The sequence below is a fragment of the Lebetimonas sp. JS138 genome, from assembly GCF_000523335.1.
Taxonomy (GTDB): Bacteria; Campylobacterota; Campylobacteria; order Campylobacterales; family Nautiliaceae; genus Lebetimonas.
In genome coordinates, this window is sequence record NZ_ATHT01000001.1 from 1175172 (window position 1) to 1288858 (window position 113687).

Annotated in this window: 126 protein-coding genes, 3 tRNA genes and 1 pseudogene (2 of these 130 cut by a window edge); 79 read left to right on the forward strand and 51 right to left on the reverse strand. The window is 31.5% G+C overall.

What is annotated here, in order from left to right:
- The 6 genes in view from DZ67_RS0106740 to DZ67_RS0106765 are tightly spaced (each overlapping or abutting the next) and all read left to right on the forward strand, a layout consistent with a single transcriptional unit that may run on beyond the window.
- Positions 1–92 carry the end of a hypothetical protein gene (locus tag DZ67_RS0106740; RefSeq protein WP_156919581.1) on the forward strand. The gene continues 331 nt to the left of window position 1, outside the view, so the window shows 92 of its 423 coding nt (coding positions 332–423); its start codon lies off the left edge, out of view; the stop codon is at positions 90–92.
- Entirely contained in the window at positions 89–1441 is a 1353-nt protein-coding gene (locus DZ67_RS0106745; protein ID WP_024791923.1) for a type II secretion system protein GspD, read from the forward strand. The genes DZ67_RS0106740 and DZ67_RS0106745 overlap by 4 nt, the downstream gene beginning before the upstream one ends.
- Positions 1425–2150 carry a P-loop NTPase gene (locus DZ67_RS0106750; protein WP_024787893.1) on the forward strand — a complete coding sequence of 242 codons (726 nt, stop codon included), beginning with the start codon at positions 1425–1427 and terminating at the stop codon, positions 2148–2150. The genes DZ67_RS0106745 and DZ67_RS0106750 overlap by 17 nt, the downstream gene beginning before the upstream one ends.
- Positions 2150–2917: a hypothetical protein gene (locus DZ67_RS0106755; protein WP_024790928.1), complete on the forward strand. Its 768-nt coding sequence runs from the start codon at positions 2150–2152 to the stop codon at positions 2915–2917. The genes DZ67_RS0106750 and DZ67_RS0106755 overlap by 1 nt, the downstream gene beginning before the upstream one ends.
- A complete protein-coding gene (locus DZ67_RS0106760) occupies positions 2910–3707 on the forward strand; it encodes an HDOD domain-containing protein (RefSeq protein ID WP_024787895.1) in 798 nt (265 codons plus the stop codon). The genes DZ67_RS0106755 and DZ67_RS0106760 overlap by 8 nt, the downstream gene beginning before the upstream one ends.
- The gene (locus tag DZ67_RS0106765) at positions 3704–5641 is read left to right on the forward strand and encodes a VacB/RNase II family 3'-5' exoribonuclease (RefSeq protein ID WP_024791924.1); all 1938 of its coding nucleotides are present in this window, start codon (positions 3704–3706) and stop codon (positions 5639–5641) included. The genes DZ67_RS0106760 and DZ67_RS0106765 overlap by 4 nt, the downstream gene beginning before the upstream one ends.
- Here the strand turns inward: DZ67_RS0106765 and DZ67_RS0106770 are convergent.
- Positions 5638–6870, reverse strand: a complete 1233-nt coding sequence (locus tag DZ67_RS0106770; RefSeq protein ID WP_024791925.1) for an OmpP1/FadL family transporter — start codon at positions 6868–6870, stop codon at positions 5638–5640. The genes DZ67_RS0106765 and DZ67_RS0106770 overlap by 4 nt on opposite strands.
- Before the next feature lie 46 nt (positions 6871–6916).
- Between DZ67_RS0106770 and DZ67_RS10925 the strand changes: the two genes are divergently transcribed.
- Both DZ67_RS10925 and DZ67_RS10930 read left to right on the forward strand, forming a co-directional pair.
- Positions 6917–7219 carry a hypothetical protein gene (locus DZ67_RS10925; protein WP_236620010.1) on the forward strand — a complete coding sequence of 101 codons (303 nt, stop codon included), beginning with the start codon at positions 6917–6919 and terminating at the stop codon, positions 7217–7219.
- A gap of 76 nt (positions 7220–7295) precedes the next feature.
- Complete coding sequence (locus DZ67_RS10930; protein WP_236620011.1) at positions 7296–7835, forward strand: hypothetical protein; 540 nt, start codon at positions 7296–7298, stop codon at positions 7833–7835.
- Here DZ67_RS10930 and DZ67_RS0106780 read toward each other — a convergent pair.
- The 10 genes from DZ67_RS0106780 to DZ67_RS0106825 all read right to left on the reverse strand — a co-directional run bounded on the left by DZ67_RS0106780 (position 7813) and on the right by DZ67_RS0106825 (position 14207).
- Positions 7813–8175 carry a nitrous oxide-stimulated promoter family protein gene (locus DZ67_RS0106780; protein WP_024791926.1) on the reverse strand — a complete coding sequence of 121 codons (363 nt, stop codon included), beginning with the start codon at positions 8173–8175 and terminating at the stop codon, positions 7813–7815. The genes DZ67_RS10930 and DZ67_RS0106780 overlap by 23 nt on opposite strands.
- Positions 8176–8213: 38 nt before the next feature.
- Positions 8214–8711, reverse strand: a complete 498-nt coding sequence (locus DZ67_RS0106785; protein WP_024791927.1) for a tRNA (cytidine(34)-2'-O)-methyltransferase — start codon at positions 8709–8711, stop codon at positions 8214–8216.
- The gene (locus DZ67_RS0106790) at positions 8704–8832 is read right to left on the reverse strand and encodes a hypothetical protein (protein ID WP_024787900.1); all 129 of its coding nucleotides are present in this window, start codon (positions 8830–8832) and stop codon (positions 8704–8706) included. Before DZ67_RS0106790 ends, DZ67_RS0106785 begins: the two co-directional genes overlap by 8 nt.
- Before the next feature lie 108 nt (positions 8833–8940).
- Positions 8941–9768, reverse strand: a complete 828-nt coding sequence (gene purU, locus DZ67_RS0106795) for a formyltetrahydrofolate deformylase (RefSeq protein ID WP_024790930.1) — start codon at positions 9766–9768, stop codon at positions 8941–8943.
- A 2-nt stretch (positions 9769–9770) separates the two neighbouring features.
- On the reverse strand, positions 9771–10835 hold the full coding sequence (locus DZ67_RS09975; protein WP_035907217.1) for a CCA tRNA nucleotidyltransferase: 1065 nt from the start codon (positions 10833–10835) through the stop codon (positions 9771–9773).
- A 23-nt stretch (positions 10836–10858) separates the two neighbouring features.
- Positions 10859–11104: a CiaD-like domain-containing protein gene (locus DZ67_RS0106805; protein WP_024791928.1), complete on the reverse strand. Its 246-nt coding sequence runs from the start codon at positions 11102–11104 to the stop codon at positions 10859–10861.
- A gap of 45 nt (positions 11105–11149) precedes the next feature.
- Positions 11150–11392 carry a hypothetical protein gene (locus tag DZ67_RS0106810; RefSeq protein ID WP_024787903.1) on the reverse strand — a complete coding sequence of 81 codons (243 nt, stop codon included), beginning with the start codon at positions 11390–11392 and terminating at the stop codon, positions 11150–11152.
- Positions 11370–12434, reverse strand: a complete 1065-nt coding sequence (gene leuB, locus DZ67_RS0106815; protein ID WP_024791929.1) for a 3-isopropylmalate dehydrogenase — start codon at positions 12432–12434, stop codon at positions 11370–11372. Before leuB ends, DZ67_RS0106810 begins: the two co-directional genes overlap by 23 nt.
- Complete coding sequence (locus DZ67_RS0106820; protein WP_024787905.1) at positions 12421–12927, reverse strand: 3-isopropylmalate dehydratase small subunit; 507 nt, start codon at positions 12925–12927, stop codon at positions 12421–12423. Before DZ67_RS0106820 ends, leuB begins: the two co-directional genes overlap by 14 nt.
- Positions 12928–12965: 38 nt before the next feature.
- A complete protein-coding gene (locus DZ67_RS0106825; protein ID WP_024791930.1) occupies positions 12966–14207 on the reverse strand; it encodes an MgtC/SapB family protein in 1242 nt (413 codons plus the stop codon).
- Positions 14208–14269: 62 nt separating this feature from the next.
- On the opposite strand from DZ67_RS0106825, the gene mobB reads away from it, so the two are divergent.
- From mobB to DZ67_RS0106860, 7 genes are all read left to right on the forward strand, one after another.
- Positions 14270–14755, forward strand: a complete 486-nt coding sequence (mobB, locus tag DZ67_RS0106830) for a molybdopterin-guanine dinucleotide biosynthesis protein B (RefSeq protein WP_024787907.1) — start codon at positions 14270–14272, stop codon at positions 14753–14755.
- A gap of 58 nt (positions 14756–14813) precedes the next feature.
- On the forward strand, positions 14814–15662 hold the full coding sequence (locus tag DZ67_RS0106835; protein WP_024791931.1) for a class 1 fructose-bisphosphatase: 849 nt from the start codon (positions 14814–14816) through the stop codon (positions 15660–15662).
- Positions 15659–17560 carry a methionine--tRNA ligase gene (gene metG / locus DZ67_RS0106840; RefSeq protein ID WP_024787909.1) on the forward strand — a complete coding sequence of 634 codons (1902 nt, stop codon included), beginning with the start codon at positions 15659–15661 and terminating at the stop codon, positions 17558–17560. The genes DZ67_RS0106835 and metG overlap by 4 nt, the downstream gene beginning before the upstream one ends.
- 40 nt (positions 17561–17600) lie before the next feature.
- Entirely contained in the window at positions 17601–18482 is an 882-nt protein-coding gene (locus DZ67_RS0106845) for a hypothetical protein (protein WP_024790043.1), read from the forward strand.
- Complete coding sequence (locus DZ67_RS0106850; protein WP_024791932.1) at positions 18475–19035, forward strand: NUDIX domain-containing protein; 561 nt, start codon at positions 18475–18477, stop codon at positions 19033–19035. The genes DZ67_RS0106845 and DZ67_RS0106850 overlap by 8 nt, the downstream gene beginning before the upstream one ends.
- Positions 19036–19216: 181 nt before the next feature.
- On the forward strand, positions 19217–20062 hold the full coding sequence (locus DZ67_RS11185; protein ID WP_024791933.1) for a DnaJ family protein: 846 nt from the start codon (positions 19217–19219) through the stop codon (positions 20060–20062).
- A gap of 13 nt (positions 20063–20075) precedes the next feature.
- Positions 20076–20441 (forward strand): heat shock protein transcriptional repressor HspR, encoded by a 366-nt coding sequence (locus tag DZ67_RS0106860; protein WP_024787913.1) that lies wholly within the window; start codon positions 20076–20078, stop codon positions 20439–20441.
- Here the strand turns inward: DZ67_RS0106860 and DZ67_RS0106865 are convergent.
- Complete coding sequence (locus tag DZ67_RS0106865) at positions 20438–23299, reverse strand: YhdP family protein (RefSeq protein WP_024791934.1); 2862 nt, start codon at positions 23297–23299, stop codon at positions 20438–20440. The two genes, DZ67_RS0106860 and DZ67_RS0106865, sit on opposite strands and share 4 nt — an antisense overlap.
- Between DZ67_RS0106865 and DZ67_RS0106870 the strand changes: the two genes are divergently transcribed.
- The 7 genes from DZ67_RS0106870 to sucD all read left to right on the forward strand — a co-directional run bounded on the left by DZ67_RS0106870 (position 23238) and on the right by sucD (position 31025).
- Positions 23238–24161: an endolytic transglycosylase MltG gene (locus DZ67_RS0106870; protein ID WP_051428199.1), complete on the forward strand. Its 924-nt coding sequence runs from the start codon at positions 23238–23240 to the stop codon at positions 24159–24161. The two genes, DZ67_RS0106865 and DZ67_RS0106870, sit on opposite strands and share 62 nt — an antisense overlap.
- 167 nt (positions 24162–24328) lie before the next feature.
- On the forward strand, positions 24329–26545 hold the full coding sequence (locus tag DZ67_RS0106875; RefSeq protein ID WP_024787917.1) for an NADP-dependent isocitrate dehydrogenase: 2217 nt from the start codon (positions 24329–24331) through the stop codon (positions 26543–26545).
- Positions 26546–26574: 29 nt separating this feature from the next.
- The gene (locus DZ67_RS0106880) at positions 26575–27525 is read left to right on the forward strand and encodes a malate dehydrogenase (protein WP_024791935.1); all 951 of its coding nucleotides are present in this window, start codon (positions 26575–26577) and stop codon (positions 27523–27525) included.
- Complete coding sequence (locus tag DZ67_RS0106885; RefSeq protein WP_024791936.1) at positions 27522–28382, forward strand: fumarate hydratase; 861 nt, start codon at positions 27522–27524, stop codon at positions 28380–28382. The genes DZ67_RS0106880 and DZ67_RS0106885 overlap by 4 nt, the downstream gene beginning before the upstream one ends.
- Positions 28383–28391: 9 nt before the next feature.
- Complete coding sequence (locus DZ67_RS0106890) at positions 28392–28946, forward strand: Fe-S-containing hydro-lyase (RefSeq protein ID WP_024790051.1); 555 nt, start codon at positions 28392–28394, stop codon at positions 28944–28946.
- A gap of 31 nt (positions 28947–28977) precedes the next feature.
- A complete protein-coding gene (gene sucC, locus DZ67_RS0106895; RefSeq protein WP_024787921.1) occupies positions 28978–30150 on the forward strand; it encodes an ADP-forming succinate--CoA ligase subunit beta in 1173 nt (390 codons plus the stop codon).
- Positions 30150–31025 carry a succinate--CoA ligase subunit alpha gene (gene sucD, locus DZ67_RS0106900; protein WP_024790933.1) on the forward strand — a complete coding sequence of 292 codons (876 nt, stop codon included), beginning with the start codon at positions 30150–30152 and terminating at the stop codon, positions 31023–31025. Before sucC ends, sucD begins: the two co-directional genes overlap by 1 nt.
- Before the next feature lie 86 nt (positions 31026–31111).
- Here sucD and DZ67_RS0106905 read toward each other — a convergent pair whose 3' ends face one another.
- Genes DZ67_RS0106905 through DZ67_RS0106930 form a run of 6 tightly spaced genes read right to left on the reverse strand, consistent with a single transcriptional unit; the run spans position 31112 to position 37785 of the window.
- A complete protein-coding gene (locus DZ67_RS0106905) occupies positions 31112–31627 on the reverse strand; it encodes an NADH-quinone oxidoreductase subunit B family protein (protein ID WP_024790934.1) in 516 nt (171 codons plus the stop codon).
- Between the two features lie 48 nt (positions 31628–31675).
- Complete coding sequence (locus tag DZ67_RS0106910) at positions 31676–33043, reverse strand: hydrogenase large subunit (protein WP_024791937.1); 1368 nt, start codon at positions 33041–33043, stop codon at positions 31676–31678.
- On the reverse strand, positions 33040–34413 hold the full coding sequence (locus DZ67_RS0106915) for a proton-conducting transporter transmembrane domain-containing protein (RefSeq protein ID WP_024791938.1): 1374 nt from the start codon (positions 34411–34413) through the stop codon (positions 33040–33042). The genes DZ67_RS0106910 and DZ67_RS0106915 overlap by 4 nt, the downstream gene beginning before the upstream one ends.
- Positions 34414–35001, reverse strand: a complete 588-nt coding sequence (locus tag DZ67_RS0106920; protein WP_024791939.1) for a hydrogenase — start codon at positions 34999–35001, stop codon at positions 34414–34416.
- Position 35002: 1 nt separating this feature from the next.
- Positions 35003–35923 (reverse strand): respiratory chain complex I subunit 1 family protein, encoded by a 921-nt coding sequence (locus tag DZ67_RS0106925; RefSeq protein WP_024791940.1) that lies wholly within the window; start codon positions 35921–35923, stop codon positions 35003–35005.
- On the reverse strand, positions 35920–37785 hold the full coding sequence (locus DZ67_RS0106930) for a proton-conducting transporter transmembrane domain-containing protein (protein WP_024791941.1): 1866 nt from the start codon (positions 37783–37785) through the stop codon (positions 35920–35922). The genes DZ67_RS0106925 and DZ67_RS0106930 overlap by 4 nt, the downstream gene beginning before the upstream one ends.
- 210 nt (positions 37786–37995) lie before the next feature.
- Here DZ67_RS0106930 and DZ67_RS0106935 point away from each other — a divergent pair, with 210 nt between their 5' ends.
- From DZ67_RS0106935 to DZ67_RS0106950, 4 genes are read left to right on the forward strand one after another with little or no spacing between them, the layout of a single operon-like run.
- Positions 37996–38295 (forward strand): 4Fe-4S binding protein, encoded by a 300-nt coding sequence (locus DZ67_RS0106935; protein WP_024791942.1) that lies wholly within the window; start codon positions 37996–37998, stop codon positions 38293–38295.
- Positions 38295–39431, forward strand: coding sequence for a 2-oxoglutarate synthase subunit alpha (locus tag DZ67_RS0106940; RefSeq protein WP_024791943.1), 1137 nt, complete (start codon positions 38295–38297; stop codon positions 39429–39431). The genes DZ67_RS0106935 and DZ67_RS0106940 overlap by 1 nt, the downstream gene beginning before the upstream one ends.
- A gap of 9 nt (positions 39432–39440) precedes the next feature.
- Positions 39441–40271 (forward strand): 2-oxoglutarate ferredoxin oxidoreductase subunit beta, encoded by an 831-nt coding sequence (locus tag DZ67_RS0106945; RefSeq protein ID WP_024791944.1) that lies wholly within the window; start codon positions 39441–39443, stop codon positions 40269–40271.
- The gene (locus DZ67_RS0106950) at positions 40271–40831 is read left to right on the forward strand and encodes a 2-oxoacid:acceptor oxidoreductase family protein (protein ID WP_024787932.1); all 561 of its coding nucleotides are present in this window, start codon (positions 40271–40273) and stop codon (positions 40829–40831) included. Before DZ67_RS0106945 ends, DZ67_RS0106950 begins: the two co-directional genes overlap by 1 nt.
- 25 nt (positions 40832–40856) lie before the next feature.
- Here the strand turns inward: DZ67_RS0106950 and DZ67_RS0106955 are convergent, their stop codons facing one another.
- The 3 genes from DZ67_RS0106955 to kdsB are packed head-to-tail and all read right to left on the reverse strand — an operon-like array spanning position 40857 to position 43348.
- The gene (locus tag DZ67_RS0106955; RefSeq protein WP_024791945.1) at positions 40857–41690 is read right to left on the reverse strand and encodes a ferritin-like domain-containing protein; all 834 of its coding nucleotides are present in this window, start codon (positions 41688–41690) and stop codon (positions 40857–40859) included.
- A gap of 57 nt (positions 41691–41747) precedes the next feature.
- Positions 41748–42647: a 4-hydroxythreonine-4-phosphate dehydrogenase gene (pdxA, locus tag DZ67_RS0106960; protein WP_024787934.1), complete on the reverse strand. Its 900-nt coding sequence runs from the start codon at positions 42645–42647 to the stop codon at positions 41748–41750.
- Positions 42644–43348: a 3-deoxy-manno-octulosonate cytidylyltransferase gene (gene kdsB / locus DZ67_RS0106965; RefSeq protein ID WP_024791946.1), complete on the reverse strand. Its 705-nt coding sequence runs from the start codon at positions 43346–43348 to the stop codon at positions 42644–42646. The genes pdxA and kdsB overlap by 4 nt, the downstream gene beginning before the upstream one ends.
- Positions 43349–43391: 43 nt before the next feature.
- Between kdsB and DZ67_RS0106970 the strand changes: the two genes are divergently transcribed.
- Genes DZ67_RS0106970 through DZ67_RS0106995 form a run of 6 tightly spaced genes read left to right on the forward strand, consistent with a single transcriptional unit; the run spans position 43392 to position 47396 of the window.
- A complete protein-coding gene (locus tag DZ67_RS0106970) occupies positions 43392–43583 on the forward strand; it encodes a hypothetical protein (protein WP_024790063.1) in 192 nt (63 codons plus the stop codon).
- Positions 43580–44263 (forward strand): tRNA1(Val) (adenine(37)-N6)-methyltransferase, encoded by a 684-nt coding sequence (locus DZ67_RS0106975; RefSeq protein WP_024791947.1) that lies wholly within the window; start codon positions 43580–43582, stop codon positions 44261–44263. The genes DZ67_RS0106970 and DZ67_RS0106975 overlap by 4 nt, the downstream gene beginning before the upstream one ends.
- Positions 44264–44278: 15 nt before the next feature.
- On the forward strand, positions 44279–44677 hold the full coding sequence (locus tag DZ67_RS0106980; RefSeq protein WP_024791948.1) for a YkgJ family cysteine cluster protein: 399 nt from the start codon (positions 44279–44281) through the stop codon (positions 44675–44677).
- Entirely contained in the window at positions 44674–45954 is a 1281-nt protein-coding gene (locus DZ67_RS0106985; protein ID WP_024791949.1) for a tetratricopeptide repeat protein, read from the forward strand. The genes DZ67_RS0106980 and DZ67_RS0106985 overlap by 4 nt, the downstream gene beginning before the upstream one ends.
- A complete protein-coding gene (gene trpC / locus DZ67_RS0106990; RefSeq protein WP_024791950.1) occupies positions 45893–46669 on the forward strand; it encodes an indole-3-glycerol phosphate synthase TrpC in 777 nt (258 codons plus the stop codon). Before DZ67_RS0106985 ends, trpC begins: the two co-directional genes overlap by 62 nt.
- A 16-nt stretch (positions 46670–46685) precedes the next feature.
- Complete coding sequence (locus tag DZ67_RS0106995) at positions 46686–47396, forward strand: flagellar basal body L-ring protein FlgH (RefSeq protein WP_024787941.1); 711 nt, start codon at positions 46686–46688, stop codon at positions 47394–47396.
- A 35-nt stretch (positions 47397–47431) separates the two neighbouring features.
- On the opposite strand, the gene hemW is transcribed toward DZ67_RS0106995, so the two are convergent.
- On the reverse strand, positions 47432–48493 hold the full coding sequence (hemW, locus tag DZ67_RS0107000; protein WP_024791951.1) for a radical SAM family heme chaperone HemW: 1062 nt from the start codon (positions 48491–48493) through the stop codon (positions 47432–47434).
- A gap of 44 nt (positions 48494–48537) precedes the next feature.
- On the opposite strand from hemW, the gene DZ67_RS0107005 reads away from it, so the two are divergent.
- The 8 genes from DZ67_RS0107005 to DZ67_RS0107040 all read left to right on the forward strand — a co-directional run bounded on the left by DZ67_RS0107005 (position 48538) and on the right by DZ67_RS0107040 (position 53391).
- A complete protein-coding gene (locus DZ67_RS0107005; RefSeq protein WP_024787943.1) occupies positions 48538–48996 on the forward strand; it encodes an RNA pyrophosphohydrolase in 459 nt (152 codons plus the stop codon).
- A 106-nt stretch (positions 48997–49102) separates the two neighbouring features.
- A complete protein-coding gene (locus tag DZ67_RS0107010; RefSeq protein ID WP_024791952.1) occupies positions 49103–50311 on the forward strand; it encodes an aspartate kinase in 1209 nt (402 codons plus the stop codon).
- Entirely contained in the window at positions 50311–50844 is a 534-nt protein-coding gene (locus DZ67_RS0107015) for a HobA family DNA replication regulator (RefSeq protein WP_051428201.1), read from the forward strand. Before DZ67_RS0107010 ends, DZ67_RS0107015 begins: the two co-directional genes overlap by 1 nt.
- Entirely contained in the window at positions 50841–51386 is a 546-nt protein-coding gene (locus DZ67_RS0107020; RefSeq protein WP_024787946.1) for a DNA polymerase III subunit delta', read from the forward strand. The genes DZ67_RS0107015 and DZ67_RS0107020 overlap by 4 nt, the downstream gene beginning before the upstream one ends.
- Entirely contained in the window at positions 51386–52546 is a 1161-nt protein-coding gene (gene folP / locus DZ67_RS0107025; protein WP_024787947.1) for a dihydropteroate synthase, read from the forward strand. Before DZ67_RS0107020 ends, folP begins: the two co-directional genes overlap by 1 nt.
- Positions 52539–53165: a HesA/MoeB/ThiF family protein gene (locus DZ67_RS0107030; RefSeq protein ID WP_051428203.1), complete on the forward strand. Its 627-nt coding sequence runs from the start codon at positions 52539–52541 to the stop codon at positions 53163–53165. Before folP ends, DZ67_RS0107030 begins: the two co-directional genes overlap by 8 nt.
- 70 nt (positions 53166–53235) lie before the next feature.
- A tRNA-Gln gene (locus DZ67_RS0107035) sits at positions 53236–53310 on the forward strand.
- A 4-nt stretch (positions 53311–53314) separates the two neighbouring features.
- Positions 53315–53391: transfer RNA gene (locus DZ67_RS0107040), tRNA-Met, on the forward strand.
- Between the two features lie 104 nt (positions 53392–53495).
- On the opposite strand, the gene truA is transcribed toward DZ67_RS0107040, so the two are convergent.
- The 7 genes from truA to glmU form a co-directional block, all read right to left on the reverse strand.
- Positions 53496–54212 carry a tRNA pseudouridine(38-40) synthase TruA gene (gene truA, locus DZ67_RS0107045; protein WP_236617369.1) on the reverse strand — a complete coding sequence of 239 codons (717 nt, stop codon included), beginning with the start codon at positions 54210–54212 and terminating at the stop codon, positions 53496–53498.
- The gene (locus DZ67_RS0107050) at positions 54209–55180 is read right to left on the reverse strand and encodes an LptF/LptG family permease (protein ID WP_024791437.1); all 972 of its coding nucleotides are present in this window, start codon (positions 55178–55180) and stop codon (positions 54209–54211) included. Before DZ67_RS0107050 ends, truA begins: the two co-directional genes overlap by 4 nt.
- Positions 55173–55922: a prepilin peptidase gene (locus tag DZ67_RS0107055; RefSeq protein ID WP_024791953.1), complete on the reverse strand. Its 750-nt coding sequence runs from the start codon at positions 55920–55922 to the stop codon at positions 55173–55175. Before DZ67_RS0107055 ends, DZ67_RS0107050 begins: the two co-directional genes overlap by 8 nt.
- A gap of 74 nt (positions 55923–55996) precedes the next feature.
- Positions 55997–56659 carry a di-trans,poly-cis-decaprenylcistransferase gene (locus DZ67_RS0107060; RefSeq protein ID WP_024790942.1) on the reverse strand — a complete coding sequence of 221 codons (663 nt, stop codon included), beginning with the start codon at positions 56657–56659 and terminating at the stop codon, positions 55997–55999.
- A 3-nt stretch (positions 56660–56662) separates the two neighbouring features.
- A complete protein-coding gene (locus DZ67_RS0107065; RefSeq protein WP_024787951.1) occupies positions 56663–57340 on the reverse strand; it encodes a hypothetical protein in 678 nt (225 codons plus the stop codon).
- Positions 57321–58463, reverse strand: coding sequence for a bifunctional phosphopantothenoylcysteine decarboxylase/phosphopantothenate--cysteine ligase CoaBC (gene coaBC / locus DZ67_RS0107070; protein ID WP_024787952.1), 1143 nt, complete (start codon positions 58461–58463; stop codon positions 57321–57323). Before coaBC ends, DZ67_RS0107065 begins: the two co-directional genes overlap by 20 nt.
- Positions 58460–59761: a bifunctional UDP-N-acetylglucosamine diphosphorylase/glucosamine-1-phosphate N-acetyltransferase GlmU gene (gene glmU / locus DZ67_RS0107075; protein ID WP_024791954.1), complete on the reverse strand. Its 1302-nt coding sequence runs from the start codon at positions 59759–59761 to the stop codon at positions 58460–58462. Before glmU ends, coaBC begins: the two co-directional genes overlap by 4 nt.
- A 47-nt stretch (positions 59762–59808) precedes the next feature.
- Here glmU and DZ67_RS0107080 point away from each other — a divergent pair, with 47 nt between their 5' ends.
- The 5 genes from DZ67_RS0107080 to DZ67_RS0107105 all read left to right on the forward strand — a co-directional run bounded on the left by DZ67_RS0107080 (position 59809) and on the right by DZ67_RS0107105 (position 64215).
- The gene (locus tag DZ67_RS0107080; protein ID WP_024787954.1) at positions 59809–60576 is read left to right on the forward strand and encodes a motility protein A; all 768 of its coding nucleotides are present in this window, start codon (positions 59809–59811) and stop codon (positions 60574–60576) included.
- Positions 60577–60585: 9 nt separating this feature from the next.
- On the forward strand, positions 60586–61362 hold the full coding sequence (locus DZ67_RS0107085; RefSeq protein ID WP_024787955.1) for an OmpA family protein: 777 nt from the start codon (positions 60586–60588) through the stop codon (positions 61360–61362).
- Positions 61359–62087 carry a flagellar type III secretion system pore protein FliP gene (fliP, locus tag DZ67_RS0107090; RefSeq protein ID WP_024787956.1) on the forward strand — a complete coding sequence of 243 codons (729 nt, stop codon included), beginning with the start codon at positions 61359–61361 and terminating at the stop codon, positions 62085–62087. Before DZ67_RS0107085 ends, fliP begins: the two co-directional genes overlap by 4 nt.
- A gap of 104 nt (positions 62088–62191) precedes the next feature.
- Positions 62192–63289, forward strand: coding sequence for a tRNA (uridine(54)-C5)-methyltransferase TrmA (gene trmA / locus DZ67_RS0107095; RefSeq protein ID WP_024787957.1), 1098 nt, complete (start codon positions 62192–62194; stop codon positions 63287–63289).
- 125 nt (positions 63290–63414) lie between these two features.
- Positions 63415–64215, forward strand: a complete 801-nt coding sequence (locus tag DZ67_RS0107105; RefSeq protein WP_024787958.1) for a ketopantoate reductase family protein — start codon at positions 63415–63417, stop codon at positions 64213–64215.
- Between the two features lie 4 nt (positions 64216–64219).
- On the opposite strand, the gene ruvX is transcribed toward DZ67_RS0107105, so the two are convergent.
- Genes ruvX through ilvC form a run of 7 tightly spaced genes read right to left on the reverse strand, consistent with a single transcriptional unit; the run spans position 64220 to position 68969 of the window.
- Positions 64220–64621: a Holliday junction resolvase RuvX gene (gene ruvX, locus DZ67_RS0107110; RefSeq protein WP_024787959.1), complete on the reverse strand. Its 402-nt coding sequence runs from the start codon at positions 64619–64621 to the stop codon at positions 64220–64222.
- On the reverse strand, positions 64600–65106 hold the full coding sequence (locus DZ67_RS0107115; protein WP_024787960.1) for a DNA-deoxyinosine glycosylase: 507 nt from the start codon (positions 65104–65106) through the stop codon (positions 64600–64602). The genes ruvX and DZ67_RS0107115 overlap by 22 nt, the downstream gene beginning before the upstream one ends.
- 6 nt (positions 65107–65112) lie before the next feature.
- Positions 65113–65874, reverse strand: a complete 762-nt coding sequence (locus DZ67_RS0107120; RefSeq protein WP_024787961.1) for a DNA-processing protein DprA — start codon at positions 65872–65874, stop codon at positions 65113–65115.
- 31 nt (positions 65875–65905) lie between these two features.
- Positions 65906–66889 carry a divergent polysaccharide deacetylase family protein gene (locus DZ67_RS0107125; protein WP_024787962.1) on the reverse strand — a complete coding sequence of 328 codons (984 nt, stop codon included), beginning with the start codon at positions 66887–66889 and terminating at the stop codon, positions 65906–65908.
- Positions 66886–67119, reverse strand: a complete 234-nt coding sequence (gene minE / locus DZ67_RS0107130) for a cell division topological specificity factor MinE (protein ID WP_024787963.1) — start codon at positions 67117–67119, stop codon at positions 66886–66888. Before minE ends, DZ67_RS0107125 begins: the two co-directional genes overlap by 4 nt.
- The gene (gene minD / locus DZ67_RS0107135; protein WP_024787964.1) at positions 67116–67925 is read right to left on the reverse strand and encodes a septum site-determining protein MinD; all 810 of its coding nucleotides are present in this window, start codon (positions 67923–67925) and stop codon (positions 67116–67118) included. The genes minE and minD overlap by 4 nt, the downstream gene beginning before the upstream one ends.
- A 24-nt stretch (positions 67926–67949) precedes the next feature.
- A complete protein-coding gene (ilvC, locus tag DZ67_RS0107140; protein WP_024787965.1) occupies positions 67950–68969 on the reverse strand; it encodes a ketol-acid reductoisomerase in 1020 nt (339 codons plus the stop codon).
- Positions 68970–69039: 70 nt separating this feature from the next.
- Between ilvC and DZ67_RS0107145 the strand changes: the two genes are divergently transcribed.
- Genes DZ67_RS0107145 through DZ67_RS0107155 form a run of 3 tightly spaced genes read left to right on the forward strand, consistent with a single transcriptional unit; the run spans position 69040 to position 72457 of the window.
- Positions 69040–69567, forward strand: coding sequence for a hypothetical protein (locus DZ67_RS0107145; protein ID WP_024787966.1), 528 nt, complete (start codon positions 69040–69042; stop codon positions 69565–69567).
- A complete protein-coding gene (locus DZ67_RS0107150; RefSeq protein WP_024791955.1) occupies positions 69561–71213 on the forward strand; it encodes a GspE/PulE family protein in 1653 nt (550 codons plus the stop codon). Before DZ67_RS0107145 ends, DZ67_RS0107150 begins: the two co-directional genes overlap by 7 nt.
- Positions 71210–72457, forward strand: a complete 1248-nt coding sequence (locus tag DZ67_RS0107155) for a type II secretion system F family protein (protein WP_024791956.1) — start codon at positions 71210–71212, stop codon at positions 72455–72457. Before DZ67_RS0107150 ends, DZ67_RS0107155 begins: the two co-directional genes overlap by 4 nt.
- Here the strand turns inward: DZ67_RS0107155 and DZ67_RS0107160 are convergent, their stop codons facing one another.
- Both DZ67_RS0107160 and hemL read right to left on the reverse strand, forming a co-directional pair.
- Positions 72458–72769: an AtpZ/AtpI family protein gene (locus DZ67_RS0107160; RefSeq protein WP_024791957.1), complete on the reverse strand. Its 312-nt coding sequence runs from the start codon at positions 72767–72769 to the stop codon at positions 72458–72460.
- Positions 72769–74031, reverse strand: a complete 1263-nt coding sequence (hemL, locus tag DZ67_RS0107165; protein WP_024791958.1) for a glutamate-1-semialdehyde 2,1-aminomutase — start codon at positions 74029–74031, stop codon at positions 72769–72771. The genes DZ67_RS0107160 and hemL overlap by 1 nt, the downstream gene beginning before the upstream one ends.
- Before the next feature lie 45 nt (positions 74032–74076).
- On the opposite strand from hemL, the gene gatC reads away from it, so the two are divergent.
- From gatC to queA, 3 genes are read left to right on the forward strand one after another with little or no spacing between them, the layout of a single operon-like run.
- Positions 74077–74358 (forward strand): Asp-tRNA(Asn)/Glu-tRNA(Gln) amidotransferase subunit GatC, encoded by a 282-nt coding sequence (gatC, locus tag DZ67_RS0107170; RefSeq protein ID WP_024787971.1) that lies wholly within the window; start codon positions 74077–74079, stop codon positions 74356–74358.
- Positions 74359–74366: 8 nt separating this feature from the next.
- Positions 74367–75434 carry a type IV pilus twitching motility protein PilT gene (locus DZ67_RS0107175; protein ID WP_024787972.1) on the forward strand — a complete coding sequence of 356 codons (1068 nt, stop codon included), beginning with the start codon at positions 74367–74369 and terminating at the stop codon, positions 75432–75434.
- Positions 75434–76453, forward strand: a complete 1020-nt coding sequence (gene queA / locus DZ67_RS0107180; protein ID WP_024791959.1) for a tRNA preQ1(34) S-adenosylmethionine ribosyltransferase-isomerase QueA — start codon at positions 75434–75436, stop codon at positions 76451–76453. The genes DZ67_RS0107175 and queA overlap by 1 nt, the downstream gene beginning before the upstream one ends.
- 21 nt (positions 76454–76474) lie before the next feature.
- Here queA and DZ67_RS0107185 read toward each other — a convergent pair whose 3' ends face one another.
- From DZ67_RS0107185 to uvrB, 3 genes are read right to left on the reverse strand one after another with little or no spacing between them, the layout of a single operon-like run.
- Positions 76475–78643 (reverse strand): endonuclease MutS2, encoded by a 2169-nt coding sequence (locus DZ67_RS0107185; RefSeq protein WP_024791960.1) that lies wholly within the window; start codon positions 78641–78643, stop codon positions 76475–76477.
- A 60-nt stretch (positions 78644–78703) separates the two neighbouring features.
- A complete protein-coding gene (locus DZ67_RS0107190; RefSeq protein ID WP_024791961.1) occupies positions 78704–79243 on the reverse strand; it encodes a gamma carbonic anhydrase family protein in 540 nt (179 codons plus the stop codon).
- Positions 79227–81302, reverse strand: coding sequence for an excinuclease ABC subunit UvrB (uvrB, locus tag DZ67_RS0107195; protein ID WP_024791962.1), 2076 nt, complete (start codon positions 81300–81302; stop codon positions 79227–79229). The genes DZ67_RS0107190 and uvrB overlap by 17 nt, the downstream gene beginning before the upstream one ends.
- A 49-nt stretch (positions 81303–81351) precedes the next feature.
- Between uvrB and DZ67_RS0107200 the strand changes: the two genes are divergently transcribed.
- The 11 genes from DZ67_RS0107200 to DZ67_RS0107245 all read left to right on the forward strand — a co-directional run bounded on the left by DZ67_RS0107200 (position 81352) and on the right by DZ67_RS0107245 (position 89924).
- Positions 81352–81573, forward strand: a complete 222-nt coding sequence (locus DZ67_RS0107200) for a hypothetical protein (RefSeq protein WP_024787977.1) — start codon at positions 81352–81354, stop codon at positions 81571–81573.
- A complete protein-coding gene (locus tag DZ67_RS0107205) occupies positions 81570–81770 on the forward strand; it encodes a hypothetical protein (RefSeq protein ID WP_024791963.1) in 201 nt (66 codons plus the stop codon). The genes DZ67_RS0107200 and DZ67_RS0107205 overlap by 4 nt, the downstream gene beginning before the upstream one ends.
- Positions 81763–82248: a type II secretion system protein gene (locus tag DZ67_RS0107210; RefSeq protein ID WP_024791964.1), complete on the forward strand. Its 486-nt coding sequence runs from the start codon at positions 81763–81765 to the stop codon at positions 82246–82248. The genes DZ67_RS0107205 and DZ67_RS0107210 overlap by 8 nt, the downstream gene beginning before the upstream one ends.
- Complete coding sequence (locus DZ67_RS11190) at positions 82245–82538, forward strand: type II secretion system protein (protein WP_051440290.1); 294 nt, start codon at positions 82245–82247, stop codon at positions 82536–82538. Before DZ67_RS0107210 ends, DZ67_RS11190 begins: the two co-directional genes overlap by 4 nt.
- 132 nt (positions 82539–82670) lie before the next feature.
- Positions 82671–83105, forward strand: a complete 435-nt coding sequence (locus DZ67_RS0107220) for a type II secretion system protein (protein ID WP_024791464.1) — start codon at positions 82671–82673, stop codon at positions 83103–83105.
- Positions 83105–83365 carry a hypothetical protein gene (locus DZ67_RS10950; RefSeq protein WP_236620012.1) on the forward strand — a complete coding sequence of 87 codons (261 nt, stop codon included), beginning with the start codon at positions 83105–83107 and terminating at the stop codon, positions 83363–83365. Before DZ67_RS0107220 ends, DZ67_RS10950 begins: the two co-directional genes overlap by 1 nt.
- A gap of 17 nt (positions 83366–83382) precedes the next feature.
- Complete coding sequence (gene priA / locus DZ67_RS09985) at positions 83383–84873, forward strand: replication restart helicase PriA (protein WP_236620013.1); 1491 nt, start codon at positions 83383–83385, stop codon at positions 84871–84873.
- A 202-nt stretch (positions 84874–85075) separates the two neighbouring features.
- Positions 85076–85564: a hypothetical protein gene (locus DZ67_RS0107230; RefSeq protein ID WP_024791965.1), complete on the forward strand. Its 489-nt coding sequence runs from the start codon at positions 85076–85078 to the stop codon at positions 85562–85564.
- A 219-nt stretch (positions 85565–85783) separates the two neighbouring features.
- Positions 85784–86938: an aspartate aminotransferase family protein gene (locus DZ67_RS09990; protein WP_035907229.1), complete on the forward strand. Its 1155-nt coding sequence runs from the start codon at positions 85784–85786 to the stop codon at positions 86936–86938.
- Entirely contained in the window at positions 86932–88113 is a 1182-nt protein-coding gene (locus DZ67_RS0107240; protein WP_024787984.1) for a TolC family protein, read from the forward strand. The genes DZ67_RS09990 and DZ67_RS0107240 overlap by 7 nt, the downstream gene beginning before the upstream one ends.
- 104 nt (positions 88114–88217) lie before the next feature.
- Positions 88218–89924 carry an FAD-dependent oxidoreductase gene (locus DZ67_RS0107245; RefSeq protein ID WP_024787985.1) on the forward strand — a complete coding sequence of 569 codons (1707 nt, stop codon included), beginning with the start codon at positions 88218–88220 and terminating at the stop codon, positions 89922–89924.
- A 72-nt stretch (positions 89925–89996) separates the two neighbouring features.
- Here DZ67_RS0107245 and DZ67_RS0107250 read toward each other — a convergent pair.
- A tRNA-Arg gene (locus DZ67_RS0107250) sits at positions 89997–90073 on the reverse strand.
- A gap of 32 nt (positions 90074–90105) precedes the next feature.
- Here DZ67_RS0107250 and DZ67_RS09995 point away from each other — a divergent pair.
- The 10 genes from DZ67_RS09995 (at position 90106) to DZ67_RS0107300 (ending at position 97698) form a co-directional block, all read left to right on the forward strand.
- Positions 90106–91065: a succinate dehydrogenase/fumarate reductase iron-sulfur subunit gene (locus DZ67_RS09995; protein ID WP_051428211.1), complete on the forward strand. Its 960-nt coding sequence runs from the start codon at positions 90106–90108 to the stop codon at positions 91063–91065.
- The gene (locus tag DZ67_RS0107260; RefSeq protein WP_024787987.1) at positions 91062–91889 is read left to right on the forward strand and encodes a CoB--CoM heterodisulfide reductase iron-sulfur subunit B family protein; all 828 of its coding nucleotides are present in this window, start codon (positions 91062–91064) and stop codon (positions 91887–91889) included. Before DZ67_RS09995 ends, DZ67_RS0107260 begins: the two co-directional genes overlap by 4 nt.
- A gap of 9 nt (positions 91890–91898) precedes the next feature.
- Positions 91899–92447 carry an RIO1 family regulatory kinase/ATPase domain-containing protein gene (locus DZ67_RS0107265; protein WP_024787988.1) on the forward strand — a complete coding sequence of 183 codons (549 nt, stop codon included), beginning with the start codon at positions 91899–91901 and terminating at the stop codon, positions 92445–92447.
- Between the two features lie 76 nt (positions 92448–92523).
- The gene (locus tag DZ67_RS0107270) at positions 92524–93072 is read left to right on the forward strand and encodes a PAS domain-containing protein (protein ID WP_024787989.1); all 549 of its coding nucleotides are present in this window, start codon (positions 92524–92526) and stop codon (positions 93070–93072) included.
- Positions 93069–93905 carry a thiamine-phosphate kinase gene (locus DZ67_RS0107275; protein WP_024787990.1) on the forward strand — a complete coding sequence of 279 codons (837 nt, stop codon included), beginning with the start codon at positions 93069–93071 and terminating at the stop codon, positions 93903–93905. Before DZ67_RS0107270 ends, DZ67_RS0107275 begins: the two co-directional genes overlap by 4 nt.
- A gap of 9 nt (positions 93906–93914) precedes the next feature.
- Complete coding sequence (locus DZ67_RS0107280) at positions 93915–94196, forward strand: hypothetical protein (RefSeq protein WP_024787991.1); 282 nt, start codon at positions 93915–93917, stop codon at positions 94194–94196.
- Entirely contained in the window at positions 94193–95248 is a 1056-nt protein-coding gene (gene truD / locus DZ67_RS0107285) for a tRNA pseudouridine(13) synthase TruD (protein ID WP_024787992.1), read from the forward strand. The genes DZ67_RS0107280 and truD overlap by 4 nt, the downstream gene beginning before the upstream one ends.
- Positions 95235–96131, forward strand: coding sequence for a cation diffusion facilitator family transporter (locus DZ67_RS0107290; protein ID WP_024787993.1), 897 nt, complete (start codon positions 95235–95237; stop codon positions 96129–96131). The genes truD and DZ67_RS0107290 overlap by 14 nt, the downstream gene beginning before the upstream one ends.
- 106 nt (positions 96132–96237) lie before the next feature.
- Positions 96238–97191 (forward strand): SLAC1 anion channel family protein, encoded by a 954-nt coding sequence (locus DZ67_RS0107295; protein ID WP_024787994.1) that lies wholly within the window; start codon positions 96238–96240, stop codon positions 97189–97191.
- Positions 97192–97698: a DUF302 domain-containing protein gene (locus DZ67_RS0107300; RefSeq protein ID WP_024787995.1), complete on the forward strand. Its 507-nt coding sequence runs from the start codon at positions 97192–97194 to the stop codon at positions 97696–97698.
- A gap of 93 nt (positions 97699–97791) precedes the next feature.
- Here the strand turns inward: DZ67_RS0107300 and thiS are convergent, their stop codons facing one another.
- Positions 97792–97998, reverse strand: coding sequence for a sulfur carrier protein ThiS (gene thiS / locus DZ67_RS0107305; protein WP_156919583.1), 207 nt, complete (start codon positions 97996–97998; stop codon positions 97792–97794).
- A 108-nt stretch (positions 97999–98106) separates the two neighbouring features.
- Complete coding sequence (gene glyS, locus DZ67_RS0107310) at positions 98107–100080, reverse strand: glycine--tRNA ligase subunit beta (protein WP_024787997.1); 1974 nt, start codon at positions 100078–100080, stop codon at positions 98107–98109.
- Between the two features lie 61 nt (positions 100081–100141).
- Between glyS and DZ67_RS0107315 the strand changes: the two genes are divergently transcribed.
- The 6 genes from DZ67_RS0107315 (at position 100142) to DZ67_RS0107345 (ending at position 104212) form a co-directional block, all read left to right on the forward strand.
- A complete protein-coding gene (locus DZ67_RS0107315) occupies positions 100142–100546 on the forward strand; it encodes an acyl-CoA thioesterase (protein WP_024787998.1) in 405 nt (134 codons plus the stop codon).
- Between the two features lie 2 nt (positions 100547–100548).
- Positions 100549–101070: a YbhB/YbcL family Raf kinase inhibitor-like protein gene (locus DZ67_RS0107320; RefSeq protein ID WP_051428213.1), complete on the forward strand. Its 522-nt coding sequence runs from the start codon at positions 100549–100551 to the stop codon at positions 101068–101070.
- A gap of 97 nt (positions 101071–101167) precedes the next feature.
- Positions 101168–102778: a sensor domain-containing diguanylate cyclase gene (locus DZ67_RS10450; protein ID WP_084043352.1), complete on the forward strand. Its 1611-nt coding sequence runs from the start codon at positions 101168–101170 to the stop codon at positions 102776–102778.
- A 62-nt stretch (positions 102779–102840) separates the two neighbouring features.
- The gene (locus DZ67_RS0107335; protein ID WP_024790946.1) at positions 102841–103341 is read left to right on the forward strand and encodes a prepilin-type N-terminal cleavage/methylation domain-containing protein; all 501 of its coding nucleotides are present in this window, start codon (positions 102841–102843) and stop codon (positions 103339–103341) included.
- A 168-nt stretch (positions 103342–103509) separates the two neighbouring features.
- Entirely contained in the window at positions 103510–103635 is a 126-nt protein-coding gene (locus DZ67_RS11090; protein WP_255327381.1) for a hypothetical protein, read from the forward strand.
- Positions 103616–104212 (forward strand): Fic/DOC family protein, encoded by a 597-nt coding sequence (locus DZ67_RS0107345; protein WP_024788001.1) that lies wholly within the window; start codon positions 103616–103618, stop codon positions 104210–104212. The genes DZ67_RS11090 and DZ67_RS0107345 overlap by 20 nt, the downstream gene beginning before the upstream one ends.
- A gap of 72 nt (positions 104213–104284) precedes the next feature.
- On the opposite strand, the gene DZ67_RS0107350 is transcribed toward DZ67_RS0107345, so the two are convergent.
- Complete coding sequence (locus DZ67_RS0107350) at positions 104285–105502, reverse strand: IS256 family transposase (protein ID WP_024788002.1); 1218 nt, start codon at positions 105500–105502, stop codon at positions 104285–104287.
- A gap of 83 nt (positions 105503–105585) precedes the next feature.
- Between DZ67_RS0107350 and DZ67_RS0107355 the strand changes: the two are divergent.
- Positions 105586–106476: pseudogene (locus DZ67_RS0107355) on the forward strand (YeiH family protein); the annotation flags it as partial.
- Positions 106477–106507: 31 nt separating this feature from the next.
- Here DZ67_RS0107355 and purH read toward each other — a convergent pair.
- The 6 genes in view from purH to DZ67_RS0107385 are tightly spaced (at most 29 nt apart) and all read right to left on the reverse strand, a layout consistent with a single transcriptional unit that may run on beyond the window.
- The gene (purH, locus tag DZ67_RS0107360; protein ID WP_024790948.1) at positions 106508–108022 is read right to left on the reverse strand and encodes a bifunctional phosphoribosylaminoimidazolecarboxamide formyltransferase/IMP cyclohydrolase; all 1515 of its coding nucleotides are present in this window, start codon (positions 108020–108022) and stop codon (positions 106508–106510) included.
- Between the two features lie 29 nt (positions 108023–108051).
- Positions 108052–109425 (reverse strand): phosphomannomutase/phosphoglucomutase, encoded by a 1374-nt coding sequence (locus DZ67_RS0107365; protein ID WP_156919584.1) that lies wholly within the window; start codon positions 109423–109425, stop codon positions 108052–108054.
- Positions 109426–109446: 21 nt separating this feature from the next.
- On the reverse strand, positions 109447–111258 hold the full coding sequence (gene glgB, locus DZ67_RS0107370) for a 1,4-alpha-glucan branching protein GlgB (protein WP_024788006.1): 1812 nt from the start codon (positions 111256–111258) through the stop codon (positions 109447–109449).
- Complete coding sequence (locus tag DZ67_RS0107375) at positions 111255–112688, reverse strand: glycogen synthase (protein ID WP_024788007.1); 1434 nt, start codon at positions 112686–112688, stop codon at positions 111255–111257. Before DZ67_RS0107375 ends, glgB begins: the two co-directional genes overlap by 4 nt.
- Positions 112685–113401, reverse strand: coding sequence for an ROK family protein (locus DZ67_RS0107380; RefSeq protein ID WP_024790949.1), 717 nt, complete (start codon positions 113399–113401; stop codon positions 112685–112687). The genes DZ67_RS0107375 and DZ67_RS0107380 overlap by 4 nt, the downstream gene beginning before the upstream one ends.
- Positions 113385–113687, reverse strand: partial view of a galactose-1-phosphate uridylyltransferase gene (locus DZ67_RS0107385; RefSeq protein WP_024791966.1) — the 3' end only. The gene runs 621 nt beyond the window's last position; only the last 303 of its 924 coding nucleotides appear in the window; the start codon falls outside the window, past its right edge — the gene reads right to left on this strand; the stop codon is at positions 113385–113387. The genes DZ67_RS0107380 and DZ67_RS0107385 overlap by 17 nt, the downstream gene beginning before the upstream one ends.

Here is a 113687-nt window from a genome sequence, read left to right on the forward strand (position 1 = left end):
TTTACAGTGATAAAATCATTTTAAACTGTAATAATAAAAAACTTGTAAAAAAATTAAATGAGAAAACATTAAAAATAAGGATTGAAAAATGAAAAAATTAATAATTATAGTGTTTATTGCTTTAAGTATTTTTGCAAATGCAAATGAATGTAATAATAAATTTTTTTCATATTCAAATAGCATTAATCAAAATGAAAGAATGAGTATAAAAGATTTTTTAAATTTATTGGCCACCCAAAAATGTGGTATAAATATTGTGTATGATGATGAGGAAGCCAAAAAAATTGTTTCAGAGAAAATGCCTTTTGTTAAAATAAAACATTATACATTAAAGCAAATACTGGATTTGCTTCTTTCAAAAAGGGATTTGTTTTATACAGTGGACAATGACACATTGGAAGTAAGTTTTTATAAAACAAAAACTTACAAACTGGATTTTCTCACATCATCAAGAACAGGTGAATCTAATTTGGACGCAACAGACAGCAAGGTAAAAAATACATACAGTTTTGATTTCTGGGATAAAATAGAAGATAACATAAAAACAATTTTAAAAAATACATCTATAGATTTTAAACCTCCGGTAATAGATAAATCCGCCGGTCTTATAACTGTAACAGGTACAAAAAAACAAATTAAAGAGATTGACAAATATGTTGATAATCTTATGAGCAGACTTACAAAAGAGGTTTTAATAGATGTGAAAATTTATACTGTTGAACTTTCCCGTTCTCATAAAACTGGTATTGATTGGTCAAAACTAAATATATCATTAAATAATGCAGCAGTGCCTATGAATCATTTTGCTAGCCAACTTGTTGGAAAAGAATCTATTTTTAATTCTGCAACTTTTAATTTAGATGGATTATTAAATTTCCTTGCTCAAAACGGAAACGTAAATTCACTCTCAAATCCTAAAATAGTAACACTAAACAATCAAAAAGCAATTATCAGCGTAGGGGATACAATAAACTATAAATATGCTTCGAGTGTAGTAAACAATCCTAATGCCTCTCCATCTATTCAATATACAATAGATTCAAAATTTGTAGGTGTTGTACTTGATATTACACCTCAGATTAATGACAACGGAGATATTATTCTCAGTATTGCACCGAGAATCAGCTCTTTTAAAAATCCTAATCAGTTGACTAATCCTAATAGAGACATGCCTCCGGACACAAGAGACAACACAATGCTTAGCATTGTAAAATTAAAAGACAATGATACATTGGTTCTTGGAGGTTTAATTACAAAAGATGATACATTAAACGTAAACGGGGTACCTGTTTTAAAAGAAATACCATTAATTAAATATCTGTTTTCTTCAAGAGAAAAAATTACCAACAGAAAAGAGCTTGTATTTGTGATAACCCCTCATATAATTGACTTTAGTAAGAAAAAAACGCTCAGGGATTTAGGTTTTGGCCAAATTAAGTGAAGCAAAAGAGTTATTCAGAGATGTGGTTGATGTAAATAATTATATTCCTTTGGCAAGTATTGAAAAATTAAAAATTGATTTATTGAATGCCGTTAATCAGAAAGAGAAGATGATTTTTCTCTCAGGGCAGGCAGGCAGCGGTAAAAGTATGGTCTTAAAATCGATATATGAAGAATTGAAAAATGATAAAAATCTTTTTTATATATCGAATCCTTATTTGGAAATAAATGCTATTTTAAATATCCTTAAAACGTTGGATATAAATGAACATTATTTTTTGTTTATAGACGAAGCGCAGTTATTGGAAGATTCTGTATTGGAAAATTTAAGAATTTATGCTGATAAAGGCAATTTAACAGTTGTTTTTGCCACACACGATACAGATTTGAATAAACTACTGCAAAAAAAACATTTTAAAACGAGAATTAATTACCTGTTTAAAACTGTTCCTATTAATGTAGATGAAATAGAATATTTTATTAATACAAAATTGATAAGAACAAATTTAATACCACTCGCCGAGAAATTCAATACAAAACATTATAAAATGATTTATAAATATACAAAAGGCTCTTTAAGAGGCGTTAATCAGTTTATGTTTAAATTATTTGATGTAATGGAATTTTTTTATAATAAATATAATGATGAGATTTTTAAAAATATAAATAAATATATAGAAATAACGCATATGGATTTAAAAGGCATTTAATGCATAAATATGAAAGACTTGAAAAATTATATTATAAAAAAAAATATGTAAAAATTTTTTTTATTTTTTTCTTTATATTAATTATTTTGTTAATTTTTATATTTTTTCTAAAAAGAAACAAAAAACCGGAAAAATCGCCAATATTTAATATAAATGTTTTAAAAAAAGAAGAAAACAATACTCATGGTCATAAAAATATAACAGAAAAAAATTTAACTAATAAAAAAACGCTTTTTTATGAAAAGAATCTAACTCTTAAGAAAGAAAAAAAAGACAAAAACACAACATTAAAAACAAATAATACCAATACTAAAAAAGAAGTCCTCTCTTTTATAGTCCCAAAAGTAAATCTTAATGAAAACAATATTACAACAAAACAAAAACAAACTGAATCAAAAGTGAAAAAAAATGATAAAAAGAAACTTAAAAATGAAATAAAAGCGAAAATAAAAGAAAAACCTTTAATAATCGAAGAAAAAGTAAATATCAACGATTTAATTAAATCTTATAATCAAAATCCGGATTATGATATTGCAATACAGATTTCGAATTTATATTTAAATAAAAATATGTTGGATTTGGCTAAATTATGGGCATTGAAAGCAAATAATTTGAGCCCTTCCAAATATGAAAGCTGGAAAATATTTGCTATTATTTTGTTAAAGAAGAATCAAAAGCAAAAAGCAAAAGAAGTGTTAAAAACATATTTAAATGATTACGGGGATAACGAGAAAATTGAAAAATTATTAAGGAGTATTGATGAATGAACATATTTTTAAAGAGATAAAATCACTTCCGCCTTTGCCAAAAAGTATAATGGAAATTCAGAGAATCACAAATGACGCAAATTCTTCAATTTCTGATTTGGTAAAAGTTGTAAAAGAAGACCCTATGCTTACGGCAAATTTGCTTAAAGCCGCAAATTCTCCGCTTTACGGATTTACAAAACAGATAAAAAGTGTTGATCAGGCTGTTTCGTTATTTGGTATGGCAACAGTTAAAGGCTTCGCCGTTTCTTTTGCAATAAAAAATACGCTTAAATTTGATTTGAGTGCATACGGAGTGGATGAAAATAGATTTCATGATGTTTCAACAAAAAGAAACGCCCTGGTTCTTTACTGGTATAAAAAAAACAGAAAATATCTGGATATATTGGCTACTAATTCATTTTTAATAGACCTGGGTGCCGTTGTTATATCTTTGGTATTAAAAAAACTTGGAAAAGATAATGAATTCAAATCAAAATTAACTATTGACAACAGAAATGAAATAGAAAAAGAATTTGTTGGAATGACAACAGCGGAAGTAAACGCAAAAATTTTTACTCATTGGGGATTTAGTGAAGATTTAACCCTTTCTATGAAAAATATCGATGCTCCAAACGGCACTTATGAAAAAGAAAGTGCATCACTCCTGAGCTTAAAAACATTAATAAATCTCTTAAACGGATTTAATGAAGAAAATGAAAAAAAAGCGATAGAAATCGCCAACAAATATAATTTAGATACAGATTCTTTAAATGTTGCTATTGCTTTAATTTTAAAAGGAAATGATTGAGGGAATTTATATACAAACTTATAAAAGGAATTGACAGAAAAGATATTCCCAGGGATAAAAGAGATATAGTTAATGATTTACTAACTTTAAAAATAGTGACAAACAAAAAAACAATAAAATTAAAGTCCAAATATATACCTGGCAAGGTTGATATCACACAAAAAGGTTACGGTTTTTTAATCCCCCTTTCAAAAGGAAAAGATTTATTAATAGAACCTTATCATTTAAATTCGGCCTCTAAAGGAGATTTGGTAATAGCTGAGAGGCTTTTTAAGAAAAAAGGCCGGCCTAAAGCAAAAGTAATTTATATTATTGAAAAAGCTTTTGCTTACAGTGTGGGATATTTAACTTTTGAAATTAAAAATGCTAAAAAAATTCCTCTTATAAAAAACATTAAAACCAATCTGCCTATTTGTGTAAATGTTACTAAGAAAGCCCTAAAAAAACTTCCTGTGAATGCGGTGTTTAAAATAAATAATTATACTTCTACGATTGAGGAGGTTTTGGGGGTATTGGATGATGCGTGGGTGGATGAAAAAATATCTTTGGCTCTTTATAATAAAAAAGAAGAGTTTTCAAAAAGCGCTATATTAGAGGCAAAAGCTTTTGGAAATTTTATAGATAAAAGTATGTATCCAGACAGAGTTGATTTAACAGATAAATATTTTTGTACGATAGACCCGTTAAGTGCAAAAGACCACGATGACGCTGTTTATTTTGATGTAGGGGAAAATGCTTTATATGTTGCAATTGCAGATGTGAGCGAATATGTTTATTTAAACTCAAATATTGACAAAGAGGCAAAGGAAAGAGGTTTTAGCATATATTTTCCCCATAAATCAGTTCCGATGCTTCCAAGGGAACTGAGTGAAAATATATGTTCCCTTAAAGAAAATGAAGACAGGCTGGCATTCATTTTTAAAATAACCTTAGATAAAAACAATAATGTAATTAAAGAAGAATTATTCGAGGGAATTATAAACTCCAAAAGAAAATATTCTTATGAAAAAGTAGATGAATTTTTAGGGGGTAATATTGAAAACAGTGATGAAACAGATAAAAAAATTTTATCCTGGCTGATGCCTTTGTGGAATAAAATTCAGAAAATAAGAAGTGAGAGATTAAAAACCGGGCTTGATTTTGAAAGTGATGAAATCAAAATGAATTTGGATGAAGAAGGAATGATTGAAGATGTTACAATAGAAAAAGAAACACCTTCGCATTCCCTGATAGAAGATTGTATGCTTCTTGCAAATAAAGCAGCCGCGAAGATAATTGATTACGGTATTTTCAGAGTTCATGAAAAACCCTCACGCACTTCAATAGATGAGCTTTATAATAATTTATTATCCCTTGGAATTGAAATAAATGAAAATGAAGATTTTGTAAAAAATGTAAAAGATATACAAAAACAGGCAAAAGAAATGGGCATAAAAAAAGAGATTGACAAATTAATAATAAAATCGCAAAAACAGGCTCGTTACGATGCTGAGAATGTAGGGCATTATGCACTAGGTTTTGATAAATATACCCATTTTACTTCACCCATCAGAAGATATTCCGATCTCACCCTTCACAGGCTGCTAAAAGCGGTTTTGAAAAAAGAGGAAAAAATAAAAGATTTTATTTTAAGAAATATTGAGGCGCTGGTCGTAAAAATCAGCGAATTGGAAAGAGAGGCAATGAAAGTCGAATGGGATTTTTATGACAGAAAATATGCCAGAGTTGCTAAAATTAATATCGGAAAAGTTTACAAAGGAATAATCGAAGACACCGAAATTCCTCCTATCGCAAAAATTTTGGAAGATAAACTACTTGGGGCAAGGGTGTTTTTGAAAAATAAAAAGAAATTTAATTTACTGCAAAAAGTCAATATTGAGATAATTGATTCAAATATTGCAACAGCAAAAATAAAAGGAAAAGTATTGGATTAAAAATCGTAATCCAATCCAAAAGCCATAAGTAAAGCCCCTCCTTTTTTAAATGTTCCTTGAACTGTTTGAATATTGTTTTTTACAGTTCCACTTCTTTGTTTTTGTTTGGCGTAAAGCATAGAAAAGCCCAAACTCATTCTCTCATCCATTTTATATTTAAAGCCTCCTGAAAAAATATTTTTATCACTGTCAGGCAGAGAAAAATCCAATGTAGAGTCCGGTACCGGAGTTTTATCATAAGTATAACCGAGCATTGCCGTCAGTTTTTCACTGCATTTATGTGTAAGTCCTATTCTGTAAGTATTTGTATTTTTCCAATTTTTAGGAATTGGCGTACCGAAGATGGCTTCTACATACGGATCGTCAAAATTAAAGTCTAAATTTTTATATTTAGACCAGAATGTTCTCTCAAGTACAAATTCCACTGTTGTATTGTTAAAAGTTTTTGCAAATGCAATATTTAAGGCTGCCGGCAAAGGTATTTTTACCTTTCCCTCGGTGTTAAACGATATCAAAGTGGAAGCGTCGGACGGATTTTTGGTTAATAAATATTTACTGTAATACCCGCTTGCATCTCCGTTTAGGCTCATGTCTATTTTGGAGCGGTAAGTAAGTGCAAGTTTAATATCTCTGCTGTCGTTTTGATAAGAAACGGCACTGTTCCATCCAAAATCCACAGAATCCCCGTTTAAATACTGGGAATATAATCCGGCTTTAAAAGCATTTGTCGTCCCTTCACTTCTGAGTGCCCTTACACCAAACGCAACTGCTAAGTTGTTATTTATTTTATAGGCAATATTTGGATTAATTTCAAGTGTTTTCAGTGTAAATTCTTTTGCTCCTAATTCTGGAACTGTATCATCCCATTTTTTTGAAAGTCCGGCCGGGGTTGTTATTGAAATACCCCATCTGAAACTGTTATAATCTTTTGAGCTGAAATGAAACAGAGGAATAAAATAATCTTCTTTTCTTGATTTATAAACGTCTCCGTTATTGTTGTCAAATTCTATCTGGTATAAATGAATATAACTCATTAAAAATTCATAATGATTTTTATTGTCATTAAATACCATATTTGCAGGATTGTAATAATTGGAATCAGCCCCGTTTGCGTCAGCCACGTTTGCTGCGCTTAAAGCCATACCGTCAATGGATTGTTCCGGTATTTTATAACCGTTTGCCAAAAGTAAAACAGATGAAATTAATGAGAATGCTATAATTTTTTTCATTTAATCTCCTTTTGAGTTATTGTATAATTTTAACAAAAAGGTTTATATGAATAAAAAAGAGTTTGATTTATTAAAAGAGATTCCAAATTTTGTTGTGTTTTACGGTAATGAATTTTATCTGGAAATGTATCAAAAAAAGTTGGAGGAAAAATTTAAAAATGAAAATATATTAAAACTCTATTTTGATGAATTTGATAAAAACACTGCAAAAACACATTTATTGGAAAATTCTTTGTTCGGTGGTAAAAATATTTTGATTGTAAAAACAAATAAATGGAATAAAGAGATAGAAGAGCTTAAAAAATTATTCAAAAAACAACTACTGTTTTATTTTTTATACGGGAAATAAAAAAATAAAACTCTCTAAAAACGACTTTGTAAGGTTTTTTTCACCTTCTTATAAAGAAATTATAGAATATATTAATTTGTTATCAAAAAAAGAAAATGTTCTTCTTTCAAATGAAGCAAAAAATTTTTTGGCCAAAAGTATTGAACCTCTGTTTTTAGCCCAGGAAATAAAAAAATTAGCATCATTTAAAAATGAGATATCTTTAAATGACGTAACTGATTTGGTGTTTTTATACAAAGAGGAATCTTTTGAAGATTTGTTTGTAAAGATTTTGAGCGGAGCTGATTTTTTTGATGATTTGAAAATCATATTGGAAACCACAGATTTTAAAAGAATAATACCGGCGTTTGTAAACTATATCACCAATCTTTATCAGTACAATCTTTATATAAAAAAAACAGGCTCTTCAAACCTAAAAAACTTTTTGGGTTATCAGCTCCCTTTTGATATTGAAAAGAAGCGGGTCAATATAGCAATTAAACTAAAAGAAAACGATTATAAAAATTTATTTGATTATCTGTTAAATAAAGAATTGTTAATGAGAAACTCTGATAAAGAAAAAGAAGCTCTTTTTTGGGAAGCAATGATTTGGCTTAAGAATTACCACTCTTTTTAAATAAGTTTTTAAATTTTTTAGCAGCTTTTGTAAGCCCCAGTTTCATTCCTGCATATCTCATCATTTTTGCCATCTGTTTGTATTTTTCTTTTTCATAGCAGGGATTGGGGCATTTTCTGCATCTCGGCTTTGGGTTATTAGGGCATTCAGTTAATCTTTCTATTGCATAAGAGAATAAATTATGACATTCTTCACATAAATTTATTTCAAAATTTAATTCTAAATTTTTATAATTTACATTATATTTTTTTATAAACTGGCCGGTATGTTTATCATTACAGTAAATAGGAAAAAATTTTTTTAATGTTTCGACCTCACTTTTAAATTTTTCTTCAGTCATAAGAACCCTTTTTATTTATTATATAAAAAGGGTTTGTTTTATTCATTGATACCAGTCAATTTTCCATTTTTCATTCTCAATTTTCCATTAATAAAATTTTGCCTTATGGCTTCATAAAGTACAATTCCACTGCTGACGGCCAAATTTAAGCTTCTGCCTTCTTTTGTCATTGGAATGGTAATACATCTGCTTTTATATTTATTTAATATATTTTCGTCAATTCCTTTTGTCTCGCTTCCGAAAATGATATAATCTCCCATATTAAATTTTGCCTTAAAATATGGTTTATCTGTTTTAGTAGTGGCAAAATGGCATTTGTCAATATTAATATTTTTTAAAAAATCATCTGTGTTTTCCCATACGGTTAAATCTAATTTGTACCAGTAATCAAGCCCGGCTCTTTTTACGGCTTTTTCCCCGATATCAAATCCAATAGGTTTTACTATATGAAGCTTTGCCCCGGCATTTACACAAAGTCTTCCTATATTTCCCGTATTGGGCGGAATTTGAGGATTAAAAAGTACAACATTAAACATTTTTTTGCCTTTTGATTAAATAACTTAAAATTTTTGCTACAGCTTTTGGTTTTTTTGAAAAAATGTTTTTTAACCTCTCTTTTATAATTTGTTTTTTAATTTCTTCTACATTTTTTTTCATTTCCTACTTCTTTTTTTATCTTTCTTGCTAACTTGGAACTTGGCTTCTTGGCTACTCACCACTCACCACCCCGCCGCTTTGCAAGCGGCCGGGCAAGCTCACTAATCACTATAATATTATTGTTTTGTTTGCATAAACAAAAATTCTATCTTCTATAGCTTTTTTTATTGCACGTGAGAGAACTATTTTTTCAATATCTCTTCCCTGGATTCTCATCTCTTCCCAGCTCATTTCATGGTCTACCCTTATGACGTCCTGTTCTATTATCGGACCGTCGTCAAGATTGTTATTTACGAAATGTGCCGTTGCCCCTATAATTTTCACACCTCTGTCGTAAGCCTGTTTGTAAGGGTTTGCACCTATAAATGCAGGTAAAAACGAATGGTGAATGTTTATTATTTTGTTTGGAAATTTTTCAACAAAATTTGGAGTCAGTATTCTCATAAATTTTGCCAAAATTATATAATCCGGATTTGTTGGCATAATAATTTCAAGCATTTTATTTTCATGCTCGGTTCTGTTTAAATTTTCCGCAGGTACATAATAAAAAGGAATATTGAATTTTTCAACCAAATCTTTTAAATTGTTTCTGTTTGCGATAACCCCAATAATTTCTATATCCAAATCCCCTGAATACTGTTTTATTAAAATATCCCCCAACGCATGTGCCTCTTTAGTAGCCAGTAGGAAAACTCTTTTTTTTCTTTTTTTATATATTCTGACATTGGCACAGGAAACTTCTTTTAAAATTTCTTCTTTTAAATTTTCTTTGTCTATTTTTCCGGTTATTACAGCCCTAAAGAAAAATTTGTTGTTTTCTTTATCCACAAATTCCTGTTGCGATTCGATATTGAAATCATTTTTATATAAAATTTTTGATATTTTATAAATAAGACCTTTTTCATCATTACAGTCAATTAATAATGTATATTGCATTTTTAACCTTTTTTTATAATTATTTTATCATAACTTCTTATTTCGTTTAATATTGAAAATCTCGGATTGTCCGGGTTTATGTTTTTTGGTTTGTATTTTTTATTCCATAAATTTTCTTTTTTTAACCATTTTTCACAGCAGTTAAAGTTTAATATGCTGAATGTATTTAGCGGATATTTCAAAGCCAGGGCGTATAAAAACCTGTTGGTAACGGTTTTTGGACACTTTTTGATTTTTATTTCCCTTTTTAATTTATTTGGCGGATTTAGCTGTTTTATTATAAATTTATTATTTAAATGTTTATAATAAAGAAGATGATACAAAAAATATCCTTCAAGAGGGTTTGATTTATATATTTTCGCCAGATGAAAAAATTCTTTTTTTGAAAAATCTAAATTAAATAATTTTTTTGCAATTTTTAATATTATAAAATAATAAAATCCGTAGTATAAAAATTTTGAATTGAACATTTTTTCAAATTCCCCGTATATTCTCTCTTTGCTTAAATCGTTTAATTCTATTTCTTGACACAGTTTTACAGTTTCGAAAGCCACTTTAAATTTTAATCTTGCGGCAAACTGCATTGCCCTTAGAACCCTCAGGGAATCTTCTTTGAATTTTTCATCATTTATGTGTCTTATTGTTTTGTTTTTAATATCTTCAATTCCGCCCCAGAAATCCAAAATTTTTCCGCTGAAAATATTTTTCATCAATGCATTCATAGTGAAATCGCGTCTTGAACTTGCTTCTTTTTCATTTTGGATTAAATTTACTTCAAAACCCCTGTGGCCTGGTGATGTTTTTATTTCTATGCGGGGCAGGGCAATATCAAAATTTTTCCATTTGTATACAAAAAAACTTTTACCTACTCCTTTTGCCCCGAGTTTTTGCATTAATTTATCAAATTCAAGAGGTTTTATATCATAAACTTCTAAATCAAATTCTTTTGGTGTTTTGCCAAGAATCTCATCCCTTACAGCACCGCCTACAATGTAAACTCTTTTAGTGTAAGGTGCAAAAAATTTTTTTAAAAATTCTAAATCCTTATATAAATCTTCACTCCTCACTACTTACTGCTCACTATTTTTCACTATTTCAGTTTTTCATCGATTTTTACCAATAAATATTCCAGAAAATTTAATGTTACATCAAGTTTGACATCAAGATTTTGGGTGTTTGGGGATTGCAGGCCTTCAAACAGAATAAGCAGTCTTTCTTTAATATGTGAAAGAAATTCTTTATCTTCGTAACTGTTTTTATTTGCATTGTCTTCTACAACTATTGAATTTTCTTCAAGTTCCTGCAATGTTTCAAGTATTGTTTCTTTTATATCCATTTTTTTTACCTTGTTTAAACCAACATTCAGATTTAACATTTAAAATTAAAATATAAGCCATTTTTCAAATTCGAATCTGTTTTTTTGATTTATTTCGTTAAATTCTTTTAATTTCAAAATATTTACACCTTTAAATTTTTTTCTTTTTTTCAGTCTTTTAATGGCTTCTATTATTTCCTGGTCTTTTTTTTCTAAGCTTTCATAAATCTCCAGGGCTTCTTTTTTAAAACCCTGTGATTCAAGTATTTTTGCATATGTTTTTGTTTTAATCTTTAACGTATTTGGCAATTAAATCCCCCATTTTTGATGTATTTACTACTTCTTTTGCGTCAAATTCGGCTAAATCCGGTGTTCTGTAACCTAAGGCCAATACTTTTTTTATTGCTTTTTTAATTCTTCCGGCGGCATTTAATTCGTTTAAATATTCCATCATCATAGCAGCACTTAAAATTGTAGCAATAGGATTTGCTATCCCTTTTCCCGCAATATCAGGGGCACTTCCGTGTATAGGCTCAAAAAGCCCTACTTTTCCTCCAATGCTTGCACTTGGAAGAAGTCCGATGCTTCCTATAATCATACTTGATTCATCGCTTAAAATATCTCCGAAAATATTTCCTGTTAAGATTACATCAAACTGTTTAGGGTTTCTTACAATCTGCATTGCCGCATTGTCCACATACATATGGTTTAAACTAACTTCAGGATATTCTTTTGCAATTTCTTCAACAATTTCTCTCCAAAATTCGCTTACTTCGAGGACGTTTGCTTTATCGATAGAGGTTACCCTTTTGTTTCTTTTCATTGCTTCTTTAAATGCAACATGTGCTATTCTTTCAACCTCCCCTCTTGTATAAATCATTGTATTATAGGCTTTTTCATTATCTTTGTATCTCGGCTGGCCAAAATAAATTCCGCCGGTAAGTTCCCTTACAACTACAAAATCGACACCTTTGACAATTTCACTTTTCAAGGTTGATGCATTTATCAGTTCGTCAAATATCATGGCAGGGCGTATATTGGCAAAAAGTCCCAGTTCTTTTCTAAGTCTTAGCAGTCCGCTTTCCGGTCTTTTTTCTTTAGGAAGATTTTCCCATTTATATCCTCCGATAGAACCGAATAAAACGGCGTCGCTTTCAAGGCTTCCTTTTATTGTTTCTTCAGGGCAGGGGGTTCCGGTGGCGTCATACGCACTTCCACCGAGCAGATATTCTTTATAATTAAATTTTATATTTTCCGCTTCACCGAGCGCATTTAATACTTTTATGGCTTCATCCACTATTTCAGGGCCGATTCCGTCGCCTTTGATAACTGCAATATTATATGTTTTCATTATTTTCCTTTATTTCCCTTGCATAATTGATAAGTCCCCCCGCGGCAATTAAATTTTGCATAAAATCTGGAATTGGTGTAAATTTATAAACCTTACCTGTATCAATGTCGCTTATTATTCCCTTATCCATTTCTATTTTGATTAAATCGCCTTCGTTTATTTCATCACTTTCAAGCAGTTCAAAAATAGGAAGCCCCATATTAAAACTGTTTCTATAAAATATTCTTGCAAAACTTTTGGCTATCACTGCCGCAATTCCTGCCGCTTTTAATGCTATTGGGGCGTGTTCCCTGCTGCTTCCGCTTCCGAAATTCCATCCTGCCACAATTATATCGCCCGGTCTTACTTTAGCCGGAAATTCAGGATCGGCGTCTTCCATTACATGTTTGGCAAGTTCATGAGGGTCTGACGTATTGAGATATCTTGCCGGAATAATCAAATCTGTATCTATATTGTCTCCGAATTTCCATACTCTTCCAGTTATTACATTCATAAAAATCCCTTTTTTTCAAAATTTTACCAAATCTGAGTTTAAATTGCTATTAAATATCCTATCCCAAGTCCTGCAAAAGATAATAAAAAAAAGAAAAAAAGCTCCTTTGTTAATTTTCTTGCTATAAAAACGGCAATAAAAAATTTTACTATAGAATTTGTGATACTTGCGATAATAATACCGTTTAGAGCACTAATGGAAGAAATTTTATTATGGGCAAGAGAGCTTAACGAAAGAGTTATTGCATCTACATCGGTTATTCCGGAAAAGAACGATAAAATATAAATTCCTATATTTCCGTATTTATTACTGACCAGTTCCGCGGCTGCGTAAATAACCGCAAAAATAATTGCAAATTTAATAGCTTCGTCAATTTCAAGAGGATTTTTTGATTTCAGCTGCATTGTCAGTTTTTCAGAAATTGATTTTTTATATAAATAATATGAATAAAAAAGTCCGAAAAGCGTGGCAAGAAGATAGGGAATTAAGATTTTTTTTGATATATCCTGATTTACAATTAATGTCTCAATATAAACCCTTGCAAACATTATAGTGTTTGCTATTGAAATACCTGCCGCATAAAGGTAATGGTTTTTTTTATTTTCTCTAAACATTCTGCTAAGTGCGAAAGTAACAGCGGTTGAGCTGAAAAGGCCTCCCGCCGTTGCAGTAATTAAAATTCCTTTGTTTCCTAAAATTTTAAGGGAAATGTAGCCTAAAAATGATAAAGCAGATATTAATACGGCCATAAGCCAGGTTTTATACGGATTGAATAAATTATAAGGGTCTATTGTTTTATTTGGCAATATGGGAAGTATTAAAAATGTCATAACCAAAAGTAAAACCGCCGCATTGATATCATTTACGGAAATTTTTGCCTCTAATTCTTCCAATTTTGGTTTTAAAGACAAAACAACAATTATTATAACACCTATAAAAATGGCGTATTCCACTTTTCCAGCATAAACCAGAATTCCCAGAAAATAAGAAATAATTGCGGCAAAATGTGTGGTTGAACCCTGTTTTTTATAATGAATAACTTTTAATAAATAAGCACTTACAGTAAGGCTTCCTATAATAATTAAACTGATATATAAAAAATAAGGATATCTGTCATTTAACCATGCGCTTATAAATCCTGCAAGGGAAATAAGGGCAAAAGTTCTGCTTCCTGCAAATGAATTTATGTTTTTGGAATTAAATCTGATACTCCTTTCAAGCCCTATGCTGAAACCTATAATAATGGAAATTAATAAAAGTTTTAAAAATTTCAAATCCAAAATTAAGCCTTTTTTATTATTATATTAAAATTTTGCTAAAATTATAAAAAAAAAGGCATGTTTTGAGAAAAGCGGTTGCATTTACAGGTCCGAGCAATTCGGGAAAAACAACATTGATTGAAAAAATTGCCAAAAGGCTTATCAGTTCATACAAAATAGCGATTATTAAAAACGATCCGGCCGACAAGGCGCAGTTTGACAAAGAGGGTAAAGACAGTTACAGATTTTATTCAACAGGAGCGGAGGTTGTTGTAACATCCCCCACCAGAACCACTTATTTTTCTCACAGGCAAAAATCACTTGATGAAATTATAAATATGATAAACGATTTTGATATTTTGCTTGTTGAAGGGCTTAAATATCTGCCTCTTCCGAGAATTGGGATATTCAGGGGTGATGTTGATGAAAGTTATTTCAGATATATAAAAGCCGTGGCCGTTGATGAGAGTGTGGATAAAAGTAAAATACCCCAAAATATAGAAATACTGAATTTAAATGATACGGATCAGATAATCGAATGGGTATTGAATAATGCAAAAGAAGTGTAAAAATAGTAAGTAGTGAAAGGTGAATGGTGAGTAGTGAAAATATTAAAAAGGAGCGGGTATGACCGAAATAATGGATAGAATAAAAAATATAGCCATTGAAATAAGCAGTGCTATTAAAACACAGGATACCGGTAAAGCGGACACATGTAATATAAGCGGGGATGTTCAGGCAAAACTTGATGTAATAAGCGATGAAATTGTTGAAAAACATTTAAGCTGCGTTTCAAGTGTGGCACAGATAATAAGCGAAGAAAAAGAAGATGCCCTTACGTTAAATGAAAACGGTAAATATTTTGTTGCTTATGACCCGCTTGACGGGAGCAGTTTAATAGATGTCAATTTAAGTGTCGGAAGTATTTTCGGAATTTATAAAGGGGATTATGCAGGGGAAAATATTGTTGCTGCCGCATATGTTGTATACGGTCCGAGATTGGAGCTTGTTGTAGCCAGGGATACGGTGGAACTTTTCAGATTTAATGAAGAAAAAAAAGAATTTGAATATATAAAAGAATTAAGACTTTCTGAAAAGGGAAAAATATTGGGGCCCGGGGGCACTCAAAAATGCTGGTACCCGTATCATAAAAAAATGATTGATAATTTTTTTAAAGAAGGTTACAGACTCAGATATTCCGGAGGAATGGTGCCGGATTTACATCAGATTTTATTAAAAGGTGGAGGTCTTTTTGCTTATCCTGCCGCAACCGATAAACCGAAAGGCAAACTCAGAAAGCTTTTTGAAGTGTTTCCTTTTGCATATGTGTTTGAACGTGCGGGAGGCCTTGCAATAGACGGGGAAAATAATATTTTAACTCTGGGATATGAGCATTATCATGACACTACTTCCTGCTTTCTCGGAAGTAATTATGAAATAGAAAAAGTTTTAAATACTTATAAAGGAAAAAAATGAGCGACTGCAGTACATATTATTTAACAACGCCTATTTATTATGTAAACGATGTTCCGCATATAGGGCATGCGTATACGACTATAATCGCTGATTCCATTGCAAGATATGCAAGACTTAAGGGAATTGATACCTTTTTTTTAACGGGTACTGACGAGCATGGCCAAAAAATTGAGGAAGCCGCCAGAAAAAGAGGCAAGAGCCCAAAAGAATATGCAGATGAAATAAGTGCAAAATTTAAAAAGTTGTGGGATGAATTTGAAATAAGCTATGATAAATTTATTCGTACCACAGACCCCGGGCATATTAAAGGTGTTCAAAAAGCTTTTTTAACAATGTATGAAAACGGGGATATTTATAAAGATTATTATGAAGGGCATTATTGTGTGGGGTGTGAAAGTTTTGTGGCCCCTAGCCAGCTTGTTAATGATGAATTGTGCCCGGATTGCGGCAGGCCTACAAGAATTATAAAAGAAGAAAGTTATTTTTTCAGACTCTCTAAGTATCAGGATAAAATTCTAAACTGGCTGAAAACAAAAAAACCTATTTTGCCTGAAGCAAAAGCGAATGAAATTATAAGATTTGTCGAAGACGGTTTAAAAGACCTCTCCATTACAAGAACTTCCTTTGAATGGGGAATTAAACTTCCAAAAGAGATTAATGACCCAAAACATGTTGTTTATGTATGGCTTGATGCATTGTTTAATTACTTAACGGCACTTGGATACGGCAGCGGGGATGAAAGTTTGATGAAAAAATACTGGCCTGCAAAGCTTCATATAGTGGGAAAAGATATACTTAAATTTCATGCTGTTTACTGGCCGGCGTTTCTGATGAGTATAGGATACTCCCTTCCGAAAGTAATAGCTGCTCACGGATGGTGGACAAGAGACGGAGAAAAAATGAGCAAAAGTAAAGGAAATGTAATTAACCCCAAAGAAGTCGCCGATGCATACGGAATTGAAAATTTCAGATATTTTATGCTAAGAGAAGTGCCGTTCGGGGCAGACGGTGATTTTAGTGAAAAAGCGTTAATAGACAGAATCAATAACGACCTCGGAAATGATCTCGGAAATTTGCTAAATAGAATTATAGGAATGGCATATAAATATTTTGACGGGAAAATAACTTCCCAAAATGTCGAAAAATATTTTTCAGGGGAATTAAATGAAGCGAGAAATATACTCAAAGATTTGGAAAAAACATATTTGTGGAAAATGCAGATACATAAATTTTTAGAAGAGTTATGGAAAGTTTTAAGTATCGGAAATAAAGCAATAGATACATACAAACCTTGGGATTTGATGAAAACGGGAGAAAATGAAAAAGCAGGCGCACTTCTTGGGCTTATTGCCAATTTATTGGCGCTTGTGGCGGTAAATCTGCATGCATTTATGCCAAAAACCACTCAAAAAATTGCCTCAACACTCGGATTTGAAATAAATGAAAAAAGTTTTAAAGAAATAATGGACGGGAAATTGATTGGAGATTTTATTATAGAAAAAATTCCTCCACTTTTTCCTAAAATAGAAAAACCTTTAATGAAAAAATCTGAAATTAAGCAAAAACCCCAAAATTTGGTAACAATAGACGAATTTTTTAAAACCGAGCTAAGAATTGGAAAAGTTGTTCAGGCTGAAGAGGTTAAAAAATCCAAAAAACTGCTTAGGCTGGAAGTTGATTTGGGAGAAGGTAAACCTCGTCAGATTATTGCCGGAATTAAAGAATATTACACGCCAGAAGAGCTGATTGATACTTATGTGTGTGTTGTAAGTAATTTAAAACCCGCTAAACTTATGGGAATGATTAGTGAGGGAATGCTTCTCGGGGCTAAAGATGAAAACGGTTTTTCCCTTATCAGACCTGAAAAACCTAAAAAAGTCGGAACGCAGATAAAATAGTGAAAATAGTGAAAACGGTGAGTAGTGAAAGTAAAAATAAATGAAAATAGAAACATTAGTTAATTTAATAAAAGGGGAACTTCTAAACCGTCCCTTTATCAGTGAAGTTACTTCTTTTACAGAAAATCCCAAAGAAGTTTTGAGAGGAAGCTGTTTTTTTTCGAATAATTTTGATGATATAAAAAAAGCTGTTAAAAACGGGGCTTATGCCATAATAAGTGAAAAAGAATTTGAAATAATAGATAAAGAGATAGCCTGGATTTTAGTTTCTTCTATAAAAAAGGCCGTTTTTGACATATTCAAATATGAAAATATAAAAACTAAAATTTATTTTACTGATAAAATTACCGCCCATATTATAAAAAAAATGAATATAGATAAAAAAGTTGTTGTTTTGGAAAATGAAAAATCTTTTTTAACGGCACTTAATAAAAATGAAAGTTTTTTAATAAGTTCTAATCCAGAATTTAAAAAAATTTTTATAAATTCTGAAGAATTAAAACCTGTAAATATTAAGTTAGAACAAATTTCTCTGTTTAAATCCAGATATAATCAGATAGATATAAATCTGCCTTTTGTATATAAAAAAAATTTTGCAAAAGCGCTTATGTTTTTTGAAAATAAAAATTTAAAATATTCCCTTGATTTTGAACTGGAGAGGTTTAAACCCGTTTTTGTAAATAAATTTTTAGAAAAAGTAGAATATGGGCAAAGTGATAAAGTATTGATTTTAGGTATTGAAAATGATGAAAATTTTTTTAATGAACTAAATTACTTAATAGAAAACACTAAATATGCCAAAACTATAATTGTAGGTAAATATAATAAAAAAATTTTAAACGGATATTTTAATTTTGCAATGCTGGTGGATATGGAAATTGAAATGAAAACAAAAGAAAAAGAAAGGAAACTTTTTGATTGAAATAGAAAAAATAGAAAATCTCTGCTCCGGCAGGTTTTTATCTTTGAAAAAAATTTTCTTTAAATATAAAAACAAAGATAGATTTTGGGAAGTCTGTGTGGGGAATAACAGTGTGGCAATACTTTTGTATCATAAAAGTTTTGATTCTTTTTTAATAGTCAAACAGTTTAGAATGCCGGTTTTTTTAAAAAACGGTGATGGTTATACATATGAACTTTGTGCTGGATTAATAGATAAAGAAAAATCTCCTGTAGAAATTGCAAAAGAAGAGATTTTGGAAGAATGCGGATATAATGTAGATATAAAAAATATTAAAAAAATTACAGAATTTTACAGCAGTGTGGGAAGCAGCGGCTCTAAACAGATACTTTATTATGCCGTAATTGACGAAAATATGAAAATAAGTGAGGGCGGCGGAATAGATGATGAAGATATTGAGCCTGTTTTTATAAAAGTAGATGATGCTGAAAAAATAATTTTTAATGATAAATTTACAACAACCCCTGGGCTTAAATTTGCCTTTCTTTGGTGGCTTCAAAATAATGAAAAATGAGCGAAAATAAGCAAAGCGAATTAAGCTCATCTGGCTATCAAAAGTGGCCATGATGAAAAATTATATTAGGTTTTTTAAAAATAATTGATTGACATTGACTCAAATTTATTATAAAATATTATAAAAATAAACTGTTTTTTTAATTTTAAACTTTTAATTTTTCACTTTTAAAGGAGGGGATATGGCAAAAAGTTTATACGAAGTTTTAGGTGTCTCTGAAAGCGCCTCTCAGGATGAAATTAAAAAAGCGTATAGAAAATTGGCGCGAAAATATCATCCTGATATTTGTAAAAAGCCCGAATGTGAAGAAAAATTTAAAGAAATAAATACAGCTTATGAAATTTTGGGTGATGCCCAAAAAAGAAAGCAGTATGACGCAATGGGCGATAATATGTTTAACGGTCAAAACTTCCAGGATTTTTACAGACAGCATAAAGATGTCGATTTGGAAGAAATTCTTTCACAGATTTTCGGAGAAGGTTTTGGTGCAAGTCGAGGTTTTGGAGGCTTCGGCGGTTTTGGATTCGAAGGTTTCGGCGGAGGGTTTGAGCCGGATTTGGATGTTCATGCAAGAATTCAGATTCCTTTTGATTTAGCCATTAAAGGCGGTGTTTATACCATTAATTATAATGGAGAGGCTATAAAAGTAAAAATTCCCTCAGGGCTTAAATCCGGGCAAAAATTAAGAATCAGAGGAAAAGGTAAATCTCATAAGGGTAAAAGAGGGGATTTGATTTTAGAAGTGGAAGTTACCCCAAATCCTAACTGGGAAAGAAAAGGTGACGATTTATATACAAAAGTTGAGGTTCCTTTAAAAACTATGATTTTTGGCGGAAAAGTGGGTGTAGATACATTTAAAGGGCATATTAATGTAAAAGTTCCCGAAAATTCCAAATGCTGTCAAAAATTAAGGGTTAAAGGTTATGGTGTGAATAACGGTAATTTATATATAGAACTTATTCCAAAACTGCCTAAAATTGAAGAACTGGACCCGGAACTTGCTAAAATGATGCAGGAAAAATTATAAAAGGAGGTGTAAAATGCACAGTTATGATGAACCGGTATATTTAATAAGTGTTGTCAGTAAAATGTTAAACATCCATCCGCAGACCCTTAGACAATATGAAAGGGAAGGTTTAATTAAACCTAACAGAACGGAAGGTAAAATGAGACTTTATTCTCAAAGAGACATAGACAGGTTGAAACTGATATTATCATTGGTCAGGGATTTGGGGGTTAATCTGGCCGGTGTTGAAATAGTGCTTCAGTTAAAAGAAGAGATAGAAGCCCTGCAAGAAGAAATGGAAGCATTAAAAAAAGCTCAGGGACAGATTCCGAGAAACAGAAGCGTTGTTATAAAAAAAGATACCTATCAGCTTATTTTGGTTCCCGATAAAGAGATTTAAAATATATTAAACGGCAGGGTTAACACTCTTTTAAACAGATTAAACGGATTAGGAAGAAGTGCTTTTCCTATATCTTTTGTGATTTTAGGATTGTATAAATCTCCTTTTATTATCATTTTAACTTCTATACTGCCGTCTTTGCCAAGTAGCAGATAACTTAACCCTTTTCCTATAACAGGTATTTTTTTAAGTTTTAATTTTAATTTTGCCTTAGTTTTTAAATTGATATAATTTTTATTGAAATCTATATATCCTTTTGAAAAAAAATCTATATTTTCCCCTTCAATATCTGATTTTTTGATATATAAAATTTTATTGAAAAGAAGATATTGGATATTTCCTTTTTTTATTTTATATCCTTTTGAAGAAAAACCGGGATTTGAAAGGGAAAGTATTGAAGGAATTGTGTTTAAAAAAGCCAATACATTGTTTAGTGCCTTTAATTTTGTAATTATTGCATTGTTTATATAAACATTTCCTATATAATAATCATCCGGGGATTTAACCAGCGTAAAATCAAGATTTATTTTTTTAAAAAAGTTAAATTTAGGTAAAAATGCCCCGAATTCCTCTTTTGAAAAATTTTTACCTTCCAATAAAAAATAACCGTTTTTTGTATAGCCTGTTAATTTTGAATTTTTATATGTTGAATTAAGCGAAACGGAATTGTTAATCTCTTTTAATGATGCTTTTTGGGAGAGAAACTTATGTGTTTTATATAAAATATTGGAATTTTTCAAATTAATTATTATATTTTTATTTTCAGTGTTTTTTTGATTAAAATTTTTATAATAAAATTTTTCCAAAGGGAAAAGATTTATATCTATATTTTTTAAGCTTAAAAACAAATCGTTATTATTCATAAAAAACTGTATGAAATTATTATAAAGTATAATTTTATTTTTGTTAAGTTCCAGATTTAACGTGATTTTATTAAAAGCGAATTTTGATAAATTGTTTTCCACGGGAAGGTTGCTGTGTCTGTAAAGAATAGCAAGTTTTGGTTTTATATAGGTTAAAGCTTTAATGTTTTTTGCAAAAGAGATAAATAATATACCGTTGTCAATCATATTTTTAAAAGGGGTGTAATGCAGTAACGGCTTTAAATTATTGATAATAATATTGTCTTTATCCAAATTTATATAAACATGAGAATTTTTTAAAAACAGCTCAAGTGAATTCAAATCCATTGTTGCTTCTTCTTTGAAATTCTTAACATCTAAAATAGGATAAACAACAAAATTGTTTATTACACCTTTTAATGTCAAAATAAGAGGTTCATAACTGATTTTGCCGACACCCGTAAAAAACAGATCAATTCCTCTCGCTATTTCCAAAAATGATTTTTTTATTTTAAAGGAGGTATAATCCGGCGTAACGGTTATATTGGCTTCTTGGACCTGAAGGGGAAGAGAATCAAGCTTTAAAATAGGATTTTTAGAAATTACATCTATATTGAATGAAATGTTTTTATCAAACTTGACAATCCCTCTTATATTGTTTTCCCCTCCTGTCTGTTTTAGAGGAATAGATATATTTAATTCTTTTTTTAAAACATTGTTTATCTTGTTATTGAAATATTCTTTAGAGCTGAAAAGTGCATATTTTTTATTAAAATCTATTTTCAGATTATTAATTTTTACTCCGTTAAAAACGATTTTTTCGGAAGTGAAAGTTTTATTTGTAATATCGAATTTGTTATTTTCTATTTTAAAGTCAAAATTATCCGCTATACCTGAAATTATTTTGTTTAAAACTGTTTTTTTATCCCCTTTTATGCTTGAAGAAACCGCTTTTATTCTTTTTGAAACAAAATTTGTAGAATTTATATCATAAGAAATTTTATCACTGTTTTTTATAATGTATATTTTATTTAATAAAAAAGAAAAAACGCTGTTTTTAATATCTCCTTTTTGAATATTTATTAAAGCGGAGGTTTTATCAGGAATTTTTATTTGAATATTTTTTAAAGCTATTGATAAGTTTTTATAATCTGCTTTTAAAGCTTTGGATGTTATCTGTGTATAATAATTTAGAAAGTTTGTATTTATTTCGATATTATAGGCATAAATATTTTTTAATGTTTTAAACTTTTTAATATGCAGTTGTTTTATAGAAAACTGAAAATTTTCATTGTTTTGGGATATTGTTGAAGAATTGGTATCTATTGATATATTGTTATATTTTATTATAGAATTTTTAATATAGGTTGTGGAAAAAATTTTATTTTTATTTAAATTTATACTTATTTTGGAATTTAAATCATTTAAAGAGATAATAAAATTTTTTTGTGTTATTAATAAATTATCGGAATTTAAAACAAGTTTTATTCTGTTTGATATCGGGTAAAGTTTACCTTTAAAATAGATTAATGAATTTTTATAATTAAAAAAACCTTTTATAAAAAAATATTTTAAATAATTTCTTAAACTCAGGTTTATATTTTTTATTTCAATATCGTTATATTTCAGTGAATAAACAACAATTTTTGATTTTGGAAATATGTTTTTTATATATGCTTTTAGGTTTAAATTATTGTATTTTATATTTAAAAAATGATTATTGTAAACAATGTTAAGATAAGGGGCGGAAATTTTCAGTTTTTTTATATATTTTAAAAATTTTACAAATCCGATAATTTTATATAATTTTATTTTTTCATTTTTAGGAATAGATGAAATGTCGATATTACTTTGAAGTCTGTTATGTTCTATTTTTAAAAAAATTTTTTTAATATGCATATTTTGAAAATTAATATTATATAATGTTATACCTTTGAATAAGGATATGAAGAATATGAATAAAAATAAAAAAATTGTAAGAATTGCAGCCTGGATTGAAGTTTTGATAATATTCATTATATTTACCCTTTTTTATCTGGCCCTGCCTTTACATTCCGATAGAGTTGTATATATTCCAAAAGGCAGTGTAAATCATACAATCGATTATTTAGAAAAAAATAATTTTAATACCGGAATAATAGATAAAATTATACTTTATCTTTTGGGTAAACCGCAAGCAGGCTGGATAGATTTAAAAAAAACAAAAATGAGTAAATTAGATTTTTTATATAAATTAACGACATCTAAAGCGGCTCTTGTAAAAATAACAATTATTCCCGGTGAAACAAATTATTTTATATTCAAACAGATAGAAAATAAACTGCATTTAAAAAATTTTTACTGTAATATTGACGAGGGCTTTTTAAAACCTGATACCTATTTTTTACCTATTGGGATGAGTCCTGAAAAGGTTTGTGATTATTTATATAATGTTTCTTTAACTTATCATAAACAGATTTCAGATAAAATTTTCGGAAAATTTGAATACAGCAAATATAAAAAATATTTGATTGTTGCGTCAATAATACAAAAAGAAGCCGCAAATGCAAATGAAATGAAATATATTTCCGCTGTAATATATAACAGGCTTTTTAAACATATGAAACTTCAAATGGACGGAGCATTAAATTACGGAAAATATTCTCATATGAAAGTTACCCCTGAAATGATTAAAAACGACAAATCTTCATTTAATACTTATAAATTTTACGGTCTTCCTAAAGTAGCTGTATGTATTCCTTCAACCGAGGCTGTGATTGCTGCAATTTTTCCTGCAAAAGTCAATTATCTTTATTTTGTAAAATGCGGAAAACACCATCTTTTTGCTACAAATTATAAAGCACATTTAAGGAATATCGGAAAATGCAAAAATAAATGAAAAATTAAAAAATGTAAAATGTAAAATTAACAAAAATTTTTCACTTTTCACTTTTCAGTTTAAACTTTGTTTGTTACTTAATGTTACAATGGTTTTTAAAACTGAATAAAAACTGTTACTTTTCGTATAAACTTGGTTAAAATTTAAAATAAAAAAAAGGAGAATATATGAAACCTACGATTGTATGGACAAAAGTTGACGAGGCCCCGTATCTTGCCACGTTTAGCCTGTTACCTATTGTTGAAGCATTTACCAAAGATGCAGATGTGAATATAAAGCTCAGAGACATATCACTGGCTGGCAGAATAATAGCGGAGTTTTCCGATATTTTACCTGATAACCTAAAGCAGTCTAACGATTTGGCTTATTTGGGAGAGCTTGTAAACAAACCGGAAGCGAATGTAATAAAACTGCCTAATATTTCAGCTTCGGTGGTTCAGCTTAAAAATGCCGTAAAAGAACTTCAATCACAAGGCTATCCTTTGCCTGATTATCCTGAAGAGCCTAAAGATGCCGAAGAAGAAAAAATTAAACTCAAATACGCTAAATGTATAGGGAGTAATGTAAATCCGGTATTAAGACAGGGGAATTCCGACAGAAGACTGGCCGAACCTGTAAAAGAATATGCAAGAAATCATCCTCACAGAATGAGGGATGTGAGTGAAAATTGCAAAAGTTATGTCGCCCATATGGATGATAATGATTTTTATCAAAACGAGCAAAGTTTTGTTTCACCTGAAAATCAAACGGTAAATATAATTTTTGAAGATAAAAAAGGGAATAAAAAATTATTAAAAGAACTTGAGTTAGAAAAAAATGAAATTTTAAGTTCAAGTTTTATAAACAGAAACTCTTTAAAAGATTTTTATGCCAAAACTATGAAAGAGGCAAAAGAAAAAGATATTTTGTTTTCACTTCATTTGAAAGCGACAATGATGAAAGTAAGCGATCCTGTTATGTTCGGGGATGCAATCAGGGTATATTATAAAGAACTTTTTGAAAAATTTGGGGAAGCTCTTGAAGAAATCGGATTTAACCCAAATAACGGATTAAGTGATTTGGAAGCAAAATTAAATAAACTTCCGGCTGATAAACAGGAAAGCATAAAAAAAGAAATAAACGAAATTTATGCAAAAAATCCGGAACTGTATATGGTTGATTCAGATAAGGGTATTACAAATTTACACAAACCAAACGATGTAATTATCGACGCTTCCATTCCGGCGGTTATAAAAAACGGACTTCAGGGATGGGGGCCTGAGGGTGAAACCAAAGATTTGGTTATCACAGTACCTGATAGAACATATGCAAGAATGTATAAAGAGATTGTAAAAGATTTGGTTGAAAAAGGACAGTTTGATCCTACAAAAGTAGGAACTGTGCAAAATGTTGGTCTTATGGCGAAAAAAGCGGAAGAATACGGAAGTCACGATAAAACATTTTATGCGCCTGATGACGGAAAAATTTATATAGAAGATGAAGGCGGCAACAAAGTAATGGAACATAAAGTCCAAAAAGGCGATATCTGGAGAGCATACAGCGCAAAAGACGATGCTGTTAAAGACTGGATAAAATTAGCTGTAAACAGGGCAAAAGAAAGCGGGTATCCTATTGTATTCTGGCTTGATTCCAACAGGGCTCACGAAGCCAATTTAATTAAAAAAGTTATTGAAGAACTACCAAAATATGATTTAAGCGATGTCGAATATTATTTAATGGCGCCTGAAAAAGCTATGAGATATACATTAAGAAGATTCAGGGCGGGGGAAAATACAATTTCAGTAACCGGAAATATTTTAAGAGATTATTTAACAGACCTTTTCCCTATTATAGAAGTCGGTACGAGTGCAAGAACACTTTCTATTGTTCCGCTTCTCGCAGGTGGAGGGCTTTATGAAACAGGTGCAGGGGGCAGTGCTCCTAAACATGTTGACCAGTTTATTAAAGAAGGCCATTTAAGATGGGACAGCCTTGGTGAATTTTTGGCTTTGGCAGAGAGTTTAAAACTTGCCAAAAAACAGGGCGGAAAAGAAGAAATTACAATAATTGCGAGTGCTTTAAACAGGGCTGTGGCAAGATATCTTGACGAAGACAGGACACCGAAAAGAAAAGTCGGAGAGCTTGATAACAAAGGAAGCCATTTTTATTTAGCTAAATTCTGGGCGGAAGAGCTTGCAAATTGCGGTAATAAAGTTTTAGAGGAAAAATTTGCACCTGTTGCGAAAGAATTGGCTAAAAATGAAGAGAAGATTCTTTCAGAAATTGCGGCAAATGAAGGTAATTCTTGTGAAATTGACGGATATTATCATCCAAATGAAGAAAAATTAGCTAATTGCATGAGACCTAGTAATACTTTTAATAAAATTATAGATGCACTCAGATAATCCCTTTTGGGATTTTTTAAAGGAAAAAAATGACAAATAAAGTCTCAATTGTAGGTGCCGGGAATGTCGGAAGCATAGTCGGATATTCCCTTGCAATGCAAGGGCTTGCTCATGAAGTTATATTGGTTGACAGAGATACGGACAGGGCAAAAGGGAAGGCGCTTGACATGAGTCAGGCTGCAAGCGCTGTGAGAAGCCATTCCATTGTGAGGGCGGCTGACAGTTATGAAGATGTAAAAGGAAGCAAAGTTGTTGTCATAACTGCCGGATTTCCGAGAAAGCCTGGAATGAGCAGGGAAGATTTGCTTTTAAAAAATGCGGAAATTATGAAAGATGTTATCGATAATTTAAAAAGTGTTGCTCCGGATGCTATAATAATAGTTGTATCCAATCCTCTTGACGCTATGACTTATACAGCCTTGAAAGTAGGTAATTTTAAAAGAAATCAGGTACTGGGAATGGCTGGAATACTTGACAGTGCAAGAATGGCATATTTTATTTATGAAAAATTAGGTTACGGTGCAGGACAGATAAGGGCAAGTGTAATAGGCGGACACGGGGATTTTATGGTTCCGCTTCCAAAATATTCCACTGTTGCAGGTGTCCCTCTCAGTGATTTACTCTCTCAAAAAGAAATTGATGAAGTTGTCGAAAAAACAAAGAAAGCGGGAGCTGAAATAGTGGGATATTTAAAAACGGGAAGCGCATACTTTGCCCCCGGAAAATCAACGGCTATTATGGTTGAGGCAATACTTAAAGATTCCAAACAGATTTTTCCGTGTGCGGTTCTTCTGGAGAGTGAATACAACGTTAACGGTGTTGTTAACGGAGTGCCTGTAATGCTTGGAAGCAACGGGGCTGAGAAAGTGATTGAAGTTACACTTGATCCGTGTGAAAGAGAGCTTTTCAGACGTTCAAGCGATACCGTAAAAGAAATGATAAATATATTAGATAAAGATTTTTTTAAGGAGAAAAAATGAGAGTAGTAAAATATGAAGATATTGTCAAATCAATAAGGGATACAATAATATATTCCACAACACATTTAGCACCTGATATGCTTGAAGCCCTAAAAAAAGCTTATGAAGAAGAAAAAAGTGAAGTAAGCAGGGCTGTTCTTGCCCAGATACTTGAAAATGCCGAAATTGCAAAAAATGAAACAAAACCTTTATGTCAGGATACAGGGCTTGCCATTTATTTTGTAAAAGTGGGCGAAGATGTAAAGGTTGACGGCGGAACATTAAAAGAAGCTATTTATGAGGGAACTAAAAAAGGTTATGAAGAAGGGTACTTAAGAGCCAGTACATGTGATTGTTTTACAAGGGCTAATTTAAAAGATACAGTAGGTTATAACCTTCCTCCTATTATTTATTTTGACATTGTTCCAGGCGATAAAATAGATATTGAATTTGCAGCAAAAGGTGGAGGAAGCGAAAATGTAAGCCGTGCAACTGTTTTGGCACCTGCTGCCGGAAAAGAAGGAATAAAAGAATTTGTAAAAAAAGTTGTAAGCGATGCAGGTCCTAATCCATGTCCGCCTCTTGTTGTAGGCGTTGGAATAGGCGGAAGTTTTGATATGTCCGCTGTAATGAGTAAACATGCGTTATTTAGAAATATAGGAACTCCAAATCCAGACCCGGAATTAGATCAGCTTGAAAAAGAACTTAAAGTTGAACTTAATAAACTTGGAATCGGTGCTATGGGAATGGGAGGAACTGAAACTGTTCTTGCAGTTCATATAGAAACATATGAAAACAGAATGTGTCATATTGCATCACTTCCTGTGGCTGTAAATATTCAATGTCACTCATCAAGACATGCTCATATAATTATTTAAGGAGAAAAAATGGCTGAATATAAATTGACTACCCCATTAACTGATGAAGATGTAAGTAAATTAAAATCAGGCGATTTGGTTTATTTAAGCGGAACTATGTATACAGCAAGAGATGCGGCTCACAAAAGAATTGTAGATTTGATTTTAAACGGGGAAGAACCTCCGTTTGATTTAAAAGGTGCCGTTATTTATTATGTAGGGCCTACCCCTCCAAAACCTGGTGAGCCTATCGGAAGTGCAGGACCAACCACAAGTTATAGAATGGACCCTTATGCTCCTACTTTAATAGAACACGGTCTAAAGGGAATGATTGGTAAAGGAAAAAGGAATAAAGATGTAATAGATGCGTGTAAAAAATATAAAGCAGTATATTTCGGCGCTACAGGGGGTGCGGCGGCACTTATTGCAAAAGCTATTAAAAAAGCTGAAATCATCGCTTATCCTGAACTTGGACCTGAGGCCGTAAGAAGAATAGAAGTGGAAGATTTTCCTGTGGTTGTTATAAATGATATTTACGGAAATGATTTATATGAAGAAGGAAGAAAACTTTGGGAGCAAAAATAATTAATAAAGTAAATAACTGAAAGGAGAATAAATGAATATTCATGAATATCAGGCAAAAGAAATATTTAAAAAATACGGTGTTCCGACCCCAAGAGGGGGAGTTGCATTCAGCGGTCCCGAAGCCAAAAAAGTAGCTCAGGAACTCGGCGGAAATTTATGGGTTGTAAAAGCTCAGATTCACGCAGGCGGCAGGGGAAAAGCCGGTGGTGTGAAATTGGCAAAAAGTCTTGATGAAGTGGAAAAACTGGCTGAAGAGATGATTGGAATGACACTTGTAACCCATCAGACAGGGCCTGAAGGGAAAGTGGTAAAAAAAGTTTATATTGAAGAAGGTGCTGATATCAAGGCTGAATATTACCTTGGAATGGTACTTGATAGGGCTCTTGAAATGCCGGTTATGATGGCTTCAACAGAGGGCGGTATGGAAATAGAAGAAGTTGCAGCCAAAACACCTGAAAAGATTGTAAAAGTATCAATTGACCCGACAATCGGTTTTCAGGGATTTCATGCAAGAAAATTGGCTTTTGGACTAGGCCTTAATAAAGAAGAGCAAAAAGAATTTATAAAATTTGCAAAAGCTCTTTATAATGTTTATGTGGATAATGATGCCGAAATGATTGAAATTAACCCTCTTATTAAAACAGGGGATAATAAATTTTTAGCACTTGACGCAAAAATGGGATTTGACGATAACGCACTATACAGACATCCTGATATTGCTGAAATGAGAGATTTAGACGAAGAAGAACCGACTGAAATTGAAGCTAAGAAATACGGTCTAAGTTATATTAAACTTGACGGAAATGTCGGATGTATGGTAAACGGTGCAGGACTTGCAATGGCTACAATGGATATTATCAAACACGAAGGCGGGGAGCCTGCGAACTTCCTTGATGTTGGTGGTGGAGCAAATCCTGATACAGTTGCAAAAGGATTTGAAATTATTTTAAGCGATCCTAATGTAAAAAGTATTTTTGTAAATATTTTCGGTGGAATTGTAAGATGTGACAGAATTGCTAACGGAATACTTCAGGCAACTGAAAAGGTAGAAGTAAATGTACCGTTGGTTGTAAGGCTTGATGGAACAAATGCCGCTGAAGCAGCGGAAATTCTTAAAAATGCAAATATCAAAAATATTATTCCGGCAAGTGATTTGAAAGATGGAGCACAAAAAGCGGTTAAAGCAGCGAAAGGAGAGCTATAATGAGTATTTTAGTAAATAAAGATACAAAAGTAATAGTACAAGGTTTTACAGGAAAAGAAGGAACTTTCCATTCAGAACAATGTATGGCATATGGGACTAAAATAGTTGGCGGGGTTACTCCAAATAAAGGCGGTATGACTCATTTAGGAAAACCCGTATTTAATACTGTTGAAGATGCCCTAAAAGCTACAGGCGCTACTGTTAGTATGATTTTTGTTCCGCCTGCATTTGTTGCTGATGCCGTTATGGAAGCGGCTGACGGGGGAATTGAACTTGCTGTTATTATTACTGAAGGTGCTCCTGTAAAGGATATGATGATGGCTAAACATTATGCCCTAAAAAAAGGCATGAAAACAATAGGGCCAAACTGCCCGGGAATTGTGACGGCGGAAGAATGTAAAATAGGAATTATGCCAGCAAGCATTTTCAAAAAGGGAAATGTAGGGCTTATTTCCAAATCAGGTACCCTAACTTATGAAGCAAGTAATCAGGTTGTAAAAGCCGGATTTGGAATTACCACCGCCATCGGTATCGGGGGAGACCCTATTATCGGGCTAAGTTATAAAGAACTTTTACCGATGTTTGAAGAAGACCCTGAAACTGAGGCTATTGTAATGATTGGTGAAATCGGAGGCGATTTGGAAATTCAGGCAGCAAAACTTATTAAAGAAAAAATTACAAAACCTGTAATTGCATTTATTGCCGGACAAACGGCACCAAAAGGTAAAAGAATGGGGCACGCCGGTGCAATTATTAGCGGAAGTAAAGGAACCGCTGCTGAAAAAATGGCGGCACTTAAAGAAGCCGGAGCTTATGTAGTTGAATCTCCTGCAGATATCGGAGCTACCGTAGCCAAGGCTTTAAAAAACAGATAATAACTTTTTCCTTTTCTTTCTTTTTTATTTTATAATTTAGTGTTTGACACTTTTTATCTTATTTGTTGAAAATAAGAAAAAGAAAATTAATTTTTAGATTCTGTTTCTATTTTTTTTAAAAATTCAATCAATCCTTTAATAATATCTTTCGGAGTTGGGGGACATCCTGGGATATGATAATCTACCGGTAAATCAATTCCTTTTATAGCGTATGTTTTTTCAAAAACCCCCAAATCTTTGGCACAATCTCCCAGGGTTATTACCCATTTTGGATTTGGAACCTGATGATAAGCATCCCATACATGATGATACATATTCATAGTCATTACACCGCTTACAAGTAGAACATCCGCATGTCTCGGGCTTGCAACAAAATGGATTCCAAGTCTTTCAAGGTCGTAATAAGGATTGCTTAAGGCGTTGCATTCGGCTTCGCATGCATTGCAGCTTCCACTATCTACCATTCTTATTGCAAGACTTCCTGCAAAAAGTTTTTTTATTTTATCTTTTAAATTTTTCCTAAGTTCTTCTAATTCTTTGTCAATCTCGATATTTTCTGTGACTATACCTGTTTTGAATCTTTCTTTCCAAAATCTTAACATTCAAATTCTCCTTAATTTTCCATTTTCCATTTTACATTATTCATTTAATTAAAGGTCATTTCCCGCATAACTTAAATCAAAACTTTTATTAATAAGCGGAAAATCTGCAATAATATCTTTATAAATACAGGTATGAAAAGCCTGCCAGTTTATATGAGACGGATCTCTTACATAAAATCTGTCTATTAAACCGTTTTTAATATTTATATACATAAAAAGCTCGCCTATGCTGCTTTCTGTAAATGAGTAATATTCACCGTCTTTAAAATAATTAAATTCTATTTTTTTATTTTCATTGTTTATTTTACAGTTTCTTATTATTTCAATTGAATTTTTAATTTCTTTAATTCTTTGTAAAAACCTGTCACTGACTTCACCTTTTTTGCCAAGCTGAATTTCAAAGCCGTGTAATTTGTACCATTCGTTATCTCTTCTATCTATTTTAATTCCGCTGCTTCTTGCCCCAACCCCTACAACACCGTATTTTACGGCTTTTTCTTTAGTTAAGGTTCCTGTGGTGTCAAATCTGTCCCAAAGGGAAGGAATGTCAATTATCCAGTTTTCAAAGAAGTTCATTTTTTCTTCTAAATAATTTAAAAATTCAAATACAGGTTTAAAATCATAATTCATCTCTTCATTTATTGCACCAAATCCGAATCTGTGACCTGTAACTTTTGCCAAAACTCTTCTTGCGTCTTCTGCTAATTGGCTCATAAACGCTAAAGCCGGAGAAAAACCTGCATCGTTTGGAATAAAGCCCAAATCGTTTAAATGATTGATTATTCTTTCCATTTCTAATAAAATAGCCGTTTTTCTTTTATAAATTTCGCTTTGTTCAATTTCAGACGCCTGATGTAAAATATCAAAAAAACAGATTTGATAAGCTATTGATTCATTACCGCTTATTCTTTCAACTATTTTTTTTATTTCAAGAGGTGTTTTGTTTTCACACATTTTTTCAATTGCCCTGTATTTATAAAAATGTCTTACTTCAATGTGCAGCATATCCTCACCTGCCTGTGAAAACTGAAAGTGACCCGGTTCTATAATTCCTGCGTGAATAGGACCGACAGGTACATAAAATACGCCTTCACCTTTTACCTCTTCGTATTGATAAGGTTCAAACTCACTGAATTCTATATTTTTTTGTGTAAAATTTTTTCTCATAGGATATATATTTTTTGGAAATCTTTCGTGTTTGATAAGAGGCCTTTCATCAAAACTGTCTTCAAAATTTATTCCAAATTCATTTTTTATTTTTCTTTCCATCCATATTGCTGCCGGATATATGTCTGTAATGGTTTTTACAGACGGGTTCTTTTTATCAATCTGTGTTTTTTTTATTTCCTGCTCAAAAACATCAATAATTTCAAAATTATCTTTATTTTCCCTGGCAAATCTTGCTATCAGTCTCATTTTACAATTCCTTCAAGGTAATTAAATGTGTTTGGTAAAATTAAAACAGATAAAGCGATTATAAACCATATAAGCATTAAATATTCGCTTTTTTTAACATCTCCTTTTTTACCATAGCTGTATACTCCTTCTTGAAATATATTAACAAATTTGTAAAAAATAACACTTAAAAATACTAAAATTAGGAAAATGGTAAATATCATTACTCCAAAATATTCGGAATTTTTTGCCAAATCAATCATTGATTTAAATCCGAAAATTTCGCTGAAAAACATTGGACTGGGAGGCAGGGAAATAATTCCAAGCAGTAAAGCAGAAATTAATATTTTACCCATAACAGGAATATTCAAGCTGCCTTTAAATCTGAATTTTCCGTTTTGTTCTATTACAGAGCCGCTTAAAAACAGAGCAGGTTTAAAAAATGCATGGGCTGCAAAATGAAGTAAAGCCGCAAAATATCCTCCGCTGACCCAAAATATTGATATTAGAGTCATATGTTCTATACCGGAAAGGGAAAACAGTCTTATATAATCTTTGCTTCTGTAAATTAAAAAACTTACTATAAAAAGAGTAAAAAGGGCATAAATGTATGTAAAAGCGATTAAATGGGAATAATTAACCTCCATTGCAATTTTGGAAAATCTGAAAAATCCTAAAATAATGGCACTTTCAAGTATTCCGCTAAAAAGAGCCCCTACCGGGTAAATAGAGTGTCTTTCAATATCCGCAAGCCATAAATTCATAGGAAAAAATCCCATTTTAATAAACATTCCGGTTGCCACAATTGCAAAACCTAATTCAAAAAGAAACGGTTTAAGGCTTTTGGTGTGTGCCTCAAGAATATAAAAGTTCATAGCGTTTTCGCCTAAATTTGCTTTTCCGGATGCATATATCAAAATAATTCCGAATAATATTAAAGCAATGGCGATTGCACCTACAATTAAATATTTCCAGGCCTCATTATGTGCCTCTTTTGAAGGTATGATTTTTATCATATAAACAGTTGAAAGAGTGGCAAACTCAAGTCCTATCCAAAAAAGTCCCATATTGTTTGCTAAAATTGAAATAATTACCCCAAGCCAGAATATTCCGTAAAATCTGTAAAATTTTTTATATTCATCTTCACTGAGGTTTATTCTATCTTTTAATGAAATGGCACCTATGCTTATTCCTATGGAAACTATTGATGAAACTAAAATTACAAAAGCGTTTAAATTATCCACAAAAAACAGGGTGTTTGTAAAATGATTATTGAAAATGTAAATAGCCGGGAAAATAATACTTAAAGCTATCAGACTCATAGCAATTCTGTTTATTTTGAAAAAACTTAAAATAAAAATTGCTATCGGCGGTAAAAATATAAATTCCATTTATTCTCCTTGATATTTCAAAAGTAAATTTATAATAATAATAAACATTAATAAATCAACAAAAATACCAAGTTCAACTAGCATTGGCATTCCTTCGGTGGCTGAAACCCCTAAAAGAAACAAGGCGTTTTCAACATTTAAAAATCCTATTATTTTTGCTGCGATATTTTTATGTTCTATAATTAAAAGTGTTGCAATAAAAAGAGATGCTATTGATATTGCTATATAATTTTTATGTATTTCAAAATTATTTATAACAGGTGCAATTAAATAATATGTGAAAACCAAAAGAAGCGGAATAATAATTATTTGATAATAAATAGGGATTTTTGGATAAATTTTTCTGGGAATGGAAAATTTTTGGGTAAGATATTTCATTATTATAGGAATGAAAAGCGATTTAATTAAAATAGTAAGAGTCCCTGTAATCAAAAGGGCTTTATCGTTTATTTCCAAACCTATATTTAATGCAATAAGTCCCAGGAATAAAGAATTTAAACCATACCATAAAAACAGTGTATAAAGCCTTGTAGTAATAGCCTCTATAATTAAAACAGCTATAAAAAAGCCTATTAAAACGTTTGTCATTTTATGCTCCTAAAATATAATAAGTTGTTAAAGACAAAAATCCGAAAATTATGGCTACCGCAAGTAAATTAGGTACTTTAAAAAGTCTGAGTTTTGCCGTGTTGACTTCAACCAAAGCTACCATTACGGCAATTAACAAAAGTTTTATAATAAAAATACCGAGAGCCAAACACCAGCATAAATTGCTTCCAAAAGGCATAAAAAGTGTTGCAAAAAGCGAGGCAAAAATTCCAAATTTCAAACTTCCCGCGAGTTCTATTAAAGCCAAATTAGCCCCGCTTGCATCAAGTATCATGGCTTCGTGAACCATTGTAAGCTCAAGATGGGTTTCGGGATTGTCAACCGGAATTCTGCCGTTTTCAGCTATCAACAAAATAAAAAAACTTATTGCGGAAAGTATAAAGCTGGCACTGTAAATAATAGGAAAATGATTTGAAAGAGATACAGCCGCTTTTGAAATTGAAATATTTCCCCCCATTAAAGAAACAGCAAAAATGGTAAGAATCATTGCAGGTTCGACCATGGCGGAAATAAAAGCTTCCCTGCTTGAGCCAATACCACCAAAACTGCTTGCACTGTCAAGTCCTAAAAGCATAAGAAAGAATGTAGATAAACTCATAAGCCCTGTGATTGTAAATGCGTCCATAAATGAAATATAAAAACTTTTGTTATAAACAGGGGGCAGTAAAAACAAAACAATAATCAAAGGGGAAATTATTAAAAAAGGCGCCATTTTTGAAATAAGACTTGTTTCTTTTGAATATATTACCTCTTTTTTAAAAAGTTTGGCTATATCAATATAAGATTGAAAAGGTGAAAGGGGCTTTTTAAACAAAAGAAACATTTTTATTGATTTAATCATACCAGTTAAAAAAGGGGAAACTAAAGCTATAAAAATTATACTCAAAAAATAATCAATCATTTTCTGTCTCCTAAAAGTAATATTTTGATAAAAATAGCCATAACAGTTATTTCAAGCAATATTTCGCCCCAGGAAACCTGATGATAAAAAACCCTGTAAGAAAAAAGAACTAAAATCAAAAGATTAAAAATTAAAGCGACATATTTTGTTTTTTCGAAATGCGAAATTTTATATACATAGTAACTGATAATATTGGCTAATTTTACATTTCCGTCATATAAACTTTTTTCAAACAGAGGTTTTACATGCACTTCATAAAAAGAATATATAAATTTAGTATTATGTCCTAAAATAGTTTCTTTTACCCTATGCTCTTTTGGTCTATACAGCCATGTGAAAAATTTTCTGATTGGTCCGGCAAATCCCACTGATGAATACTGGTTGGTTTTATTAACTTCGTATCCGCATCCCCAGGTGTGATATGTTCTTGTTTTTATATTTAACGATTTATATATTAAATAAATAACTGCAGTTACGATTATTAAGGCAAAAAACAGTATCAGAGGAGATACGCTTCCACCATTGGAATTTACACTGTGCATTATCCAGATATCCGGAAAGATTTTATTATAAATATTTAAAACAGGTGTTGAAATATTTATAAATTTAATAACAAAAGGGGCGAAAAGCATTAAAGAAATTACAACTATACCCATTAAAATCTGTCCTATTTGCATTAAAATATTTACCTCTTTTGCGTTTTTTGCGTTTTCGCTTCTGTAGAGTCCTAAAAATGCAATACCGAATGCTTTTACAAAACATGCAATTGCAAGACCTCCGGTAAGGGCAAGGGCAAAAATAGAAAATGGAAAGGCAAGTTTTAAAGCAATGTTGCTTATTCCGCTTGAACTTAACATGCTTTGAAATGTCATCCATTCACTCAAAAAGCCGTTTGTAGGGGGAAGGGCTGATATGGAAACGGCGGCGAGTAAAAAACTAAAAGCGGTTATCGGCATATTTTTAATAAGTCCGCCGTATTGTTCAAGATTTTTGGTGTGAGTTTCATATAATATACTTCCCGCACTCATAAAAAGAAGTGATTTAAAACTCATATGGTTAAATGTATGATAAATCGCAGCAATAAAAGCAAAAGCACTTAAAATGGGCATATTTAAAGTATTAAATATCATACCTACGCCTATACCTATTAATATTATTCCAATATTTTCTACCGAATGGTTTGCAAGAAGAGCTTTTATATCATGTTCGCTAAGAGCATACAATACCCCTATGAGCGCGCTCAATGTCCCTATTATCAATATAATAATTCCCCATTCTATAGGCCATGAAGGAATCATAAATAAAAATTTTAAAAATGCAAAAATTGCAACTTTTAGCATAACTCCGCTCATTAAGGCTGAAACGGGAGAAGGGGCTGCCGGATGGGCATACGGAAGCCATACATGAAGAGGCACTGCTCCGGCTTTGCTTAAAAAGCCCAGAGACATTAAAATAAATAGAAGAGTCGGATATTTGAAATTGGCCATATTTAATTTTAAAAAGCTAAAAGGCATAAATAAATTTTGCGGCGAAACAAGCAGGAAAAACAGTAATATAAACACAAAACCGAAATGTGTCATAAAAAAGTAAAATCTGGCGGCTTTTAAGTTTTTTCCATCCGGTTCGGTTAAAATCAGCTGCCATGAACTCAGACTCATAAGTTCCCAGAAAAATAAAAATACAACTATATTATTACTTAATACTACGCCAATCATTGAAATAATAAATGTAAAATAATGCAATAAAAAATGGAATTTTCTTTCAATATGGCTTAAATATCCAGCCATGTAAAACAGATTGGGCAACGCACCTAAAAAAATTAAAAATAAAAACAATACAGAAAAAGAATTAAATTCGAACATCTATTTCGCCTTTAAAATGATTTGGGAAAGTTTCAGTGAAATTATACTACCAATATTTTTTATTTGTTATTAAATTTGTATTAATTTTTAATTTTTTTATAGTTTCGAAAAGTAACAATATAATATTATTTTTTTAACTTTGAAAAACAGATTAAGTTAAATCATTTTTTATATGCTATTATATTTACACAAAGAATAAAAGGAGAATACATGGCGTTAAATGTAAATTTTAAATTAAAAGCTCCAGAAAACACACCTGTGTGGGTAGATGAAAATAAATGCAAAAGCTGTGAACTTTGCGTAGATTTTTGTCCTACCGGGGTTCTTGAAATGGTCGTTGACCCTCATAATATTTTAGGTCAGATGGTTAAAGTTGCCCATCCGGAATATTGTATAGGATGCAGGGAATGTGAGCTTGAATGTCCTGATTTTTGTATTTTTGTAGCGGAAAGAGACGAATTTAAATTTAAAAAATTAAATGAAGTTAAGAAGTTAAAAGGAGAAGCGTAATGAGAGAAGTAGTATCAACAGGAAATAAGCTTGCGGCACTTGCAGCAATTGATGCAGGATGCAGGTTTTTCGGAGGATATCCGATTACACCTTCAAGTGAAATTGCCCATGAAATGAGCAGACTGTTACCAAAAGTAGGAGGTGTATTTATTCAAATGGAAGATGAAATCGCAGGTATTTCAGTTGCGCTTGGGGCCAGTATGAGCGGAACCAAGGCTATGACAAATACTTCAGGCCCCGGAATAAGTCTAAAAGCCGAACAAATCGGACTTGCGTTTATGGGAGAAGTCCCTTTGGTGATTACAAATGTAATGAGAGGCGGACCTTCAACCGGGCTTCCGACAAGACCTGCACAACAGGACATTCTACAGGCTCAGGCACCCACTCATGGGGATTATCAGTCAATTTCACTGTGTCCGGGAAGTTTGGATGAGTGTTACAGCGAAACAGTCAGGGCGTTTAATTTAGCTGAAAGATTTATGACACCTGTATTTGTGTTACTTGATGAAACACTTGGACATATGATAGGAAAAGCCACACTTCCTCCAAAAGATGAAGTTGAAAAAAATATTGTCAACAGAAGGGTATATGAAGGTGATCCTGCAACATATGAACCGTATAATGTTCCAATGGATGAGCCTGCAATTTTAAATCCATTTTTTAAAGGATACAGATATCATATTACCGGGCTTCATCACGGACCAACAGGATTTCCTACAGAAGATGCGAAACTTTCACAGGAATTAATTGACAGGTTATTTAATAAAATTTTAGCTCACAAAGATGAAATTGAAAGTTATGAAGAATATATGCTTGATGATGCCGATATTTTAGTTATTGCATACGGAAGTGTAAGCTTGGCGGCAAAAGAAGCAATCAGACAACTTAGAGCCGAGGGTGTTAAAGTGGGATTATTCAGACCGATTACACTTTGGCCGTCTCCGGAAGAAAAAATTGATGAAGTGTGCAAAAAATTTGATAAAGTATTGGTGGCTGAAATGAATAAAGGTCAATATTTTAAAGAAATTCAAAGAGCAAGCGGAAGAAAAGCCGAAACATTTGATACTTTATTTAAAGCAAACGGAAGACCAATTAGCCCTGCTGAATTTAAAGCAAAAATAAAAGAAATGGTATAAGGAGAAACAATGGCGTTTAATTATGATTATTATTTAAGAACGGAAAAAATGCCGACACTTTGGTGTTGGGGATGCGGTGACGGTATTATTATGAAAGCTGTTATAAGAGCTATGGCAAAACTCGGATGGGATAAAAACGATGTCTGTGTTGTAAGCGGAATCGGATGCAGCGGAAGATTCTCAAGCTATATTGACGCAAACACGGTTCATACTACCCATGGAAGAACACTTGCTTATGCAACAGGAGTAAAACTTGCCAATCCTGATAAACATGTTGTCGTTGTAGCGGGTGACGGAGACGGACTTGCCATCGGAGGTAACCACACCATTCACGCATGCAGAAGAAATATAGATTTAAATTTCATTTTAGTCGATAATTTTATTTACGGACTTACAAACTCCCAGGTTTCTCCTACAACACCAAAAGGAGCATGGTCGGTGACTACCCAGTATGGAAATATCGACCCGACTTTTGATGCCTGTGAACTGGCTAAAGGGGCAGGGGCGACTTTCGTAGCAAGAGAAAGTGTGGCCGAAGCTCAAAAATTAGAGAGAATTTTTGTAAAAGCTTTTGGGCATAAAGGGTTCAGTTTTATAGATGTCCATTCAAACTGTCATGTTAACTTCGGTAGAAAGAATAAAATGGCAAAAGCAAAACAGAATATTGACTGGATTGAAAGCAATTTAGTTCCAAAAGCAAAATGGGATAAATTAAGTGAAGAGGAAAAATATGAATTAAAACAACAGGGTAAAAAACCAAGAGGAATTTTATATCAAAAAGAGGAACCTGAATATTGTGAAGAATACTATAAATTAATCGATAGAGTAAGGGGTAAATAATGAGAAAACAATTAAGATTTACAGGGGTTGGAGGACAAGGTGTCCTTCTTGCCGGTGAAATTTTAGCAAGAGCTTATGTCAGGGCCGGTAAATACGGAATTCAGGTAGGTACCTATACTTCCCAGGTAAGGGGAGGCCCTACAAAAGTTGATATTATCTTAGATGATGAGCCTATTCTTTATCCTTATGCGGTTGACGGTGAAATTGATTTTATGCTCAGTGTTGCAGATAAATCTTATCAGTTGTTTAAAGAAGGTGTTAAAGAAGGCGGTATAATTGTATATGAACCGAATCTGGTTTATCCGAGTGATGATGACAAAGCGAAATGGAAAATGTTTGCTATAGATATTATTGATATCGCAAAAGAAAAAGTCGGAAATGTTATTACCCAGTCAGTTGTGGCTCTTGCAATTGCTACAAAAATGAATGATATAGACAAAGATATGGTATATGAAACTATGATTCAAACAGTTCCGCCTAAAGCGGTTGAGATTAACAAAAAAGCATTTGAACTAGGTTTCCAAGCCGCAGTTGCTGCTTTAGAAAAAGAAAATTCATAAAATTCAAAAGCTTTTGCTTTTGAATTTATTTCAATGAATTCAAAGCTCTTTTTAGAAGTTCCGCATGATATAATTCCTGTCGTGAAATAAACAGTAAAAAGTTGCTTAATTCTTCATTTCCTATTTTTTCGGCTAAAATCAGGCATTGTTTTTCAGCATCCATTTCTTCTTCAATATTTTCTTTTAAAAATTCCACAATTCCAATATTTTCATATTTTCCGTGAGGTATCGGTCTTGGAAGGGTAAGCACACCCATTTCACTTGCAAGCTGTGCAAATCTTCTTAAATGATAAATTGAATCATATGCCAAATCCGTAAAAGCGGAATTTGCAACCTCATTATCTGAAAATGCTTTTAAATATGAATAAATTGTAATTAATTCATATTCTTTGAATGTCTCTTCCATTAAGAAAAACACAAGTGCCGCTTTTGCGTTTTCATCAAGTTTAACACCGGATAATTCTTTATTTTCATTAAATGCTGTAATAATACATTCCAAATCCAGTTTTTTAATTTGACTTAAAAAATAACTGTCGTCATTTTTCAACCTGTTTATTGTAGGTGTGTTGTAATCCTTATAAAATTTCAGATTTTCCTCTAAATCGTTAACAAGCTCCTCTAATAAATCGGATGCATATTTTTTTTGTATTTTTCTTATTTCCTCAGTATTAAAATCCATATTAAATTTTACGTCATCATTTTTTGCATCAGCCATTGCCCATACCATATGTCTGTATTTAAACATTGCTATATCTTCAAATAATTTTTTGGCATTCGTTTCTTTTACCATTACACTTGCATAAATAAATTTAATAAAACTTTCATGAGAAAATCTTATTAATTTTTGATAATCAATCATTACCTCTCCTTTTTTGATTAATTGTATCAAAAGAAAAATTTTTTTTATTGATATAAATCAATTTTTATGTTTAATAATGTATTTAATGGCATTTTCATAACTTTTTGTATCTGCTATTCCTTTATAGGCGATGTCAAATGCTGTTCCGTGGTCAACTGAAGTTCTTAATATCGGTAGATTAAGACTTACATTTATGCTTTCATCAAAATACAAAGCTTTAAGAGGCGCAAGTCCCTGGTCGTGATACATTGCAATAAAATTTCCTTTTTTTTCTTTAAAGGCAATATCCGGCACAAGCGGTCCGTAAAAAATTTCTTTTTCCAAAATTTCGTTTGTTTCTATAATAGCCGGAAATATTTCTTTTATTTCCTCATCACCCAAAACACCTCCGTCTCCCGCATGAGGATTAAGTGCCAAAACGCCTATTTTTTCAAAATGGGTGCTTCTGTAAAAATCAATAAAGAACTGTATTAATTTTTCTTTTTTTATTTTTGAAGGCACTTCTTTTAGGGGAATATGTTCTGTAAATAAAGCGACATACAGCTTTTCGCATCCGAGCATCATAATTGCCTCTTTTTTAAAAATATCCCTTAAAACTTCCGTATGTCCTTTGTATTTGATTCCGGCTTTTGCCCAGGCTTCTTTGTTTATTGGAAGGGTTGTGATTGCGTTTACTTTTTTTTCTTTTGCAAGTTCAATAGCATTTAAAAAACTCTTAAATGAATATTCGGCGCTGTTTTTGTCTATTTCCCCCGGATTAATCTCAAAATCCCCTTTAACTTCCAATGTTTCAAAATCATCGGGAATTTCATAATTTAATAGTTTTGCACCTTTACTTAGCATTGTTTTATTTATACAATATACAGGTTTTACCCAATTTTTTATTTTATTATGGCTTTTTAGAGCAATTTCAAGCCCGATTCCGTTTAAATCCCCAATGCTTACTGCTACTTTCATGCCATTTCCCTGGCTTTAATTAAATCCTCTTTTGTATCAATCCCGAAACTTTTAGATTCAACTTCAATCATTGCTATTTTTTCCCCGTTTTCTAAAACTCTTAACTGTTCTAGTTTTTCAATATGTTCTAATTTTCCTTGCATTTTTGTAAATATGTCAAGGCTTTTTTTATCGAAACCGTAAATCCCGAGATGTCCTTTATATTTGTGTGCCCGGTTGTCTCTGTTGTATGGAATTTTTGAGCGGGAAAAATACAAAGCGTCAGAATTATTATCAATTACTACTTTCACTAAATTGGGGTCTTGGGCGCTTAATTCGTCTATTATTTTATAACAGCTTACCATTTTAAAGTTTCTGTTTAAATCAATCAGTTTTTGTTTAACTTTTTGAAGTATAACCGGTTCTAAAAACGGTTCGTCTCCCTGCATATTTATAACAATTTCATTTTCTGGGAGTTTTAATATATCGCTTGCTTCTTTTATTCTGTCGCTTCCGCTTTTGTGGTTTTTATCTGTGAGTACCGCTTCAAATCCGTATTTTTTACAAACATCAATCACTTCTTTTGAATCGGTGGCAATGACCACATCATCAACTTCTTTTGCGCTCTGGGCGCACCATATTATAACGGGTTTGTTTTTTATGTTTAGAAGAACTTTGTTTGGCAGTCTTGAAGAAGAGAGTCTTGCTGGAATTATAATCATCTGTTTCCTTTTTAGGTATAATTTTACAAAAAAAAGGCTTAAAATGATTAATAAAATTAAAGAAAAAGTAAAAAACGCAAAACATATAGACGAAAAGAAAAAAAGCATAATTCTGGAAAAAATTGATGAATGGAAACACGATAAAGACGCTATGAATCTGATACCGAATTTGTTAATGAAATATTATGAAGAAGACATTAAACCTATTTTAGATGAACTGGGGCTTACTGATTGATTCTATATCAGCCAGAAGAGGGTTACTGTTATAATTCTGATACTTTTTTTTTGTATGATTTTATTACCAAATTTAATATAAAAGGCGATGTTTTAGAAGTAGGCGGGGGATGCGGAGTATTAGGGCTTTTAATTAAAAGGGATTTTCCTGAAATTAATTTAACCATTATTGAAAAACAAAAAATAATGAGTGAATTAATTGTAAAAAATCTAAAAGTTAACAATTTAAAAGCTGACATTGTCAATGATGATTTTTTAAAATTTGGATTTGATAAAAAATTTGATTATATTATTTCAAACCCTCCTTTTTATAAAGGAACACTGAAAAGTGAAAATGAAATAATTAAAATTGCAAGATATGAGGAATTTTTACCTATGAAAGATTTTTTCAAAAAAGTAAACGCTCTATTAAAAGAAAGAGGGGAATTTATTTTCTGTTATGATGCAAAAAGAATAGATGATATAATTTCAAAAATCCCCAAACCCCTTAAAATTACGGATTTGAGGTTTATGTATCCGAGGATTGGCAAAAACGCATCGTTGGTTTTGATTAGAGCCAAAAGGCACGCTAAATCAATGATAAATGTTCATCCTCCTTTAATCGGGTTTGAAGGTAAAAATTATTCAAATGAAGCATATGAAATATATAAAAAAGCTAATACTAAAAGCGTAAAAATATAGCGAAAAGAGTGAGTGGTGAGAAGTGAAAAATTGATAAGTAAAGACGGATTTGATTTTAAGTTTAATCCCGATGCCTGCAAAAAATGCAAAGGAAACTGCTGCATAGGCGAGAGCGGATACATTTGGGTAAATCCAAAAGAAATAGAAGCTATTGCCGATTTTTTAGGGATTGACAAAAATATTTTTATCGACAGATTCTTAATAAAAGTTGGATATAAATATTCAATAAAAGAAAAACCGTACAAAAAGGGATATGCATGTATATTTTTTGAAAACGGATGTAAAATTTATCCTGTAAGGCCAAATCAATGCAAAACATTTCCTTTTTGGGAGAGGTATAAAGATGAAAGATATTATGAAGAATTAAAAAACGAATGCCCGGGAGTGATTTTTAAAATGGAAAATGAAAAATGAATAATGGAAAATTAAAATTAATTTTATTAGTATTTGCATTGTTTTTTATATCATGCAGTGTTAAAAAACCTCAAATCGGTAAAAAAGCATTTGACCAGGAAGACAATTATATAATTAAAGCTCTGGTTTTGGAAAATGACAATAAGCCCCTCCAAGCCGCCGATATTTATGATTTTTTATATAAAAAAACCGGTAAAAATGTTTATTTTAAAAAAGAAATAGAAGATTTGTTTTTTGCCAAAAAATATAAAAAAGTTTTAAATTTAACCGAAAATATTAAAAATTTGGATAAAGAAATATTTAAATACAGAATTTTTTCTCTGCTCGAACTTAAAAAAGGCAGTGAGGCAAAAAAAGAGCTGTTGACGTATTTTAACAAGAAAGAGCCTCTCTTTTATGAACTTATGTCATATATTTTAATAAAAGAAAAAAAATATAATAAAGCTGCCGATTATATAAAATCATTATATGCTATTAATCATAACAAACATACTCTTTTGGCGTTAGCAGATTTATTAATAAAAATAAAAAAATATAATGAAGCGCTTGCATATCTCAGGACACATCTTAAAATATACGGCTGTGAAACAGATGTCTGTGAACGTTTGGCCGAAATATACCGCCAGACGCAGGATTTTGAAAATTTGGCTTATATATATTCATTAATGGGTAAATATGATAAAAAGTATGTTATTTTTGCCTTAAAAATTTATATAGATAACGGAGATTTCAATAAAGCTTTAAAACTTATTGATAAATATAATCTTGGAGACGAATATAAACTGATTCTTTTTGAAAGCTTTAATAAATATAAAGGTGCTGCGAATATTGCTTACAGGTTATTTAATAAAACAAATAATCCGGCTTTTTTATTAAAATACTGTATTTATGAATATGAAGCATATAATAATAAAGAGGCTGCTTTGGAAGTTATTCCGAAACTTAAATTTTTAGCAAAACTTTATCCTGACAATGATTATATAAATAATTTTTTGGGTTATCTTTTAATTGAATACGATATTAATCCAAAAGAAGGTATAGAATATGTAAAAAAGGCTATTAAAATAAAGCCTGACGATACAGCTTATATAGATTCGCTTGCCTGGGGATATTATAAATTAAAAAAATGCAAAACCGCATGGGATATTATTAAAAATATAGATACGGACGATAAAGAAATCAGTAAACACAAAAAGCTTATAAAAAGGTGCTTTTATGATACTTCAAAAAATCATACAAAAAACTCAAAAAAATCTGAAAAAAGAAAAAAGCATTGATGAACTGTTAAACATAAAAAGAAATTTTAAAAATGTAAAAAAAGCCCTTAAATCAACTTCGGACAACCCTTACAGAATTATTGCAGAGGTTAAAAAAGCAAGTCCCAGTAAAGGAATAATAAGAGAAGATTTTAATCCGGTTGAAATTGCCAAAATATATAACGAAGTTGCGGACGCCATGAGTATTTTAACCGAGCCTTTCTTTTTTCAGGGAAGTTTAGAATATCTTAGAGAAATAAGTAAATTTTCTAAAATACCGCTTCTTAGAAAAGATTTTATTATCGATATTTACCAAATAGCAGAGGCTTACAATGCCGGTGCCGATTTTATTTTACTCATTGCAAAAGCGCTTGATACTGAAAAACTTAAAGAATTATATAATTTTGCCAAAAGTGTTAATTTAGAGGTTTTATTTGAAATTCACGATGAAGAAGATTTAAAAAAAGCTCTTGATGTAGGAGCAGATATTATCGGATTTAATCACAGGGACCTTAAAACGTTTGAAATGCATATGGATTTAAGTGAAAAGCTGATGCCGCTTTTGCCAAAAGATGTAATTGTCGTGGCTGAAAGCGGAATAAATAGTTTTGAAACTGTAAAAAAGCTGTATAAAAACGGTGTAGACGCATTTTTGGTGGGTGAATATTTTATGAGGGGAAATGATATAAAAAAAGAGGTTTTGAAATTAAAGGGAATGATTTTTGCTTTTTATTAAAAAAGGCAATAATTTTATGAATGTAAAATATTTTTTAAATTTAACTTTTTTAATTTTTTTTATTGGTTGTGCCGAGCATCCAATGGATCCTACTATTAACATGAAACCTCCTAAATATGTGGAAGAAATGCCGAGTAAAAATGTTAATTATCCTAAAAATCCGGGCTCGCTTTTTACAAACGGGGATAACCTGTTTTCTGATACAAAAGCCATGAAAGTAAATGATATTGTAACTGTATTAATTACAGAAACCGTTAAACAGTCATCCCAGGCAAGTAAAAAACTTTCAGAAGCAAATTCAGATAACGGCGGAACTTTTGATGCGGGAATCAGCGGAGGTGTCAGTGTTGCCGGGCATACCGCCCATATTGGGAAAACCGGTATTTCACTGGGGCTGCCCAGTATGAATTCTACAAGAACTTTTAACGGAAGCGGAACTCAGCAGCATAATGAACTTTTTCAAACAACAATCAGTGCCAGAATTATTAAAGTATTAAAAAACGGAAATTATTTTATTTACGGCACCAGGGAAGTTTATTTAGACGGACAAAAACAGGTAATCGCCTTAAGTGGTGTAATAAGACCTCAGGATATTGCAGCGGATAATACTATTGATTCAAAATATATAGCCGATGCCAAAATTAAATATTTTACCCAGGGTGATATAAAAAGAAACATAGAAAAAAACTGGTTTGCTAAAATCTGGGATGCTATTGCCCCATGGTAGTATTTAATGTTAAATTATGAATGTTGAGTGATAAATTAAGAAATGATAAAAGAAGTTAAGGCATCAGCCAGTAAAAAATCATTTGAATAAATTTTATTTTTTTCTTTATAAAGTTTGTTTTCATTTATTAAAATTTTCACTCTTTCTTTTTCTTCTTTATTAAAAATATCTTCATCAAAACCAATAATTGAGCGGAGTCCCAGGAATATTTTTTCTTTTTTTATATCTTCATCACTTAATTTTTCGTAAGAGTATTTTGTCGGGTTTTTCAAATATTCTTTTACATTTGTTTGAGTGTAATATCTAAACATTTTACATTTTCCATTATCCATTATCCATTTTTTAAATCCCACCGCCCCGGCTCCGATTCCTATATATTCTTTTCCCATCCAATAACCTAAATTATGAAGGCATATGTTTCCAAAATTTGAAATTTCATACTGAAAAAATTTTTCTTTTATTTTATTTATAAACCATATTTCAAATTCTTCATCTTCTTTTCTTTTTGAATAATCTCCCTCCCATTTAGTCCCTTTTTCTATCGTCAGGGAATATGCGCTTATATGTGTGACAGGCAGTTTAAAAGCTGTGTTTAAATCATTTTCAAGCAGTTTTTTATTGTCTTGGGCAGTTGCATAAATTAAATCCAGGTTTATATTTTCAAAACCCGCTTTTTTGGCGTTTTCAATAGATTTTACAGCCTGAATGGGTGAATGGTTTCTGTTTAAAAATTTCAATTTTTTTTCGTTAAAACTCTGCACCCCGAAACTTATCCTGTTTATTCCAAAATTTTTGATTTCTTTTAACCATTCATATGTAACGTTTGGATTTGATTCAATGGTTATTTCTTTTATATTTTTTATATTCACTTCAATGAGTTTAAACAGTTTTTCATAAAACGACTCTTTCATAGTAGAAGGTGTTCCTCCTCCTATGAAAGCTGTTTCAAACTGAATGTTTGAATCTATATCAAAAAAATACTGTTTTTTTACAGCGTTAAAATAATCTTTTTTTAGATGATTTATGTTAGTATAAGAGTTAAATGCGCAGTAATTACATTTACTGTCGCAAAAAGGTATGTGAATATATAGTAACATTTGGGCCTTTTTTTAGTATAATTTTACAAAAAAAAGGCTATAAATTGAAAAAATACCGACCAAATGTCGCCGCAGTAATTTTATCTCCGAATTATCCCGAAAAAGTGGAAGTTTTAATAGCCAAAAGAAACGATGTCGATGCCTGGCAGTTTCCGCAGGGTGGTATTGATGAAGGCGAAAGTGAAGAGGAAGCCCTTTTAAGGGAGCTAAAAGAGGAAATAGGAACCGATGAAGTAGAGATTCTTGCAAAAATGCCTGAATGGCAAACATATGAATTTCCCAAAATTATTGCTAAAAAAATGTATCCGTATGACGGGCAAAGACAAAGATATTTTTTGGTAAAACTTAAAAGAGGTGCAAAAATTAATTTAAATACAGCTCATCCGGAGTTTGAAGATTATAAATTTGTGCCTGTAAATAAAATTTTTAATTATGTTAAATCCTTTAAAAGGCCCGTTTATAAAATAGTTTTGAATTTTTTTAAAAAACTGGGATATATATAAAATAGTGAGTAGTGAGTGTTAATAGTGAGTAGTGAGTAGTGAGTGTTAATAGTTGCCAAGAAGCCAAGTACCAAGTGCTATGTGTAATTAGTAAAAAAGGAGTTTAATGTTAATTGTTCAGAAATTTGGAGGAACAAGCGTAGGAGATTTGGACAGGATTAAAAATGTTGCAAATATTGTGAAAAAAACAAAAAATGAGGGAAATGATGTTGTGGTTGTGGTTTCTGCAATGGCAGGGGAAACTAATAAATTAATTGATTATGCCTCTTATTTTTCCAAAACGCCTCCTCAAAGAGAAATGGATTTACTGGTCAGCTCAGGAGAAAGGGTTACGAGTGCACTTCTTTCAATTGCATTGCAGTCAATGGGAATGGATGCCATTGCCCTGACAGGAAGGCAGGCCGGAATTAAAACAACAAAAGACCACACAAAAGCCAGAATTATGGATATTAATCCGGGGAAAATGCAAAAACATTTAAAAGAAGGCAAAATAGTAATTGTAGCCGGTTTTCAGGGTATAAGCGAGGAAGGTGATGTTACAACCCTGGGAAGAGGGGGAAGCGATTTAACGGCTGTGGCAATTGCAGGGGCGTTAAAAGCCCATAAATGTGAAATTTACACCGATGTGGACGGTATTTATACTACTGATCCGAGAATAGAGCCAAAAGCTAAAAAAATAAATATGATAACTTATGACGAAATGCTTGAGCTTGCAAGTTTGGGGGCTAAAGTAATGCAGTCACGTTCAGTGGAACTTGCAAAAAAATTAGAAGTCGATATAGAAGTTAAATCAAGTTTCAATCCGGAAATTAAAGGAACATTAATTACAAAGGAGACACCTGAAATGGAAAAAGTTTTGGTAAGTGGAATAGCGCTTGATAAAAATCAGGCGAGAGTCAGTATTTTTGGAGTGGAGGACAGACCCGGTATCAGTGCCGAAATATTTTCAAAATTAGCTGATAAAAATATAAATGTGGATATGATTATTCAAAATGTCGGAAAAGACAATAAAGCAAATTTAACTTTTACAGTACCTGAAACCGAACTTGAGCTTACCAAAAAAGTATTGGGAGAATATGAGCAAAAAGCTGAAGCAATGGAATATGACAGGGATATTGCAAAAGTAAGTATTGTCGGGGTTGGTATGAAATCCCACAGCGGCGTGGCGGCAACAGCATTTAAAACCTTGGCGGATGAAAATATAAATATATTAATGATTTCTACGAGTGAAATTAAAATTTCTATGATAATAGATGAAAAATACGGGGAACTTGCTGTCAGAAGTTTACACAAAGCTTATAATCTGGATAAATAATGGATTTAAACGAGTTTACTTTAAAATATATAAGAGAAAAAAACTTAAAATGGATGGAAGAGAAAAGGCTGGAATGGATTCCTTTAATCAGTGAATTTCTTTCTCAGGTGATTGAAGGAAAATGTGTTTTAATTATAACCGATTACAAAAGAAAATGGCTTAGAGATTATATTCTCCAGAAAATAAATAATTTTCAGGATTTTAAGCCGTCTTTTATTCCTTTTTTTGACCTGATTTCCTTTATACCCCAAATAGAATATGCAAAAACGAACGAGCATTTTGATTTAATAGAGGATATGCTGAATATTACTTTTAATGAAAATTATATTTTCTGGTATATCGGAGTTGAAACTCCGATGCTTAAATTTGCAAGGCGCAAAGAAAATTCTTTTTTCTGGATAATGGATATGGATTTGCATAAAAACTTCTTTTTAAAATCTATCGATGAAAATCTTGATTTAAAACTTTTACATTTAACGGATTTATTGAATGAAACCTTAAAAGCGGTTATTTTCGGTGAGGTTGAACTTTGAATAAAATAATCGTTACAAACGATTTGGAAAAATGTATAAATGAAATTAAATATGATGAAAAGATTATAACAGATGAATTTAAAGTTGAAAATGTAAAAGAGCTTAAAGAAATTTCCTATCTTACAAGCAAAAATGAAAAAACCATTTTAATTGCCGCAAAAAAATATAATTTAATTTCTCAAAACGCTCTTTTGAAAATACTTGAAGAACCTCCTCCAAATACTGCGTTTATACTGGCCGTGACATCAAAATATTCATTGCTTGAGACTATAAAATCAAGGCTTCCCATCGAATATAAAATTTTTAAAAATGTAACAGATGTAAATGTTGATTTAAGTAAAATAAATAATGATTTGATTTTCGATTTATTGCAAAAAGATTTAAATAAAGATGAAATTAAAGCAATTTGTTATGATTTGATTAATAAAAAAAATTTAAAAAAAGAGCTGAATGTTTTAAGCAATGCTATAAAAATGCTTGAATTGAATATTGAAAAAAAAGCGGTTTTGGCTTATATAATGCTTTATTTCAAAGGAAAATAATGAAAATTTATAAATTAAACAGCGATATTGATTTGGCTGAAGTTATGCAAAAAATGGGAGTGGACAAAATCGGAATTGAAATAATGAAAAAAAAGCGTTCTGTTTATGTTTTTTATATTAAAAACATAAATTGTGCCGCCGCAAATATTCTAAAACAGGACGCTTTAAGCATTGGTGCCGAACTTGCCGTTCCCATAGGGGCTCCAAGCTGCAAAAACAAATATTTTGATGCGCTTTTGTTATGTAATGAAAAACATTTAATTACACTTTCCAAAAAAGAGCTCACTCAGCCGTTTGGATTGAAAGATTTGGCAAAACAGCTTAAAAATTTTGTAAACCTTCCTAAATTTCCTTTAAAAATTATGGGGGTTATTAATGCAAATGAAGATTCTTTTTTTGAAGGCAGCAGATTCAAAGGAAGCGAAGCGCTTAAGCAGATTGAAAAAATGATTGACGAAGGTGCGGATATAATTGATTTAGGCGGAGTTTCATCCAGACCTGGAAGTGTTTATCCCGGGGTGGAAGAAGAATTAAAGAGGGTCTCCCCAATTATTGATGAAATTTATAAACATAAATTATATGAAAAAGCTGTTTTCAGTATAGATACATTTGAATCCAAAGTTTTGGAATATGCACTTGAGCGCGGTTTTAAAATAGCAAATGATATTACCGGCCTTGAAAGCGACGAATATGCCGAGGTTGCGGCAAAATATAATGCCGATGTTATTATTATGCATAAAAAAGGAATTCCAAAAGATATGCAGAAAAATCCATTTTATGAAAATGTAATTTTGGAAATCGACGAATTTTTTGAACAAAGAATTGCAAAAGCAAAAAATTTTGGAATAAAAAATGTAATTTTGGATGTTGGAATAGGCTTTGGCAAAAGACTTGAAGATAATCTTGCGTTAATTAAGCATTTGGAGCATTTTTTGCATTTTGGATATGAGCTTTTGATAGGGGCAAGCAGAAAATCTATGATAGATATGATTATGAAAAAATATGGTATTTCAACTACTCCTTCTGAAAGACTGCCCGGTACTTTGGCAATTCATCAAGAAGCGTTTAGAAACGGGGCAAGTATTATCAGGTGTCATGATGTAAAAGAGCATTTTCAGGCTTTAAAAGTTTATGATGCCATTAAGGGATTTGATGTTTAGAAGGCAGATAGAACTTCTTGGGAGTAAACAAAAACTGCTTGAAAATAAAAAAATTTTAATAGTCGGGGCCGGAGGGCTTGGAAATGCTTTGGCCACTATTATCAGCTGTATAGGGCTTGAAAGTATTATCATTGTTGATTTTGACAAAATAGAAATTCATAATATCCACAGACAGATTCAGTTTACAAAAAATGATTTAGGAAAAAACAAAGCCAGAGTTTTGGGCGAAAAAATAAAAAGATGCGATACCAAAATAAAAATTGTAGAAAATAAATTTTCAAGCGATATGAATTTTGATGTGGATTTGGTTTTTGATGCAACAGATAATTTTGAAGCAAGAGAAGAAATTGATAAATTTTCCAAAAAAAACTCCATTCCATGGGTATATACGAGCGTGGATGAATATTATGCCCAGGTGGGTTTTTTTAAAAAAACAGATTTTAACACTTTTGCAACAAAAAGACTTTCCCCCAAAGGACAAATTCCTCCGATGGTAAGCCTGGCCGCCAGTATAGAAGCGATGATTGGTGTAAAATATTTAATAGGCGAGCTTAAAGAAGAAATTTTATATTATATAGATTTCAGTAAAGATTTGGAAATAAAAAAATTTAAATTTTAATATTTAAAATTAGCCTAAAACCCTTGATTTTTAGAAAGTTTTTATATATAATTTCATCACCCAAAAATAATGGGCTGTCGCCAAGCGGTAAGGCACAGGACTTTGACTCCTGCATTCGGAGGTTCGAATCCTCCCAGCCCAGCCAACGGCGCGGGGTAGAGCAGTCTGGTAGCTCGTCGGGCTCATAACCCGAAGGTCGGAGGTTCAAATCCTCCCCCCGCAACCAAAAATTAAACTTATAAAGTGTCTGTCACTAATATTGCAATTGATTAATTTTATTATTTTTTTACTTTTCATTTTACATTTTTAATTTTTAATTTCTAATTTATATCAATACCATATTCTTTCTAAATATAAGCCGGTTGGACTCGCCAAGTGTTTGGAAATTAATTTTTCTTTGTTTAACTGTTTTTTTAAATCTTTTATAGTTAGTTTTTCTTCGTTAATTTTTAAGATAAAATCCATAATTATTCTGATTTGTCCTCTTAAAAATCCGTTTCCTCTGATTTTGAATACATATAAATTTTTATATTCAAATGCTTTTGCTTCATAAATTTCCCTTATATAATGATTAACATCGCTTCCGGTTTTTGCAAAATACTCAAAATCGTGCCTGCCTGTTAAAAGTTTTAAAGTTTTGTTTATTTTATTTAAATTTACGGGTTTATTATAAAACAGTGTATATTTTGCATTAAAAGGTGTAAATTTTTTTGTAATTAAATATCTGTAACTTCTCTGTTTTGCACTGAATCTCGGATGAAAATCCAAAGGTGCAGTTTCAATTTTTTTAAAATAAATATAAGGATACAAAATATTGTTCAAAGATTTTTTTAGTTTGTTTAAGTTCCAGAAATCAGGGGTTTCAAAGGAAATTACCTGATTCAATGCATGGACACCCTTATCGGTTCTGCCGGAATGAAAAATTTTAGTGTCTATATTTAATTTTTTCAATGCTTTTAATATTTCGCCCTGAACGGTTTTTTTATTATTTTGAATCTGCATACCGTAAAATTCGCTGCCGTCATAGGCAATAACCGCCTTAATCAAAATTTTTTATCCTTTAAATAAAAAAATAATCCGCAAAAAAAGAATAACGATATTATTAATAAATTTATTGCAAACGAATTTGTGATTTTTGTAAAAATTAAATATATTACTAATAATAAAATAGAATAAATAAGTGAATGGTTTTTATGCAATCTTGGATGAAAAAATCCAAAAAGCGGTATATAAAAAAAGAGTGTTATTGGAATTAATGCAAAAGGTATGTAAAATAAAAACAGTTTTTTATTCTTTTTTAAATATTTTTTATATTCTAAAATATTGAAATTTATATAAGGAATTATTTGATTAATATTCATTGTTTTAAATTTTATTGTTAGATTTTTATCAATATCATAAATATAGCCGTTTTTTAACTGAAAAATCAAATAATTTTTATCTTTAATTATAGAGGCGCTGTTTGAAGTTATAAATTTTTTTTCACTCGGGTTGAAAAGATATATTTTTTTATAAAAATTTTTTTCTTTTTTTTCTATAAATGCGTTCCATTTTCCAAACTGTTGTGAAATTTGAGATGTCTGAATATTAAATTTGGCTTCCTGTTTTTTTTCATTTTTGAAATTTTTATAAACCAAATCAGAATAGGGGATAGAAATAAAAAGAATAAAAAAATTAACAACCGCAATTAAAACAGATGTTATCATAATGGGGAAAAGGATTTTTTTAGGGGATATACCGGTTGAAAAAACCGCAACAAGTTCCTGAGTATCACTTAAATTGGAGTATGTCATTACAGAAGCCATGAAAAAAGAGATGGATAAAGTTACAGTCAATATTTTTGTTAAAGATAAAAAATACATTTTGGAAAGTTCTAAAAATGTTATATGTATCGAGGCTGTAACATTTGAAATGGAAATTATTACAATAATAGAAGTAATCAGAAATAAAATCAAAAATATATTTATAAATATATTAAAAAAATTTTTTAATATATATTTTTGAAGTTTATCCATACAATCTACTCCATAAATTTATAAAATAATCATTAAAACACCATACGATAAAAGTGCCAAGTGCCAAAAAAGGTATAAAAGGAAGCTCTAAATCTTTTTTGAAAATTCTGTTGTAAAGTGATGGAACAATGGCAGTTAATGCTGCTATAAATATTGCAAAAAGCGAAAGTTTAATTCCAAGAAGCCCTCCCATGCTTCCAGCCAGAATTATATCCCCTTCGCCCATGGCCTCTCTTTTTATAAAAAATGAGACATAATATCTTATTAAACTCATTCCGCCCATTAATATTAAAGCATTTTTAAAATTTTCAATAATATCGGGGGTTGAAAAAAATGAAAGTGTTAACGCCAAAAGATTTAAACTGTCCGGTACAGCTTTATAATCAAAATCAATCATGCTCAAAGCTAAAAAAAGAGTGAAAATTATAAATATAATAAATGAATAAATATCCAAGCCTATTTTTTTATATATTATAATAGCCAAAATACCCGTCATTAATTCTATTATGGGATAACGCAGAGAAATTTTTTCGCTGCAGTAAGCACATTTTCCTTTTAATAAAAAATAACTGATAATAGGTATATTATGCCAGGGCTTAAGCTTTTCCCCGCATTTTGGGCAATGGCTTGGGGGATATGCGATGTTTTTCCCTTTAGGGACTCTGTAAATAACAACATTTAAAAAACTACCGATACAAATACCTATTACAAAAATTGTTATATAAATTATCAAATTATCCATTTTTCATTCTCCGTTTTATATTTTTCATTCCCCACTTTTAACTTTTCACTACTCACTACCCACTACCCACTGTTTTATATTCCCCCAAATCTTCTTTGCCTTTTTTTAAAATTGTTTAAAATTTGTTCTAATTCCCTGCTTGTAAAATCAGGCCACAAAGTAGGGGTAAAAAACATTTCTGCGTAGGCAATCTGCCAAAGTAAAAAATTACTGACCCTGATTTCTCCGCTGGTTCTTATTAATAAATCCACATCTTCATTTATATCAAGGTTTTTTTGGATATTTTCCTGGGTGATTTCTTCGTTTTTTTTAATTATTTTTTTAACAGCCCTTGTAATTTCGTCCCTGCCTCCGTAATTTAAGGCCAAAACCTGTGTCAGTCTTTTATTGTTTTTGGTAGTTTCTTTTGTGTATTCGATTCTTTTTCTGAGTTTAGGGGAAAATTTTGATATATCACCGATAACTTCAAATTTTACATCGTTTTTTATATATGTCTCAAGTTCTTTTTTTAACCAGTTTTCAAGAAGTTTCATTAGAAAATCTGTTTCCATTTTCGGTCTTTTCCAGTTTTCCGTAGAAAAAGCATATAATGTTAAAATTTTAATTTCGGGACTGTTTGCGCAGTAAGCTGTTATTTCCTTTACAACTTCTGCCCCTTTTTTATGACCCTCAACTCTTTTAAGGCCTCTTTTTTTTGCCCATCTTCCGTTTCCGTCCATTATTATTGCAAGATGCATATATTAAGCCTTTAAATTTATTAAATTTTCACTAAAATCATATATCGGTTTTATCTCTTTTTTAACAACTTCTACCGAAAAAGGCAGCTCTTTTTTATATAAATTTATTAAATTTATTGTTGAATCAAATTCACAAAAAAGTTTTAAGCTGTTTTCAAATAAAAACCCTTCTATTTCCCCCAGATGTTCAAATACAGCATAAAATTTTAACGTGTTTTTTTTATATTTAAGCTGCATAAGAGCTTTTTTTTTATCATTTATAATTATATGATATATTTTTTGATTAAAAGCCATTAATATATTCATCCAGAATATAAATTCGTTTTTATTATTCGCATTTGCCAAATGGCTCATTATTTCTTTTTTATCAGGGGCTAAAAAATTTTTTGTAAAATTTATTTTTTTTAAAATATTTAAAATTCTGGGATATTCTTTAAGATTGGAAATTTTTATCGAATATCTGCCTTCTTTTATTTCTGCAAGATATTTATTACCCACTTTTAACGGTATATAACTTTTGGTTTGAATTTCACGGTTACCGAGTTTTATTAAATATTTTATGGGATTTAATTGTTTTTTTATATCGATTTGTACCGGCAAAGTAGCATTAAATTCTTTAATGCCTTCGAGTCTGTTTATGGTTTTTAAAATTTTACCTATTTTAGAGAGATTTAACGGCATCAGCAAGCTTTAAGGCAATTTTTTCTTTACTCTCCTGAGGAAATAAAATTTCTTTATCTTTTGTGATAAAAATTATTTCGTTTTCATCGCTTCCGAAACTGTTTTTTGAAAGTAAATTCAGACATATTGCATCTAAATTTTTTTTATTTAACGCGTTTTTTGCGTATTTAAGGGCATTTTTTTCATCAAATTCGGCTTTAAAGCCTATTTTTTTAAATTTTTTTTCTTTTAAATGTTCAAGGATATCAATGTTTTTATGTAATTTTAAAACAAATTCATTACCTATTTTCTCTTTTTTTAATTTTCCTTTTTTATAAACCGACATATAATCCACTATTGCGGCTGCCATTATTAAATAATCAGGATTTTCCTTTAAGATTGCTTCTAAATAATCTTTTGCGCTCTCAACTTTTATCTGTTGAATTTCTTTGGTAAGATTATGGTCTTTACTAGAAATCAGTGTTACATCGGCGCCTTTTATATAAAATGCTTTTGCCAGGGCTTCCCCCATTTTCCCGCTTGAAAAATTACTTATAAATCTTACATCGTCTATTTTTTCCCTACTTCCTCCGGCGGTTACAACAACTTTTTTGTTTTTCCAAATTTCTTGCTTGTTTATTTCCCTCAGTGCCCGTAAAAATATCTCTTCCGGTTCGGCCATCTTACCTATTCCCTCGTCTCCACAGGCTAGAAGACCGGAATTGGCTTCGATTATGTTTAATTTTTTAAAATTTTTTTGTGTAGTGGGATGTAAATACATGTTTGTATTTGCGCTTGGTGCAAAAAGAGTGGGGGCTTTTGTGGCAAGGTACGTCTGTAAAAGCAGATTGTCGGCGATGCCGTTTGCCGCTTTATTTATTGTATTTGCACTGGCGGGGGCTATAATGTATATGTCAGCCCATTTTGCATAATTAATATGGTTAATATCATTTGCCCAGTCTTCATTTTTGCTTGTTAAAACCCTGTTTCTTGTAAGTGTTTCAAATGTAAGAGGAGTTACAAATTTACCTGCGGCGTCTGTCATTACAATTCTTACATTATCTTTATTTTTTATAAAAAGCCTTATAAGCTCGCATGTTTTATATATTGCAATGCTTCCTGTAACCCCTATCAATACGTTCATCTGTTTTCCCCGAAAAATTTATAATAAAAATTCTTTACTATTTTTAAAGGGGTTCTGCTGATTGCAAGGCTTCCTTTTGGAATATCCTTGTTTACTGTGCTTCCTGCTGCTATTATTACATCTTCTTCTATTGTAAGAGGTGCAATTAACTGTGTATCGCTTCCTACAAAAACATTTTTCCCTATTTTTGTTTTATATTTATTTTTTCCATCATAATTACAGGTAATTGTTCCGGCCCCTATATTTGTACCTTCTTCTATTTCACTGTCTCCTAAATAACTAAGGTGTCCCGCTTTTATTTTATTTAATTTACTTGCTTTTACTTCCACGAAATTCCCTATGTGGGTATCAATAAGCTCGCTTTTAGGCCTTATTCTCGCCATCGGACCGATACCGGAATTTTTTATAACAGCATCTTCAATTACACTGCCTGGACGGATTTCACTTTCAATAATTACGCTTTTTTTAATTACACAGTTTGGCCATATTTCACATTCCCCTTCAAAAGAAGAATATGCATCTATAAAAATTGTCTCTGGCAAGTGCATAATAACACCGTTTTTCATCCAAAAATTTTTTATTCTGTTACAAATTATTTTTTCGGCTTCCGCCAAATCTTTTTTTGTATTAATACCTTTAAAATTTTCTTCGTTTACTTCTATTGCTTTTACATTTAAGCCGTCATTTACAGCCATTTCTATTATATCGGTTAAATAATATTCATTTTGTGCATTTTTATTGTTTAATTTAGGAAGATATTTTTCTAAAATTTCTTTTTTTATCAGATAAATTCCGGCATTTACGTAAGGGATTTTAAGTTCGTTTTCATTTGCGTCTTTTTCTTCAATTCTTTTTTTTACATTCGAATTTTCTATCAACACCCTTCCGTATCCGTTGGGATTATTTAATTTCATAACGCTCATTACGATATCGGCATCAATACTCTCAAATTTTTTAAGTTCATTTGCTTCAATTAAAGGCATATCACCGTTTAAAATAAAAATTTTGTCATTTTCAATTTTTAATTTTCCATTATCCATTAAGGAAAACAGCGCTCCTCCGGTTCCTGGATAATTTTTTAAATCCTGTTTTATTATATTAATCGGATAATTTTCTATTGTTTTTTTAACATTTTCAAACTGATGATAAAGTATTATATTTACATTTCCCGATATTTTAAGAGATTCTTCAATTACAAATTCAATCATTGCTTTGTTGCATAATGTATGAAGTACTTTTGGAATCGCACTTTTCATACGGGTTCCCCTGCCCGCTGCCAAAATAATGACACTTGACATATGTTTACCTTTTTTTTGTTATAATTATAGCAAAAAAGGCTATTTTGATGGATTTGGCTACTGTTATTGGAATGGTTGGCGCTCTTGGTCTTCTTATTGCCGCTATGGCACTCGGTGTGGGTGTAGGGGCTTATATTGACCCTCAATCAGTGTTAATTGTTATTCTCGGTTCAATAATGGCTCTTATGGTCAGTTATAAAATGGATATGATGACAAAATTTTTAAAAGTTTTCATGATAGCCATAAAACCTAATTATCAGCCCAATTATGAAGAATTAATAAAAAAACTTGTAGATTATGCAACTCAGGCAAGAAGAGACGGAATTCTTTCACTTGAGAGCGCAGCCAATAACGAAGAAGACGAATTCTTAAAAAAAGGCCTTTCAATGGCGGTAGACGGTAACGAGCCCGATACAATCAGAGAACTTTTGGAAATAGAAATGGAGCAGATGGAAGAAAGACATAAAAAAATGGCTTCCATTTTTTCTACATGGGCAGGTCTCGCCGGAGGCTTCGGTATGCTTGGAACATTGGTGGGACTTGTCGCCATGCTGCTTAACATGTCCGACCCTTCATCAATCGGTCCGGCTATGGCGGTTGCATTACTTACCACACTTTACGGTGCTATGATAGGTAATATTTTCGGAAATCCTATTGCCAGCAAACTTTCTTTGAGAAATGATGACGAAATGCTTGCAAAGACCATGATACTTGAAGGTATTATGTCTATTCAGGCGGGTGACAATCCAAGAACACTTGAAGCAAAACTTTTAAGCTTTTTGCCGCCTTCTAAAAGAAAATCCCAATTCGAATAGGAAAAATGAATGGCTAAAAAAAAGTGTAAATGCGAATGTCCCGAGGGTCTACCTGAATGGTTGGCGACATTCGGGGATTTAATGAGTTTACTTTTATGTTTTTTTGTTTTGCTTCTTTCAATGTCCACTATGAACGCCAAAAAGGTTCAAGAAGCCATAGGCTCTCTTGCGGGTGCACTTAGTGTGCTTGAAGGCGGAGCTAAAACCGAGGTTAGTAAAAACAGAAACCAAATAGCCACCCCTATTGAAGAAAAACAGGAAACTTCCCAAACTGTTAACAAACTTTCAAAAGCTATTCAGGAATTCAGACAGTTTACATCGGGTTCAAAAGGCCCTTCAATTACATTGGAAGAAGGCGAGGAGGGCTTTTTTATAAGGCTTCCCGCCGATATTACATTTAAACCGGGAAGTGCTGAAATTACAGATGAAGATGCATTGCTTTTTTTAAAAAGAATATCACTGATTATAAAAGAATATCTTCCTAAAAATATTGACATTCAGATAAAAGGATATACAGATAACACCCCTCCACCTCAAACGTCTCCTTATACGGATAACTGGGAGTTAAGTGCGGCAAGAGCACTCAGCGTTCTTAAAATTTTAATAAAAGACGGAGTCAATCCAAAACAGCTGAGTGCCGCGGCATACGGCGAATATCATCCGATTGCAAGTAACGACACACCTGAAGGAAGAACAAAAAACAGAAGAGTTGAAATATGGTTTTTTGCGAAGAAAAAAGAACTTCAAAACAAAGTTCAAAAATCAGTATTAGATAAAGCTAAATGAAAAAAATATTATTAATTTTTTTCCCTGTTTTGATTTTTGCGGCGGCAGTGCATATTCCAACAGTTAATTTGTCATTAAGCGCCCCCGCTAATCCTAAACAGCTTGTAAGTACGTTAAATATAGTCATCTTAATGACCTTGTTGGTACTGGCTCCTAGCATTGTACTTGTAACCACATCTTTTATAAGAATAATTGTGGTGCTCGGTTTTTTGCGCCAGGCTCTCGGGACACCTCAATCGCCTCCAACGACACTTTTGGTTTCATTTGCGCTTATTTTAACGTTTTTTATAATGGAGCCGTATGCAAAGCAGTCTTATAATAACGGAATAAAACCGTATATGCAGGAAAAAATAGGATATGAACAGGCTTATGAAAGAAGTGTCAAACCTTTTAAAATGTTTATGATAAAAAATACACGTGAAAAAGATTTGGCTCTGTTTTACAGAATAAGACATCTTCCAAATCCAAAAACAGTTAACGATGTGCCTTTAACAATTTTAGTTCCTGCTTTTATGTTAAGTGAGCTTAAAACAGCTTTTGAAATAGGATTTTTAATTTTTTTACCTTTTTTGGTAATTGATATGGTGGTCAGCAGTATTTTAATGAGCCTGGGAATGATGATGCTGCCTCCTGTGATGATTAGTTTACCGTTTAAAATTTTAATATTTATTTTAGTTGACGGATGGGATTTGGTTGTAATGGGACTGGTGCAGAGCTTTAAGTAAGGATATAGGATATAGAATATAGGATTTAGGATTTAGGATTTAGGATATAGGATATAGGATTTAGGATTTAGGATTTAGGATAGAGTAAAAATGAAAGGAAATAAATGACTTGCAGCAGTTTTGGTAAATGCGGAAGCTGTGTATTATGGAAAATTCCATATGTTAAACAGCTTAAAATGAAAAAAGAAAAAATAAAAGAGATGTTTAAAGATTTTGATATACCTGAAATTGAAATTATAAATGATAAAGACGAGTATTTCAGGGCTAGGGCTGAATTTAGAATCTGGCATGAAGGAAGTGAGCTTTTTTATGCGATGAGAAAAAGAAAAGAGGAGGGAAGGGGTGTAATCCCGATTGATGAGTGTAAAATAGTGGATAAAGCGATTTATGACGTAATGCCTGATTTGCTAAAAGAGATAGAAAAAAGTGAAAATTTAAAAAACAGGCTTTATGAAATAGATTTTTTAAGTAATTCTTCAGGCGCACTTATTGTTACTTTAATTTATCATAGAAAAGTGGATCAAGCAATTGCAGAAGATATTAAAAAATTAAAAGAAAAATTTAAAAAAATTGATTTTATTGTTAGAAAAAAAGGCAGAAAATATGTTTTTGATAAAAATTATTTAATTGATGAAATTGATATTAACGGCAATATATATAAATATAAAATAATTGAAAATACATTTTCACAGCCAAACAGAAATATAAACAAAAAAATGATTGAGTGGGTTTTAAAAAATGCGGATTTAAAAGGCGATTTGGTTGAACTTTATTGCGGAAACGGAAATTTTACAATTCCTCTTAGTGAAAAATTCAATAAGATAATAGCAACTGAAATTAATAAGGAAAGTATTGAAGCAGCGACTTTTAATGCCGAAATAAACAATAGAAAAAATATAACTTTTCTTGCTATGAGTGCTGCTGAATTCAGTTCACTAAAAGAGGAAAAATCTCCTCTTCTTGCAAAATACGATTTGAAAAATGTTTTTATAGACCCTCCAAGAGCCGGACTTGACGACAAATCAAGAAAATTTGTAAACAGTTTTGAAAATATTATTTATATATCATGCAATCCGGAAACTTTAAAAAGGGATTTAGAAACTCTGACTAAAAAAAGAAAAATAAAAGCTTTTGCATTTTTTGACCAGTTCCCATATACCAATCATATGGAATGCGGAGTGATATTAGAAAGTGAACAGTGAGAAGTGAGTGGTGAGTAGGGGAAAATGATTAGTTTTAACGATTTAGCAGGAGAGATTTTTTTAATTTTATTGTTTTTAGGAATAACTATTGGTGTTATTATTGCTGAAAAGATAAGGAGAAAAAAATGAAAGTTTTAATAATAGGGCCTGGAGGAGTTGGGGGGTATTTGGCTTATAAATTAAAAAAATGCGGTAATTATGTAAGTGCTATAGGAAGCAGTGGAGAAGTTAAAGAATTGACTATTAAAGATGTTGATAAAGAAGAGAGCGTAAAATTTGATGATTTGACTAAAATTTATGATGTGGTTTTTGTTACAACAAAAAGCTATCATTTAGATGAAGTTATAGAAAAATACAAAAAATTTTTAAAAAATTCAATTGTTGTACCCATTTTAAACGGAATAGGGCATTTTGAAAAATTTAAAGATTTTAATTTAAAAAAGGCCTGTATTTATATACTTTCAAATAAAGTTAACGGGATTATTCATAAAAAAACACCTCTTTTTTATTTGTGTATTGAAGATGATGAAAAATTAAAAGAAGTTTTTAAAAACTGCGATGATTTAAAAATAAAATTTAGTAATAATATTGACAAGGATATTTGGAAAAAGTATCTGTTTATCTCTACTTTTGCTAGCTTGCAGAGTTTTTATCAAAAACCGACCGGCTGGATAATGGAAAACAAAAAGGATGAGGTGGAAAAATTTTTGGATGAAGTTATAAGAATAGCAAAAGAAGAGGGAATTGATTTAAGTGATGAAAAAGAAAGAGTGATAAAACAGGCGCTAAATATACCGTATAATTCTAAAATGAGCATGCAGATTGATTTTGAAAATGGTGGTCTTACAGAAGTGGATAATTTAACAGGTTTTTTGGCTAAAAAGAGTGATTTTATCAATAAATACTATAAAAAGTTAAAACAATAATTTTTCATTTTTCACTTTTCGTTTTTAATTTATTTAAATAACTCTCAAGTATTTTTTTAGCGGCTAAGCTGTCAATTCTTCCATCCCTTTTATATTTTATTTTTCCTTTTATTTCCTCTTCCACCAGATTGCTTGTAAAACTCTCATCTACAAACTCTATTTTTCCGTTAAAATTAATTAATGATACAAAATGTTTTATTCTTCTTTGCATCTCTTCATTCGTTTTGGGAATTCCCACCACTAAAATGTCGGCTTTATACTCTTTTAAAATATTATCAATTTCCCTTGCGGCCTGGTTTCTGTTTTTTCTTATAACGGCATTTAAGGGAATGACAACCGATTTATCAGGGGTATAAGCTATACCTATTCTTTTAAGTCCTACATCTATTGTAACAATTTTTTCCATATTTTTACCTTTTGTTCTAAATTCATTCTTGCATTTAAAGGACTTGGACTTGGCAGATACAATGGAGAATGTAAAATGGAAAATGAAGAATTTTTGAAATGTTTTTTTATAACTTTTTCAGCAGTTCTTGAAGTAACTGCTAATTTTTTTATATTTGGATATTTTTTAAGTAAATTTTCAATATCACATAGTTTTATGATTTCCAAATTGTCATCTCTGCTGTTTTTGTCTTTTCTTTTGCATTCACATATACTGTCCCACAAAGCAATTTTATGTTTTTTTAAAAAAGAAATTTTTTCCTGGATGGTGTAAGGTTTTTTATCATTATAAATAATTGCCAATATATCCCAGAACTGGTTTTTGGGATGCGAATAATAAAAACTGTTTTCAAAAGATTTGATTGACGGAAAAGTTCCAAGAATTAAAATTTTACTTGTTTTAAAAATTATTGGTTCAAATGGATGAATTAGTCTTCCATTTTCCATTATTTATTATCCATTAAAATATACTTTTCCATTTTTTATTTCAACTTCAGAGTTTAGCTCCATTTCATAAATTCTTGAGCCGTAAAGTTTTAGGGCTTCATTTAAGGATAAAATTTTTTCATTAGAACTGATTCCCAAATTTTTACAAAATTCATCTATATCCCAAATAACTTCCGCCTGATTTGTTTTTGCAATATAATTGGTGCCAGCGCTTTCACCGATCCTCTGCGGAATAACATAAACTTTTTTGTTATATTCTTTTGCCCATTCAAAGCTTCTCATGCTGCCGCTTTTTAATGAAGCCTGCGTAATTATTACAAATTTTGAAAGTTTTACAATAATTCTGTTTCTTTCAAGAAATGTATGTTTGTAAGGTTTGTAATTTTTTTCGTATTCACTGATTGCGAGAGCTTTTTTGTAAACGGATTTTATCAAATTTTCATTTTGTTTGGGATAAATAATATCAAGTGATGAAGGTGAAACAAAAACAGTGTTTGGGAAAGAGCCTCTGTGGGCCTGGGTATCCACCCCCAAAGCGCCGCCTGAAATTATTACAAATTTTTTTGAAAGTTTTTTTGCCAAAAGATATGTGATTTCTTTTGTGTATTTGCTCGCTTTTCTGCTGCCTACAATGGCAATTTTATCTCTGTTTAATAAATCAGTATTACCTTTATAAAAGAGTTCAAATTCATCAAATTTTAATTTTTCATTATGGCTGCTTTTCAAACTGCCAGATGAGCTTAATTCGATTTGTTCATTTTCGCTCATTTTCCATTATCCATTCTCCATTTTTCACCGCTTACTTTTCATTTTTTGTTTTTAATTCATAAAGTTGATTTATTGTTATTACATCAACATTTTTTAAAATATTTTGTGATTCATTTAAAGCTTCAATGGTTGTTTTATGAGGATGCCCTATGGCAATGGCATATCCTCTTTTTCGGGCTATTTTAACCGCTTTTTTAAGCTGGTTCTGGATATAGTTTATATCCGGTTTGTTATCTAAAAATATATTTCTTTCAAAAAAGGGAATATGATAAATTTTTTCTGCATCTCTTGCCTTTGAATAAGGGGTTGTTCTTGAATCTACAAATCCCAGATTGTCTTCTTTTAAAACTTTAAAAAGTTTTTCCATTTCAGTGGTATCGGCAGTAAATTTGCTTCCTGTATGGTTATTTATAAACTCCGCTTTCGGAAACCATTTTTTTATTTCATCAATTCTTTGTTTTATTTGGGAATAAGACCAGTTTGTATTTATAGTGTCCGGTTCAGGATGTGCAAACGCAAGTGCCTGCATAGGTACATGAACCATGTAATCTTTGAATTCTTTTGCATAAACAGGAGTGTTGGGATGGATCTTTGTGGGTGGAAAAAACGAAGGTGTCGCTTCAAAAGGCAGATGTTTAATAGCTTTTACCTGATATCCGAATGAAACATCGTCCAGAATAATTACAAGTTTCGGTTTTTTGGTCTTTAATTTAACCGTAACCGGTACAGGGGGTTTTGTTTTTTTATAATGTTTATGAGCTGTTTCGTAATCTTCTATTTCAGAAGGAAGATTATATAAATTTTTATTATTTTGATTCAGCTGATTTGAAAGATTTTTAATTTTTTTTTCAAGCATGGATATTACATTTTGTGTTTTTTGCAGGGATTTTTTATTTGTGTTTTCTCCTATATAAACACCCGCAATAAAAAAACTTAAAGAAAAAATTGCCAGTAAAAGTATATAAACAATATATTTTAAACTGTTTTTTTTTGAATTTTTTCGTTTTTTTTTCATTTTTTCAGAATTATCTCAATTTCTAATGTTTCAATGTTTTGGTTTGAATTTGTTTTAATGCCGATGTCTTTAATATCCACATATTTTTTTACAACGTTGATTAAATCCTGTTTCATTTCATCTAAATTATTGATTTTTGTATTTGCTCTTTCATATGCAAGCATCATCATAAGTCTGTCTTTTGCAACATCTTTTGATTTTTTCTTTTTAAACAGGTCAAAAAAACTCATTTGAATAATCCTTTAAGTTTAGAGAAAATACCTTTTTTTTTGGTTAAATCCAAAAATTCAATTTCTTCATTTTCTATTCTTTTTGCAATTCTTCTGTAAGCTTCCCCGACCAATGAATTTTCATTAAGTGCAATCGGTTCACCAATGTTGGTTGAACGTACAATTTCCTCATCATCCGGAACTATTCCGATTAAGTCAAGTGCCAATATATGCAAAACATCTTCGGTTGAAAGCATTTCGCCTTTTTCAACAAGTTCGGGTTTGATTCTGTTTATTATAATTCTTTTTTCAACTTCTTCTCCAAGTTGGGCTTTTTTACTTTTTGCATCTATTATACCTATAACCCTGTCGGCGTCCCTGACAGAAGAAATTTCCGGGGTTGTAACCACTAAAGCCATATCGGCAAGATAAATTGAATGTTCGAATCCGCTTTCTATTCCTGCAGGTGAATCGATTAATATATAATCAAAATCTTTTTTTAATTCGTTGATTAAATTTTCAACTTTATCTTTATCGAGTACCGTTTTGTCTTTTGTCTGACTTGCGGGCAGAAAATGCAAATTATTTGTACGTTTGTCTTTTATTATAGCCTGGGCCAGATTGCATCTTTTTTCCATTACATCAACGACATCATAAACAATTCTGTTTTCAAGGCCCAATATCATATCAAGGTTTCTAAGCCCTATATCAAAATCTATTGCAATAACTTTTTTGCCGTTTTTGGCCAAAGCCGTGGCAATATTGGCGGTTGTGGTTGATTTACCTACTCCGCCTTTGCCGCTGGTAATAGTAATAACTTTTCCCATTTTTTCTCCTATCCCGAGAAGGGATTAATTTTTATTTGGATCTACAATTTTGTTTTGTGTAATCCAAGGCATCATAGCTCTTAATTTTTGTCCTGTTTTCTCAAGTAAAGAAACTTTCATATTATTTCTCTCAGCAGTCATTCTTGGATACCCGGCCATTCCTTCAAGTATAAAATCTTTGGCGAATTTACCGTTTTGAATTTCTTTTAAAATCTGTTTCATAGCTTTTCTGCTTTCTTCGTTAACTACTTTTGGCCCGCTTACATAATCCCCGTATTCCGCAGTGTTTGAAATAGAATATCTCATATTTTCAAGACCGCCTTCAAACATCAAATCAACTATGAGCTTTAATTCATGAAAACATTCAAAATATGCCATTTCCGGTGCGTAACCCGCTTCGACCAATGTGTCAAACCCGGCCTGAACAAGTGATGTTACACCGCCGCATAAAACTGCCTGTTCACCAAACAGGTCAGTTTCTGTTTCATCTTTGAATGTTGTTTCAATTATTGCGGTTCTTCCTCCACCAATTGCGCTTGCATAACTGAGGGCTAACTGTTTTGCCTCCTCACCGCCTTGATATACAGCAATTAAATCCGGAATTCCCCCGCCTTTTACAAATTCGCTTCTTACAGTATGCCCCGGGGCTTTAGGGGCTATCATAATTACTTTTAAATCAGCTCTTGGGATTATTCTTCCGAAATGAATATTAAATCCGTGTCCAAATGCTATTGCAGCGCCTTCTTTTAAATTAGGTTCTATTTCTTTATAATAAACAGTTCTTTGAATTTCATCAGGTAATAATATCATTATTACATCTGCATCTTTTACGGCTTCGCCCACTTCTTTTACTTCAAATCCGTAATTTTTGGCTTTTTCCCATGATTTGCTGCCTTTTCTAAGACCCACTGTTACATCAACCCCGGAATCTCTAAGATTAAGTGCATGGGCATGACCTTGACTTCCAAAACCTATCATCGCAACTTTTTTGTTTTGAATAATGCTCAAATCACAGTCTTTGTCATAATAAATATTTAATGCCATTTTATCTCCTTTTTTTGGAATTATATCAAATATTTTGTTATAATTTAGCAATTTAACTTAAGGGGCCTTTTTGAAAAAAATAATATTAACTGTTTTTTTTACTTTTCTGTTTTCTGCCGAAATGCCTTTGAATGTAGCTTTTAAAAAAGGTTTTTATTATAAAATATGTGATAAAAGATGGGATTATATCAATAAATATATCAATAAAAGGGAAGATTTACTTTCTCTTGTAGCGTATGCATGTCTGAAAAGAAGAAATTTAACACCTGCGCTCGATTTGGCAAAAGTGTTAAAAACAACACCTCTCGGAAGAAAAAATGCCACTTACATAACCACTCTTTTTTTAATGAAAAAATTAATACTCGAATACATTTTTGACGATATAAATTTAAATAATATAAAACTTCCTGTTATAAATGACAATTTATTGGGGATTGTGTTTAATTATATACAGACAAAAAAAGTAAAAAAAGAAAAAAATAAAATAGTAATTTTTGATAAAAATAAAAAATATATTGTTTTTCCTAATAAAAATTATAATATTGTAATTAAAGAATATTTAAACAATAAACTTATAAAAAAGGAATTTTTTTGGTAGTTACAGATAAGATTTTTTTGGATAATTTGCTAAAAGAAAATGAATTAACCAAAGAACAGTATCATAAGATTCAGGAATTATTAGAAAAAAATCCAAAAGAAGATGTGTTAACACTTTTATTTAAAAACGGGTATATTACAAAAGAAGTATATTTAAAATATCTCTCTTCCAAATATTCAATAGGTTATATTTCCGATTTAAGTTCCATAAGATTAAAAGACATTCATATTCCTGTCAACATTTTAAAGCAGACACTGGCCGTTCCTGTGGAAGAGAAATACAATAAAGTAAAAATAGCCGTTGCCGATCCGCTTGACTGGAACGCACAGGCAATTTTAAAAAGATTTTATCCAAATAAAGAAGTTGAATTTATATTGGGGTTAAAAGAAGATATTTTAAAAGTCCTTAAATTACTTGAAAGTAAAGAAAAAGTAAAAGAGATTATAAAAGATATAAAAAAAGAATTAAAAGGAGCCGAGGTAACCGGGGAAGAATCTGCGGTTATGAGACTTATTAAATATCTTGTTGTCTCTTCCATTGAAAAAAAAGCAAGTGATATTCATATTGAGGCTGAGGAAGACGGAGGGGTTGTGAGAGTCAGGGTGCTTGGGGATTTATATGAAGTGTTGGATTTTGATATGGATATTTTTAATGCCCTTGATTCAAGAATTAAAATTCTCGCCAATATGGATGTTAGTGAAAAAAGGAAGCCGCAGGACGGTTCTTTTTCCATGGAAATAGGCAAAAATAAATTTGATTTCAGGGTTTCAACCCTTCCTACAATTTGGGGAGAGAGTATCGTTATAAGAATTCTTGATAAAAGGAGCATTCTTAAAAAAATAGATGAAATAGGAATTACATCAAAAAATCTTGAAATTTTTAAAAAAGCCCTTTCTCAGCCTAACGGTATTTTTCTTGTAACCGGGCCTACTGGCAGTGGGAAAACAACAACTTTGTATGCGGCTTTGCATGAAATAGCAAAAGTAAATAGAAAAGTTATTACTGTTGAAGACCCGGTAGAATATAAATTACACGGGATACAACAGGTTCAGGTGAATCCAAAGGTTGATATGACTTTTGCAAACGCTCTGAGGAGTATATTAAGACAGGACCCGGATATTATAATGATAGGGGAAATTAGGGATTTAGAAACACTTGAAATTGCAATCAAGGCCGCTTTGACGGGCCATTTGGTTCTTTCGACCCTTCATACAAATGATGCCGTCAGCTCAATCCAGAGAATGATAGATATGGGCGCGGATGCTTTTATGGTTGCCGCTTCTTTAATCGGAGCTGAGGCCCAGAGGCTTGTAAAAACAATATGTCCATACTGTAAAACAAAACATAAACCCGAAGATATTTATTTGGATCCTATTAAAACAATAATACCTAAAGATGCGGTCTTTTATAAAGGTATCGGTTGTGAACATTGTAATTTTACCGGATACGGGGGCAGAACAATGATAAGTGAAATATTTTTAAATGATGAAAAGATGGAAAGTATGATAAGCAGGGAAAAAGAAAAAATAGATATACTGAATTATTTAAGAAGTAAAGGTTATCAGAGTATGTTTTATGACGGATTGATTAAAGCGTTAAAAGGAATTACTACATTAGAAGATATTTATAAGGTGGCAAAATTATGAAATATTTTAAAGCAACATTCATTTATAAAGGTGAAAAGGAAAATTTGGTATTTAAAGCGTTAAACAGGGCAGAAGCGATAATTGAAGCAAAAAAACTGCATAAAGGGCTTTTAATAGATATAAATGAAATTCCTATGCCTTTTGATGAAAAAATTAAAATCTTTAAAGATATTGTTTTAAATAAAATTTTAAGAAGAAAATTAAATTATCCGGCTTACATAGGTTCAATAAGGCAACTTTCTGTATTGATAAAAGCGGGGATTTCCCTTAAAGATGCCCTTGAAGATATATCCTCCCATACAAAAGATTCATTGATTTCTGAAATTTTTGCAAAGGCGGCAGAAGCCATAGACAGCGGTAAAAATTTATCCGAAGTATTTGAAGAGTATGAAAATTATGTAGGGGGAATTTCCGTCGCCATGATAAGACTCGGTGAGCAGACGGGGGATTTGGTGGCAGCTCTTGAATCTTTAGCGGGAATTTATGAAAATATGTATGAAAACAGAAAAAAAATGATAAAGGCCCTTCGTTATCCTGTAATTGTTCTTTTTGCCATAGCCGCAGCATTTACTTTTTTGGTTTTGGTTGTAGTTCCGAAATTTAAGGCTGTTTTTTCCATGCTTCATGCAAAACTCCCTTTGCCTACCAGAATATTGCTTTGGGCGGAGCATGTTTTATCAAATTACGGTTTTTATGTGCTGTTTGGATTTATATTAATACTGGTTTTGATTTCGTTTTTTTATAAAACATCTTATAAATTTAAATATTATGTCGATAAATTTTTATTAAAAATGTATCTGATAAAAGATGTTATTGAATATGCCACTTTAACTAGGGTATTGGCAACTTTGTCATCATTAATCAAAAGCGGTATTCCTTTGGTGGATGCGTTGAAAATTACCGAAGGCATCGTCGAAAACGAAATTATAAAAGAAAAACTAAGAGAGATTATTAAAGGTGTTAATCAGGGAAGAAGTTTTGCCGAAATGGTAAGTGAAACCAATTTTGTAAATTATATAGCCCTCAGGATGATAAGTGCCGGGGAACAGTCCGGAGAATTAGATAATATGCTTGAAAGCGCCGCAAAATACTATGCGGACAAATTCCAGGATATTATCGACAATATGCAGGCTGCAATAGAACCTATTATGTTGTCTGTAATAGGGGCTTTGGTGCTACTCTTGGCCCTTGGTATATTTTTGCCTATGTGGGATTTGGCAAGTGCGGCAAAAAATGCAATGTAATTATTTTTCAAAATTTTCCAAATAATCATCCTCTTCATCTTCTTTTTTATTTATTTTGTAATTTTTATATCTCGGGTCGTTTTTTATTTTATCCCATTCTTTTTTTAATTTGTCATATTCTTTTTTTATATTTAAAATTGCGGCTGCAATTCCCCAAAAAACACCAAGCCACAATAGCCATATTTGATGGAAAGTGTTTTTAAGCCATAATCCTATCCCAACCCCCATTAATACCGCAACAACTATAGAAATGCCCAAAGAAAGCTTTTCGGCACCTCTTACGGTTTTTCCCAGATTTCCTTTTTTTTGCATTAAATTTCTTTTGCAATTTGTTTGTAAGTTTTTATTGTGTTTTGTATATCTTCATCATTCATAGGAGTACAGATAAAGCCTGTTTCATATGCGCTTGGTGCAAAATAAAAACCGTTTTTTAACATTTTATTATGAAATAATGCGTATCTTTTTGTATCACTCTCATTTACCTCATCAAAATTTTTAGGCAATTTTGAATTAAAGAAGAATCCGAACATACTGCCCATTACATTATAATTAAATTCAATTCTGTTTTCTTTTGAAATTTCGGCAAATCCATGCATTAGATTTTTTGCTTTTTTTTCAAGAGTCTTATAAATTTCCGGATTTTCTTTTAATTTTTTAATTTGTGCAAGTCCGGCGCTCATGGCCACAGGGTTACCGGAGAGTGTTCCCGCCTGATATACTGGACCTATTGGAGATAATTTTTCCATAATTTCTTTTTTCCCCGCAAATGCTCCAACGGGCATTCCGCCTCCTATTACTTTACCGAATGTTACAATGTCCGCTTTTATGCCGTATATATCAAAACTGCCTCTAAGTGACGCCCTGAATCCGCTCATCACCTCATCAAAAATCAGAATTGCCCCGTAATGGTTGCAAATTTCCCTGAGTTCACCTAAAAAATCGGCTTTGGCAGGTATCAAACTCATATTTCCGGCAATCGGTTCTATTATTACACATCCCACATCACCGTTTTGAAAACATTTTTTAACACTTTCAATATCATTATATTTTGCAAGAAGTGTATGTTTTGTAAAATCAGCCGGAACACCGGGAGAACTTGGTGTTCCGAATGTAGCGGCGCCGCTGCCGGCACTGACCAACAATGAATCGCTGTGTCCGTGGTAACACCCTTCAAATTTTATAATATCATCTTTCCCGCTTACACCCCTTGCAAGTCTTATCGCGCTCATTGTGGCTTCTGTGCCTGAGCTTACAAATCTTATTAAATCCAAATGCGGAAATAGTTCCAATACTTCTTTTGCCAAATCTATTTCAACTTTTGTAGGGGCTCCAAAACTTGTTCCTTTTTTTACGGCTTTTATAATTGTATTTTCTATTTCCTTGTCACAGTGCCCGAAAATAAGCGGACCCCAGCTTTGTATAAAATCCAGATATTTTCTGCCTTTTGTGTCATATATATATGCTCCTTTCCCTTTTTCAATAAAAGGAGGTTCCCCTCCGACACTTTTAAATGCCCTAACAGGTGAATTTACTCCTCCTACGATATATTTCTGTGCTTCTTGAAATAGATTCATTTTTTTACCTTTTTTTTGTTACAATTATACTAAAAAAGGATTTTTATGAAAATCGATGCAAAACTTGTTGAAAAATTGGAAAATCTTTCTATGCTTGAGATAGCCGATAAAGAAAAAATGGCTGAGAATTTGGCAGAAATAGTAGAATTTGTTGAAATGTTACATGAAATAGATACAAGTAAAATAGAAGCTACTTTTTCAACATTAAACAATCCTACACCTTTAAGAGAAGACGAAGTTAAGCAAAGTAATGTTATCAAAGATGTTCTTTCGCATGCACCAAAATCAAAAGATGATTATTTTATAGTTCCTAAAATAATCGAATAGGAAAAATCATGGCACTTAATTTTACATTAGAACAGCTTTTAAAAAGTATTAAAGATTACAATGCAAGTGATTTGCATTTAAATGTCAATGCAGAGCCGACGCTGAGAATTGACGGAAAATTAACCCCTTTAAATCTTCCAAAACTTACAAAAGAAGATGTTGCGGATCTTTGTTATTCCGTTTTATCAGAAAAACAAAAAGCAAAATTAGAAGATGAACTTGAACTTGATTTTTCTTTTGAGGTACCGAAAGTTTCAAGATTCAGGGCCAATTATTATTTCGAAAGAGAAAATTTGGCAGGCGCATTCAGGATTATTCCTGAGAGGCCTTTTAGTCTGGATGAATTACGCGCCCCGGGAGTATTTAAAAAATTAGTAAGGCATGAAAAAGGTCTTGTGTTGGTAACAGGGCCTACCGGAAGCGGTAAATCAACCACTCTTGCCGCTATGATAAAAGAAATAAATGATAATTTCAGAAAACATATTATTACCATTGAAGATCCGATAGAATTTGTGCATCAGCATAACAAATGTCTAATATCCCAAAGAGAAATAAACAGAGATACAAAATCGTTTCTCAGGGCTTTAAGGGCATCTCTTAGGGAAGATCCGGATGTTATATTAATTGGTGAGATGAGAGACAGAGAGACAATAGGCGCCGCAATTACAGCGGCAGAAACAGGGCATTTGGTTTTTGCAACGCTTCATACAAATTCGGCAAGTCAGACTATAAACAGAATTGTGAATGTATTCCCAGCAGAAGAACAGGACCAGATAAGAACACAACTTTCAATGGCTATTTTAGCGGTTATTTCTCAGTCTCTTTTACCAAAAATAGGTGGGGGAAGAATTGCGGCTCATGAAATAATGATTAATAATCCTGCAATTGCAAACTTAATCAGGGAAAATAAAATTGCCCAGATATATTCACAAATGCAGCTTAACCAGGGTGTAACAGGAATGCAGACAATGAATCAGGTGTTGGCTGAACTTGCAATGAAACATATAATCGATAAAGATACAGCCATGGCTTATAGCACAAAACCGGAAGAGCTCAGAAAATTAATAGGTGTTTAATGGAAAATTTTTTAGTCTCTTCTTATGATTATAAATTACCTGAGGGTTTAATTGCCAAATATCCTGCAAATCCCAGGGATTTAGCTAAACTTTTAGTCTACGATAGAAAAAAAGATAAAATAATTCATACAGTTTTTAGAAATATTTTAGATTTCACGGGTGAAAGTACTTTTATTTTTAATAATACAAAAGTAATAAAAGCAAGAATCTTTGGAAAAAAAGAGAGCGGAGGAAAAATAGAATTACTTTTAAACAGGCCTTATAAAAACGGTTATCTGGTTTATATCAGGGGAAAAGTAAAAACAGGTAGTAAACTTTATTTTGATAATGGGCTTATGGCTGAGGTAAAAGAGCTTTTAGAAGATGGTAGCAGAATAGTTAGTTTTAAGTTAAAAGTTGAAAGTGAAAAGTTTAAAGAATTGGATTTTTTAGAATTAGTTAATATTTTAGAAAAGATAGGACATGTTCCGTTGCCTCCGTATATTAAAAGGGAAGATGAACAAATTGATGAATTGGAATACCAGAGTATTTTTGCCAAAAAAGAAGGGGCTGTTGCAGCGCCTACCGCTTCACTTCATTTTACGGATGAATTATTAAAAAAAATAAAAGAAAAATATTTTTTAACGCTTCACGTAGGGGCTGGAACATTTAAACCTGTTGAGGTTAAAGATATAAGAAAGCATAAAATGCACAGTGAATTTTACGAAATTCCTGAATGTACAGCTAAAATTTTAGATTCAAATAAAGAAATAGTGGCAGTAGGAACAACCGTGACAAGAACTGTAGAATATTATGCAAGAGAAAAAAAATTAAGTGGAGAATGCGATTTGTTTTTGCACCCCCAAAATCCTCCCATAAGGGTCAATCATCTGCTTACAAATTTTCATCTTCCCAAATCAACGCTTATAATGCTTGTGGCAAGTTTTATAGGCAGAATTAAAACTCTTGAAATTTACAAAGAGGCAATAGAAAAAAAATACAGATTTTACAGCTACGGTGATGCAATGCTTATTATATAAGTGAAAGTTAATTAAACTCAATTATAATTTAACTATTTTTGCTCCGTATCCTCCCATATGAGGCGGTGCGTCTGTAAAACTTTTTACCAAAGGATGATTTTTAAGAAGTTCGGTTATTCCTTTTGCCAATATTCCTTTTCCCATACCGTGATAAATCCATACTTCTTCAAGCCCCGCAAGCGCAGCATTGTTTAAAAATTCTTCTGTTTTTTCAATTGCTTCTTCCATTCTCAAGCCGTGTAAATCAAGTTTTATATCGGCCTTAACAGCTTTTGGTTTTGAAATTTTAATTTTTTCTTTTTTTATAGGTGCTTTATAATATTCCAGCTGATTTTTTGGAATCAGAAGTTTTTTGCCTTCAATATTTACAAGTGCGTTTTTGCCTTTAATTTCCAATATTTCCCCCGCTGAACTTTTGAATTTTACCTTGTCCCCCGCTTTAAATTCTTTATTAATTTCTTCTTTTTTTATTTTTATTTTTTTATATATTTGATTTGCCTCATTAAGTTTTCTGTGGGCATCGCCTGTAGATTTTGCCTTTATGGCTTCTTTCGCCGCTTTTATTGCGTTATTAAATTCTTTTAGAAGTCTGTTTTTTTCTTTTGTTAATGATTCGTTAAATTCTTTTTTTTGCAAAAGAAGGGATTCTTTTAATTCTTTTGTGTTCTCAAGTTCTTGATTTAATTCGTTCAGTTTTTTATTGTATTCATATTGGGCATTTGCGGCCTTTTCTATCAATATGTCAAGTTTTTCCAAATCTTCGGAATATTCCTGTTTGGCTTTATTTATTATATTTAAAGGAATTCCGTATCTTTTTGCCGTTTCAAACGCAAAGCTTCTCCCGATAGTTCCTTTTATAAATTCATATGTGGGCTTTTGCTGTTTTTCATCATAAACAGCGGCTAATAATTCCACATCTTCGTGTTTTGCAAGTAAAGAGGCAAGTCTTTTATGATGTGTAGTAATTACAATCCTGTTTTTTTTCATAATTTCTTCAATAATTACTTTAAACAGTGTTGCGGCTTCGTTGGCATCCGTCCCTAATTCTATTTCATCCACTCCTATTAAATAATCTTCTTTTCCAAAAACTTCTTTAAATTCTTTTATTCTCCCCGCAAATGTAGAAATATCGTTTTTTACATTTTGGGGGTCTTGTATAATTGATTTTATCTCTTTAAATGCGGGAATAATTGAAGTTTCTCTTGTTTTCATCGGAAGAAGGTGTTTTGCCATAAAAGCGGAGCTGAGGATTGATTTTAGAAGCATTGTTTTACCGCCGGCGTTAACCCCAGTGATAATCAATACCTGCTTATCCCATTGCACGTTTACCGGTTTGCAACCACTTAAAGCCGGATGGCAAAAATCCTTTAAACAAAATTTTTTGCTTTTTTTAGGCAGTATAAATTCCAGATTTTCATTTTTTGCCAAAAATATTCTTGCCTGCAAATGGTCGAATTTGTCAAACTCGGAATCAATAAAACTTAGAAATTTGACCCATTTTCTAAAAATACTGCTAAATTCCCTTGATTTTTTTTCTAAAAATTCTTCTTTTAAAGACAATAAATCATCTATTCTTTTTTTAAGTTTAGAAATACTTCTTGGAAAAATGTAAAAAAATCCGCTTTGACTTCTGCCGAGGATTTCCGCATCGATTATTTTATTAAAGCCGCCTCTTAGAAGAAGTGTTTCTTCATCTCCTTGCAGATGTATCTGTTTATCTACCAAAAAAGGCTCAAGTTTTTTTGAATTTATATATTTGTAAAGTTCCTGACGTATCAGGGTTTTTACTTCTTTTATTTTTTCATTTATTTCGTCAAGTTCTATAAATCCGATTACTTCGCCTTTTTTATTATAATGCAGTGTCAGTTTTTTTATTTCAGAGGGAATTTCAATTTTATCGAACCACTCAGCTAAATCTTCCCAGTTTCTTGATTTTAAATAGTCAAAATAATTGATAATTTTTACAAATTCGAAAATTTGAGAATGGCTTAAATCTCCGTATTTTTTTAAATGAATCAGCTCTTTATCCAGATTTTTAACCTCAGGCGGGCTTTTGAAATCTTTGTTTTCGAGTTTTTTAAGATATTTATAAAATACATTAATATCGCCGTTTAGTTTAAAATCTTTTTCCCTTGCAAAAAGTGAATAGAGTCTGTTTATATAATCGCTTAAATCGAGCTTTTTTACCATTTAGTTTTTATCCTTTCTTCTATTTCCATTTAGCAATTACTAATATTCTTAATTGTATAATTATTTTAAAAAATTTATATATTCATTTTTATAATTTACATAATTTTTTGCATTTTGATAAATTTTTTCAACTTCCCCGTCTGTCAAGCTTCTTACAACTTTAGCGGGACTTCCGAGGATTAGACTTCTTGGCGGAAATTTTTTACCTCCTGTGACCAACGCACCGGCTCCAACTATCGATTCATCCCCGATTTCAGCACCGTCAAGTATTGTGGCACTCATTCCAATAAGACACGCATTCCCAATTTTACAGCCGTGCAGCATTACTTTATGCGCTATTGTTACATCATCCCCGATTATTGTAGGAAAACCGTCACCAATTTTTTTTTCTTTTTCAAAATGTGTCACATGTATCATTGACAAATCCTGAATGGAGACCCTTTTTCCTATTTTTATATAATGAACATCGCCTCTAATTACACATCCAAACCATACGCTTGAATCATCTCCTATTTCCACATCACCTATAATGTCTGCGCTTGGCGCTATCCAGGCACTATCGGCAATTTTTGGAAAAGAATCTTTATATCTTAAAATCATTGTCTCTCCTTAACTTTTTTTTAATTTCTTCTATTCTTTTTTTAATTTCTTCTATTTTATCCCTAATCATGGCAGCTTTTTCAAATTCCAACTGTTTTGCAGCCTCAATCATCTCTTTTTTCAGTTTGGCTATAATAGATTTTTTCTCACGGGGCGGAATTTTATTTTTGTTTTTAATCTCTTTCGCTATAGCCTCGTAGCCTTCCTCTTTTAAACTTACATCAAGTTTTCTTACTGTGCTTTTTGGTGTAATTTTATGTATTTTATTATATTCTTTTTGTTTGATTCTTCTTTTTAGCGTTATTTTTATTGCATTGTACATAGATTTTGTAATTTTGTCTTTTAATTTTTCAAGTTTTTCTAAATTATCATCTAAAATAATAGGTTCGGTAATTTTATTTGCAAACATAATTACTCTTCCGTTTACGTTTCTTGCAGCTCTTCCCATTGTCTGAATCAGGCTTGTTTCACTTCTTAAAAAACCTTCTTTATCTGCATCAAGTATTGCAACCGTGCCAACTTCCGGCAAATCAAGCCCTTCTCTTAGCAGGTTTATTCCTATTAAAACATCAAATTCCCCGCTTCTAAGCCCCCTAATTATCTCATTTCTTTCAACCACATCAATGTCGCTGTGCATATATTTTACTTTTATTCCGAGTTCCAGATAATACTTCTGCAGCTCTTCCGCCATTTTTTTAGTAAGAGTTGTAACCAAAACCCTTTCATTTTTTGCTGTGGCTTCTTTTATTTTATCGTACAGAGTTTCCACCTGATTGTTGCTTGGATACAGCTCAATTACCGGGTCCAAAAGACCTGTGGGTCTTATTATCTGTTCGGCAACGCAGGTTGAAAGATTTAATTCGTATTCATTGGGGGTAGCCGAAACAAAAAGATAATGGGGCGCTTTATTTATAAATTCATCGAATTTATAAGGTCTGTTGTCTAATGCGCTTGGAAGTCTGAAGCCGTGTTCTACTAATACCTCTTTTCTTGCCCTGTCCCCGTTGTACATTCCCCTGAATTGAGGCAGACTGACATGGCTTTCATCCACAATTACCAAATAAGGTTTACCTTTTATTTCAAAATAATCCAAAAGCGAATAGGGCGTTTCTCCCGGTTTTTTGCCTGTGAGATGCCTTGAATAATTTTCTATTCCCTTGCATGTCCCTGTAGTTTCAAGCATTTCCAAATCAAATTCTGTTCTTTGTTTAAGTCTTTGATATTCTATTATTCTTTCGTTTTCTTCATAAAATTTAAGTCTCTCCTGCAGTTCTTTTTCAATGGAATTTACAGCCTCGGCCAGCCTGTTAGCCCCAACGATAAACTGGTTGGCCGCATAAACGGTTATTTCTTTTAAGTTTTCGAGTTTTTCATTTGTAAGATAATCTATTGTATAAATCCTGTCAATCTCATCTCCAAAAAATTCAATTCTAATTACATCATCTTCAAAATATGTAGGGAAAATATCGATAACTTCCCCGTTTACCCTGAAATTTCCCCTTTCAAAATATTTGTCGTTTCTTGTATATCCCATGGAAAGGAGTCTAAGCATAAAGTCTCTTTGGTTTATTTCATCTCCAACGGCGATTTTCGCTACCATTTTTTTGTATTCTATCGGGTTACCGAGGCCGTAAAGTGCGGATACGCTTGCCACCACTATAACATCGTCGTATTCCAATAAGCTTGCCGTGGCTGAAACCCTGAGCCTTTCAAGCTCCGCATTGATGGAGCTGTCTTTTTCTATATATAAATCCTGTCTTGGCAGATATGCCTCCGGCTGGTAATAATCATAATAGCTTATAAAATATTCCACATGATTTTCTGGGAAAAAATCTTTAAATTCACTGTACAGCTGGGCTGCGAGTGTTTTATTGTGTGTAAGTATTAAAGTGGGAATTTGCAGATTTTTAATTATATTTGCCATTGTGAATGTTTTGCCGCTTCCCGTAACACCTATTAATGTATTGTATCGGCTTCCTTTTTTAATGCATCCGGTTATTTTTCCTATTGCTTTTGGCTGGTCGCCGGTTGGAGCGAATTTGGAATTTAATTTGAACAAATCTCTCCTTTTTATTATAATTATATCAAATCAACATTAAAGGGATATTATGGACTTACTTACAAAATTAAACGAAAAAATAGACGGACTGCTTCAAAAATACGAGGAACTTACCAAAGAGAATGAAAATTTAAAAATAGAACTTGAAAATATAAAAGAAAAACTATCTCAAACGGAGAGCGAGCTTCTTGAATGCAGGGAAAATATCGCACTTAAAGAACTTGAACTTGAAGAAGTTGTTGGAAAAATTGAAGCAATACTCGGTAAATGAAAAAAATTTCTTTAAATATTCTGCGGGAAAAATTTGAAATAAACCTGGAGAATGAATTTTTTGAATATGTAAAAGAAGATTTAATCAAACTTCAAAACTCCACTCCAAAAGAGCTTCTGTTTTTGATACTGGAGAAAGACAAAAAAGAGTATGAAATACTAAAAAAAATTGAAAAATATAGGAGAGAGGATGAATAAAACGGCCTTCACTATGCTTGAAATGATTTTTGTTTTAGTTATTTTGGGTATTTTAGCAGCAGTTGCACTTCCAAGATATTTTGCAATTGGTCAGCAGGCTCATGAAGCAAATTTGATTTCATTTGTAAGAACATTAAACAGAACTACTGGTGAAGATTTGTGGGCAAAAAGTATAAGTGAAGGTCATCATGGAGATATAAGCTATATTCATTCAATAAAAGATAGGATAACTTTACCTCCTGAAATTAACGGCAGTGATATTGATCTGAAAGATTGTAATTCAACAACCGACTATCATGTGATAGCTGAATCAAATGTAAGCGTAACTCAAAAATTATACAAAATTGAATGTAAAGACGGAACCGCAAAAAGTGCTCCATATTTTAGATTAATCAGAGTTGAGGATAATAAAACTTTAGTCAGTAGAGATTACAAATGCAAAAATTTATGTTATAATCTTTATAAGGAGATAATATGAAAAAAGCGTTTACTATGATAGAGCTTGTTTTTGTTATTGTTATTTTAGGTATTTTAGCGGCGGTTGCACTTCCAAAATTCCTGGGTGTGGCACAACAGGCCCATGAAGCTAATTTAAAAGCGTTTGTAGGAACATTAAACAGAAGTGTAGGACCAACATTGTGGAGTACTTCAATTTCCGAAAGTCATAATGGTGATATAAGTTATTCGGATTTGGAATATAATAAAAGTAATTCTGCGGAACAAAATTTAACTACTTATACTGATGTTCCTAAAGAAATTAAAGTTTAATGTTAAAAGATTGTAACAGTACATCAAATTATACAATTGTAGGCGAAGCAGATAAAGATGTGGCCGGGCAAACTTATTATATAGCTTGTTTGGACGGTAATGCTAATCAGTCACCAAATTTTGTTTTATTAAATGAAAAAATCATTCACTCTACTTGAACTTATTTTTGTAATTATTGTAATAGGTATATTGGCGGGTGTTGCCCTGCCTCGCCTTTTCACAGGCGTGGATGATGCCGTAAAGGCAAAAGTAAAAACAGAGGTTTCTACAATAAGAGCCGCAATTTCTTCTAAATATACAAAACTGATTTTGGAAGGTAACAATACCTGCCCGGATCTGGAAAAATCTACAACAGACAATACTCTTTTTGAAAATATTTTGACTTATCCTGTTTCCAAAACAGACAATATGCTGAAATGGGACGGGAATGGAACTGATTATAATGTCACATATCAGGGTAAAACGATTTATTTTTATTATGATAAAAATACGGATAACGGATGTAAATTTGAATGTAATTCAACTGCCTCTACATCAAACGATTTTAACTGCTCGATTTTTCGGTAATGTATTATGAAATAGCAATTCTTAACACCCTGAATATTTTTACTTATAAATCCGATAAATATTTTCAAAAAGGCGATATTGTTGAAATTCCCCTCAAAAACAGAATAACTTACGGGTATGTTTTTAAAACAGTAAGCAAACCGGATTATGAATGTAAAGAAATAATTGACAAAAAATTTCATTTTAATGAGAATTATCAGAAAATTATTGAATTTATATCTAAATATTATTTTTGCGGAGTCGGAGAGGCGGCGAAGTGAAAAATGTAAAGTGAAAAATGAAAAGAGATATTAAACTCAGTGAAAAACAGAAAGAAGCGCTTGAATTTTTAAAAAAAGAAAATGTTTCTGTTCTTTTTGGAGATACCGGAAGCGGAAAAACAGAAATTTATATTAAACTTATTGAAGAAACCATAAATCAGGGTAAAAAAGCTCTTTTTTTACTTCCGGAAATTGCAATTACCTCCCAGATGGAAAAAAGGCTTAAAAAATATTTTGGCGAAACACTTGCAATCTGGCACAGTAAGATTACTAAAAATAAAAAACAGCAAATTCTAAACAGTCTGGATAATATAAAAGTAATCGTAGGCGCAAGAAGCGCTTTGTTTCTGCCTTTTGAAAACCTGGGGCTTATAATTGTGGACGAAGCGCATGATGATAGTTATAAATCCGAACAAACTCCAAAATATAATGCAAAAGATTTGGCGGTTGCTTTTAATAAATTTTTTGGGGTAAAAGTGGTTTTGGGAAGTGCAACACCGCTTGTAAGCGACTTATACAAATTTCCTTATTTTAGACTTAAAGGCACTTTTTACGGTAGCCGTAAAACACGTTATTTCAGGGAAAGTTTTGATAAATTTACCATAAAAAAAATATCTGAAAAATTAAATCAAAATAAACAAATTATTATTTTTGTCCCAACGAGGGCTAATTTTAAATTTATGATTTGTAAAAACTGCGGCGAAGCCGTAAAATGCAAAAACTGTGATATTGCCATGAGTATTCACAAAGATAAAAGGGCTCTTGTATGTCATTACTGCGGATATATCTCCCCTATTCCAAAAACATGCCCAAAGTGCGGGGGAGACGAATTTATAAATGAAAGAAAAGGAACAAGTGAGATTGTAGAAGAATTAAAACAAATTTTCTCTGAAGCTAAAATAGAAAAGTTTGACAGGGACATAATAACTTCCAAAAGCAGGATAGACAAGCTGTTAAAAAGATTTGAAAACCGTGAAATTGATATACTGGTTGGAACTCAGATGCTAAGTAAGGGGCACGATTATCCGGATGTTGCTTTGAGTATAGTAACGGATATAGATTTTATTTTGAATACGCCTGATTTCAGGGCGAGGGAGAGGGCTTTTTCCTTAGCCGGACAGGTTGAAGGCAGGGCTGGTAGAAAAGAAGACGGAGAGGTTATTGTCATTACCCAAAATAAAGAATTTTTTAATAAAAGTTATGAAGATTTTTTTGCTGAGGAAATAGAATACAGAAAAGATTTGGGGTATCCCCCTTTTTCAAGACTTGCAAAAGTCGAATTTACTGATAAGAAAAAAGAAGTTGCACAAAAAAATTTAGAAGAATTTATTAAATGTATAGGAGAAAAAGAGGAATTAATTGGTTTTGGAGAAGCCCCGATTTTTAAGCTTAAAAACAGATACCGCTATTTTGCCCTTTTTAAAGGTAAAAATCTTCATAAAATTATTTATCCCTGTATTGATTTGGCAAAAGCAAAAGTTGATATGGACCCCGTAAGTTTTATTTAAATTTTTTCGTTATTTATATCACTCAAATTTTGCTAAAAATTGCAAACAGCTACGCAGCCCTTGCGGGTTAAGTGCAATTTTTTAAACGCAAAATTTTCGCTAAATTTCACAACGCTGTAATATTTTTACTTTTTCGTTATTTATTCAGTTCTAATTTTTTGCGTTATAATTTTGCAAAATTAATTGTCTAAAAAGGTATCAGATGGATTTACAAAATTATTATACAAACAAAGATGAAGAATTTTTAAAAGAAAGCGATTTGGTGATTTTTTGGGCAGAATTACCCGTTAAACTTGCAAAAAATTATGCGGTTATAGGCGGAAACGACGAATTTTCAAGAGTGGATATTCCCAAGCGCAGTGAAAAACTGCCTCTACTGCTCGCCAGACTCGCCTATGTATTTGAAATATATAATGAAAAACTTAAAAATGATGCCGATTTTGAAGATTTTGTTGAAATAGTCTTAAAATCGGTAAGGGTAAAACAAAATATTCAAAAACACACAACAACCCTTGAAGAGATAGCAGGGCTTTTGTATTTAATAGACAATGCCAAAAAAATTTCTTTTATTATAGGCGAAATAGACGAAGTTGAGATGGAAAATCTGATGAGTTTTGTTAAAATGCTTGATAAAGAAATAGGAATTTTTGCTAAAACACCTTTAATTGATGTTGAATTTTACGGAATATGATTATTTTATTTATAAAAAGATTAAAATTATTAGCACTGACTAAATGCACTCAACAAGAGTGCAAATTTTTTAACGTTTCGTAAAAGCTAAAAAGTGCAAACATCTACGCTGCCCTACGGGTTAAGTGCACTTTTTTTAACGCTTTTACTATGCTAAAATTTGCAATTATTTCGCTTTATTTAGTCAGTGCTTAAATAATATTAATAAAAAGGAAAAAAAATGAACTGTCTTTTAAATACATACAACAGATTTGATGTAGAATTTGTAAAAGGGAAAAATGCTACGCTTTGGGATAAAAACAGTAATGAATATATAGATTTCACGGCTGGTATAGGCGTGGTAAGCGTGGGACACGGCAATGAAAGATTTGTAAATGCAATCTGTGAGCAGGCCAGAAACATTATTCATATTTCAAATATTTACAGAATACCTCCTCAGGAAATTCTTGCAAAAATGCTTGTTGAAAAAACAGGTTTAAATGCGGGTGTTTTTTTTTGCAACAGCGGAGCGGAGGCAAATGAAACAGCTCTTAAAATTGCAAGAAAATACGGGGAAATAAACGGAGAAATTAAAAAATATAAAATAATAACACTTGAAAATTCATTTCACGGAAGGACTATTTCCACCCTCAAAGCAACGGGACAGCCTAAATTTCACCAGTATTTCGGTCCTTTTCCTGACGGATTTACATATGCCAAAAATATAGCCGATATTGAAAATAAAATAGACGATAAAACGGTTGGGGTGATGATTGAACTGATTCAGGGCGAAGGCGGGGTCAATCCTTTTGATAAAAACGAAATTAAAGCTTTGGCTAAAATGCTAAAAGATAAAGGTGTTTTGTTAATTGTGGATGAGGTTCAGACCGGAATTTATCGAACGGGAGAATTTTTTGCAAGCGAACTTTACGGAATAAAACCGGATATTATAACCCTTGCGAAAGGTCTTGGAGGAGGCGTTCCGATAGGGGCTGTTATCACTACGCTTAGGGATGTGTTAAAACCGGGGGATCACGGAAGCACATTCGGGGGAAATTATCTTTCCACAAGAGCCGGAATTGAGGTGATTGAAATTTTGGACGAATATAAAAAAAGCGGAAGACTTGATGAAATGTGTAATTATTTTGAAGACAAACTGGTTGAAATAGCAAAAGAATATCCCGAAAAATTTGATAATGTGGCGGGATACGGACTTATGCGGGCACTTAAATGCCACAACACCGAAATAAGGGATGAGGTGGTAAAAAAAGCTTTTGAGAAAAAACTTCTGGTTTTAAAAGCGGGCAGTGTTTCTGTTAGGTTTTTGCCTCCTTTAACCATTACAAAGGAAGAAACAGACGAAGGTTTTGACAGATTAAAGGCCGCTTTATGCTGAAAAAACTTCTTTTTTTAGCCCCTATTGCTCTTTTTTCTTATGATAATTTACTAAATAATTTAAAAAACCGGGAGTTTGATTACGAAAAGAATTATTCTATCGAAAATTCAAAAGATTTGAGCAAATCCTGGATGAGTCCGGTTAATTTCAGCTATTCGATAAATAAAACAAATTTAAACCCCAAGCGTGTTAGTAAAAATTTTTCAATAAGCGTTAATCAGCCTATTTTTAAAAGCGGAGCAATTTATTATTCCATAAAATATGCAAAAAATTTAAAAAATTTTAATTTAATTAATATTGAACTTAAAAAAAGAGAACTTGTAAAACAGGCGCTTGAGCTTGCAATTGATTATAAAATAAATTTAATAAACAAAAACATTATAAAACTTAACATAAAAAACACAAAAATAGACATAGAGAAAAAAAAGGAGGCTTTTTTAAACGGGGTGGGGGATTCCACACTTCTTAACGATGCTGTTTTAAAGCTTAATTCTTTAAAATTAAATTTGACCGATATTGATTTGGCGCTTTTTAAACTTAAAAAAAATTTTGAAAAAATATCAAATCTTGATATTACAAAAGTAAATCTGCCAAAGTTGAAACTTATTTGTAAAAATGATTATGTAAACAAAAATCTTGAAATAAGTTCTGAGAGATATAATATAAAAATACAAAAAGATTTGTATAAAATGAATGTCGGAAACAGCCTTTTGAGCTTGAATGTAAACGGAAATTACAATATAGTAAAAAACTCTTATAAAGAAAACCTGCCCACTCTGGATGAAAGCACTTATAATTATTATAATATCGGAATAAGTCTGAATTGGCCGTTTAATTTTAACGCATTAAACAAAATTCAAAAATCAAAAATAAATTATTTAAAATCAAGAATCGAGCTTAACGACAAAAAAAATGAATTAAGCAAAGATTATGCGGCTTTGTTGAAAGAGATAAAAATTATAGACCAAAAAATTAAAATATATAAAGAAAACATAAAAATATACAATTCCCTTATAGCCTCAACAAAAGACGCCATAAAAGGAGGCGATGCAACCGGGCTTGATTTGGACATTATGGAAAATTCCCAAAAGACATCAGAGTTGAATATAAAAATTTTAAAACTTCAAAAACAGAAAATATTGTTAGAACTTTTTTATAATTTATCCAATTTTTAATTTTTCTGTTTCTTTTAGTAACTTTCAATATTATAGGAGTATTAATCTCTTTTTATTAATATAACTTTTAGTTATAATTTAATAATAAATTTGAAAGGAGCGTTATGAAAGTAGATGTTTTAATTATCGGTGCCGGAGGGGCAGGGCTTTATGCCGCTTTGAGCGCCGCAAAAGAGGCAAAAGGGCTTAATGTGGCGGTAATGAGCAAAGTTTATCCCACCCGCTCTCACACAGGTGCGGCCCAGGGGGGTATAAATGCGGCTCTTGCAAATGTAGACCCGAGTGACAATGAAAAACTTCATACATTCGATACAATAAAAGGTAGCGATTATCTTGCAGATCAGAGGGCGGTAAAATATATGTGTTTTGAAGCTCCGAGAATTATTCGGGAAATGGAGCATATGGGGGTTCCTTTTTCCAGGCTTAACAACGGAAAAATAGCCCAAAGACCTTTTGGAGGGGCAAGTAAAGACAGAACATGTTACAGTGCGGATAAAATGGGTCATGTAATGCTTCATACATTATTTGAGCAGTGTATAAAAAATGATGTTCAATTTTTAAATGAATGGTTTTTATTAAATGTAGCCCATAACGGGGAGAGAGTACAGGGAATCAGCGCCATAAATATAGCAACCGGAGAAATTAAATTTATTAAAACAAAAGCCATTATTCTTGCAACAGGCGGTCACAGCAGGATTTACTGGGGATATACCTCAAACGCACTCGGCTGCACAGGGGACGGTACGGCCGCCGCTTTAAGAGCGGGGCTTCCTCTTAAAGATATGGAATTTTTGCAGTTTCACCCCACAGGACTTAGAAAATCCGCAATTTTGGTTACAGAAGCGGCAAGAGGAGAAGGCGGGCATCTTAAAAACAGTTTAGGTGAAAGGTTTATGAGTAAATATGCCCCGAAAAAAATGGAACTGGGACCCAGGGATCTGGTCAGTAGAAGCATAGTTCAGGAAATTAGACAGGGCAGAGGATTTAAAGATGAAGAGGGAAGAGAATATGTCCATCTTGATTTGACCCATTTGGGGGCAAAAAAAATAAAAGAGAGACTGCCTCAAATAAGAGAACTTGCAATCGATTTTGAAGGGATAGACCCTATAAAAGAGCCTATTCCGATAAAACCAACAGCCCATTACGCAATGGGAGGTATTCATACAAATGTAAAATGCGAAACACCGATTGAAGGGATTTTTGCAGCTGGCGAGGCTCAGTGTGTCAGTGTTCACGGCTCAAACAGATTAGGGGGAAATTCCCTGCTTGATATAGTGGTTTTCGGCCATGTTGCAGGACTTGAGGCGGTAAGATATGCCGAAGGGGTGGATTTTGAAGAAGGCGGTGAGAGTTTAGTAGAAGATGAAAAAAGAAAAATAAACGAACTTATGAATAAAGAAAGCAAAGAAACTTTGGGAGATTTAAGAGGCGAACTTGGTGAAATTATGTTTAAACATTTCGGTGTGTTTAAAAATGAATCTGAAATGCTTGAAGGTTATGATAAATTAAAAAAATTAATTGAAAGAGCGCATAATAATCTCGGGGTCGAAGATAAATCAAAAGTTTTTAATCTTGACTTGCAATCAACACTTGAATTTTTCAATTTACTCGATATTGCCGATGTTTTGGCCTACGCTTCACTTCAGAGAAAAGAATCACGCGGTAGTTTTTACAGGGATGATTATCCAACAAGAGACGATGAAAACTTTTTATACCATTCAATGGTTAGTAAAAATACTGACGGAAGTTTTGATTATAAAAAAGGTGAAGTTGATATAAGTTTATATGAACCGGCTGAGCGTAAATATTAGTTGTAAGTTCTAAATTCCAAAGTTACAAGTAATTACTTAGAACCTGGCAATTTGGAACTTGTTAACTTAAATTGGTCTCCCGGGGGGGATTCGAACCCACGACCTTCGGATTAGGAATCCGACGCTCTATCCTACTGAGCTACCGGGAGAAGGAATGTAATTATACCAAAAAGGATTTAAAATGAAAAAAATAAAATATATTGCAAAAATAAAAAGATATAATCCTGAAAAAAATGAGAGTTACTGGCAAGATTTTGAAGTCGAAGTTGAAGATACATTGACTGTGCTTGAATTATTAATGCATATAAAAGATAAAATTGATTCAAGCCTTACATTCAGGGCTTTTTGCAGAAGCGCAATCTGCGGCAGCTGTGCAATGATTGTTAACGGCAGAAGCACCCTTGCGTGTAAAGTTCAGGCAAAAGATAAAATAAGAAACGGTGTAATTAAAATTGAACCGCTTCATCATTTGCCGGTAATAAAAGATTTGGTGGTAGACCAGGAACCCGCTTTTGATAAACTAAAAGAAATAAAACCATATCTTGAACCTGATCCAAAAAAAGTGCCCGATAATCTAAAAAGTGAATCTTTGGTCAGCCCTGAAGAATTTGCAATGTATGACAAACAGACGGACTGTATTTTATGTATGGCATGTTACGGTCAATGTAATGCACTTGAAGGCGATGAAAAATATTTAGGTCCCTTTCAACTTACAAAAGCGTTTAGGTTTATAATGGACAGCCGTGACGGAATGGATGTTGAAGAAAGAATAAAACTGGTTGAAAACAGCGGAATATATGAGTGTGTGCAGTGCCAGATGTGTCTTGCTGCATGTCCTAAGGGAATTAAACCGGCAGAAGACATACTTCAGCTAAGACGTATTGCAAAAGATGTAGGAGTTGATACGCCTGCTACAAGAAGGGCAAGATTCTGGTTCCAGACAGTTTACGAAACAGGACAGATTGACAAATTTAACCTGCCGGTTGTAGTTCTTGAGGATGAAGGGGAAGAAATAAAACAAAATTTGGAAAAAGAATTTAGAGAAAGAGGGCTTAAAGAAGACGAATTTGGACCAAAACCGTTTAATGGTATTAAAGATTTTCAAAACTTTATTAAAAAACTGCAAAAGGAACTTAAATGAAAAAAATAGGAATTTATCCGGGATGCTGTTTTCAGGGAGCCGATGTCCATAATTATGATATTACAATGAGTTTTCTTGAAAATATGGGAGTTGAAGGTGTGCTGCTTGAAAGGGCTGCCTGTTGCGGAGGAGGAGTTATTGATGAAACGAATAAAATAATTGTGTATGGCCTAAATGCAAGAAATATCGCTTTGGCTGAAGAAAAAGGTGTGGATTTATACACTCCCTGCAATACCTGCTATATGGTCATTGCAAAAACAAAACTCGCACTAGACAGTGACCCTGAACTTAAAGAAAAAGTAAATAAAATACTCTCTGATGAAGGGCTGGAGTATAAAGGTGAGGCAAAAATTTATCATACATTAAATTTAATAAGGGATTTTATAGGGCTTGACGAATATAAAAAAAGACTAAAAAGACAAATCAGTGGAGTAAAAGTAGCTCCTTATTACGGGTGTCATGTGCTTGCTCCAAACGAAGTGGCGCTTGATGATGTGGATAATCCTACCATTTTAAAAGAAATTCTTGAGCCGCTTGGTGTTGAAATAATTGAAGGTTATAAAAATGAAAATACATGCTGCGGATATCATGCAAGTTATACAGATAAAAATCAAAAAGAAAGACTTGCAATAAAACCTCTTGAGGGGGCAAAAGAAGCCGGGGCAGATATTGTGGCTACCCCGTGTCCGTTATGCCATAAAGCCATGGACGGTAAGGAAGAACCTATATTGCAGGTGACCCAGCTTATAAATGTAGCCTGTGGAATGAGCCCGGAAGATACAGCCATTAATCTTAATAAAACAGAAGTTAAACTCTCAATTTAACTTTTGTTTATGAATTATGAAATAATTGAAAAAATAGGTGAGGGAAACAGGGGGGAAGTTTTTAAAGTTAAGTTGGAAAACGGTGAAACTGCGGCACTTAAATGGCTTAAAAGCGATTTAGCCAAAAAAGAGTATGGATTTTTAAGACTTTTAGACGGTTTTTATGCACCAAAACCCCTTTTTCTCGGAAAACATTATTTTATAATGGAACTGGTTGTTGGAAAGCCTCTTAAAGAGTTAATTAATACAAAACAATATTATGAAACTTTAAAAGAAACTTTAATTGGAGCATACGAGCTTGATAAAAAACATATATACCATACCCAGCTTGGAAGATATTATCATATAATTAAAAGAAAAAAAGATATTAAATTTTTGGATTTTGAGAGGGCAAAATTAACTAAAAATTCCCGTAATTTTTTGCAGATAATCGGATATTATTTAAACAGGGATGAAAAATTTGATAAAAGTAAGTTAAATAAAATAATTGATTTATACAAAAAAGATAAATTAAAAGCTTTGAATTTGTCTCTTAAAATGATTGATGAAATTTTTTAAAATATTTAATGTGATATAAATTTGACAATAAATTTTTTTTGTAAGATAATATTAATAAAATTTTAAGGAGTATAAAATGGCTGCCAAACCCTATACCATACCTTCTTGGAAAGAAATTACTTTTAAAGACGAAGGGCTTGATGCAAGGGCTCTTATAACAAGGACCGATTTAAAGGGTATTATTACTTTCGCTTCCCATGCTTACAGACAGATGACAAAATTTACAAAAAGCGATTTAGTGGGCTCTCCCCATTCAATTGTAAGACATCCTTTTATGCCTGAAGCCGCCTTTAAGGATATGTGGGATACAATTCAAAGAGGTGAGCACTGGAGCGGAATGGTTATGAATTTAAGAAAAGATTCAAATCATTACTGGGTGGAAGTAAACTGCGATCCGATAGATAAAGAAGGCGGCATTGTTCATGATCCAAATAAAATAGCCGGATATTTAGCTATCAGAAGAGAGCCCAGCAGAGATGAAATACAGCAGGCTTATGAATTATATAAAGCTTTGAGGAAATCTGAACTTTTAGAAAAAAAAGCCCTTAAAGAATGGGAAAGAGAACTTTTGTTAAAACTCGACAAATTACCTAAAAATGCGGAAGATTTATTGGCTAATAAATGAAAGAAGAGTTTTTTATAAAACAGTTTAAAAATAAATATATCGGGGATGACGGGGCAATTATAAATGAAAAATGGAAAATGGAAAATGGAAAATGGATAGTTGCGAGTGATTCTTTTTTTGAGAATATTCATTTTAAAAGAAAATGGTTTCGTTTGGATGAAATAAGTTATAAAGCAAGTCTGGTAAATATCAGTGATATTATTGTTATGAATGCCAAGCCAAAATATGCTTTAATAAATATAGGGTTTCCTAAAAGTTTGAGTTTGAAAGAAATTGAACTGCTTGCTAACGGATTTAAAAAAGCAGCGGATGAGTATAATTACGAAATAATTGGCGGAGACACCATAAGAAACGATAAAATAGCCATATCGATGACATTTATGGGAGTAAGTAACAGGCCCGTTTTTAGAAAAGCAGGACTTAATGAATATGTTGCTTTTACCGGGGATTTGGGAAGTGTAAAAAAAGATTTGAAGATACTACTTAGAGGCGGAAAAATATCTAAAAATTCCAAATTTATAAAACCCCGTTTAAGAGATAAATTTTTTTATAAAGCTTCAAAATATATAACAGCGGCATGCGATATAAGCGACGGGCTTTTTAAAGAGCTTGAGCGAATCAGTAAAATTTCAAATGTTGATTTTGAATTTTTTAAAAAATTTGATAAAAGAACAGGCTGCAGCGGGGAAGAGTATGAAATACTTTTTACTTTTCCAAAAAAAAATCTCTCTGTCATAAAAAACATTTCAAAACTGACAAGAACCCCGATAAGCGTTTTTGCCGTGACTAAAAGAGGCAGATTTAAAAGTATCTGTCCTGAAAACCATTTTTAAGGAAATTATATGAATTTGCTAAGAGATTTGTTTGATTGGAAAATTTTAAAATACACGGTTTTACCGTTTATTATTTCTATAATTTTTTGGGGAACAGTGTTTTTTTTATTTAAAAATTTGATTTACACTTTTATAAATTCATATATTTTATATCTTCCGTTTGGAGAAAAATTACTGATATTTTTAAGTAATTTTATATATTTTGTTCCCATTGTTTCTATTTTTGGATATACTTTTCAATTAATAATTATGGCACATTTTGTACTGAAACAATGTAAAGGAAACAGATGATATATTCACACAGCCCTGTAAATTTTCATTTTAATAAAAACAGCGAAAATTTTTTTGTTGAGGAAATTCCGCTTTATTCGTTTGAACATACCGGTAACTGGCTGATGCTTAAAATAAGAAAAAAAGATTTAACAACCCCCCAGATGATAGATATAATTTCAAAAAAAACCGGAATAAAAAGAAATGAAATAGGTTATGCGGGGCTAAAAGACAAAGACGCACTGACAATCCAGTGGATAAGTGTCCCACGTAAATACAGAGATGAAATAAACAGGTTCGAAGATAAAAAAATAAAAATTTTACAGCAGGATTTACACAGAAACAAGCTTAAAATAGGTCATTTGAAAGCAAACAAATTTTTTGTAAGGCTTAAAAAAGTTCTTCTTGTGGATGCAAAAAAAATAGAAAGAATTTTAATCGATATAAAGAAAAACGGAATCCCTAATTTTTTCGGATATCAGAGATTTGGAAGGGAAGATAACGTCGCACAGGCAAAAGAATTAATCGAAGGTAAAAAATTTATAAAAAACAGAAGGCTTGAGAAATTTTTGATAAGTGCTTATCAGTCAAAACTTTTTAACGAATGGCTGATGGATAGGATAAAACTCAGTAATATTTTTGAATTGAGTAAAAATGAACTTATAAATTTGGGATATGAAAAAAATCTGATTGATTTTGTTAAATCTCAAGAGCATCCTTTTAAACTTTTGCCCGGGGATGTAATGAGCCATTATCCGCTCGGAAGGCTTTTTTATTTGGAAGATAAAAAAGATACAAAAAGGTTTTATAATAAAGACATTTCCCCGACTGGGCTTATGCCGGGTAAAAAAGCTACGAGGGCAAAAGATTTCGCCGGGCGTATAGAAGAAAAATACGATGAACTGATTCCGGCAAACGGAGACAGGAGAATTGCCTGGATTTTTCCTGAAATAATCGATAAAAATTATATTAAAGAAAAAGCCTGGTATGAATTCAGCTTTATTTTGCCAAAAGGCAGTTATGCAACTGTTTTAATTGATATTTTAAAAGGAAATATCAATGAACTTGCCTAAACAGGCAACTTTTATTGCCACAATCACCGCTTTTACGCTGGCAATTGCAAAATTAACCGTAGGTTTTATGAGCGGAAGCGTTGCGGTTATAGCAAGTGCTCTGGACAGTGTTTTGGATATGGCGGTGAGTATATTTAATAATATTGCAATAAGGGTCAGTGAAGAAAGGCCTAGCGAAAAATTCAATTACGGAAAAGGAAAAGTCGAGGCGTTGGCGGCTCTGTTTGAAGGAACAATCATTATATTAAGCGGCATTTTTATTATGTACGAAGCCGTTAACAAAGCAGTTCACAAAGAGGTTATAACCCATCTTGATATTTCTATTTATGTAATGCTTTTTTCCATTGTTTTGACAGGAGGGCTTGTCAGTTTTTTATATTACGTGATAAAAAAAACAAATCATCTGGTTATAAAATCAGATTTACTACATTATAAGACAGATTTAATTACAAACCTCTCTGTTTTAATATCTTTAATAATTGTAAAATTTACGGGATTTGTTTATATTGATTATATTTTATCTGTTTTAATAGGCGTTTATATTATCCGTGAAGCCAGTGAAATTGTAAAAGAGGGTTTTGAAATACTTTTAGATGTTTCACTTGATTTTAAAACTGTTGAAGCTATAAAGCAGATTATTAAAAAAGAGCCTCTTGTACTTGATTATCACTGCTTAAGAACCAGAAAAGCCGGAAACAGAAATTTTGTGGATGTGCATTTGGTATTGACGCCTGATATGAAACTGAAACTCGCCCATACAATAATAGAAAATGTTGAAGAAAAAATCAGAAAATTAGAGCCTGAAAAAGTTTGGGTGATTAATATTCATGCCGACCCTTATGACGATTCTTTTATAAACAAACTTCAAGAAGAGTGCGATTAATAAGAAATTTTAATATTTCATATAATTTTTTCTTATAATTATTGTAATTAAAAAATTTTTTTTATACAATTCGTTTTGAACATTTGCTCAAAAAGAGGAGGCATAAATGAGAAGTTTACAATATTTTCCAGTTCAGCTTTTTGCGGTTGTAATGGGTCTTTCAGGTTTAACCATTGCATATGCAAAAGCGTTTCATTTTTTACATTTGCCGTATTGGCCCTACTTTATATTGCTTATTTTAGATACAGCGGCATTTTTTTGTATTTTTATTACTTATATGATTAAATGGATAAAATATCCGGATGCAATAAAGGCTGAGATTAATCATCCTGTAAAAAGTTCTTTTATTCCGGCTATTTCAATCAGCTTTTTGCTTATTTCCATTGCATATATGGATTATGCCCCTACTATCAGTGTAACATTTTGGTGGATAGGTGCTTGGCTTCATCTGTTTTTTACATTCAGCGTAATTAAATTTTGGATAAGACACAGTTTTGATGTAAAAATGATAAGTCCAGCATGGTTTATTCCTATTGTAGGTAATGTATTGGTGCCTGTTGCCGGAGTTGATGTGGTGAATGAATACATTAACCTGTTTTTCTTTACTTTGGGAATTTTTTACTGGATTGTTTTATTTACAATAGTAACATACAGAATGATTTTCCATCATCCGTTGCCTAAAAAACTGATACCTACATTTTTTATTTTAATAGCGCCGCCTGCAGTGGGATTTATCAGCTATTTTAGAATAACATTCGGAAGTATCGATATATTTAGTATGATATTATATTTAATCGGATTGTTTACTTTTTTACTTTTAATTGCAAAAAAAAGTTTATATACGCAAATACCGTTTTTTATTTCATGGTGGGCATATACATTCCCGCTTGCGGCAATTACAATTGCCACCACTTTAATTTACAGCAGTTTTAAAAACTGCTCAATGTATTGGTTTTCATTATTACTGTTAGCAATAGTTACCGTTGTTGTGTTTTATGTCGCATATAAAACATATTTGGCTATAAAAGCAGAAAAAATTTGTATACCAGAGGAGGAATAAATGAATAAAAGAAGTTTGATAGGCGGATTTATAATAGGTTTTGTTGTAGCGGTATTTTTAATACCTTTGTTTTTTAAATTATCGGCTGAAAATATGCTTTTTAAACAAATAAAAAGCCCTTACAGTTTTGAAAAAACTGTTAATTTGTTAGCAAACAGTATTGCTAATCAGCCTGGATGGCATATTGTAACAATTATCAACCAAGAAGAAGAAATCAAAAAATACGGTGGTCCTGATGTGGGAAAAGTTGCTATTATTAAATTTTGTAATGCTAAGCTTGCAGGAAAAATGCTAAGCGATGACGATACTAAATTTATGGCTGTAAAAATGCCTTTGTCAATTGCCGTATATGAAGATTCAAAAGGTCAGGTTTTTATTTCTTTAATGAACGGATATCTGTTAACAAGAATGCTTAGCGGTACAAAAGAGGGTAAAATTATGGAATTGGTTGTCAGAGATATAGAAAGTATATTATCATTTGTTCATTTCAGATATACAATCTTCTAATTATTTTCATTGTGGCTGTTAAAATCAGCCACAATGAGTTTTTTTATTTTAATTCATTTTACATTTTACATTATCCATTTTTAATTATAAAAATTATCCTCCGCCTACAAAATTAAGCGCTTCTATTTTATCACCATCTTGTAATTTATAATTTTTCCAGTCATCTTTTTTAACTATTTTCATATTTACAGCCACCGCCATTGTTTTGTCAAGGATATTAAGAGAGCTTAAAAGCTCTGAAATTGTAGTATTTTCGGGAATTTCTTTTTCAATTCCGTTTATTTTAATTTTTATTTTCATTATCATCCTTTTTAACTTTTCACCATAGCCGTTTTTCAAACGGCCAGGTGAGTTTAATTCGCTTTGCTCATTTTCACTCATTTTTCATTTTCCATTTTCCATTCCCCATTAAATAGTGATTTCCTTGATATCCGCAATATCCAAAAATTCTTTGTAAATTGAAGCAATCATACTTTTTCTGTTGTGTCTTGTTTTTTCATCTTCCACATTTACCATTACATTATCAAAAAAATTATCTATTAAAGGTTTCAGTGAAATTAGAAAATCAAGTTTTTTTTCTAAATCAGTATAATTTTTGACTTTTTTGAATTCATCCCATAATTTTTTTTCTTCTTCTTTTTCAAAAAGTTTTTCATTTACTTTAATTGTATTCAAATCAAAATCTTTTACTATATTCCCGACTCTTTTGAATGTAACGGATAAATCTTTAAAATCACTGCTTTTAACAATTTCATTCATTAATTTTATTTTTTTGTCTATTTCGAGTATATTACTTTCATCTGTGGCAAGAACAGCCCTGATAACGGACGGATTGACATTATAAAATTTATAAAATCTTTCATAGATGAATTCAAGCAGTTTATCTGTATCCAGATTTTTATAAAACGGTTTTATTTTTTCTAAAATTTCTTTAAAATCAAGCGCTATGCTGTTTTCCAGAGATATTTTTATAATATAATTTGCGGCTCTCCTTAATCCAAACGGGTCTTTATTTCCTTTTGGAATTTTACCTATGCTGAAAAGTCCTGCGAGCGTATCCAAATTCCTTGCAATATTTAGAAGTGCCGAAATTTTATTGCTGGCGCTGTCGCTGTATTGCTCTTTTATAGCAACTGCAATTTCTTCATCAATTCCCTGGGCTTTTGCGTAATAATATCCCATGATTCCCTGAAGCTCTGTAAATTCATATACCATTTCGGTCAGTAAATCTGCTTTTGCTAAATTTATAGCCTTATTTACTTTTTCTTTAGCCACATTAAATTTTTCAGCCAGAATTTCCCCAATTTTTTCTTCTCTTTTAACTTTGTCATAAAGACTTCCCAGATTGTCCATATAAACTATATCTTTAAGCCCTTCAATTGACAATCCGTTTTTCAAATCGTTTTCATAGAAAAACAGGGCATCTTTTAGCCTTGCTCTAAGTACCCTTTCATTTCCGTTGATAATTTTAGAAAAATCTTTTGTATACGCATTGCTTACCACAACAAATGCATTAGTTAATTTATTATTTTTAAACACGGGAAAATATCTTTGATTCTCTTTCATAGAGGTAATAATAACTTCCGGAGGCAGAACTAAAAATTCTTCATCAAATTTTCCAAGAAGCGGGGTCGGATATTCTGTAATAGCTACTATTTCTTCAAGCAAATCTTCATCGATTTCAACTTTTACACCGGTTTTTTGTTCTATTTTTTCAATTCCCTGTAATATTTTTTTCCTTCTTTCGTCCGGATATAAAATTACCCCTTTTTTATCAAGTTCGTAGAAATATTTTCCCACAAAATCTATAAAAATTTTATCTTTAAAGAATCTGTGTCCGTATGTGAAATTGCTTGAAGTTACACAGTATTTGTTAAAAATTATAGATTCATCTTCAATTATTGCCAAAATCCATCTGAGAGGTCTAATAAATTCCTCCCTGCAGCTTCCCCATTTCATATTTTTACCGAAATTCATACTTTTAAGCCATTTTTCAATCATTTCAGGAAGCAGTTTTTTGGCTTCTTTTCCTTTTACCTCTTTTTTAAAATATAAAAATTCCTGATTTCCTTTTGTTTTATATTCCACTTCATTTGGCAGTATTCCACATTTTTTGGCAAACCCTTCTACAGCTTTTAGGTTTTTTTCGGCTATTGCTTTAGGCGCACCCCAAATTTCTTCTGTTTTATCTTCCTGTTTTGTAGGAAATTCTCTGTGCCAGAGAGTCAGTCTTCTTGGCGTATAATAAAAATTGAAATCTGTTTTTAAATTATATTCTTCTAAAATATTTAACCAGCTTTTTTCAATATTTGAAAGTTCTTTTAATAAAGGAATCGCAGGCAGTTCTTCAACGCCTATTTCTATAAGAAGAGGTTTTAACATTAGTTTCCTTTTTTTGTGTAATTTTATCAAAATGTGCTATAATAAATAAAAAAGAGTTGACATGAAACCAAATGTCTTTAAAAAAAAGATTACAGTTTCAAAAAAAGATATAGATTTTAACTCTCATGTAAATAATTTGAAATATCTTGAATGGATGATAGAGTGTGCTTTCGAACACTCCGAAAAATTGGGCTTTAATCCCCAAACCTATGAAAAAATAGGTGCAACATGGTTTGCAAAATCACATCATATAGAATATAAACTTCCGGCATTTGAAGGTGATGAATTAATTATAAAAACATGGGTTGACGATGTTAAAAAGATAACATCAAAAAGAAAATATGAAATCTATAAAAATGACAAACTGATTTGTTTTGGAGAGACAGAGTGGGTATATGTGGATTATAAAACACACAGACCAAAAAAAATTTCTGATGAGGTAATAAAAAAATATTTTGAGGTTTGAATATGAGAAAATTTTTATTATTAATAGGAGGTGTAATAATGTATGCGTTGACTTTAACTTCGCCGGATTTTGGTGAAAAAATTTCAATTGAACAGGTTTATCCCGCCTGCGGCGGGGCAAATATTTCACCCGAACTTATATGGGAAAATGCTCCAAAAAACACAAAATCGTTTGCCATTACGATGTTTGATCCGGATGCTCCGACTGATCACGGGTGGTGGCACTGGATAGTGGTGAATATTCCCGCAAACATCAATAAATTTCCAAGAAATGCGGGAAATCCGCAGAGTGAGTATTTTGATTTAGGGTTACAAACCATAAATGATTACAAAGAGGTGGGATATGGGGGACCGTGTCCGCCTCCCGGAAAGCCGCACAGATATATTATTACCGTTTATGCCCTGGATGCTGAAGGGTTTGATGTTGATATAAATGTAAATCCTCAAATATTAGCAGAGGCCATAGAAGAGCATACAATTGACAAAGCTTCAATAAAAGGACTTTATGCAAGGGGATGGAAATAGCCTCTTTTTTCTGCTGTTATCCCATTAATTAATATTATTTTAATAAATATCAATTTTGTGTTATAATATTATAAAAAAATATAAAAACAGAGGTAAAATGAAAAGTTTAAAAAAAGAAATCTTTAAAAGAACGATTATTTTAATATTGTTAATGATATCAATTTTTGGAATATTGACATCACTGTTTTTTTATCAATACAGAATAAAAAATACATTTAATTTACTAAAAACAAAAAATAGTGACGTAAGTAATTTTATAAGGGCTTATTTTAAAAAATTTTATATTGAGGTTGAATATCTCAGCAGATTAAAAGAAGTGAGGTTTGCGCCTTTTTTAAGTAAAAAAGAGCGTAAAAAGGCATTGTATGCGTTTAAATTGTTTCAAGAAATTGATAAAAATATAAATTACGTATATTCCGGGTATAAAAATAAAATGCTGCTTATAAACAATTACACACCTCCTCCCGGTTTTGACCCGACAATTAGACCCTGGTATCGTGCGGCAATTAAATCTTTTCCCAATATTTCTCAGGGAATTCCTTACAGGGAAATTAAAACAAAAGAGTGGCTGGTATCTATTTCCAAAGCTTTGGTTGATGACAGGGGGAAAATAACCGGGGTAATTTCTATAGATACTTCAATAAATAAGATTATTAAAAAATTAAATGAAAAAAGTTTTTTGAATTTATCAAATTTTATTATAAGAGACGATGGATTAATCATTGTCTGTCATAATAAATTTAATTTAAATAAAAATTTTATTGGTGAACATAATGTTGAGAGAAAAATTTTTAATAAATCAAACGGTTTTTTTGAATATTATAAAAACCACATAAAAATTCTGGCTTATTTCACCAAATTGAAAAATTTAGGATGGATAGTTATTACTGTAATTGATAAAAATACAGTGCTATTGCCGATTATAAAAAAAATTATTTTTATATTTTTAATAGTGTCAATTATTTCTGTAATATTGGGTATATTTTACACCCATATCATTTATAAAGAAATATTAAGTTCACTTGACATATTACACTCCAATGTCAGAGAAATTGTAAACGGAAACGTTGAGAATATCAAAAAAGCGGAATATCCATTCAAAGAATTTGCCGAAATTAAAGAAAATATAGAAAATTTAACAAAAAACGCACTTTATAAAAAAAATAAAGAATTGCAGGAATTAAATGCATTGTTAAAAAAAATGGCATTAACGGATAAATTAACAGGGCTTTACAACAGATATAAATTTAATGAAGAGCTTAAAAAAGAAATAGAAAGATTTAAAAGATATAAAAATCCTTTTTGTTTGATAATGTTCGATATTGATAATTTTAAACAGCTTAATGATACATACGGGCACGATATGGGAGATAAAGTCTTAAAAGAGATTGCAAAAATTACTACACAAACAATACGTAAAACAGATATCGCATCCAGGTGGGGAGGAGAGGAATTTATGATAATATGTCCCAACACATTTTTGAAAGAAGGTATACAAACAGCACAGAGGCTGAGAAAAAAAATAGAAAGTCATAATTTCGGAATTGACAGAAAAGTTACTATAAGTGTCGGAATATCAGAGTATAATGATGAAAATATAAGACTTTATGAATTTTTAAAAGATGTTGACGATAAATTATATCAGGCTAAAAAAATGGGTAAAAACACGGTTGTTTATCAGATTAATTTAATAGCCAAGTATTTATAATATCTTCCTATTTTTTAAAATTTTTAATAAAATATTAAAAAAAACATAATGAAAGATTTAAAATGAAAAAAAATTTAAAAGCGTTTACTTTAATAGAATTATTAATTGTGATTATTATTATCGGAATTATAATATCTTCTGTAAGCTTTAATTTAAAACCGAACACCCTTGCACTTGAAAAAGACAGAATAAAACAATATTTTATGTATGCAGACAATATTGGCTTAAAATGGGACGGATATAATCCTTCAAAATCAAAAGTGGCGGCGGTATGTTTTGAAGTAAACAGTTCTAATAATTCTGTATCAGCCTATATTCAGAAATGGGATAATTCAAAGGAATTTTTAAAAGACCCGACCAATCAGAATAAAGAAATAAATAATACAAAATTTCAATCCAACATTTCCGCAACATTTACGAAAATATGTTTTTCCCCAAACGGTGATTTGTTTGAAAATAATTTATCAATGCAAAATTTAATTAAAACACCTCAAAAAATTACATTAAGCGACTCTAAGAGAGAAGAAAATCTGAGTATTGAACCTTCGGGCGCTATATATTGATTAATTTCAAGTAATTTTTATAAATAGGCTCGTCATATTCAGATATTTTATTTTTAATAAACCTCTAAAAAACTCTTACTTAAAAATCCTACCTAGGTTCTGTCAAAGGATTTGACAAAGTATTTTTATGGTATAATTATTATATAAAGTTTTTGTAAAAGGAAAAATATGAAAAAATCTAAATTAAAAAAAATTGTTTATCACTCTATGAGACTAGAGGGGTATAAAGTTAATTTAGAGGAAAAAAAATTAAAAGAGATAAAATCTAAATATAATGTCAAAGTACACGTTTAAAATTAGTGATATTTATTATTCTAACACTTCTATTCCTAAAAATAAACTTGACATTAAAGATGAAAATGAATTAATAAAAATAGAGCATCTTCTTTTGTTAGAATCTTACGAAAAGTTTGCAAAAAAACTTGATGTTGAATTAGATGAATACTTTTTTAAAAATCTTCATAAAAAAACTTTTCAAGATTTATATGAATGGGCAGGTGTTTATAGAGATGTTGATATAGCAAAAGGTGATACTCTTTTTTGTAGAGGAATTTATGTAACTCAAGAAATGAAAAAAATTTTTGCTAAGTTGAAAAAAGATAAATATTTAAAAAATTTAGACAAAGAAACTTTTGCTCATAAATTAGCCTATTATAAATGTGAGTTAATAGCTATTCATCCTTTTTTAGAATTAAACGGAAGAATTATTAGATTTTTTATTGATATTTTATCTATAAATGCTGGATATGATGTAATTGATTATGCTAATATAACTGAAGAAGAGTATATAAAATGTGCAATAGAGTGTGTTCAAAATGCTAATTATGATTGTTTTGAAGAAATAATAAAAAGTAGTATAAATAAATTTTAGATTCTTCTACCTTCCTCTAATTTATTGAGCCCATCAAATTAACTGTGTAAATAAAAACCAAAGACTAAAACTTTAAAGATATTTTACTAAAATATCTTGGAAATATATCACAAGTTGAGGATAAATTTCCGACCAGTTTCTAATCCTACTGTTTTTCCATTTTTGCATAACCTCCTGTGTTGAAGTAAAAAGGACTTTAAAAGCTGCTTCTTTTGAAGGGAATGAGCCTTTAGATTTTGTTTTTCTTTTTATGATAGAATTTAAAGATTCAATTGGATTTGTTGTATAAATAAGCTTTCTAAGTTCTTTTGGATACTTAAAAAAAGTAGCAAGCTCATCCCAGTTTCTTTTCCATAAATCATAAATATGAGGGTATCTTTTGCCCCATTTTTCATTGAAATATTCAAGATTTTGAATGGCTAAATCCTCAGTATCAGCTTGATATACTGATTTTAAATCCTTTGCAATTTCTTTTCTGTCTTTGTAAGAGACAAATTTTAAAGAGTTTCTTATCTGATGAACTACACATCTTTGAATTTCAGCTTTTGGATATACGGCTTTAATAGCTTCATTAAATCCGTTTAGTCCGTCTATTGAAAATATTAAAACATCTTCTACACCTCTGTTTTTTATTTCATTAAGTATTGAGAGCCAATATTTAGAAGTTTCATTCTCTTCACTTATCCATATACCTAAAATATCTTTTTTACCTTCTATAGTGATTCCCAGCATTATATAACAGGCTGTATTTTTTATATTTCTCTCAACCTTTATTTTTAATACGGTTGCATCCATAAAAATTATAGGATAAATACTTTCCAAAGGTCTATTCTGCCATTCAATAGCTTTTTCTAAGATTTTTTCAGTAATATTTAATATGGTTTCAGTTGAAAGCTCATATCCGTATAAATCATCAAGATGGTGCTGAATATCTTTTACACTCATTCCTTTTGCATATAAAGATAAAATTAAATCTTCCGTCCCATCTAAAAGTCTTTGTCTTTTTTTTACAATTTTAGGCTCAAATGTTGAATTTCTGTCCCTTGGAATATTTACTTCAATTTCTCCATATTTAGATTTTAAATTCTTTGTAGAGTATCCATTTCTGTAATTGCTATTATCAGATTTTTCATTTTTCTCATAACCTAAATGGTTTGTCATTTCACTTTGGGTTGCTGTTTCTATCATCTCTTTGATTAAATTTTTTAATTCATTTTCAAGCTCTTCAATTGTCACTGGATTTCCTGATTTTAATCTTCTTTTATATTCTTCAATGTTTAAAATACTCATGTGTAAATCCTTTACTTTTATTTTTTTATTTTATCATCTCTCAACATCTATATTAGGATTTACACAGTTTTTTTGATGGGGCCATAGGAGCTTTTTATGCAAATACCTTGAGAAATCATCTGCCCCAAGAATGGAATCCTGGAATTAATTTTTCAACAAAAACCCTGCTTAGGGCCGCTATCATATTTTACGGATTCAGAATCACATTTCAAAACATAGCGGCTGTAGGAATTCCTGGAATTTTCGCATCTACTATGATTGTAACTTTTACATTTATTATCGGTTATATTGTAGGGACTAAAATCTTAAAACTTGACAGAGACACTACCATACTGACAAGTGCCGGGAGTTCAATCTGCGGGGCCGCCGCAGTTTTAGCTACCGAACCGGTTGTAAAGGCAGAAGCTTATAAAAGTGCAATTGCCGTAGCTACGGTTATTTTATTTGGAACAACAGCTATGTTTTTATATCCTATTGCTTATAAAAGCGGAATTTTACATTTTACGCCAAACGAAATGGGAATATACATAGGTTCAACCATTCATGAGGTGGCACATGTGGTAGGTGCCGGAAGCGCCATTTCACCTGAAGTCGCAAAAGAAGGCGTAATTGTAAAAATGATAAGGGTTATGCTGATTTCACCGTTTTTAATAATTTTAGGCATTTTTCTTGCAAAAACGGCAAAAAACAAAATAAAAAATGAAAAAACAAAAATAACAATTCCATGGTTTGCCGTCTGGTTTATTGTTGTTGCAGGTTTTAATTCATTAAATTTACTGCCTTTAAAAATTGTAGATACTGTCAATACGCTTGATACTTTTGCACTTACAATGGCAATGACAGCACTTGGAATGGAGACAAACATCAATAAATTTAAAGGTGTGGGACTTAAAGCGATTTATTTAGCTGGAATTTTATTTATCTGGCTGATTGTTGGAGGATATTTCATAACAAAAATCAGTATAAATCTTTAAAGCAACAAATTTAATTTTGTTGCTTTAAGTCTTAATGTAAAAAGTGCCTTTTCCCGGTAAAATACATTGCAATGCCGTGTTCGTTTGCAGCTTCTATAACTTCATTGTCCCTGATGCTTCCACCAGGTTGGATTATAGATTTTATACCTACCTCAGCGGCATAATCCACACTGTCTCTGAATGGAAAGAATGCTTCGCTGGCAAGTGATGCACCTTCAATATTTAGTCCTAAAGATTTTGCTTTTTCAACAGCACATCTTGTAGCATCCACCCTACTTGTCATTCCCATACCAATTGCCACCATTTGAGAATCTTTTACAAACACTACGCAGTTTGATTTGGTAAGTGCCGCAATTTTCCAGGCTATTTCCAAATCTCTTTTATCATCTGTACATTTTTCGGTTACACACTCGGCATTTGCCACTTCATCATCACTGACCCTGTCTGCATCCTGGAATACAAATCCGCCTTCAATATGTTTAAAATCCCATTTATCCCCGGCAATTTCCAAATGAGGTTTACCAAGGTCAAAAAGTTTTATTCTTTTTTTCTTCTCAAATACTTTAACAGCTTCGTCTGTAATTTTTCCGGCAATTAAAACCTCAACAAAAATTTTATTAATTTCCTCCGCCAAATTTTTATCTACAATTCCGTTTACGGCAACAACTCCTCCATAAGCACTGATAGGGTCACATTCAAGAGCTTTTTGCCAAGTGGTGATTAAATCGCCTTTCCTTGCAGCCCCGCAAGGATTTGCATGTTTAATAATGCTTATTGCACCCTTACCTAAACTAACGGCAATTTTAACCGCTCCGTTTATGTCAGTTAGATTATTAAAGCTTATCTCACCTTTTAAAATATTTAAATTTTTATAAAAATCTTCAAATTCATACAAAGCCCCTCTTTGATGAGGATTTTCACCATATCTTGTATTAAATACTTTACTTCCTACAATAAATCTTTTTTCACCAAAACCACTGTTAAATCTTTCATTCATATAATTTGTTATCATACTATCATATGCCGCAGTATGTTCAAATGCTTTTATCATCAAATCTCTTCTAAATTCTAGCGTGTTTTTATTGTTTTTAAGAGCTTCAATTACTTTATCATAATCATTCGGGTCAGTTACAATAATTACATCTTTAAAGTTTTTAGCCGCGCTTCTAACCATTGTAGGACCGCCAATATCGATATTTTCAATAATTTCATCAAAATCATCAGTCCTTTGAGTTGTCTCTTTAAAAGGATATAAATTAACACAAACTAAATCAATTCTCTCAATCCCAAGTTCTTTGGCTTCCTCATCATCAATCCCACTTCTGTATAAAATACCGCCATGAACATAAGGATTAAGCGTTTTTACCCTTCCTCCAAAACATTCAGGGAATTTTGTAATTTCACTAATATCAATAACTTTTATTTTATTTTCTTCTAAAACTTTTCTTGTCCCGCCAGTTGAAATAATTTCAAATCCAAGCTCTTCAAGACCTTTAGCAAATTCAACAATTCCAGTTTTATCAGATACACTTAGTAATGCTCTCATTAACTTCCTTTTTTATTGAAATTATAACATTATAAAAATTTATTAATTATTTCCATCATAGTTTTTTCTATTTTCTCAAGTGCATCATATGAAGAAGCTTCAAATCTTGTAACAAGAACAGGTGTTGTATTACTTGCTCTAATAAGCCCCCATCCATCTTCAAACACTACCCTTACTCCGTCAATATCAATAATTTTTTTAATTTTAAGTTTTTCTTTATTTTCATTTAAATATTTTTTAATTTTTTCTATTATTTCAAATTTTTTATCCTCTGTTGTTTTTATTTTAATTTCATCTGTATTGTAAATAAGAGGAAGTTTTTCAAATTCAGCAATAAAATCAAATCCCTTATCAATTAGTTCCATTATCCTAAATGTTACATAAATTGCATCATCTACACCAAAATATCTATCATTAAAGAAAATATGCCCGCTAACTTCTGCTGCCATATCGCAGTTTTTTTCATAAAGCAAAGTTTTTAAATTACTATGACCTGTTTTATACATTATGGCTTTTCCAAATTTATCAATTTCATCATATACAATTTGAGAGGCTTTTACTTCGCTTATAACGCATGGATTTTTCATATTTTTTGCAAAAAAGTAAAGTAAAATATCTCCTTTATAGTTATATTTTTTATCTAAAAACGCAATCCTGTCTGCATCCCCGTCATATGCAAAAGCATAATTCCTTCCGTTTTTAATGGCCTCTTTTACCCATTTTAAATTTTCTTCAATAGTTGGGTCTGGATGATGATTTGGAAAAGTTCCGTCAGGTTCTTCAAATAAAATTTCATAATTTTTTATATTAAGTCTTTCTAAAATATCTCTTAAAACAACTCCCGCAACTCCGTTTCCACAGTCAAAAACAGCATTTAACTCTAAATTTTTTAAATGGGAAAATTGATTTGCTATATAATTTATATAATCACTTTTTAAATCATACTCAATTGCTTCAAAATTATCTTCTATCTCTAAATCAAAATTTTTAATAATTTCATCACCAAGTTCATAAATACTTTTACCAAAAAAAGGCTTTTTATCAATTGTTATTTTAAATCCATTATACTCAGGTGGGTTATGTGAACCGGTAATTTGTATACTTCCTCCTATATTAATTTTTCCAACCCCATCTAAACATAAAGGCACAAAATTTCCAAAATAATTAACTCCTGTTGGAAGCATTCCTGCATTTATTATCTTTTTACCAGCTTTATTAAGCCCACTTACTAACCAATTTATGAGTGTAGGAGAATGTGTCCTTGCATCATAACTTACTAAAACATATTCACCTTTTACTCTTTCACCTAAGAAAAATCCTATTAACTTTACAACTTTTTCATTCAAATCTTTTTCAAAAATTCCTCTTATGTCATATTCTCTAAAAATATGTTTAATATCCATGTTTTCTCCTTTTTAATAAAATTATATTATCTTTTTAAGATAAACTATACTAAAAGGCTCTAAATCCAGCTCAATTGAATATTCTCTGCCACAACATTCTTTACTAAAAGTTTTATAAAGTCTTTCTTTATCTTCTATCCATCCGCCAAATTTTTTGCTATTTGAATTTAAAATTTCTTTATATTCCCCATTAGGAGCACCTATTAAATAATTTTGATATTTTGCACCTGAGAAATTACATACTATTATCATTTTTTCATTTTTATTTTTTCTGATAAATGAAATTACATTTCTTTGATAATCAAGTTCGTTTATCCATTCAAATCCATCTGGGTTGCAATCAACCCATAAAGCTTTTTCATTATTGTATATTTTATTAAGCTCTTTTATTAAATTTTGAACGCCTCTGTGTTTCTCATATTTAAGTAAAAACCATTCAATACTCTCTTTATAAGCCCACTCTTTAAACTGCGCAATTTCTCCGCCCATAAATAAAAGTTTTTTCCCAGGATGTGCATACATATATGCAAAAAGCGCCCTTAAATTTGCAAATTTTTCTTCATAACTACCTGGCATTTTACCGATAAGCGATTTTTTACCATGGACCACTTCATCATGTGAAAGAGGCAAAATATAATTTTCGCTAAACATATATACAAAAGAAAAAGTAAGCTCGTGATGATGATATTGCCTGTAAATTGGCTCATAATCAAAATATTTAAGTGTATCATTCATCCAACCCATATTCCATTTGTATCCAAAACCAAGTCCATCTGGTTTTGTAACTGCTGGATAGGCAGTTGATTCTTCTGCTATCATTGTAATTCCTGGTACTTCTTCATAGCATGATTTATTAAGATTTTTTAAAAAGTGTATAGCATCAAGATTTTCATTTCCTCCATATTTATTTGGAATCCATTCATCTCTTGCATAATCAAGATATATCATAGAAGCAACTGCATCAACCCTAATTGCATCAATATGGTATTCTTTTAGCCAAAATATTGCAGAGCTTATTAGAAATGATCGAACTTCCCCTTTTTCATAATCAAAAATATGGCTTTTCCATTCTGGATGGTATCCTTTTAGGGGTGAAGGGTGTTCATATAAAGCTGTTCCATCATATGTAATAAGCCCATGCCCATCAACAGCAAAATGGCTTGGCACCCAATCAAGTATAACTCCAATATCATTTTGATGCATAATATCAACAAATTTTTTAAATTCTTCCGGCTTTCCATATCTTGCCGTAGGTGCGAAATACCCCACTGCTTGATATCCCCATGACCCATCAAATGGATATTCTGTTATAGGCATAAGCTCAATATGTGTATAGCCCATCTCTTTTACATATTTACTTAATGCATGTGCTAAATCTACATAATTATCATACTCTTTATTCCAGCTTCCTAGATGAACTTCATAAATGCTAAAAGGTTTATCAAAATTTTGATTTCTTTTTTTAAGCCATTTTTCATCATTAAATTTGTAATTATCTTCCCAAATAATACTTGCAGATTTTGGAGGTTTTTCAAAATATCTTGCAAATGGGTCTATTTTTTCCAATTCCTGATTATAAGCCCCGATTATAAAATATTTATATTTATCGCCTTTTTTTGCATTTTCAACAAATCCTTCCCAAAATTCTCCGTTTTTAGTTAAAGGATTTGCATTTTTGTCCCAATTATTAAAATCACCCATTACACTTACATTTTTTGCATGCGGAGCCCATACCCTGAAAAACACTCCGTTTTTCTTTATAAAACTCCCTAAATGTTTATAAAGATATCTGTGTGTCCCTTCTTTAAACAGATATAAATCAAGCTCTTTCATAATACCTCTTTATAAATTTTTTCATACTCTTTTGCACTTCTCTGCCAAGAAAATCTTTTTTTCATTCCTCTTTTTTGAATAATTTTATAATCATCAGTGTAATATGTATCAACAGCCCATTTTACAGTATTGCATAAAGCATCTTTTGAAGGCTCCCAGAATTTAAAACCATCACCTTCTTTTGTAAAAGGATTATAATTTTCAATCGTGTCATTAAGCCCACCTATAGCCCTTACAATAGGAGGAGTTCCATAACGCAGAGAATACATCTGATTAAGCCCGCACGGTTCAAAAAGACTTGGCATCAAAAACAAATCACTTCCTGCTTCTATTAAATGTGCAAGTTCATTATTATACCCTACCCATATCCTGAAATTTGGATATCTACTACTTACATCGCTAAAAAACCGCTCAGCCCATTTTTCACCACTTCCAAGGAAAACAAAATCTGCACTCAATCCTAAAAGCCCTTCCATAGCCTGTGCAATAAGTTCTATTCCCTTTTGTTTTGCAAAGCGGCTTACTAAACCTATTAGGCACTTTTTTTCGTTTTTCTCCAGTCCCATTCTCTCTTGAAGAGCTAATTTATTTAGTTTTTTAACTTCAATATTTTCAATATCATAATTAAAAGGTATCAGTTTATCTGTTTTTGGGTTCCATTCATCATAATCAACCCCGTTTAATATTCCAACAAGTTTATGAGAATGCGCTTTTATATGTTCTTCAAGACCAAATCCAAATTCAGGGGTCTGTATCTCTTTTGCATAGGTAGGTGAAACAGTTGTTATTTTATCAGCCGCTGCAATACCTCCTTTTAATAAATTTGTAAGACCCATTGCTTCAAATTCATACAAATTAAAATGCTTCCAGTCTATCATCAGGTAATTAAACGCTTCTTTACTACAAACTCCCTGATGTTCAAGATTATGAATTGTTAAAACGCTTTTACTTTTTGGAAAAAGCCAATTGTATCTATATTTAAGTAAAGCTGTACCACTTGCAGTTTGCCAATCGTTAAAATGAAAAATATCAACATCAAATTTAAGAGCAAGTGCAAGTTCAAATACAGCTATTGTAAAAAATATAAATCTTTTATCGTTATCAGGATATGAATATCCGTTATAATCAGTATATATTCCTTTTCTTCCAAAAAACTCCTCATAATCTATAAAATAGACTTCCACATTTGTATTAGGTAAAATACTTTTATAAACTCCAGCCCAAAGTGTCCCAAGACCTCCAACATGCACCCCTATACTAAATGGGAGTTTTTCTAAATTTGCTGGATTTATACTATAATATCTAGGCATTACTATTTTTACATTATGCCCTAACTTACTTAAAGCCTTAGGCAAAGCGGCACTTACATCTGCCAAGCCTCCTGTTTTGGCAAAAGGTGTAACTTCACTGCTTGCAAACATTATATTCATAACTCTTCCTTTGCTAAAATTTCGGCCCCTATTAACGAAGCATCTTTTAATTTTGTAATTTTAATTTCTACTTTATCAAAATTTGGAATATATTTTTTATCTATTTCAAATTTATGATGTAAATAATAGCCTCCTCCTAAAACAATAATTTCAGGATTAAATAAACTTGCCATAGTTCCAACTGCTTTATTTAAAGCCTCTTTATACTCTTGAAATTTACCTCCAATTTTTTCAATTTTAGAACTGGCATAAAATTCTAAACAATCATTTTTTCCACAAGCACAAACAAATTTAGTTTTTTTATAAGGAATATGTCCAATTTCCCCTGCTAAATTCATATAACCTCTAACTAATTTTCCATTTTCAATTATTCCAGCCCCAAGTCCAGTGCCTGAATAGAGTGCAACTAAAAATTTACTTTTCCAATATCTGCTCTCAGCAACTGCAGCACAATTTAAATCATTTTCTAAAATAAAAGGTATTTTTATATACTCTTTTAAATCAATGCTTTTTATATCGATATTTGGTGATGAAAGGATTTTGCCATTATCTACCTGTCCGGCAAAAGAAATTCCAAGTTTTGAAGGTTTGTATTTTTCAATTAAATTTAAAATCTCTTTTAAAACATCAATCTCTTTTGTATTTTTAACCTCAAAAATTTCTCTAAACTTATACCTGAAAAACGTCCCTCCTATATCAACTGCTAAAATCATCAAACGCCTTTTTTGCAATTTCAGGAGCAACTACATTCGTATAAATCCCGCTAAGTTCTCCTCCTGCTATATTAAATAGCCTTGGAAGTATTTCTATATTAAAATTAAACCACTCTCCTCCTTCTTCAAAAGGCAAAAAATTAAAAACAATATTAAAATCAAACTCCCCTATAATTTTTGGCATAATTTTTAGATATTCAAAAACTTCTGAAAGTTTATCTTCATCAAAATCATTTCCTCTTTTTTTACTAATTATCCTCACTTCAAAAGCAAATTTACTAGCTTT

What these genes read in the sequence shown, in the direction of transcription:
- DZ67_RS0106745 (WP_024791923.1), top strand. Translation starts at nt 89, where the DNA reads ATGAAAAAATTAATAATTATAGTGTTTATTGCTTTAAGTATTTTTGCA.
- DZ67_RS0106755 (WP_024790928.1), top strand. Translation starts at nt 2,150, where the DNA reads ATGCATAAATATGAAAGACTTGAAAAATTATATTATAAAAAAAAATAT.
- DZ67_RS0106760 (WP_024787895.1), top strand. Translation starts at nt 2,910, where the DNA reads ATGAATGAACATATTTTTAAAGAGATAAAATCACTTCCGCCTTTGCCA.
- DZ67_RS0106770 (WP_024791925.1), bottom strand. Translation starts at nt 6,870, where the DNA reads ATGAAAAAAATTATAGCATTCTCATTAATTTCATCTGTTTTACTTTTG.
- DZ67_RS10925 (WP_236620010.1), top strand. Translation starts at nt 6,917, where the DNA reads ATGAATAAAAAAGAGTTTGATTTATTAAAAGAGATTCCAAATTTTGTT.
- DZ67_RS0106780 (WP_024791926.1), bottom strand. Translation starts at nt 8,175, where the DNA reads ATGACTGAAGAAAAATTTAAAAGTGAGGTCGAAACATTAAAAAAATTT.
- DZ67_RS0106785 (WP_024791927.1), bottom strand. Translation starts at nt 8,711, where the DNA reads ATGTTTAATGTTGTACTTTTTAATCCTCAAATTCCGCCCAATACGGGA.
- DZ67_RS0106790 (WP_024787900.1), bottom strand. Translation starts at nt 8,832, where the DNA reads ATGAAAAAAAATGTAGAAGAAATTAAAAAACAAATTATAAAAGAGAGG.
- purU (WP_024790930.1), bottom strand. Translation starts at nt 9,768, where the DNA reads ATGCAATATACATTATTAATTGACTGTAATGATGAAAAAGGTCTTATT.
- DZ67_RS0106805 (WP_024791928.1), bottom strand. Translation starts at nt 11,104, where the DNA reads ATGGATATAAAAGAAACAATACTTGAAACATTGCAGGAACTTGAAGAA.
- leuB (WP_024791929.1), bottom strand. Translation starts at nt 12,434, where the DNA reads ATGAAAACATATAATATTGCAGTTATCAAAGGCGACGGAATCGGCCCT.
- DZ67_RS0106820 (WP_024787905.1), bottom strand. Translation starts at nt 12,927, where the DNA reads ATGAATGTAATAACTGGAAGAGTATGGAAATTCGGAGACAATATAGAT.
- DZ67_RS0106835 (WP_024791931.1), top strand. Translation starts at nt 14,814, where the DNA reads ATGACCGAAATAATGGATAGAATAAAAAATATAGCCATTGAAATAAGC.
- metG (WP_024787909.1), top strand. Translation starts at nt 15,659, where the DNA reads ATGAGCGACTGCAGTACATATTATTTAACAACGCCTATTTATTATGTA.
- DZ67_RS0106845 (WP_024790043.1), top strand. Translation starts at nt 17,601, where the DNA reads ATGAAAATAGAAACATTAGTTAATTTAATAAAAGGGGAACTTCTAAAC.
- DZ67_RS11185 (WP_024791933.1), top strand. Translation starts at nt 19,217, where the DNA reads ATGGCAAAAAGTTTATACGAAGTTTTAGGTGTCTCTGAAAGCGCCTCT.
- DZ67_RS0106860 (WP_024787913.1), top strand. Translation starts at nt 20,076, where the DNA reads ATGCACAGTTATGATGAACCGGTATATTTAATAAGTGTTGTCAGTAAA.
- DZ67_RS0106870 (WP_051428199.1), top strand. Translation starts at nt 23,238, where the DNA reads ATGAATAAAAATAAAAAAATTGTAAGAATTGCAGCCTGGATTGAAGTT.
- DZ67_RS0106865 (WP_024791934.1), bottom strand. Translation starts at nt 23,299, where the DNA reads ATGAATATTATCAAAACTTCAATCCAGGCTGCAATTCTTACAATTTTT.
- DZ67_RS0106875 (WP_024787917.1), top strand. Translation starts at nt 24,329, where the DNA reads ATGAAACCTACGATTGTATGGACAAAAGTTGACGAGGCCCCGTATCTT.
- DZ67_RS0106880 (WP_024791935.1), top strand. Translation starts at nt 26,575, where the DNA reads ATGACAAATAAAGTCTCAATTGTAGGTGCCGGGAATGTCGGAAGCATA.
- DZ67_RS0106885 (WP_024791936.1), top strand. Translation starts at nt 27,522, where the DNA reads ATGAGAGTAGTAAAATATGAAGATATTGTCAAATCAATAAGGGATACA.
- DZ67_RS0106890 (WP_024790051.1), top strand. Translation starts at nt 28,392, where the DNA reads ATGGCTGAATATAAATTGACTACCCCATTAACTGATGAAGATGTAAGT.
- sucC (WP_024787921.1), top strand. Translation starts at nt 28,978, where the DNA reads ATGAATATTCATGAATATCAGGCAAAAGAAATATTTAAAAAATACGGT.
- sucD (WP_024790933.1), top strand. Translation starts at nt 30,150, where the DNA reads ATGAGTATTTTAGTAAATAAAGATACAAAAGTAATAGTACAAGGTTTT.
- DZ67_RS0106905 (WP_024790934.1), bottom strand. Translation starts at nt 31,627, where the DNA reads ATGTTAAGATTTTGGAAAGAAAGATTCAAAACAGGTATAGTCACAGAA.
- DZ67_RS0106910 (WP_024791937.1), bottom strand. Translation starts at nt 33,043, where the DNA reads ATGAGACTGATAGCAAGATTTGCCAGGGAAAATAAAGATAATTTTGAA.
- DZ67_RS0106915 (WP_024791938.1), bottom strand. Translation starts at nt 34,413, where the DNA reads ATGGAATTTATATTTTTACCGCCGATAGCAATTTTTATTTTAAGTTTT.
- DZ67_RS0106920 (WP_024791939.1), bottom strand. Translation starts at nt 35,001, where the DNA reads ATGACAAACGTTTTAATAGGCTTTTTTATAGCTGTTTTAATTATAGAG.
- DZ67_RS0106925 (WP_024791940.1), bottom strand. Translation starts at nt 35,923, where the DNA reads ATGATTGATTATTTTTTGAGTATAATTTTTATAGCTTTAGTTTCCCCT.
- DZ67_RS0106930 (WP_024791941.1), bottom strand. Translation starts at nt 37,785, where the DNA reads ATGTTCGAATTTAATTCTTTTTCTGTATTGTTTTTATTTTTAATTTTT.
- DZ67_RS0106935 (WP_024791942.1), top strand. Translation starts at nt 37,996, where the DNA reads ATGGCGTTAAATGTAAATTTTAAATTAAAAGCTCCAGAAAACACACCT.
- DZ67_RS0106940 (WP_024791943.1), top strand. Translation starts at nt 38,295, where the DNA reads ATGAGAGAAGTAGTATCAACAGGAAATAAGCTTGCGGCACTTGCAGCA.
- DZ67_RS0106945 (WP_024791944.1), top strand. Translation starts at nt 39,441, where the DNA reads ATGGCGTTTAATTATGATTATTATTTAAGAACGGAAAAAATGCCGACA.
- DZ67_RS0106950 (WP_024787932.1), top strand. Translation starts at nt 40,271, where the DNA reads ATGAGAAAACAATTAAGATTTACAGGGGTTGGAGGACAAGGTGTCCTT.
- DZ67_RS0106955 (WP_024791945.1), bottom strand. Translation starts at nt 41,690, where the DNA reads ATGATTGATTATCAAAAATTAATAAGATTTTCTCATGAAAGTTTTATT.
- pdxA (WP_024787934.1), bottom strand. Translation starts at nt 42,647, where the DNA reads ATGAAAGTAGCAGTAAGCATTGGGGATTTAAACGGAATCGGGCTTGAA.
- kdsB (WP_024791946.1), bottom strand. Translation starts at nt 43,348, where the DNA reads ATGATTATAATTCCAGCAAGACTCTCTTCTTCAAGACTGCCAAACAAA.
- DZ67_RS0106970 (WP_024790063.1), top strand. Translation starts at nt 43,392, where the DNA reads ATGATTAATAAAATTAAAGAAAAAGTAAAAAACGCAAAACATATAGAC.
- DZ67_RS0106985 (WP_024791949.1), top strand. Translation starts at nt 44,674, where the DNA reads ATGAATAATGGAAAATTAAAATTAATTTTATTAGTATTTGCATTGTTT.
- trpC (WP_024791950.1), top strand. Translation starts at nt 45,893, where the DNA reads ATGATACTTCAAAAAATCATACAAAAAACTCAAAAAAATCTGAAAAAA.
- DZ67_RS0106995 (WP_024787941.1), top strand. Translation starts at nt 46,686, where the DNA reads ATGAATGTAAAATATTTTTTAAATTTAACTTTTTTAATTTTTTTTATT.
- hemW (WP_024791951.1), bottom strand. Translation starts at nt 48,493, where the DNA reads ATGTTACTATATATTCACATACCTTTTTGCGACAGTAAATGTAATTAC.
- DZ67_RS0107010 (WP_024791952.1), top strand. Translation starts at nt 49,103, where the DNA reads ATGTTAATTGTTCAGAAATTTGGAGGAACAAGCGTAGGAGATTTGGAC.
- DZ67_RS0107015 (WP_051428201.1), top strand. Translation starts at nt 50,311, where the DNA reads ATGGATTTAAACGAGTTTACTTTAAAATATATAAGAGAAAAAAACTTA.
- folP (WP_024787947.1), top strand. Translation starts at nt 51,386, where the DNA reads ATGAAAATTTATAAATTAAACAGCGATATTGATTTGGCTGAAGTTATG.
- DZ67_RS0107030 (WP_051428203.1), top strand. Translation starts at nt 52,539, where the DNA reads ATGTTTAGAAGGCAGATAGAACTTCTTGGGAGTAAACAAAAACTGCTT.
- DZ67_RS0107050 (WP_024791437.1), bottom strand. Translation starts at nt 55,180, where the DNA reads ATGGATAAACTTCAAAAATATATATTAAAAAATTTTTTTAATATATTT.
- DZ67_RS0107055 (WP_024791953.1), bottom strand. Translation starts at nt 55,922, where the DNA reads ATGGATAATTTGATAATTTATATAACAATTTTTGTAATAGGTATTTGT.
- DZ67_RS0107060 (WP_024790942.1), bottom strand. Translation starts at nt 56,659, where the DNA reads ATGCATCTTGCAATAATAATGGACGGAAACGGAAGATGGGCAAAAAAA.
- DZ67_RS0107065 (WP_024787951.1), bottom strand. Translation starts at nt 57,340, where the DNA reads ATGCCGTTAAATCTCTCTAAAATAGGTAAAATTTTAAAAACCATAAAC.
- coaBC (WP_024787952.1), bottom strand. Translation starts at nt 58,463, where the DNA reads ATGAACGTATTGATAGGGGTTACAGGAAGCATTGCAATATATAAAACA.
- glmU (WP_024791954.1), bottom strand. Translation starts at nt 59,761, where the DNA reads ATGTCAAGTGTCATTATTTTGGCAGCGGGCAGGGGAACCCGTATGAAA.
- DZ67_RS0107080 (WP_024787954.1), top strand. Translation starts at nt 59,809, where the DNA reads ATGGATTTGGCTACTGTTATTGGAATGGTTGGCGCTCTTGGTCTTCTT.
- DZ67_RS0107085 (WP_024787955.1), top strand. Translation starts at nt 60,586, where the DNA reads ATGGCTAAAAAAAAGTGTAAATGCGAATGTCCCGAGGGTCTACCTGAA.
- fliP (WP_024787956.1), top strand. Translation starts at nt 61,359, where the DNA reads ATGAAAAAAATATTATTAATTTTTTTCCCTGTTTTGATTTTTGCGGCG.
- trmA (WP_024787957.1), top strand. Translation starts at nt 62,192, where the DNA reads ATGACTTGCAGCAGTTTTGGTAAATGCGGAAGCTGTGTATTATGGAAA.
- DZ67_RS0107105 (WP_024787958.1), top strand. Translation starts at nt 63,415, where the DNA reads ATGAAAGTTTTAATAATAGGGCCTGGAGGAGTTGGGGGGTATTTGGCT.
- ruvX (WP_024787959.1), bottom strand. Translation starts at nt 64,621, where the DNA reads ATGGAAAAAATTGTTACAATAGATGTAGGACTTAAAAGAATAGGTATA.
- DZ67_RS0107115 (WP_024787960.1), bottom strand. Translation starts at nt 65,106, where the DNA reads ATGGAAAATGGAAGACTAATTCATCCATTTGAACCAATAATTTTTAAA.
- DZ67_RS0107120 (WP_024787961.1), bottom strand. Translation starts at nt 65,874, where the DNA reads ATGAGCGAAAATGAACAAATCGAATTAAGCTCATCTGGCAGTTTGAAA.
- DZ67_RS0107125 (WP_024787962.1), bottom strand. Translation starts at nt 66,889, where the DNA reads ATGAAAAAAAAACGAAAAAATTCAAAAAAAAACAGTTTAAAATATATT.
- minE (WP_024787963.1), bottom strand. Translation starts at nt 67,119, where the DNA reads ATGAGTTTTTTTGACCTGTTTAAAAAGAAAAAATCAAAAGATGTTGCA.
- minD (WP_024787964.1), bottom strand. Translation starts at nt 67,925, where the DNA reads ATGGGAAAAGTTATTACTATTACCAGCGGCAAAGGCGGAGTAGGTAAA.
- ilvC (WP_024787965.1), bottom strand. Translation starts at nt 68,969, where the DNA reads ATGGCATTAAATATTTATTATGACAAAGACTGTGATTTGAGCATTATT.
- DZ67_RS0107155 (WP_024791956.1), top strand. Translation starts at nt 71,210, where the DNA reads ATGAAATATTTTAAAGCAACATTCATTTATAAAGGTGAAAAGGAAAAT.
- DZ67_RS0107160 (WP_024791957.1), bottom strand. Translation starts at nt 72,769, where the DNA reads ATGCAAAAAAAAGGAAATCTGGGAAAAACCGTAAGAGGTGCCGAAAAG.
- hemL (WP_024791958.1), bottom strand. Translation starts at nt 74,031, where the DNA reads ATGAATCTATTTCAAGAAGCACAGAAATATATCGTAGGAGGAGTAAAT.
- gatC (WP_024787971.1), top strand. Translation starts at nt 74,077, where the DNA reads ATGAAAATCGATGCAAAACTTGTTGAAAAATTGGAAAATCTTTCTATG.
- DZ67_RS0107175 (WP_024787972.1), top strand. Translation starts at nt 74,367, where the DNA reads ATGGCACTTAATTTTACATTAGAACAGCTTTTAAAAAGTATTAAAGAT.
- queA (WP_024791959.1), top strand. Translation starts at nt 75,434, where the DNA reads ATGGAAAATTTTTTAGTCTCTTCTTATGATTATAAATTACCTGAGGGT.
- DZ67_RS0107185 (WP_024791960.1), bottom strand. Translation starts at nt 78,643, where the DNA reads ATGGTAAAAAAGCTCGATTTAAGCGATTATATAAACAGACTCTATTCA.
- DZ67_RS0107190 (WP_024791961.1), bottom strand. Translation starts at nt 79,243, where the DNA reads ATGATTTTAAGATATAAAGATTCTTTTCCAAAAATTGCCGATAGTGCC.
- DZ67_RS0107200 (WP_024787977.1), top strand. Translation starts at nt 81,352, where the DNA reads ATGGACTTACTTACAAAATTAAACGAAAAAATAGACGGACTGCTTCAA.
- DZ67_RS0107205 (WP_024791963.1), top strand. Translation starts at nt 81,570, where the DNA reads ATGAAAAAAATTTCTTTAAATATTCTGCGGGAAAAATTTGAAATAAAC.
- DZ67_RS0107210 (WP_024791964.1), top strand. Translation starts at nt 81,763, where the DNA reads ATGAATAAAACGGCCTTCACTATGCTTGAAATGATTTTTGTTTTAGTT.
- DZ67_RS11190 (WP_051440290.1), top strand. Translation starts at nt 82,245, where the DNA reads ATGAAAAAAGCGTTTACTATGATAGAGCTTGTTTTTGTTATTGTTATT.
- DZ67_RS0107220 (WP_024791464.1), top strand. Translation starts at nt 82,671, where the DNA reads ATGAAAAAATCATTCACTCTACTTGAACTTATTTTTGTAATTATTGTA.
- DZ67_RS10950 (WP_236620012.1), top strand. Translation starts at nt 83,105, where the DNA reads ATGTATTATGAAATAGCAATTCTTAACACCCTGAATATTTTTACTTAT.
- priA (WP_236620013.1), top strand. Translation starts at nt 83,383, where the DNA reads ATGAAAAGAGATATTAAACTCAGTGAAAAACAGAAAGAAGCGCTTGAA.
- DZ67_RS0107230 (WP_024791965.1), top strand. Translation starts at nt 85,076, where the DNA reads ATGGATTTACAAAATTATTATACAAACAAAGATGAAGAATTTTTAAAA.
- DZ67_RS09990 (WP_035907229.1), top strand. Translation starts at nt 85,784, where the DNA reads ATGAACTGTCTTTTAAATACATACAACAGATTTGATGTAGAATTTGTA.
- DZ67_RS0107240 (WP_024787984.1), top strand. Translation starts at nt 86,932, where the DNA reads ATGCTGAAAAAACTTCTTTTTTTAGCCCCTATTGCTCTTTTTTCTTAT.
- DZ67_RS0107245 (WP_024787985.1), top strand. Translation starts at nt 88,218, where the DNA reads ATGAAAGTAGATGTTTTAATTATCGGTGCCGGAGGGGCAGGGCTTTAT.
- DZ67_RS09995 (WP_051428211.1), top strand. Translation starts at nt 90,106, where the DNA reads ATGAAAAAAATAAAATATATTGCAAAAATAAAAAGATATAATCCTGAA.
- DZ67_RS0107260 (WP_024787987.1), top strand. Translation starts at nt 91,062, where the DNA reads ATGAAAAAAATAGGAATTTATCCGGGATGCTGTTTTCAGGGAGCCGAT.
- DZ67_RS0107265 (WP_024787988.1), top strand. Translation starts at nt 91,899, where the DNA reads ATGAATTATGAAATAATTGAAAAAATAGGTGAGGGAAACAGGGGGGAA.
- DZ67_RS0107270 (WP_024787989.1), top strand. Translation starts at nt 92,524, where the DNA reads ATGGCTGCCAAACCCTATACCATACCTTCTTGGAAAGAAATTACTTTT.
- DZ67_RS0107275 (WP_024787990.1), top strand. Translation starts at nt 93,069, where the DNA reads ATGAAAGAAGAGTTTTTTATAAAACAGTTTAAAAATAAATATATCGGG.
- DZ67_RS0107280 (WP_024787991.1), top strand. Translation starts at nt 93,915, where the DNA reads ATGAATTTGCTAAGAGATTTGTTTGATTGGAAAATTTTAAAATACACG.
- truD (WP_024787992.1), top strand. Translation starts at nt 94,193, where the DNA reads ATGATATATTCACACAGCCCTGTAAATTTTCATTTTAATAAAAACAGC.
- DZ67_RS0107290 (WP_024787993.1), top strand. Translation starts at nt 95,235, where the DNA reads ATGAACTTGCCTAAACAGGCAACTTTTATTGCCACAATCACCGCTTTT.
- DZ67_RS0107295 (WP_024787994.1), top strand. Translation starts at nt 96,238, where the DNA reads ATGAGAAGTTTACAATATTTTCCAGTTCAGCTTTTTGCGGTTGTAATG.
- DZ67_RS0107300 (WP_024787995.1), top strand. Translation starts at nt 97,192, where the DNA reads ATGAATAAAAGAAGTTTGATAGGCGGATTTATAATAGGTTTTGTTGTA.
- thiS (WP_156919583.1), bottom strand. Translation starts at nt 97,998, where the DNA reads ATGAAAATAAAAATTAAAATAAACGGAATTGAAAAAGAAATTCCCGAA.
- glyS (WP_024787997.1), bottom strand. Translation starts at nt 100,080, where the DNA reads ATGTTAAAACCTCTTCTTATAGAAATAGGCGTTGAAGAACTGCCTGCG.
- DZ67_RS0107315 (WP_024787998.1), top strand. Translation starts at nt 100,142, where the DNA reads ATGAAACCAAATGTCTTTAAAAAAAAGATTACAGTTTCAAAAAAAGAT.
- DZ67_RS0107320 (WP_051428213.1), top strand. Translation starts at nt 100,549, where the DNA reads ATGAGAAAATTTTTATTATTAATAGGAGGTGTAATAATGTATGCGTTG.
- DZ67_RS10450 (WP_084043352.1), top strand. Translation starts at nt 101,168, where the DNA reads ATGAAAAGTTTAAAAAAAGAAATCTTTAAAAGAACGATTATTTTAATA.
- DZ67_RS0107335 (WP_024790946.1), top strand. Translation starts at nt 102,841, where the DNA reads ATGAAAAAAAATTTAAAAGCGTTTACTTTAATAGAATTATTAATTGTG.
- DZ67_RS11090 (WP_255327381.1), top strand. Translation starts at nt 103,510, where the DNA reads ATGAAAAAATCTAAATTAAAAAAAATTGTTTATCACTCTATGAGACTA.
- DZ67_RS0107345 (WP_024788001.1), top strand. Translation starts at nt 103,616, where the DNA reads ATGTCAAAGTACACGTTTAAAATTAGTGATATTTATTATTCTAACACT.
- DZ67_RS0107350 (WP_024788002.1), bottom strand. Translation starts at nt 105,502, where the DNA reads ATGAGTATTTTAAACATTGAAGAATATAAAAGAAGATTAAAATCAGGA.
- purH (WP_024790948.1), bottom strand. Translation starts at nt 108,022, where the DNA reads ATGAGAGCATTACTAAGTGTATCTGATAAAACTGGAATTGTTGAATTT.
- DZ67_RS0107365 (WP_156919584.1), bottom strand. Translation starts at nt 109,425, where the DNA reads ATGGATATTAAACATATTTTTAGAGAATATGACATAAGAGGAATTTTT.
- glgB (WP_024788006.1), bottom strand. Translation starts at nt 111,258, where the DNA reads ATGAAAGAGCTTGATTTATATCTGTTTAAAGAAGGGACACACAGATAT.
- DZ67_RS0107375 (WP_024788007.1), bottom strand. Translation starts at nt 112,688, where the DNA reads ATGAATATAATGTTTGCAAGCAGTGAAGTTACACCTTTTGCCAAAACA.
- DZ67_RS0107380 (WP_024790949.1), bottom strand. Translation starts at nt 113,401, where the DNA reads ATGATTTTAGCAGTTGATATAGGAGGGACGTTTTTCAGGTATAAGTTT.